Here is a 115,343-nt window from a genome sequence, read left to right on the forward strand (position 1 = left end):
TCGCCGACCTTGCCGACCGAGTCGTCGATCAGGCCCTTGATCTCCTTGGCCGCAGCGGCGGAGCGCTGGGCGAGGGTGCGCACTTCGGAGGCGACCACGGCGAACCCGCGGCCCTGTTCGCCGGCACGCGCGGCTTCCACCGCGGCGTTGAGCGCCAGGATATTGGTCTGGAAGGCGATGCCGTCGATGACGCTGATGATGTCGGCGATCTTCTTCGACGAGGCTTCAATCGCGCTCATGGTGGTGACGACCTGGCCAACCACGGTGCCGCCCTGGCTGGCGACGCCATGCGCGCCGATGGCGAGCTGGTTGGCCTGGCGCGCGTGTTCTGCGTTCTGGCGCACGGTGGAGGTCAGTTCCTCCATCGAGGCCGCGGTTTCTTCCAGGTTGGCAGCCTGCTGCTCGGTGCGGCGCGACAGGTCGCTGTTGCCGGTGGCGATTTCGCTGGCGGCCAGGTTGATGCTGGAGGCCGCGTGCTGGATGCGGCCGATGATGTCGGTCAGCTGTTCAACGGTGGCATTGGCATCGTCGCGCATGTTGGCGAACACGCCGTGGAAATCGCCCTGCATCTTCGCGGTCAGGTCGCCGCGGGCGATGGCCTGCAGCAGCTGCGACAGCTCGGACAGGTTGCCGTCGGTGGTTTCCATCAGCTGGTTGAGGCTGCTGACCATGTCGCGGAAATCATGCTGGTAGGCAGTGGCATCGCCGCGCACCGAGAAGTCGCCCTGTGCGGCGGCACCGGCCAGGCGCTTGATCTCATTGTTGATCGCCGACAGGCTGGCCTTGACCGCATCCACGGTCTCGGTGATGACGGCCTTCTCGCCGGGCAGGCGCTCGATATCAACGGACAGATCGCCATTGGCATAGCGCTTGATGATCTCCAGTGCGGACAGCAGCATCTGGATGTGCGAAGCGACCAGCGCGTTGCTTTCCTTGACCATCACGCCGTAGTCGCCGGGGAAGGCGGTCTCGTCCATGCGGTAACTGATCATGCCGGTCTCATGCTGGCGTGCCATCTCCCGCTGCGCGCCGATCACCGACTGCAGCTGCGCCTGCATGCGCTGCATGGACTGCAGCAGCATGCCAACCTCGTCGCGGCGCGAGGCGTCAATGCGGCGGTCGAGCTTGCCAGCGGCGACATCGTCGGCCACGCGCACGGCATCGGCCAGCGGAAGCATGATGGCGCGGATGATGGCCCAGCCCAATGTGGCGGCCAGCAGCAGCGCAAGACCCAGACCGATCACGATGGCGATCAACGAGCGCTGGTGTGCGCTGCGTGACTCGGCAGTCTGCTTGGTCAGCTGCTCCTGGTTGTACTGCGACATCTGCTTGAGCTGATCGAACAGGGCGCGGCGCAGCTTGCGCGAGTCGCCGCTGGAGATGGCATTGGCGGTGACGAAGTCATCGGCGGCGATCGCGGCGGCGATGCGGTCGTGTGCTTCGAAGTAACCGGCACGCAGCTCTTTCATCTTGTCGTACATCGCCAGCTCGGTGGCGCTGTAGTCGGCTTCGATGTCGTCGTAGGCCTTCTCTGCCGCTTCGATCAGCTTGCGGCTGTCGGCCATGCGCTTGTCGTAGTCGGCCAATTGTTCCGGGTTGCCCTGGTAGTTCAGCTGGGCCTGCTCGAAGGTGCGGTATTCGCCAAGCTGGGCGCGCATTTCACCAAGCTGCTGGACTGCAGGCATCCAGTTGTTGTTGACCTGCTGTATCTGGACGTCGGCCACGTTCATCCGCCACAGCGCAAACAGCGCAAGCAGCAAGGTGAGCAGGCTGGTGCTGCAGAACGCAAGCACCAGCTTTCGCGTGATCGACAGGTTCTGGAACCACTTCATTGCAGACATCTCCGTAGGCGGGCATAAGGGCGATCCGCAGGTCCGGCGCCCCTGGGGAATGTCATGCGTGGTGCAGGCCGCGACGGGGGCCCAGGTCGGTTGGAAAACCTGATTGCATTGCGAAGCGGTATCGGCACACCCGTGGCCTTCTTGAAGGCGGCGTGCGGCGATGATTCAGGCAAGCTGCCTCGCGCGCTCGTCCTGCGATCACAGTCATCACGTGCATGCATGCGTGCACGGCAAAACGCCGCATGCCCAGAAGCTGGGGATGCGGCGTCGGATGCCTGTTACGGAGTACTCAGGCCGCTTGCTGGGTACGCAGTGAACGTACCAGGCCACCGATGTCGACGATCAGCGCGACGCGGCCATCGCCGAGGATGGTGGCGCCAGAGACACCGCTGATGCGGCGGTAGTTGTTCTCGATGTTCTTGACCACGACCTGCTGCTGGCCGATCAACTCATCCACTTCCAGAGCGATCTTCTGGCCATCGCCCTCGACCACGACGACCAGCGGTTCGGCCTGCGGGTTGTCGGGGTAACCGTAGTACTCGCCCAGCGACAGGATCGGCAGATACTCGCCGCGAACGCGCAGTACCCGGCCTTCGCCGGCCATGGTGCGGATGTCGTCGGGCTGCGGCTGCAGCGCTTCCAGCACGTAGGCCAGCGGCAGGATCAGGGTTTCGCCGGCAACCGAGACGGTCATGCCGTCGAGGATGGCCAATGTCAGCGGCAGTCGGATCAGTACGCGGGTACCTGCACCGGTGCGGCTCTCCAGCTGCACTTCGCCACCCAGCGCCTGGATGTTGCGACGGACCACATCCATGCCGACGCCACGACCGGACAGGTCGGTGACCGCATCGGCGGTGGAAAAACCGGGCTGGAAGATCAGGTCCCAGACCTGGGCGTCGGTGGGGTTGTCCGGCACGCTCAAGCCGCGTTCCAGTGCCTTGGCCAGGATCTTGTCGCGGTTCAGGCCGCGGCCGTCGTCGCTGACTTCAATGACGATGTGGCCACCCTGATGCGATGCGGCCAGGGTAATCGTGCCGGTCTCGTCCTTGCCGGACTCGCGACGCACGTCCGGCATTTCCAGGCCGTGATCGATGGAGTTGCGGACCAGATGCACCAGGGGATCGGCGATCTTTTCGATCAAGCCCTTGTCCAGCTCGGTACCTTCGCCGATGGTGCGCAGGCGCACCTGCTTGCCGAGGCGGCTGGAGAGGTCACGGACCAGGCGCGGGAAGCGGCGGAACACGGCATCCACCGGCAGCATGCGCACGCCGATGACGGCTTCCTGCAGGTCGCGGGTATTGCGCTCCAACAGATCCAGGCCAGCCAGCAGCTGTTCGGCATGGGCCGGATCCAGACCGCCGGAAACCTGCTTGAGCATGGCCTGGGTGATGACCAGTTCGCCGACCAGATTGATCAGCGCATCGACCTTGTCGACGCTGACCCGGATCGAACTTTCGGCTTCGTGCTGCTGGCCGCTGGCGGGCGCTTTGACGGCGGCCTCGGCGATGTTGGCAACGGCCGCGGCCGGCGCTTCCACTGCAAGGCTGGGGGGGGCGGCCGGACGAATATCCAGCTCGCAATCATCGACCACCCAGGCAAAGGTGTCTTCGATGCGGCTGCGCGGCACTTTGCCAACCAGGCCCAGATCCCAGGCCAGGTAGGCTTCCAGGGGATCGAGCTGGTCGAAGCTGGGCAGGCGCGCCATGCGCGGTTCTACGTGCAGGGAACCCAAGGTTTCCAGCTCGCGGATGATGCGCAGTGGGTCGTTGCCGCTCATGAACAGCGACGGCGCAGGGGCAAAGCCAATCTGCCAGGCGTCCGGGGTTTCTTCCTGCTTGGCGGCTGCCACGGCAACCGGTGCTGCGCCAGAGAGCACGGCCTGCAAGCGGTCGGTTATCGCCTTGACCGCTGCCGGGTCGGCGGGCTGGCCGTGTTCGACTTCGCGAAGCAATGCGCGCAGTACGTCCACTGAACCCAGCATCGCGTCGACCGCGTTGCTTTCGAGTGCGCGCTTGCCCGCGCGCAGCTCATCGAGCAGGGTTTCCAGCACGTGGGTGAGTGCGGCAATGGCGTCGAAGCCAAAGGTGCCGGCGCCGCCCTTGATGGAGTGGGCGGCGCGGAACACCGAATTGATGACTTCAGGGTCGTGCTGGCCGTCTTCCAGTGCCAACAGGCCGGCCTCCATTGCATCCAGCCCTTCGCGGCTTTCTTCGAAGAAGGTGGCGTGGAAACGCTGCAGGTCCATGCTCATTGGCGCGGTATCCGATCGGTGGGGCAGGTGGGCTGATCAGCCCAGGACTTTCTGTACGGTGGCAACCAGCTGTTCTGGATTGAACGGCTTGACCAGCCAACCGGTGGCACCGGCGGCCTTGCCTTCGGATTTCTTGTCGGCGGCCGACTCGGTGGTCAGCATCAGCATCGGCGTGAACTTGTAGTCCGGCAGCTGGCGCAGCTCACGGATCAGCGAGATGCCGTCCATGTTCGGCATGTTGACGTCGGTGACCACGGCGTTGAAACGCTGGCCCTTGGCACGCCCCAGGGCGACCGCGCCGTCCTCGGCTTCTTCAACCGAGAAACCGGCCGAGGTGAGGGCGAAAGAGACCATCTGGCGCATCGACGCCGAGTCGTCCACCACCAAGATTCGTGCGCTCATGCAGCGTTCTCCACAGATTTCGTTGTGTCAGGGGTTGCTTCCAGACCGAGGGTCCGGAGGACACCGAGCAGGCGCGCGGCGTCACGGAAGGTATCGGTAGCGTTGTCAAAGACAGTGGCGTGACCGGCGTGTTGGCGTGCCAGTACAAAGGCGCACAGCACCTGCATCGCGGCGGTATGCACGCGGCCGACCTGGCCGGCATCCACGCGCAATTCGCCTGCTTGCGGCAGGTGGATTGCCAGTTGTTGCTTCAAGTCGCTGGTGGACTCGATGCCGAGATCCTGGGCGAGGGCCACAGTGCTCATCGTTGCTCCGAACGAACGTTACTGGGAGAGATAGCGGCGATGCGCTGGCGATCTTTAGGGCTGCGATGCGCTGCAGCAGATAGTGTTAACGGGCGCACGGTTTTGGGCTTTGCCCCCTCCCTTTCGCGCAGCGAAGGGGAGGGCTTGGGAGGGGTAGCTTTTGGCTGGGTAGTGCCGAGCCATGCTCGGCTGGAGCCTTACCGGTAAAGCCTCTGCCGAGCATGGCTCGGCCCGCGCCTTGCTCGGCTGCCGCCTGCCGGTCACCGCCCCTGCCGAGCATGGCTCGGCACTACCTTTGCCTCCTCCCCTTGGCTGCGCGAAAGGGAGGAGACGAAGGGGCAATCAGCGCAGCAGGCGGCCGGCGTCCAGCAGGATCATCGGTTGCTGGCCGACGCGGGCGATGCCCCGGAACAGCTCGTTGGAGATCTGGCAGATGCGCGCGGTGTCCGGTGGCTCGATCTGCGAATCGTTGAGGTTGGCGACGTCTTCCACTGCTGATACGCGCAGGCCCAGGGTCTCGCCATTTTCTTCCAGTACGACGATGCGGGTCTGCGAGTCTTCCGGTGCACTCTGCACGTCGAGATGACGGCACAGGTCCATCACCGGGACGACCTGGCCGCGCAGGTTCATGATCCCTAGCATGGCCGGACCGGTGCCGCGCAGTGCCAGCAGCGGTACCGGGAGGACGACTTCCTGCACCTTCAGCAGCTCCAGTGCATACGTTTGTTGGCCACAGCGCAGGCGCAGCCAGCGCGAGCTGCGCTCGGCGGCGCGGCGTTGCTGTGGACTGCTCGCTGGCCGCTGTGCCTGCGCTTGCAGTTCCTGCCAGGTGCTGGGACGTGCGTCTGACGAAGGCTCTGCCAGGGCGCGGACGTTCGGAGTGCTGCGCGGCGCCGGGACCGGGCTTGCCGGCAATCCTGCGGCGGTCTCAAACGCAGCCTGCAAGCTGGCGCTGTCGCTATGGGCGAGCTTGCGGCTTTCTGCCGGGCCGGTCTCGTAGATCACTTCATCCGGCAGGTCATCCCAGGTAGGAGGACGACCGGCATTGGCGGCACTGGTGGCCGCCATTGCGTCGTCGAACGCGGCCTGCAAGGCTGCGGTATCGCCGGACGCAATGCTTGCCGGAGCAGGTGCAGGGGCGGCTGAAGGCCTGGCTTGCGCTTCGGCCAGTGCGGCTTCGAACACGGCCTCAAGTTCAGCGCTGTCGCCCGGCACTTCGATCGCCGCCGCTTTGGCAGGCGCTGCGGGTGCGGGGGCCACCGCTGTGGGCACTGCCTCCAGCAGCAGTTCGCCGAGGTAGTCGTCGAGTACGTCGTTGCTCATGCGGCGCGCTCCAGCTGCGCGGCCTCGTTGAGCAACAGCCACTCAAGGGCGTGCCGGTAAGCGGCCATGCCGCGCCCCGGGTAATCGTCGCCGAGCACCGGCACGGTCAGGGCGGCGGGATTGCAGATGCGGGTGTCGACCGGAATGGCGTCTTCCCAGACGCGTTCACCATGACGTTCCTGCATCAACTTCAGGGTTTCATTGCCGGCGCGGGTGCGGCGGTCGAACAGCGTCGGCAGCACCGAAATAGGCAGGGGGCGCTTGCGCGAGCGCTCGACCATTTCACCAGTGCGGACCATGCCGTCCAGGCCGTGCAGGGCCAGCGGCTCGGCCTGGGTCGGGATGATCAGGCGGTCGGCCGCAGCCAGTGCATTGATCATCAACAAGCCCAGGGTTGGCGCGCAATCCAGCAGGATGTAGTCATGTTGTTCGCCGTGGCGGGCCAGGGCCTGCTGCAGGGCAAGGCCCAGACCAGGCTGGTTGGCGCTGCGACGTTCCAGCGTGGCCAGCGAGGCCTGCGCGCACAGATAGTCCAAGCCAGGAATGTCGCTGTGGCGGGCAAGCGAAGCGATCTCATGTGGCGGCGTGGCGAACAGTTCCTGCACGCCTTGCGGCACCGGCTCAACCGGTACGCCGAAGGCGCGGGTCAGCGAGGAGTGGGGGTCCAGGTCGATCAGCAGCACCTTGTGCCCGCGAGCGGCCAGGCCGCGGCCCAGCGACAAAGTGGTGGTGGTTTTGCCGACGCCGCCTTTTTGGTTGGCTATGGCCCAGATGCGCATCATTGGACTCCTTCGATGACCGCCGGTACTGCGCTGCGCACGCTGCTTGCGGCAGAACTGCCGCTGCTGTCGTCATCGCTGCTGGTACTGGCTGTGGTGTTGCCGGCAGCCGGCAGATCGGCCGCCGCTGCCGAATCGGCGAGGATGATCACCATCACCCGTCGGTTGCGGTTGCGCCCTTCGGGCGCGTCGTTGCTTTCGCGTGGACGGAACTGGCCGTAACCGACCATCGCCAGTCGTTGCGGCTGCACGCCATGGTCGGCGAACAGGTGCACCACGCTGGCGGCACGTGCGGCCGACAGTTCCCAGTTGGATGGGAACTGCGCGGTGGCGATCGGCAGGTTGTCGGTGTGGCCTTCGACGCGCACGCCGTTGGGCGCATCCAGCAGCACATCGGCCAGGGTGCCGAGCGTGTCGCGAGCGCTGACATCCAATGCCGCCGAGCCGGTGCTGAACAGGATGTCGCTGTTGATCTCGACTTCGATCCAGAGTTCGGTGCGGCGTACGGTGATGACGCCTTGCTTGACCAGCGGGGCAAGTGATTTGCTCAGGCGGTCAGCGATCTGGTTGAGCTGGCGCTCGGCGCGCTGCAGCTGTTCCTGGTTATGTGCGGACACCGGCATGCGCATATGCGATGCCATCGACGGCAACTGGGTTGGGTCTGCGAGCGCGCCGCCGGTCATGCTCGGCGCACTGATCACCGAGGGCGAGTCATAACCGCCGCCCTGCAATTGCTTGTTGCCTACCTGCACCTGGCTGATGGTGCGCGGGGCGCCGCCAAAGGCGGTGGTCAAGGCATCGGCCATGACCCGGTACTTGCCTTCGTTCAAGGACGAGATGGCGTACATCACCACGAAGAAGGCGAGCAGCAGCGTCATCAGGTCGGCATAGGGGATGGCCCATGCTTCGTGGTTGGCGTGCTCTTCGTGGTGCTTGCGGCGGGCCATGGCTCAGTTCACGAAGCCAGCGAGGCTGTTTTCGATATTGCGCGGGTTCTCGCCCTGGGCAATGGCGATCAGGCCTTCGATGATCATTTCACGCTCACGGCAGCTGCTGGCGATCACGCCCTTGAGCTTGGCAGACACCGGCAGGAACAGCAGGTTGGCCGAAGCGATGCCATAGATGGTGGCAGTGAACGCGGCAGCAATGCCATGGCCGAGCTTGCTCGGGTCGGCAAGATTCTTCATCACCGCGATCAGGCCGAGCACCGCGCCGATGATGCCCAGGGTGGGGGCATAGATGCCCATGCCCTCGAAGACCTTGGTGGCGGCCAGATCCTGTTGCTCCTGGCTGCCAAGTTCGATTTCCAGCATGTGGCGGATGGTGTCCGGCTCGACGCCATCGACCACCAGCTGCAGGCCTTTGCGGATGAACGGATCGTCCTGCAGCTCGACCTGCGGCTCCAGGCCGAGCAGGCCCTGGCGGCGGGCGATGTTGCTCCAGTCGACGATCTGCTGGACCAGCGCGCGGCGGTCGCTGGCTGGCGGGCGGATCACCCAGCGCACGATTTTGAAGGCGTGCTTGAACACGGCCGGCGAGGTGTGCAGCAGGATTGCTGCCAGGGTGCCGACGATGACGATCACGAACGCAGCAGGTGACCACAGCGAGGACAGGCCGGCGCCCTTGAGGATGCTGCCGCCCACCAGGGAGGCGAGGGCGAGGAAGAGTCCAATGATGCTGAGTCGGTCCATGGTGCGTATATCGGCCTCGTTGTAGCGGTCTTGAATCAGGGCGTTGCTTGAGCTCCTCTCCCGCGCGCGGGAGAGGGGTTGGGGTGAGGGTGCTCTTGGCTTCAAAAGCTAGAAGCTAGAAGCTAGAAGCTAGAAGCGCCCCTCACCCGCCCCGTCTTCGCGGGGCGCCCTCTCCCGCTTGCGGGAGAGGGGACTATCGGGATCGCGAGATTGCAGGGTTTGCGGACGGCTTGCGCCTGCATCACTTAGCTTTGCACTCCACGCAACCCATCCACATCCAGAATGAGCGCCATGCGGCCATCACCAATCAAGGTGGCGCCGGCATAACCGTTGAGGCCGCGCAGTGCGCGTGGCAACGGTTTGATCACCACTTCCTCGCGGCCGCGTACCTGGTCCACCACCAGACCGAAGCGGGCTTCGCCCATCTGCAGCACGACGATGGTCAGCAGCGAGGACGGTGCCGGGGTGATGCCCAGCCATTGGCGCAGGTCCAGCAGGGCCAGGGTGTGGGACTTGCGATCCAGCACCGCGCGACCATCGAACCAACCCAGCGAGGTGGCCGGTGCGTGCAGCACTTCCATCACGCGGGCCAAGGGCAGGGCATAGACGTCCTCGCCAGCCTGCACCAGCAGGGTCGGCAGGATCGCCAGGGTCAGCGGTACGCGGATCAGGAAGCGGCTGCCACGGCCCAGCTCGGACTGGATCTGGATCTGGCCGCTGAGCTCGCGGATACGCGACTGCACCACGTCCATGCCGACGCCGCGGCCGGAGATGTCGGTGACTTCCTGCTTGGTCGAGAAACCGGGCAGGAATACCAGGTGCAGGCACTCTTCGCTGCTCAGGCGGGCGGCGGCTTCCGGGTCGAGCAGGCCCTTGTCGCGGGCCTTGGCGCGCAGGCGTTCCGGGTCGATGCCGGCGCCATCGTCCTGCACTTCGATGCTGACGTAGTCGCCTTCCTGCTGTGCGGACAGGCGCACCCGGCCCATGCGCGGCTTGCCTTGGGCTTCGCGCAGTTCCGGCGATTCGACGCCATGATCGATGGCGTTGCGCACCAGGTGCACCAGCGGGTCGGCCAGCGCCTCGACCAGGTTGCGGTCCAGTTCGGTATCGGCGCCGATCAGCTCCAGATCGACTTCCTTCTGCAGTGAGCGGGCGACGTCACGGGCAACCTTGGGGAAGCGCGAGAACACCTTGCCGACCGGTTGCATGCGGGTGCGCATCACCGCCGATTGCAGGCGCGCGGTAGCGATGTCCAGGGTTGAGACTGCACGGTCGAGCTCTTCGTCCTTGAGGCGCATGCGCAAGGTCTTGAGCCGGTTGCGGGCCAGCACCAGTTCGCCGATCAGGTTGACGATGGCGTCCAGCCGCTTGGTGTCCACGCGCACGGTGTGCTCGGGTTCGGCGGCTTTTGCCGCTGCCGGTTTGGCGGCGCCGGCGGCAGCGCGGGGGGCTGCGGCCGGGGGCGCGGCTGGCCTGGGCTTGGCTGGCGCGGCGGGAACGGGCTGTACGGGAACGGCGCCAGGTGCGGCACCGCCATGCAGCTTGTCCAGCAGGGCTTCGAATTCGTCTTCGTCGATCAGGTCATCGCCGGCCTTTGCCGCTGCGACTGGCTGGGCACCGGGCGTACCGCTGCCGTGCAGTTCGTTGAGCAGGGCTTCGAACTCGTCTTCGCTGATCAGGTCGCTGTCACCGGCAGGCGCAGCGGCCGCTTGCACGACTGCGACCACGGGGGCGGCGCCAACATCGAACTGTGCGATCAGCGCAGCAGGTGCGTGCTCCGGTTCGGTGCCCGAGGAGACTGCGTCGAGCATGGCCTGCAGCCAATCCAGCGATTGCTGGGCGGCGTCGAAGTGATGTGCCAGCAGTTCGGCTTTGCCGGCCCGTGCCATGCCCAGGGTTTCTTCGGCGGCGTGGCACAGCTCCACCATCGGATGGATCGCCAGAAAACCGGCGCCACCTTTCAGCGTATGAAAGCCACGGAACACGGCGTTGAGCTGGTCGCTGTCGTGCGGTGCCTGTTCCAGCGTCACCAGCTGCTCGCCGAGGCGATCCAGGATCTCCTGCGCTTCGATGATGAAGTCGGCGGCGATGTCGTCGGCAAAAGCACTCATGCGTTACAGCCCCAGGTCCGAGAGCAGGTCGTCTGCGTCCACCTGCGACACGGCGTGGCGGTCCAGGCCATTGACGGCCGGGCCAGCCAGGCCCTGGTTGCGCGCTTCTTCTTCCGGCGGCGGCAGGCCGAGCGCGCCGAAACCTTCATGCACGCGACGGACGATGCCCACCACGCGGCGGATGATCTGCCCGGTCAGGTCCTGGTAGCTCTGGGTCAGCGCCACTTCGGTGAGGTTGTGGCGGATGCGTTCGAGGATTTCGCCCTGTTCGGCGTTCAACCCGTCCGCACGCAGGCGTTCGGTCAGCGCGCGGCATTCTTCGGCCAGATCGAGCGTGCGATGGGTGGCCTGCTCGGTCATCTGCACCACGTGGTCCAGGCGCGCGCAGGCGTCGTCCAGCTCACCGGCTTCGCTGGGCACGCTGGGCAGTTCGCCCAGCGCCTGGCCCAGTTCGCGTGCAAGCCTGCCCAGGCCGGACATCATCGGCTGCGTGCGCAGGGCGGCGAGTGCGTCGATTTCCCGACGCCAGCCAGCCTCATCGCCACTTTCCAATGCTGCCAGTGCGTCCTGCAGGCGCTGCACCAGGGCCGATTTGTCGCTCAATGCTTCCCCGGGCTGGTTCATCAGGCGCTCGCTGCCAGGCGTTCGAAGATCTTGCCGAGCTTCTCTTCCAGGGTCTGTGCGGTGAACGGCTTGATGATGTAGCCGTTCACGCCGCTCTGGGCGGCCTCGATGATCTGCTCGCGCTTGGCTTCGGCGGTAACCATCAGTACCGGCAAGGTCTTGAGCTTGGCATCGTTGCGGATCGCCTTGAGCAGCTCGATGCCGGTCATCACCGGCATGTTCCAGTCGGTGACGACGAAATCGAACGACTGCGTCTGCAGCATCGACAGCGCGGCATGCCCGTCCTCGGCTTCGGCGGTATTGGTGAAGCCCAGATCGCCGAGCAGGTTCTTGACGATGCGGCGCATCGTCGAGAAGTCGTCAACGATCAGGATGCGCATGTTCTTGTTCAAAAGACTTTCCTCTTCATGGTTCTTCGAGCCCGGCGTCGGCCGCCTCGAAAATCTTCAGTCGGCTACGCAGGCGCAGCGTGGCCTGGCCGTGGATCTGACAGACGCGGGATTCGCTCACGCCCAATACCGCGCCGATTTCCTTCAGGTTCAATTCCTGCTCGTAGTACAGCGACAGCACCAGCTGCTCGCGCTCGGGCAACTGGCCGATGGCCTTGCCGAGCTCGGCGCCGAACTGGCTGCGCTCCAATACCTGTTGCGGGTTGGGGCCGCCGGTGCTGGGGGTGTCCAGCTCGCCCTGGTCTTCGATCCGCGACTCCAGGCTCAAGACCTGGCCACGCGAGGCGTCTTCAACCAGTCGCATGTATTCGGGCAGCGGCAGCTCCATCGCTTCGGCCACTTCACTGGCGCTGGCCGCACGGCCGCTGCTCTGCTCAAGGCGGCGGATGGTGGCAGCGGCATCGCGGGCGCGGCGGTGCACCGAGCGCGGCACCCAGTCGCCACGGCGGATCTCGTCGATCATCGAGCCGCGGATGCGGATCGATGCGTAGGTTTCAAACGAAGCGCCCTGTTCGGCGTCATAGCTGCGCGAGGCCTCGATCAGGCCCATCATGCCGGCCTGGATCAGGTCATCGACCTCGACGCTGGCGGGCAGGCGCGCGGCCAGGTGGTGGGCGATGCGGCGTACCAGGTCGGCGTGGCGGGCAATGCAGTCATTGGCCGCGTTGCGCTGGACTTCACGGTATTGGGCGGCTGCATTGTTCATGCCTTCACCTTCTGCTGGATGATGCGTTCCAGGAAGAACTCAACGCCGCCGCGCGGGGCGGTTGGGGCTTGCCAGCGCGCGGTGCGACGGGCGATTTCGTTGATGGCCAGCGAGGCTGGCGCGGAAGGATAGAGCTTGACCACCGGCTGCTGGCGCTGCACCGACAGGCGCAGCCAGTCGTCCTGCGGTACGCAGCCCAGGTAGTTCAGGGAGACATCGATCAGGAACTTCTCGCAGACCCGCACCAGCTTTTCGTACAGGGCGCGGCCTTCGTTCGGGTCGCGGACCATATTGGCGACGACCTGGATGCGATCCACGCCGCGCTCGCGCGAGAGCACCTTGATCAGCGCGTAGGCATCGGTGATCGAGGCCGGCTCGTCGCAGACCACCACCACGGTGTCCTGGGCGGCCTGGCAGAAGGTCAGTACGCTGTCGGTGATGCCGGCGGCGGTGTCGATGATCATCACATCGAGCTCGCGCTCCAGCTCGGAGAAGACATTGACCAGGCCAACGTGCTCGGCCGGCTGCAGCTCGGCCATGTGCCGGCGACCGGAGGCGGCCGGCACCACCAGCACGCCGTTCGGGCCTTCGATGATGACTTCTTCCAGCGTGGCGCGTCCGGCGACCAGGTCGGCCAGGGTGTGCTTGGGCTGCAGGCCCAGCACCACGTCGATGTTGGCCAGGCCCAGGTCGGCGTCGAGCAGCAGGGTACGTTTGCCCATGCCTGCCAGTGCCACGGCCAGGTTGGCCGAGACATTGGTTTTACCTACACCGCCCTTGCCGCCAGTGACCGCGATGGTGCGTACCGGGCCGGCGGGTTCGTGCCGGGTTGCCGACAGCGGGAAGGTGTTGGTCAGCTTGGCGTACTCACGCGACTGCATTGTTCAACTCCGTGTTGCAGGGCATATCGGCCGCGCGGCGCAAATCTTCAAGGCGGAGTACAAGATTTGCGGCAGAGGCCCGATAAAGGTCTTCCGGGACGTCCTGGCCGTCGGTCACCCAGGTGATCGGCAGGCGGTGATCGACCGCCACCGACAGGGCAGAACCGAAGCGGCCGGTCTCGTCCAGCTTGGTCAGCACCACGCCCTGCGGGTTGGCGGCGCTGAAGCGGCGCACTACTTCGTCCATGTCCTGGAAGGCAGTGTTGGCGGGCAGTACCAGCAGGGTGCGGATCTGGCCGGCGGCGCGCAGCCACTGCAGCTGGGCGGTGAGGGCGCGGTCGCGCTGGCCCAGGCCGGCAGTGTCGATCAGCACCAGCTTGTAGTCGGCCAGCTTCTGCAGCAGCTGGTTGAGGTCGGTGCCGCTGTTGGCCTCATGCACGGCGATGCCGAGCTGGCGGCCGAAGCCGTACAGCTGCTCGCGGGCGCCGATGCGCTGGGTATCGGTGGTGACCAGGGCCACGTCGCGGGCGGCATGGGCTTCGGCGAAACGCGAGGCCAGCTTGGCGATGGTGGTGGTCTTGCCGGCACCGGTGGGGCCGACCAGGGCGATCACGCCGCCGGTTTCCATCGGGTCGACCGGGGCGATCGGCAGCTTCTTGGAGATAAGCCCCAGCATCAGGCCGCGGGCGCGGCTGGGATCGATGTCGGCCGGGATCTGGGTAGCGACGTCGCGGGCCAGGCCGGCGTCGAAGCCGTATTCGTCCATCAGGTCCAGCGCATTGGCGCGCACCGCGCTGCCACGCAGGCGTTCATCGGTGAAGCGGTTCATCTCGCGCTCGATCAGGTGGCGCATGCCGGCCACTTCCTGGCGCAGCTGGCTGAGCTGTTCGTCGTCGCGGGCGATGATCACCGGGCTGGTGGCGATCGGGTTGACCGGGGCAGTGCTGGCGACCGCTGCTGGAGCGGCGGTTTCGATGGCGACGGCGACCGGGGTTTCAGCCGATTGCGGGGCTGCGAACGCAGCGATCGGTGTAGCGATCGGCGCGACCTGCTCGATTGCAGGTGCCACCGCGGCGACGGCGAGGACCGGCGCAGCAGGAATTGCAGGGATTGCCACGGTAGCCGCCGGTTGCAGTGGGGCCAGCTCCGACTCCGGCATCGGCGGATCGATGACGAAGCGTGCGCGCTCGATCGAAGCAGGTGGCTCGATGGTGACGGCAGCGATGGCGTCGGCGAAGCTGGCCTGCTGGGTGACAGCGGGTACGGTTGCAAGCGGCGCGACCGCAGCGGCGCTGCCGGCCGGACGGAACGCCGGCACGATCGGCAGTTCGTCGGCGCTGGCCGGCTGGGTGGCAAACAAGGTCTGCGGGGCCGGCGCGCGGGGAGCGACTGGTTCAACCTCGGCCGACTTGAGCAGGCCGGCGAAGCGGCTGCCCGGTGCCAGCTCGATGCTGTTGTCGATGGAGCGACCGGTGGCGCCAACCGCCGAACGTGCCAGGGCGGCGACGGCCGAGGTGGTGGCGGTGACCGGTTCCGGTTCCGGTGCCTTGCGGCGGGTCATCGCGGCCATGATGGCTTCGGCGGCGCTGCGCGGCTTGGCCGGTGCCGGCGGGGCCGGGCGGCTGGCTTCCAGCGCCTGCTTCACCGCGGTCTCGTCGTAGTGCGCGGCAGCCACGATCTCCACACCTTCCTCGATCCGCCGGTTGGACAGGATCACGGCATCGGGGCCGTGTTCCTTGCGCACGAGGTTCATGGCGGTGCGCATGTCAGCGGCGACGAAACGTTTGATCTTCATGCTTTGGTACCGGGAGTGAGGCTGCGGCGAAGGAGTGGCGTTGGCGATGTCGAACATGGCGTGGCGGGCTCCTTCTTGCGGAATGGGTGCGGTGCAGCAGGTGTCTGGTTTCCGTCACCGGCATTGCTGACGGTGTCGGTTTTCGGGCTGCCTCAGCTGATCGTGCCGACCAGCTTCAGGCGTTTGTCTTCCGGCACTTCGCTGTAGGCCAGGACCGACAGCGAGGGAACGCTGTGGCGGACCAGGCGCGCCAGCGCGGCGCGGACCGGGGCCGGTACCAGCACTACAGCCGGCTCGTTGCGGGCCTCCTGCTTGCCGACGCAGTCGGCAAGGCTTTGGTGGAGGCGTTCGGCGAGACCAGGTTCCAGTGCGGCGCCATTACCTTGTGTTGACTCCTGCAAGACGCGTTCCAATTGCGGGTTGAGGGTGAACACCGGCAGCTCCGGCGAGGAGCCGGCGATTTCCTGCACGATGAAGCGGCCCAGCGCACCGCGTACCGAGGCGGTAAGCGCAGCGGGGTCCTGGGTGACCGGTGCGGCTTCGACCAGCGCTTCGGCGATCTTGCGCAGCTGGCGGATCGGGATGCGCTCGATCAGCAGGTTCTGCAGCACCCGGGCCACGGTGGACAGCGGCAGCGCCTTGGGCGAGAGGTCTTCGGCCAGCTTGGGCGCGCTCTTGGCCAGGGTCGCCAGCAGCTGCTGGACTTCTTCATGGCCGAGCAGTTCCGGCGCGTGCTCGCGGATCAGGTGCGACAGGTGGGTGGCGACCACGGTGGCGGGATCGACCACGGTGTAACCCAGCGACTCGGCATGGGCGCGCTGATGCGGTTGGATCCAGGTGGCGTCCAGGCCGAACGCCGGGTCCTTGCCGGCAATTCCTTCCAGCGTGCCCATGGCGCTGCCCGGGTCCAACGCCAGCTCGCGGTCCGGATGGATGTCGGCGGTGCTGACCGGCACGCCGTGGATCAGCAGGCGGTAATGGGTGGCCGGCAGCTCCAGGTTGTCGCGGATATGGACCGGCGGAATCAGGAAACCCAGGTCCTGGGTGAGTTTGCGGCGCACGCCCTTGATGCGTGTCATCAACTCGCCGCCCTGGGCCTTGTCGACCAGCGGAATCAGCCGGTAGCCGACTTCCAGGCCCAGTGGATCGACCGGGCGCAACTCGTCCCAGGTCAATTCAGCGGTTGGGGCGGGTTGCGGCTGGCCGAGGGCGTTCAAGCCACCTTCGTTGGTGCTGGTGTCGTTGGCGGAGGTCTTGGCGGCAGCGCTGGTCTCGCGTTTCCACAATTTCCAGGCGATGAAGCCAAGGATGGCGGCCAGGCTGAGGAAGGCCAGGTTCGGCATGCCCGGTACCAGGCCGACCAGGCCGATGATGCCGGCGGTGATGGCCAATGCACGGTACTGGCCGAACACCTGGCCCATCATCGCTTCGCTCATGTCCTGCGAGCGCGAGGCGCGGGTGACCAGCATGGCCACGGCGCTGGAAACCAGCAATGCCGGCAGCTGGGCCACCAGGCCGTCACCGATCGACAGCAGCGTATAGGTGGCCGCTGCGTCGCCGAACGGCATGCCGTGCTGCAGTACACCCACGGCCAGGCCGCCGAGCATGTTGATGAAAAGGATCAGGATGCCGGCGATGGCGTCGCCGCGGATGAATTTGCTGGCGCCGTCCATTGCGCCGTAGAAATCGGCTTCCTCGCGGACTTCTTCACGGCGGACCTTGGCTTCCTCGCGCGTCAGCAAACCGGCGTTGAGGTCGGCGTCGATCGCCATCTGCTTGCCGGGCATGGCGTCCAGGATGAAGCGCGCGGTCACTTCCGACACGCGTCCGGCACCCTTGGTGATGACCACGAAGTTGATGATGGTCAGGATCGCGAACACCACGATGCCGACGGCGTAGTTGCCGCCGATGACGAATTCACCGAAGGCGGCGATCACCTTGCCGGCGGCTTCGTGGCCGTCCTGGCCATTGAGCAGGATGACGCGGGTGGAGGCCACGTTCAGTGCCAGCCGCAGCATGGTGGTGACCAGCAGCACGATCGGGAAGATGGTGAAGTCCAGCGGTCGCTTCACGTACACGACGGCCAGCAGCACCAGCATGGAGATGGCGATGTTCAGGGTGAACAGGGCATCCAGCACCGTCGGGGCCAGCGGCACCACCACCATTGCCAGCAGGGCCAGCACGATCAATGGCGCGCCAAGCCCGTGGCGCAGCATGTCCAGGACGCGGCGTGCGGAGAAACCCGAGGTCTGGGCGTTCATCGGGTGCCTCCCTTGCCGAACTCGTCAATATCGATGGGTGCCATCTGCGGCATCGGGCCCGTGCGCCATTGGCGCAGCTGGTAGACGTAGGACAGGACCAGGGCAACAGCCGAATACAGTCTCACGGGGATTTCCTTGCCGAGTTGGCTTTCCCGATACAAGGCGCGTGCCAAAGGCGGTGACGAGACGACGGCGACCTTGTTGCCGTCGGCTACCTGGCGGATGCGCAGGGCCAGTTCGTCGACGCCACGGGCGACCACGGTGGGGGCGCCCATGCGTCCGCTCTCGTATTTCAGGGCGACCGCATAGTGGGTGGGGTTGACCAGCACCACGTCGGCGGTGGGCACGGCTTCCATCATCCGTCGCTGTGACAGCTGCATCTGCATCTGCCGGATGCGGCCCTTGACCTCGGGGCTGCCCTCGCTTTCCTTCATCTCACGGCGCAGCTCCTCGCGGGTCATCTTCAGCTTCCGCAGCCAGTTCCACTTCTGGTAGGGCGCGTCGATGGCGGCGAGCAGGGCCATGGCACCTGCGGTGGCCAGCAGCAGCTTGAGGGTGAAGCCCAGGCCGCGGCCAACGGCGCTCTCCAGTGGCAGGTGCAGCAGCCCGCGGAGGCCGTCGGCACCTTGCCAGATGCACAGGCCGGCGGCCGTGCCGACGAAGGCCACGCGCAGCATTGATTTGACCAGTTCGGCCAATGCTTCGGCGCCGACCAGACGCTTCATCCCGGTCAACGGGTTCATGCGCTTGAGATCGGGCATCAGCGCTTTGTTGGAGAACTGCAGCCCGCCCATCAAGGCCGGGGCAATCATGCCGGCCGCCAGGCACACCAGGAGCAGGGGGCTGAAGGCCAGCATCAGCTTGAGCAACATCCAGCCAGCGTGGCCGAACAGGGCGTTCGGGGTATTGAGCAGCCCGACCTCAGGCGACAACGCGGCCTTCATCCACTGCCGGGCGGAATTGCCCATCGAGCCGGCCATGGCGTACAGCGCCAGCACGGCGGCGACGAACACCGCGGCGGTCGCCAGCTCGCGCGAGCGCGGGATATTGCCTTGCTCGCGGGCCTCGCGCAGGCGTTTTTCGGTGGGGAGTTCGGTTTTTTCCCCGGCCTGTTCGTTCTCGGACATTGCATGGCATGGAAGGAGGGTTCTTCCATGGCCGTGCAAAAATCATTCCAGAACGGTTTCCGGTAGTGCCGAGCCATGCTCGGCTGGGGCATTACAAGCAATCCCACTGTAGTGCCGAGCCATGCTCGGCAAGGGCTATACCGGTAAATCCCCCTGACGAGCATGGCTCGGCACTACAGGCGTGGGTTCATGGGTAATGCCCCTGCCGAGCATGGCTCGGCACTACGGGGCTACTCCTGGCTGGTGTTGAACGAAGCCAGCCGTGCTTCCAGGGCCGCATGCTGGGCGTCGCCGCCGTGCAGGCGCATGAAGTTCTCCGCACTGACCGGGCGGCCGAGCAGGTAGCCCTGCAGGTGATCGCAGCCCAGCCGTTCCACATAGGAACGTTGACCTTGGGTCTCGATGCCCTCGGCGACGATCTCCATGTTCAGCGCGTGCCCAAGGGCAACGATGGCCGAGACGATCACCACGTCTTCGTCGCTTTCTTCCAACGCCAGCACGAAGGCGCGATCGATCTTGATCTCGGTGGCGGGCAAGCGCTTCAGGTGCAGCAGGCTGGACACACCGATGCCGAAATCGTCGATGGAGATGCCGACGCCGAGCGCGGCGACGCTGCGCAGCACCGCGATGGCATTGTCGGTGTCGCGCATCACCGCGCCTTCGCTGATCTCCAGAATCAGGCGCGAGGGCTCAAGATCGTTGCGTTCCAGCGCGCTGCGCACATCCTCGATCAGCTTCGGCGAGCCCAGCTGGCGCCCCGACAGGTTGACCGCCACCCGCCACTCGCTGTTGCCGGCATCCTGCCAGCAACGCATCTGCCGGCAGGCTTCGTCCAGCACCCAGTTGCCGATCACATCCATCAGGCCGCTCTGTTCGGTCAGCCGGATGATGCGCTCGGCCGGCACATAGCCGTGTTCGGGGTGACGCCAGCGGATAAGCGCTTCGGCACCGCTGATGCGGCCGCTGTTGGCGTGCACGCGCGGCTGGTAGTGCAGTGACAGCTGCGGCGTGCCCAGGGCCTTGCGCAGGTCTTCCAGTAGACGCCGGTCCTGCTCGACGTTGTCGTTCATCCAGTCGGCGAACACCGCATGCGTGTTGCGCCCGGATTGCCTGGCATAGGCCATGGCGGTCTCGGCCATGGCGATCAGCTGCGCGGCGGTGTTGCCGACCTGCGGGTGCTCGACGATGCCCAGGCTGGCGGTGATGCGCAGCTCACGCCCGCCAACGCGCACGGAATTGACCGCCATCATGATGCGGTCGGCCAGCGAGTCCAGCTCCTCGGCATGCCTGAGTTGGGTGGCGATGACGAACTGGTCGCCACCAAGGCGGCCGACCAGGTCATCGGCTGGAAGCAGCTGACGCAGGCGTTCGCCGATGTCGACCAGGGCGGCATCGCCGGTCTGCGAGCCAAATGCGCCATTGATATGGCGAAAGCCATCCAGGTCGATGGACATCACCACGAACGGTTGGTTGCCCTGCAACAGTTGTTCGATACGCTCATGCGAGAGCTGGCGGTTGGGCAGGCGGGTCAGCGAGTCGTGCTGGCTGGCATGGAACAGTTCCTTGCGGGCATCGTCCAGCGACGCTGCCAGCATCGAATTGCGCAGATGCAGCAAACGCGCCTGCATGCGCTGCTCGAACAGGGAAATGGTCAGTACCACGCCCATCACGCCAACGGTCAGCAGCACCACGCAGGCAGCCAGCCATTCGGTGGGAACGCCGCCGGTGGTGGCCGCGGTGCAGACGGAGTTTGCGGGAAAACGTGCCGCCGCCATGCCGGTGTAGTGCATGCCGACGATGGCCAGACCCATCACCGCGGCCGCGATCAGGCGCGGTGGCAACGCATGTTCGACCGTGCGCAGGCGGAAGGCGATATACAAGGCGCTCCATGAAGCAGCCACCGCGATCACGATCGAAAGCACGAACCAGACCCGGTCGTAGTCGATCTCCGGGGTCATCTTCAGCGCCGACATGCCGACGTAGTGCATCCAGGCGATGCCCAGGCCCATCAACAATGCGCCCAGTGCAAGGCGCAGGTGCGGCAGGGTGGGGCGCGACACCAGCCACAGGGCAAAGATCGAGGCGGCGACCGCTACCAGCAGTGACTCCACGGTCAGCCACAGGTCGTAGCCCAGCGGGATGGGCAGGCGGAACGCCAGCATGCCGACAAAGTGCATCGACCAGATGCCCGCACCCATGGCAACACCGCCGGCCAGCAGCCAGCGGGCGGCGGCGCGACGTGGTTGCGAGGCGGATACCCGTGAGGCCATGTCCAGCGCCGTGAACGAGGCGAGGATTGCCACCAGGATCGACAGCACGACAAACAACGGGTTGTAGCTGCCAACGAGCATCAAACCTCTCCCTAAGGTTGTCGCGCCGCGGTCGCGGAAGCGAGATGTCGTAGCCGGTTCCGCATTCCCCTGCGGCCCGTGCTGTACCCCGGACTATCCACCGGTATAGGGGAACCGGCAAGAGGGCCTTCAGGCAATGTGAAATCCAAAAACGTGAGCTGTGTAGGGCGTCACATTGTTACTTGCCGCGCCGTATCAAAGGCGGTGTCGAACAGGCGCTGTACCGGCGGCCCCATTTCCCCAGCCAGCAGGGTGAGCAGTGACAGGCCGATCAGCAGGGCAACCGGCAGGCCCAGCTGCATGGGGTTGAGTGCCGGTGCCGCACGGGAAAGGACGCCAAAGACCAGGTTGATCGCCAGCATCGCCACCACCAACGGCAGCGCCAGTGACAGTGCACCCCGGAAGATCTGCAGGGCAAGGGTCGGCGCCAGCGTGGCGACCGCATGCGGATCGGGCAGGGCGGTGCCGATGGGCAGTGCCTTGTAGCTGTCCACCAGCAATGAGATCACTGCCAGATGGCCATTGCTGGTGAAAAACAGCAGGCCGAACATCAGGTAGAACCATTGCCCGATCACGCCGGAGCTGCCGCCGCGCATCGGGTCGGCCATCTGCGCGAAGGCCAGGCCGGTGCTCTGCGCGATCATTTCGCCGGCCATGGCGCCGGCTTCGAAGATCAGCCGCAGCAGGAAGCCGATGCTGACCCCCACGGCTACCTCGCGCAGGATGCTGAGCACGGTCATCGAGTCAAAGCCGTTGAAGATCGGCACCGGCGGCAGGACCGGCGACAGTGCCACGGACAGTGCCACCGCCAGCAGCGCCCGCACCCGCGCCGGTACCGCACGGGTGCCGATCATCGGCATGGCCATCAGCATCGCGCCGATGCGCAGCATGATCCACAGGGTATTGCCGATGATGGCAAAGGCCTGCTGGCCGTCGATGACTGTCTGGGTGACCGAGTCCATCGCGCTAACCGATCAGGTGCGGAATGCGCTGGAACAACATGACGGTGAACTCGACCAGGTGACCCAGCAGCAGGCTGCCCAGCGCAAACAGCGCCGCGGTCAGGGCCGCGGCCTTGGCGACAAAGGCGATGGTCGGCTCGTTGATCTGGGTAGCGGCCTGGATGACGCCGACAACCACGCCGACGACCAGCACGACAAGTAGCAAGGGACCGGCGATCCACAAGGTGGCGACCAGGCCGCCGCGGAGTTCGGTGAGGGCAAGTTCGGGACTCATGCCGGTGCAGATGCAAGAGCGGTGCCACTGCGTTGGCGGCGGGTTTTTGGCGGGGCGGCGGCGTGCTTTTTAAGGAGCGGCGTAAGCCGCGAAGCTGATGCTCTACCAGATCGAGGCTGGATCACCGGCCGAACAAGTCCAGCGTCGCGGTTTACACCGCTCCCACATTCTCTGCTGCTGGCTTGCTGCGGTAGCCCTCGCCGACCGCCTGCAGGCCGGCGATCGCAAAGCGGTGCAGATGTGCCAGCAGCGGCTGCGATGGGCCTTGCACCACTGCCTGCAACGGGCCGGGTACGTCTCGGCCGATCACGATCAACATCATGCAGGGCGCGGCGACGCTCAGCAGGCAGCGCAGCAGGGCCGGTTCAGTGGCGGGAATGCCGGATATCTCACTGAGGATCTGCGCCACCGCCATCATCTTCGGCGGAACCGCTTCTTCCATCAGCACCTGTAGATGCGAAGAGGGCGCCAGCAGTTCGCGTGCCAGCACGCGTGGTGCCCAGGCCTCGGGTTGCTGGGCGCGCTGGACCAGGCCGGCGAGCAATTCGTACAGGCGCTGCTCCGGGTTCAGCGCACTGCCGGCGATCCGCTGCAGGTCATCAAGATCGAGCAGCTGCCGGTGGGCTTCCAGCAGCACCGCCTGGTACAGGCCGTTGCGGCTGCCGAAGTGGTAGTTGATGGATGCCAGGTCGGCAGCGGCCAGCTGGGCCACGGCCTTGCTGGTGGTTTCGGCAAAGCCCTGTTGCGAGAACAGCTGGCCGGCCGCCTCCAGCAGGCGGGCACGGGTGGCCTCGCCGTCGGTGCGTGGTCCGCGTGGGGTGGTTTTCTGAGTACTCATTGCGTGGCAAGTTTAGCCTGCTTCATCGCCCCGTCCGGCACTACTTTAAATTAAATTTAATTTGAATTAGGCTGTTCGGCAGATACAGTCCTGCTTGCGGAAGCGTCCTGATGAAGAAGCCCGTCCTTGTCGTGGTGGCCGCCATTGTGTTGCTGGTCGTGCTGCTGCTGTGGTGGAGCAGCCGGGATAAGCCGGCTGGCGATGGCCTGCAGTTGCAGGGAAATGTGGACATCCGGCAGGTGTCGCTTGCCTTTGATGGCAGCGGCCGGGTGCAGGAAGTGCGGGTGGAGGAAGGCGACAAGGTCAAGGCCGGCGATGTGCTGGCCACGCTCGACACCCGCACCCTGCAACTGCAGGCAGATCAAGCCAAGGCACAGATCGAGACGCAGCGGCAGACGGTGGCGCGGCTGCACAACGGCGCGCGGCCGCAGGAAGTCGTGCAGGCCAGGAGCCAGCTGGCCGCAGCGCAGGCCGATGCAGCGCGTGCAGCGCAGGACCTGCAGCGCTTGCAGGGCGTGGCCAGCGCGACGGACGGTCGTGGTGTAAGTGCGCAGGAAATGGACCGCGCGCGTAGCGTGGCGAAAGTGGCGGCAGCGACTGCCGAACTGCAGCAACAGGCATTGGCGCTGGTGCAGCAAGGCCCGCGCAAGGAAGACATTGCGGCAGCCGAGGCGCAATTGCAGGCGGCCGATGCCCAGCTCGCCTTGCTGCAGCACCAGATCGGGCAAGGCCAGCTGAAGGCGCCGGTGGCGGCGGTAGTGCGCTCGCGGCTGGTGGAAGTCGGCGACATGGCCGGTCCGCAACGCGCGGCGTTCGCGTTGGCGTTGACGCAGCCGAAGTGGGTACGGGTGTTTGCCAGCGAGACCGAGCTCGGTCGTATCCGCAGCGGGCAGCTTGCGCAGGTGACAAGCGACAGCCACCCCGACAACCCTGTGACAGGCAAGGTCGGCTTCATTTCCTCGGTGGCTGAATTCACCCCGAAGTCCGTGCAGACCGAAGAGCTGCGCACCAGCCTGGTCTACGAAGTGCGCGTGGTGGTCGAGGATCCGCAGGATCAGCTACGCATGGGCCAGCCGGTGAGCGTGCGCCTGCAGGAGACGGCGCGCTGATGGACGCGGCGACTGCCACGGTTGTCGCGGTCGACCTGCGCAAGTGTTTTCCGGCCGCCGGTGGCGGGCAGTTGGAGGCGCTGGCCGGGGTTTCCCTGCGCGTACGCAAGGGCGAGCTGACTGCACTGGTTGGACCCGATGGTGCTGGCAAGACCACCTTTCTGCGCATGGTTGCCGGTTTGCTGTCCGCCGATTCTGGCCAGTTGCAGGTGCTTGGCCATGACGTGGCACGGCAGCCGCAGCAGGTGCAGGATCGCATCAGCTACATGCCGCAGCGCTTTGGCCTGTATGAAGACCTCAGCGTGCAGGAGAACCTGGATCTGTACGCGGACCTGCATGGTGTGCCTGCGGACGAACGCCATGCGCGCTTCGAACGCCTGTTGCAGATGACCGACCTGGCTGCATTCAGGCAACGCCCGGCCGGCAAGTTGTCAGGTGGCATGAAGCAGAAGCTGGGCCTGGCCTGCACCCTGGTGCGTTCACCGCAGCTGTTGCTGCTGGATGAGCCCAGTGTCGGCGTGGATCCACTGTCGCGGCGCGAACTGTGGAAGATCATCCAGCAGCTGGTGCAGGAGGAGCAGCTCAGCGTGCTGGTCAGCACGGCTTACATGGACGAGGCTGAGCGCTGCGAGCAGATCTTCGTGCTGCATCAGGGGCGTTTGTTGGCGCAAGGCAATCCTGCCGCGCTGACCGACAAGGCACAGGGCCTGACCTGGGTGGTAGCGCCCGCGCCGACGCGGCAGCCGCGCGACCTGCAGGCGCAGCTGATCGACGATGCCCGGCACGTGCTGGATGCGGTGCCGCGTGCCGGTTCCGTACGTTTCATCCTGCAGCCTGGTGTGGCGCCGTCGGATATCGCCGGATTGCTGCAAGGCGAGCCGCCGAGCCGCCGACCGGCGGAGTTGGAAGACGCTTTCATGATGCTGCTGCGTGCGCAGGAGGCGCCAGCATCATTGCCGGCGGCCGAGGTCGCAGCAAGCAGGATCCCGCAGGATGATGCGCCGGTCATCGTGGTGCGCGATCTTGTGCGCCGCTTCGGTGATTTCACCGCCGTGGCCAGCACCAGTTTCGATGTGCACCGCGGCGAGATCTTTGGCCTGCTCGGCCCCAATGGTGCCGGCAAAACCACTACCTTCCGCATGCTCTGCGGTCTGTTGCCGGCCAGCAGTGGGCACCTGGAAGTGGCTGGTCTGAATCTGCGCACTGCCCGAGCCCAGGCCCGCGCACGCATCGGCTATGTCTCACAGAAGTTCGCGCTGTACGCCAATTTGAGTGTGCGTGAGAACCTGGAGTTCTTCGGTGGTGCTTATGGTCTTGCCGGCACGCAACTGCGCGGGCGTGTTGCCGATGCCACCAAACGCTTCGACCTGCAGGCGGATGCGCGCAGTGGCGACTTGCCTGCAGGCTACAAACAGCGACTGGCAATGGCGGTGGGCTTGCTGCATGCGCCGGAGATCCTGTTCCTGGATGAACCGACCAGCGGCATCGACCCGCTGGCGCGGCGCGCCTTCTGGCGCACCATCACCGGGCTTGCGCAGCAGGGCGTGACCATCATCGTCACCACCCATTTCATGGAGGAAGCGGAATACTGCGATCGCATCGCCATCCAGGACGCCGGTGAACTGCTGGCCCTGGGAACGCCACAGCAGGTACGCGAGCAGGCCGGCGCTGGCGGCATCGACATGAATGCCGCCTTCATTGGCATCGTCGAGCAGGGCCGCGCGCAGCGCAGTGCCGCTGCCGGTGGCAGGGCTGCGTGATGTCCGGGTTCCTGTCCCGCCTATCGGCACTGGTGCGCAAGGAGACCCGGCAGATGCTGCGTGAACGCAGCAGTCTTGCGGTGGGCCTGTTGTTGCCGGCGGCCTTGATCCTGCTGTTTGGCTATGGCTTGTCGTTCGATGTCAGCCACGCACCGGTAGCGGTGGTGCTGGATGAGCGCTCGCCGACCACGCAGTCGTTGGTTGCCGGGCTGCAGGGTTCGCCGTATCTGGCGCCGGTGCAGGTCGGCGACATGACTGCCGCGGTGGCCTTGATGCGGCAAGGCAAGGTTGGCGGCATCGTGCATGTGCCGGTGGACTTCAGCCGGCGCAGGGCTGAGGGCAATGCGCAGGTGCAGCTGATCCTCAACGGCGTGGATGCAAACACCGCGCGCACGCTGGAAGGCTATGTGGGCGGCGCGCTGGCGACGCAGCTGCAAACAACGCTTGACAGGCAAGCCGGCAGCAGTGCGGGTGGCGGTGTCAGTGTTGTCCAGCGCATGTGGTTCAACGAGGCAAGCACCAGTACCTGGTACCTGGTGCCTGGCTTGATCGTTCTGGTGATGACCTTGATCGGTGCCTTCCTGACCTCGCTGCTGGTTGCACGCGAATGGGAGCGTGGCACCTTGGAAGCATTGTTCGTGACGCCGGTACGACCGACCGAACTGGTGCTGGCAAAGCTGCTGCCGTATCTCGGCATCGGCGCGATCAATCTGGCGATCTGCCTGCTGACTGCGCGCTTTCTGTTCGAGGTGCCGATGCGCGGCTCGTTGTTGGCGATCGTGCTCAGCTCGCTGCTCTACCTGACGGTTTCGTTGCTGCTGGGCCTGTTCATTTCGGCACTGACCCGCAACCAGTTCCAGGCCAGCCAGGTGGCACTGCTGACCAGTTTCATGCCGGCGATGATGCTGTCCGGCTTCGTATTCGACCTGCGCAACATGCCGGTCCCGGTGCAGGTCATCAGCCAGCTGCTGCCGGCCACGCATTTCATGGGGCTGATCAAGTCGCTGTTCCTGACCGGCGATAACTGGCCGCTGTTCCTGCAGAAGTCGGCCATCCTGTTGCTGTACGCGCTGCTGTTGTTTGCGGTTACCCGCTCCAAGCTGCGCAAGAGGCTGGTGTAGGCATGGATGCTATCGCGATCTATTTCAGGCGTATTGCCTTCCTGTGCAGGAAGGAGCTGATCACCCTGCTGAAAGAGCCTTCCAGTCGCGCCATGCTGTTCATGCCAGCGCTGATGCAGGCGTTGTTGTTTGGCTACGGCGCGACCTTTGATCTGCGTCATGTGCCGTACGCGGTGCTCGACCTCAGCGGTGGACAGGCGTCGACCGAGTTGCTTTCGCGGGTGGATGGCGCAGGCATGTTCGAGCGCACGGCGACGTTGGCTTCATCGGCGCAGATTGCAGGCGTGATCGACGCCAATGAAGTGTTGCTGGTGATCAGCATTCCAGCTGATTTCGAGCAGCGATTGGCCGCTGGGCAGAGTGCACCGCTGCAGTTGATCATGGATGGCCGCAACTCCACCACCGCGGGTGCCGCTGCCGGCTACATCGGTTCCATCGTCGCCGATTTCAACAGGGAACAGTCCAATCGAACGCAGTTGAACCAGACGGGTGCCGCCGGCGGGCAGGCGGTGCAGCTGGTCACACGCAGCTGGTACAACCCCAACCTGGAGTCGCGTTGGCAGCTGATGCCAGCGTTGATCGCCGCGCTGAGCATGTTGCAGACCTTGTTGATCGCAGCCTTGTCGGTGGCGCGCGAACGCGAACAGGGCACCTTCGATCAATTGCTGGTCACGCCGCTGACGCCGATGCAGATCCTGATCGGCAAGGCCTTGCCGTCGATTCTGGTGGGGCTGGTGCAGTCCACCATCATCCTGCTGATCATCCGTTTCTGGTTCCAGATCCCGATGGCCGGCTCGGTGGGCGTGTTGTACCTGGCGCTGGCGGTGTTCACGGTGGCCTCGGTAGGTATCGGCCTGTCCATCTCGGCGGTGGCCGCCAACATGCAGCAGGCGATGCTTTACACCTTCCTGTTGATCATGCCGTTGATGCTGTTGTCGGGCTTGATGACGCCGGTGGCCAACATGCCCAAGGTGCTGCAGGTGGCGACCTATGCCAATCCGCTGCGCTTCGGCATCGATCTGGTGCGACGGGTCTATCTGGAAGGGGCGGGCCTGCAGGAAGTGGGCTTCAACTTCATCCCCATGCTGGCGGTGGCGGCGATCACCTTGCCGTTGGCGGCGTGGTTGTTCCGTAATCGGCTTACCTAGGACGCGATCCATGTTTCCCCAATTGCGCTCACTGTTGAACGTGCCGCTGCTGCTGTCGCCGCTTGCTGCTGGCCTGGTGCTTGGCGGCTGCGCGGTCGGACCGGACTTCGTGCGTCCGGACACGGCGGCCCCTACCGACTGGACGCAATGGCGGGGCGGTGACGCGTCACTGAATGCCGACGTCGGTATGCAGGCGCTGCAGCCGGCGTGGTGGACGCAGCTGTCCGACCCGACCCTGGATGAACTGCAACGACGCGCGTTGCAGGCGAGCCCGGACCTGCGCACGGCTACCTTGCACTTCGCCCAGGCGCGGGCGCAGCGGCGCACGGTTGCCGCGCAGCGCGGTGTCGATATGAACGCATCTGCAGGCGTCAATCGCCAGCGCCAAAGCGAGAACGGCGCTGGCACGCGCATGCTCGACATCCTCAGCAATGACAGTGACGCACTGAAACAGCTGCTGGCCGAGCCATTCAATCTGTACCAGGCCGGCTTCGATGCATCCTGGGAGCTGGACCTGTGGGGCAGGGTGCGGCGTTCGATCGAGGCGGCCGATGCCAGCGTGGCCCAGCAGGCCGCATTGTTGGATCTGGCAAGGTTGAGCGTCAGCAGCGAAGTGGCACGCAGCTACGTGCAGTTACGTGCTGCACAGCGCCAGATCGAACTGGCACACGAGGACATTGGCGCATTGGAAGAACGCCTGTCGCTGCTGCAGGCACGGGTGGACGGCGGCTTGCAGGACCATCTGGATCTGGACCGTCAGCAGGCCGATCTGGCTGCGGTACGAGCGCGTTTGCCCGGTCTGCTGGCCGAGGAAGCGAGCAGCAGCAACCAACTTGCGCTATTGCTCGGCGAGCGCCCCGGCGCATTGCGCAGCCAGCTTGCAGCGCCGGCGGTTGCCGCCAGCGACAGGCTGCCGGATCTGTCGCTGGGCCTGCCGTCGGAAGTGGCGCAGCGGCGCCCGGATATACGCGCCGCGCAGGCACGCCTGCAACAGGCGACGGCCAGCGTCGGTGTTGCCCAGGCGGATCTCTATCCCAGCATCCGGCTTGGTGCCAAGTTCGGCTACGAGTCGTATCTGTCCGGTGAGTTCTCGGACTGGGGCAGCCGCACCTGGTCGATTGGCCCGGTGCTGAACCTGCCACTGTTCGATCACGGCCGACGCAAAAGTGTGGTGCAGCTGCGTGAGCTGGAACAGCAGGAAGCCGCCGTGGCCTACCAGAAGACCGTGCTGCAGGCCTGGCAGGAGATCGACAATGCCTTGAACGGCTACGCCGCTGCCAAACAGCAACGCGCGCAGCTGCGTGTGCGCGAGCAGTCCACGTTGGACGCCTACAAGATCGCACAGGCGCGGCACGATGCTGGCCTGATCGACTTCCTGGCGGTGCTGGATGCACGCAGAGGCTATCTGCAGACGCGGCGTGACCTGGTGGATGGCGAGGCATTGCTGCGCAGCCAGTTCATCGCGCTCAACAAGGCCTTGGGCAATGCACCGCCCGCACACAGGTGACTGAAGACGCGGCTGTGGGCCAGATGGATGGCCCGTGCCCATCTGCGGCTACACTCGATCAGTTCCGGCCGTGAGGATGTCGCGACGGCCTTTCGCTGACCGAGAGTGAATTGCATGCCAGATACTTCCCGCAGGGAGCTGTTCAAAGCCGTTGCTGCCGGTGCCATGGTTGCGCCGCTGTCCGTGTTGGCGCAGCCAGCTGTCGCTGGCACCTGCGTGAGCCCACCGCCGCGCTGGGGCCAGGGGCCTGAAGGCCAGCGCATCGCTGACCTTGGGGATGGCACCTATCTCAACCCCATCGTCGCCGGGGACCATCCAGACCCGACCATCCTCAAGGATGGCGACGATTACTACATGACCTTCTCGTCGTTCTATTCCTATCCGGGCCTGGTCATCTGGCACTCCACCGATCTGGTCAACTGGGCGCCGATCGGGCCAGCGCTGCACAAGACACTCGGCGATATCTGGGCCGTGGACCTGTGCAAGCACGACGGTCGTTACTTCATCTATCTGCCGGCCAATCCGACCGGCAAGGGCTGGTCGATCTTCGTTATCTGGGCCGACGATATCGCAGGGCCGTGGAGCGAGCCGATTGACCTGGAGATCGATGGTTGCATCGACCCGGGCCATATCGTCGGCGAGGACGGCAAGCGCTATCTGTTCGTCAACGGCATCCGCCGCGTGCGTCTGCGCGATGATGGTTTGGCTACCGATGGCGCTTTGGAAGCGGCGTACAGCCCGTGGCGCTATCCCGATGATTGGGTCACCGAGAACTTCGCGCCCGAAGGCCCGAAGCTGCTGCGCCACGGTGAGTGGTTCTATCTGATCACGGCGGTAGGCGGGACCGCCGGCCCCGTCACCGGGCACATGGTGATCGCCGCACGTTCGCGCTCCATCCATGGGCCGTGGGAGCATTGCCCGCAGAACCCGCTGGTGCGTACCCAATCAGAAGCGGAGCCTTGGTGGTCGCGTGGTCATGCAACGCTGGTGGAAGGCCCGGCCGGCGACTGGTGGATGGTCTATCACGCTTATGAGAACGGCTTCCGGACCTTGGGTCGACAGACCTTGCTGGAGCCTATCGAGTGGACCGCTGATGGATGGTTCCGGGCGCTGGGCGGGGATCTGTCGCGGCCGCTGCGCAAGCCGGCAGGTGGCAAGGCCAGCGCGGCGGGATTTGCACTGTCTGACGACTTCTCGGCTGATCGCTTTGGCACGCAATGGGCGCTCCACAATCCGGGGCCGGACGAGCGCAAGCGTGCCCGCTATGACAATGGTGTGCTGCGACTGGAAGCCAGCGGTGCCTCGCCCATCGACAGCTCGCCACTGACCTGCGTGGTGCCCGACCGCTCCTACGAGGTGGAGGTAACCCTGGCACCTGGCATGGGTGCGGAAGCCGGCCTGCTGCTGTTCTACAACAACAAGGCGTTCATCGGTGTCGGCTTTGACGACACCACCATCAAGAATTTCCAGTACGCCGAAGAGCTGGTGTGGGCACGTGCGCCACGCGCCGCTGGCCCGGTACGGGTGCGCTTGAACAACAGCAACAACGTGGTGACCTTCCACTACTCACATGACGGTGGCCACAGCTGGCAGTTGCATCCGACCCGAATGGAAGTATCCGGCCTGCACCACAACGTGTTCGGTGGCTTCTTGAGCCTGAAGATCGGCATCTATGCCGCGGGAGGCGGTGAAGTGGCTATCAGTGACTTCCGTTATCGGGCACTTGCCGAGAGCGCCAAAAACAGAGTTTGATTGGGAAGCCGATACCGGCGCTGGTATCGGACTCTTGTGGGAGCGGCGTAAGCCGCGAAGCTGATGTTGCTCAACTCCTGCCAGCTTTGTCACCTGATGGTGTGCGGACTTCGCGGCTTATGCCGCTCCCACAGGTGAACAAACGGCCAGCATTCAGCGTCGGCGCAACCAGAAGTAGATCGGCAGGCCAGCCACGATCAATGCCACGCCCCACAACAGGGCCTCGCTACCGATGCCGGCAATTGCGTACAGGCTGAAGAGCAATGCGCCAGCAGCGGCGATGCGCGAAGCAATACCGCTGCCGCGCCACAACCATGCGGCGGCGCCGGCGAGGTAGGGCAGCAGGGTGGCAGCGGTGGACAGCAGCACCGAGAACTTGAACAGGTCGACCAACGAGCGGTTGTAGTTGCAGATCACCAGCACCGTGGCCAGCAGGCAACTGACGATGACGCCGAAGACCGGTGCGCCGCGCTTGTTCTCGTGGGCAAAAGCGCGCGGCAGCACGCCATCGCGGGCGGCGGCCATCGGCAGCTGCGCTGCCAGCAGCGTCCAGCCATTCAGTGCGCCCACGCAGGAGATGGCCATTACCACGGCCAGCAGCATGCCGGCGGTTGGCCCCCACAGCGCGGCAGCGGCATCGGCCATCGGTGCGCTGGAACTGGCCAGCACATCGGCAGGCAGCAGGCCAAGTACGGTGGTGCAGGCGAGCACGGTTGCGATACCGGCGATGGCGGTACCGGCGACCGTGGCGCGGGCAACGGTGCGCGGTGCGTCGTCGACCGACTCGGCCGGGACCGTGGCGGCCTCCAGGCCGATCATCGCCCACAGGGTCAGCGCGACGGTGGCCGCGGCAACGCTGCCCAACGATTCGCCGGAAGGGTTGAAGGGCACGTAGTGGCTGGTATCCACCAGCCACAGCGCGACCAGACCGAACATCAGCAAAGGGACGACTTTCAATACAGTGGTTGCCAGCTGCAGGCGTCCGGCCTCGCGTACACCGATCAGGTTGACGCCCGCACACAGCCACAGCGCGACAAGACCGCAGGCCGCAGCGCGAACCGGGGTCGCGGTCAGGGCAGGAAAGATGGCACCAATGCTGCCGGCGAAGGCAACAGCGATCGCGGCAATCGCACACCACATTGAGATCCAGTAGCTCCAGGCGACCAGAAAGCCGGGCAGCTCGCCAAAGGCGTTGCGGGCGAACACGTAGGGGCCGCCAGTCTGTGGCCAGCGCTTGGCCAGCTGGGCAAAGGTGATCGCCAGCAGCAGCGCGCCGCACAAGGTGATGCTCCACCCAATCAGCGTTGCCGCGCCGTAGGGGGCGAGGGTGGCGGGTAGCAGGAAGGTGCCCGAGCCGATCATGCTGCCCACAACCAGGGCGGTGGCGGACCAGAAGCCCAGCGGGCGACGCGAAGTAGTCATAAATACAGCAACGGCAAAGGCTCGCGCCGGAGTACGGATGCCCCGGGAGAGCGTGAGAGAAGGTGGCAGGCGCCCGTGGCGACCGCAGCAGGGTAGGGATTATGACGGTTTGCAGCCCGGACCGCGATGTGAAACCTGCCGGTAATGACCTTTGGCCCTTTCGACAGGGCACAGTAGCGCTGACGCTGGCGGCCTTGTTCCCTGTTCTGGACACCCCGATGACCGTTCGACCGCTGGCGCTCGCCGTTTCGTTCTCCCTGGCCACCGTGCTGGCCGCCTGTTCACCCTCATCGCAGCCAGCGGCTGGTGACAGCACCGCGCAGGCGCCGCAGGCCGACAAGGCCGCGCAGCTGAATCAGCTCTACGCCGACTACTGGGAAGGCGTGCTCAAGCTGAACCCGCTGCAGGCCACCTTCCAGGGCGACAACCGTTACAACGACCAGCTGCCGGACTTCGGCTCGGCCGAGTTCCGCAAGCAAAGCCACGACTTCACCCAGGAATGGCTGGGCAAGGCCGAGAGGATCGGTGATGCCGGGCTGGCCGGGCAGGACCTGCTCAGCTACCGCATCTTCGTTGAAGAGCAGAAGCAGTCGCTGGAAGGGGAGAAATTCCCGAGCTGGATGATGCCGGTCAACCAGATGGGCTCCACCGTCAGCTATGCGGTGATGCTGGGTTCGGGCCAGGTCGCGCAGCCTTTCAAGACGGTCAAGGACTACGACAACTGGTTGGCCCGTGCGGCGCGCATTCCGGTACTGCTGGAGACTGAAAACGCCAACATGCGTGAAGGCATCAAGGCCGGCGTGGTACAGCCGCGCGTGTTGATGGAAAAAGTGGTGCCGCAGTTCGACGAGATCATCACTGCCAAGGCGGAGGACAGCCAGTTCTGGGGCCCGATCAAGCTGCTGCCGGCCGACTTCCCGCAGGCCGACAAGGATCGCCTGACCGAAGCTTTCCGCGCGGTGATCAACGACAAGCTGATGCCGGCGATCAAGCAGCAGCGTGACTTCATCGCCAATGAATACCTGCCGGCCACCCGTGACACGGTCGGTCTGGATTCCTTGCCGGACGGCAAGGCGTGGTACGCCTTCAACGCCAAGCAGAGCACCACCACCGCGCAGACCCCGGAGCAGATCCACGAGATCGGGCTGGCTGAAGTGGCGCGCATCCATGGCGAAATCCAGAAGGTGATGGCCGAGGTGGGCTTCAAGGGTTCGCTGCAGGACTTCTTCAAGTTCATGCAGAACGACAAGCAGTTCGAGTTCAAGTCCGAGCCGGAGCTGCTGGAGCATTACCGCGGGCTGGAAGCCAAGATCAACGCGAACGTGCCCAAGCTGTTCTCGCTGACCCCGAAGGCCGGTTTCGAGATCCGCCCGATCGAGGCGTTCCGCGCCAAGTCGGCCGCTGGCGGCGAGTACATGCAGCCCAGCGAAGATGGCAGCCGGCCGGGCATCTTCTACGTCAACACCTACGACCTGCCGACGCGCAAGACCTGGGACGCCGAAGACCTGTTCCTGCATGAAGCCATCCCGGGTCACCACTTCCAGCTGGCCTTGCAGCAGGAACTGAAGGGCGTGCCGGCGTTCCGGCGCTTTGGTGGCGAGACGGCCTTCATCGAAGGCTGGGGCCTGTATGCCGAAAGCCTGGGCAAGGACCTGGGCGTTTACACCGACCCGTACAGCTACTTCGGTCGCTTGCAGGGTGAGCTGTGGCGCGCAGTGCGTCTGGTGGTGGATACCGGCCTGCACTCCAAGGGCTGGACCCGCCAGCAGGTGCTGGACTACATGTTCGCCAATTCCTCGGTGAGCGAGCCGGATGCGGTTGCCGAAGCCGAGCGTTACATCGCATGGCCGGGCCAGGCATTGGCGTACAAGACCGGCGAACTGAAGATCCAGGAACTGCGCAAGCGCGCGCAGGACACGCTGGGTGCCAAGTTCGACATCCGTGAGTTCCATGCCGAAGTGCTGAAGGATGGCTCGGTGCCGCTGGACGTGCTCGACGAGAAGGTCAACGCCTGGATTGCCGAGAAGTCCAAGTAAGCGGCGCAGCCGCTTACATGTAGTGCCGAGCCATGCTCGGCATGAGGGATTGCTGCAAAGAGCCAACCCCTCCCCAGCCCTCCCCAGCCCTCCCCTAGGCCTGCGGCCAAAGGGAGGGGGCAGGAACGTAGTGCCGAGCCAAGCTCGGCAGAGGCATTACCCCGAAAGACCAACCCCTCCCCAGTCCTCCCCTTGGCCTTTGGCCAAAGGGAGGGGGCAGGGGCGTAGTGCCGAGCCATGCTCGGCATGGGGTTTCACCGGCACAGCTTCAGCCGAGCATGGCTCGGCTCTACAGGGGGTTTGTTGTGGGAGCGGCGTCAGCCGCGAAGCTGGCAACAATGGAACCGCAGTAGGGCCTGCAATCAGAATGATTGCGGGCTTCGCGGCTGAAGCGGTGGCGAATCGGCGCGGCCGGTGCGCTCCAGCCGAGCATGGCTCGGCGCTATGGTTGGGCTACGTAGTGTTCCAGCTGTGGGCGCTCGGTCTGCCATGTTGCTGTGCCACAGTGCACGGCAACCATTTGAGCTCGCTGGCGGTCTGATCGCGGGCGTTCTTCGTTTACTTACCGCGTACCGCTGATGACTTTTATCGTATCGCTGATCCTGCCGTTGCTCGCCATTCTGTTCTGGTGGCCGGTCCATCCCTTGTCCAAACAACAACGCCGTTGGCGGACGGGCATCAGTGTGCTGCTTGCCCTGATCGGCCTGGGCTTCGCCACCTTGTGGCGGCTGGACATCTTCAGTTACACGGTCGAAGCCTGGATCCAGCTGGTGTTCGGTTGGGTGCTGGTGATGTTCATGCTGGTACTGGTGTTCGTGCTGCTGCGCGAAGCCGGCTGGTTGCTGTCACGCCTGCTGCCGCGCAGCTCACGCATCGCGATGCCGTGGCATGGCGTCGGTTTCAATCAGGGTGCGGCGCTGCTGATCGTGTTGCTGGCCACGCTTGCCATCTACAACGGCCTCAAGCCACCGCAGGTACACGAGCGCGATCTGGTCGTGCCGAACCTGCCCAAGGAAATGGATGGCGTGCGCGTGGCGGTATTAGCTGACCTGCATATCAGTCCGGTCAAGCGCACCTGGCGCACCCAGCGCATCGTCGACGCAACCCTTGCGGTCAAACCCGACATGATCGTGTTGCCCGGCGACATGGCTGACGGCGGCTTGGAGGACAGCGGTCGGTTCGCCGAGCCGTTGTCGCAGCTCAAGGCGCCTTACGGCGTCTGGTTGGCGCCGGGCAACCATGAGTATTACTACGACTACGCCGCTTGGATGGCGCACTTCCGGCAGATGGGGTTGGGCGTGCTGGAGAACCAGACCGCGACCCTGTCGATCAACGGACGCACGTTGGCGATGTCGGGTATTGGCGATCTGGCTGCCTTGAAACAGACGCCTTACATGCACGGCGGCTTGCCGCCGGACATGCCCGCGGTAGTGAACGGAGGCAAGGGCAGCGATGTACACATCCTGCTCGCCCACCAGCCGAAGCAGGCGCGTGCCGCTGCGGCAACTGGCGCCATTGACCTGCAGGTATCCGGCCATACCCACGGAGGCCACATGCTGGGCTTCGATCGCTGGGTGGTGGCACCGTTCAACCACGGCTACGTGCGTGGCGAGTACCGGCTGCGAGAGATGACCTTGTTCGTCAGCAGCGGTGTGGGCCAATGGGATGGCTTCACTGCGCGTCTTGGCGTGCCCTCCAGCATCGATGTGCTGGTGTTGCGTAGCCCAGCCAGGTAACCACCGGATCTGTGGGAGCGGCGTAAGCCGCGAGGCTCGCACATCATCAGGTGACAAATTTGCCCTGATGTTCGGCAATGCCAGCTTCGCGGCTGACACCGCTCCTACAAGATTCGGCGATGTACTTGCTTGGGCATTGCGGTGGTGTCGGCAGATCAGGTATCGAGGTCGGCGTCACTACCGTCACTATTCCTGCGCTTGTCGGGCATCAGCTTCGGTAGCGTGCTCACAACCGCCAAGGCGGCAATCGTGGTGATGAAGGCCACCATTTCCATGCCCATGCCGGCGGCCATGCCGATGGCGGCCGTCATCCAGATGCCGGCCGCCGTGGTCAGGCCCTGGATGCGCTCTTCGTTGTCGAGCTTGAGGATGGCGCCTGCGCCGAGGAAGCCGATGCCGGAAACGATGCCCTGCATCACGCGGGTCACATCGGCGCCCGAAATACCCATCTGCAAAGGTGCCAACACGAACAGCGCCGAACCTACCGAGACCAGGATATGGGTCTTCAAGCCGGCCGCGCGTCCTTTGCGCTCGCGTTCCAGGCCAAGCAGTCCGCCGAGCACGATGGCGGTGGCCAGCCGGGAGACGATGACGGTCAATGTGCCGACATCGGGAATGGCGAACTCGGCGGCCAGCGCCTGACCGATTTCTTCGGTGATGCTCATGCGAGGGCGTCCTTGGTGTGATGGCAGGGCTGGCGATGGAGTACTGATCCTGCGCAGGGTTTGCTTTACCGGTGGTGATGCCGATGTGCTGCTGGTGTGAAAAGCGGCGCTGCACATTCAGGCATGTGCGAAGGGTCCTGCAAAAAAAGACGGCCCCGTGAGGGGCCGTCTTTCTGTCTGTGTGTCGACCAGAAAATCAAAGCGCTATCTGGTCGAAGCGCTCGACCCGGGTGTGGCCATGGGTGGCCTCACCGCTGCGCGGCTGCGGGTAATCGCTGAGGCGGTCGACCAGCACCGTCTGCAGGCCGGCCTCGCGGGCGGCGTCCAGTTCCTCGACCACGTCGGAGAGGAACAGGATCTCGGCCGGGGCGATGTTGACGGCCTTGGCGATATGCGCATAGCTGGGCGCCTCGCGCTTGCCGCCAACCTCGGTGTCGAAGTTGCCGGAAAACAGGCTGTTCAAGTCACCGGCATCGCTGAAGCCGAAGAACAGCTTCTGCGCCGGCACCGAGCCGGAGGAGTACACGTAGAGCGGCAGGCCGCTGGCGTGCCAGCCGCGCAGCACGTCGGCCACTTCCGGGTACAGGTGGGCGGTGTAGTCGCCGTTGCGGTAACCCACATCCCAGAGCATGCCCTGCAGCGCCTTCAGCGCGGTGTGCTTGCGGTCCTGGTCGATCCAGCCCTGCAGGGTTTCGACGATGACTTCGTCCTGGCAGGCGCTGGCGGAAATCTCGGTGGCCACCGCATCCAGCCACTGGCGGACCTGCGGTTCGTTGCCGTGGGCCTGCACGAAGCCGGGCAGGGCATTGCGGGCATACGGGAACAGCACTTCCTTGACGAAGGAGATGCTGGAGGTGGTGCCCTCGATGTCGGTGAGGATGGCTTTGATGGTCATGCTTTGGGTCCTGCGCGGTGCTTAAGGGCTCGCGCGTTGTGCGGGTGGGTTGAGGCTTGAACAGCGTAGAGCTGCCCTCACCCCAACCCCTCTCCCGCTGGCGGGAGAGGGGCTCAAGCAGAGCGGGGCTCACGGCAAAACAGTGGCCTATGCCGCGCTGGGCTCGTAGCGCGGGAAGCGCTGGGCGATGTCGGTGCCGGTGAAGTGGCCGACCCAGCCGTCCGGCTCGGTGAAGAAGCGGATCGCGGCGAAGCTGGGTTCCTCGCCCATGTCGAACCAATGGTTGACGCTGTCGGGCACGGCGATCAGGTCGTCCTTCACGCACTCCACTTCATAGACCTTGTCGCCCACGTGCAGGGTGAACAGGCCGGAGCCGGCGACGAAGAAGCGGACTTCGTCTTCCTTGTGGTAATGCTCGTCGAGGAACTTCTTGCGGATCTCGGCGCGCGCCGGGTTGTCCGGGGCGATCGAGGCCACGTCCACGCTCTTGAAGCCATGCTCTGCGACCAGGCGATCAATGTCCTCGCGGTAGGCGGCGAACACTTCTTCCTGGCTGGCGCCCGGCGTGACCGGGTGCTTGGCCTGCCAGCGTTCGAAGGTGACGCCGATCTTGTTCAGTTCGGCAGCGATGACCTCGCCGTCGCGGCTGTCGAACAGCGGTGCGTCCGGGGCGGTGTCGTTGAAAATGCGCAGTCGGCTCATGGGGGACTCGACGTAGTAGAAGGAAGGATCAGGCGTGGCCGCGCAGGCGGCGCAGTTCCAGCTCGCAATGCAGCAGGAACTCGAAGGCCTCCAGGTGGCGACGGGCTTCGGCCATGTCGCGGCCCCAGGCGTACAGGCCGTGGCCGTCGATCAGATAGCCCCACATCGGCCCCTTGTCGAGTTCGGCCTCGACCTGGGCGGCCAGCACATCCATGTCCTGGGTGTTGGGGAACACCTTCAGGTCGACGGCGGTTTCGTGGGTGGAGTTGCCGTGCAGGGCCTTGAGCAGCTCATAGCCTTCCAGGCGGATATGGCCGTCGCTACCGTACAGGCGCGAGGCGATGGTCTGCACCGGCGAATGGGTATGCAGCACGCAGCCGACTTCCGGGAAGCGAGCGTAGAGCTGGGTATGCAGCAGGGTCTCGGCGGATGGACGCAGCGGTCGGCCCACGGCCTTGCCGTCGAAATCCACCACCATGATGTCGCTTTCGATCAGCCGGCCCTTGTCCTTGCCGGACACGGTGATGGCCGCATGCTGGTCATCCAGCCGGTGCGAGAAGTTGCTGCTGGTGGCAGGTGTCCAGCCGGCGTGGGCCAGCTCGCGGATGTTGTCGATCAGCAGCTGGGCCAGTTCGCTCAGTCGCTGGGCGTCGTAGGGGACGGTAGGCGCGTTCATGGGGTCCATTCTACTAAGAACGTCAGCAGGTTCATGCATGCATCCGGATGGAACTGATGCCGCCATGGAATATGGGAGGAACCGAGGAGCCCTGTCGCTGTAGCCCGGGTAAGCGAAAGCGCACCCGGGGCCGTTCTCGGAGACCTGTCTTCCAAGCTCCCGGGTGCGTTTTCGCTTACCCGGGCTACGGGCGGTGCGGGCTTACCCTGCAACGAAAAAGCCCGGGATCGCTCCCGGGCTTCAGTTTCGTTCACTGCTGACAACTCAGCCGTTCCTGGCCTTGTTGGCCGCATTGAGCTTGCTGTGACGCACGCCGTACAGGAAGTAGATGATGAAGCCGGTCGCGGTCCATACGCCCATCAGCATCCAGTTATGCAGCGTCATCGCGGTCAGCAGGGCGATGCAGCTGAGCACGCCCAAGCTGCAGACCAGCCAGGCCATCGGGATGCGGAACGGACGCGGCAGGTCCGGCTGGGTGCGGCGCAGGACCAGCACGCCGGCGCAGACCGCGGCGAAGGCGATCAGGGTGCCCATCGAGGTCAGTTCACCGAGGATGTCCAGCGGGAACAGCGCCGCCAGCAGGGCAATGCCGATGCCTGTGATCACGGTATTGATGTGCGGGGTGCGGTACTTGGGGTGGATCTTGGTGAACACCGGCGGCAGCAAGCCATCGCGACCCATGATCATGAAGATGCGCGGCTGGCCGATCACCATCACCAGCACCACCGATGCCAGGCCGATCAGCGCGCCGACTTCGACGATGATGCGCAACCAATCCAGCTGCGGATGCGCGGCGACGGCGGTGACCACCGGCTCGGCGGTGCCCAGCAACTGGTAAGGCACCAGGCCAGTCATGACCGCGGCCATGGCGATGTACAGCACGGTGCAGATCACCAGCGACAACAGCATGCCGATTGGCAGGTCGCGCTGCGGGCGGTGCGATTCCTGCGCGGCCACCGACACCGCTTCAAAGCCGATATAGGCGAAGAACACCATCGCCGCGCCGCGCAGCACGCCTTCAAAGCCGTACTTGCCCGGGCCTTCGTTGGCGGGGATGAACGGGGTCCAGTTGCTGGTATCCACGTACTTCCAGCCGGCCACGATCACCAGGATGATCAGGCCAGTCTTGAGTACCACCATGGCCATGTTCATCGCCGAGGACTTGCTGATACCGACGTAGCACAGCCAGGTCAGCAGCAGCACCAGGATCGCCGCCGGTATGTTGGCAATGGCACCGGTGGGCTTGAGCTGTGCATCCAGTGGTGCGCTGACCAAGGCCGCTGGCAGGTGGATGTCGAAATGGGCGAGGAAGCTGAGGAAGTAACCGGTCCAGCTGACCGCCACCGCCGAGGCCGAGACGCCGTACTCCAGCACCAGCATCCAGCCGATGAACCAGGCCGACAGCTCGCCGAAGGTGGCGTAGGTATAGGTGTAGGCGCTGCCGGAGACCGGCACCATCGAGGCGAACTCGGCATAGGCCAGCGCACAGAAGGCGCAGCAGATGGCCGCCAGCACGAAGGACAGCATGATGGCCGGGCCGGCGTGGTTGGCCGCGGCCTGACCGGTGATGACGAAGATGCCGCCGCCGATCACCGCGCCAATGCCCAGCGCGGTCAGCCCCCAGGGGCCGAGGGTTCGGCGCAGGCTCAGGCCATTGGCTTCCTCATGTGCGGCGTGCGGATGTTTGGTGGCCCAGAGTTGCTTGAACATGTTTCGGGTCTTCGCTCATCGGTGCGCGGCGGGCGCGCAAAAGAAAACCGGCGCGCCAGGCGCCGGTCGGGGTGTGGATCAGGCTTGCTTGTTCAGCTTGCTGTTGCGGATGCCGTAGCCGAAATAGATGCACAGGCCCAGCAGTGTCCAGCCGACGAACAGGTGCCAATGCACCACGAAGGCCTGCATGAACAAGGCCAGGCAGGCCAGCGCGCCCAGCGGGCAGATCAGCCATGCGGCCGGTACCTTGAACGGGCGCACGATGTCCGGCTTGGTACGGCGCAGCACCAGCACGCCGATGCAGACGGTGGCGAAGGCCAGCAGGGTGCCCATCGAAACCAGTTCGCCGAGCACGTTGAGCGGTACCAGTCCGGCCAGTGCACCGGCCAGCACGCCGACGACGAGGGTACTGATGTAGGGCGTACGGAAGCGCGGGTGCACCTTGCCGAACATCTTCGGCAGCAGACCGTCGCGGGAGATGGTGTAGGCGATGCGCGACTGCCCCATCATCATCACCAGCACCACCGAGGACAGGCCGGCGATGGCGCCGATCTCGACCGCGGTCTTCAGCCAGGACAGGCTGGGATAGGCTTCCAGCGCGGTGGCCACCGGCTTGTCGGTGCCCAGCAGGTTGTAAGGCAGCATACCGGTCAGCACCGCGCAGACCACGATGTAGACCAGGGTGCAGACGGCCAGCGAGCCGAGCAGGCCGATCGGCATGTTCTTCTGCGGGTCCTTGGTTTCACCGGCGGCGGTCGAAACGGCATCGAAGCCGATATAGGCAAAGAACACGATGGTGGCCGCGCGGAACACGCCGCTCCAACCGAACTCGCCGAAGGTGCCGGTGTTTTCCGGAATGAACGGCTGCCAGTTGGCCGGGTCGATGTACTGGATGCCAAAGCCGACGAACAGGCAGATCACGGTGATCTTGATCGCGACGATCACTGCGTTGACGAAGGTGGACTGGGTGACACCGACGTAGAGCAGGCCGGTGATGGCGGCTACGATCAGCACCGCAGGCAGGTTGAACAGCTTGCCGGAGTTGACGAACTCGCTGCCGGTCCAGGCCAGCGGCGCTGCCGACAAGGCATCGGGGAAGGGCATGTGCAGCGTGGTGGTGATGAAGCTGATCAGGTAGGCCGACCAACCGACCGCTACCGAGGCCGAGGCGAACAGGTACTCCAGTACCAGACACCAGCCGATGAACCAGGCCATGCCTTCGCCCAGCGTGGCGTAGGAATAGGAGTAGGCGCTGCCGGAGACCGGCATCATCGCCGCGAATTCTGCGTAGCAAAGACCGGCCAGTGCACAGGCAATACCGGCGAAGACGAAGGACAGCATCACCGCCGGTCCGGCGTGGTTGGCCGCAGCCTGGCCGGTCAGCACGAAGATGCCGGCGCCGATCACCGCACCTATGCCGAGCAGGATCAGGTGCTTGGCGGTGAGGGTCCGCTTGAGCGTGGCTTCGCCTTGCAGGCTGCCTTCGATCGGCTCGCCGGCATCGACATGTGCGGCCGGTTCGACCGGTTTGACCCTCAACAGTGTTTTAAGCATTCCGCAAATTCCCGAGCTGTGTATTGGCCCGAACGCGCTGGGGCGACGGGGCCGGTTGTATGGCGACGCAAGCTGAACGGTCGGCAACTGCTCTACCTTGCCAAAGCTGGCGAAACTCGACAAGCGCAACTGCAACATCGACAGCGATAATGGCCGCCGGATTGATTGAATTGGATGTGCTTACAGTCATGCACGGTGAAGATCTACTGCTGCGTCAGGCATTTGTGGACTATTCCCAGTGCCACCGGGAACATGAGCAGGTGACGCAGGCGTTCCTGGCCCTGCTTGACGAAGGCGGGGTGGATCCCTTCACCCGCGAGCGGCTGGCCGGGCATTTCACCGGTAGCGCCTGGTTGGTCAGCGCCGATGGCAAGCGCGCGCTGCTCACCCACCATCGCAAGCTGCAACGCTGGTTGCAGTTGGGTGGGCATGCCGATGGTGACAACGATCTGGCGGCTGTTGCGCTGCGCGAAGCCGAAGAGGAATCCGGGCTGCCGGGCCTGACATTGGCGTCGGCTGATATTTTTGATCTGGACCGGCACTGGATTCCCGAGCGCGAGGATGTTCCCGGTCATTGGCATTACGACGTGCGTTATGTGGTCGTCGCCGGTGGCAACGAGGCGTTCGTGGTCAGCGAGGAATCGCTGGAGCTGGCATGGCGGCCGGTAGACGAGATCGCCAAGGATCAAGATGAATCCATGCGGCGGATGGCAAACCGGTGGCTGCAGAGATAGACGCGACGCGCAGCGATGCCGCGCTGCCGGAATGTGTATCGGTAGAGCCGAGCCATGCTCGGCTGGAGCGTTCCCGGTAGAGCTTCTGCCGAGCATGGCTCGGCACTACCGGGGGCGTCAGTAGAGGATGCGGGTGCGCAGGGTGCCCTGGATCGTGGCCAGCTCTTCGCGGATGGCGGTGGCCTGTTCTTCGCTGGCGGTGATGTCGATCACCACGTAGCCGACCTTGGGGTCGGTGCGCAGGAACTGGCCGTCGATGTTGAGGTTGTGGCGCGAGAAGATCTCGTTGATCTTGGACAGCACGCCCGGCACGTTGCGGTGGATGTGCAGCAGGCGCAGGCTCTGCTCGTGCTCCGGCAGGGTCACTTCCGGGAAGTTGACGGCCGACAGGGTCGAGCCGTTGTCGCTGTAACGCACCAGCTTGGCGGCCACTTCAACGCCGATGTTTTCCTGCGCTTCCAGCGTGGAGCCGCCGACGTGCGGGGTCAGGATCACATTGTCATGCGCGGTCAATGGGGACTCGAACAGATCGCCGTTGCCCTTGGGCTCGACCGGGAACACGTCCACTGCGGCACCGCCGAGATGGCCTGAGCCCAGTGCCGCATCCAGCGCCGCGATATCGACCACGGTGCCGCGCGCTGCATTGATCAGGTGCGCGCCCTTCTTCATCTTGGCCAGTTGCTCGGCGCCGATCATCCATTGCGTGGAGCCGTTCTCCGGCACGTGCAGGGTGACCACGTCCGCGCGCGCCAGCAGGTCATCCAGGCTGATGGCCGGATGGGCGTTGCCCAGCGACAGCTTGGTTTCGATGTCATGGAAGATCACGTGCATGCCCAGCGCCTCGGCCAACACGCCAACCTGGGTGCCGATATGGCCGTAGCCGATGATGCCCAGCGTCTTGCCGCGTACTTCATGGCTGCCGGCAGCCGACTTGGACCAGCCGCCACGGTGGCATTCGGCGTTCTTCTGCGGGATGCCGCGGGTCAGCATGATCGCCTCCGCGATCACCAGTTCGGCGACCGAACGGGTGTTGGAGTACGGCGCGTTGAAGACCGGAATGCCGGCGAGTTCGGCCGCTTCCAGGTCGACCTGGTTGGTGCCGATGCAGAAGCAGCCGACCGCGATGAGGCGCTTGGCTTCGGCCAGCACCTCGGCGCTGAGATGGGTGCGTGAGCGGATGCCGACGATGTGGGCTTCGGCGATACGCGCTTTCAATTCCTCTTCGGGCAGCGACTTGCTGTGCAGCTCGATCTGCGAGTACCCGGCCGCCTTGAAGACGTCCACGGCGGTCTGGCTGACCCCCTCAAGCAACAAAACGCGGATGTCCTGCTTCGGGAACGAGGTCTTCTTGGGCGACATGTCGTGTACGGCGGCGAAGGTGGGTAGGTCGCCAACTATGCCAGAACGGCGCGCTGTTTTGTGCGCTGCGCAACGCGGCAAGGCATTGATGGGAAAAGGTTTCATATGAAATCCAGATCCTGTCGCAGCGGACCGCCGCGGCGACTGGACGGCGCGCGGCGGGGCTGTCACGCTTGGCGGCTTTCACGCCGCCGAAACACCGCCATGACCGATCCGCGCCTGGAAACCCTGTTGCAGTCCTGCCCCGAGCTGCGTCTGAAGACCGAGCCGGGCGATCTGGAGCACTACGGGCGCGATTGGACCCGGCGCTGGACGCCGTCGCCACTGGCCATTGCCTTGCCGGGCAGTGTCGAGGAAGTGCAGGCGGTGGTGCGCTGGGCCAATGAGCACAAGGTGGCCGTGGTCCCGTCGGGTGGCCGCACCGGTCTGTCTGGCGGCGCGGTTGCGGCCAACGGCGAGCTGGTGCTGAGCCTGGAACGGATGAACAAACCGCTCGGTTTTGACGCGGTCGATCGCACCCTGGTCGTTCAGGCCGGCATGCCATTGGAAGCGGTGCACAACACCGCCAAGGAACATGGGCTGATCTATCCGGTGGATTTCGCCGCGCGTGGCTCCTGTTCGATTGGCGGCAATATCGCCACCAATGCTGGCGGTATCCGCGTGATCCGTTATGGCAATACCCGCGAGTGGATCGCCGGGCTCAAGGTGGTTGCCGGCAACGGCGAATTGCTGGAGCTCAACAAGGGCTTGATCAAGAACTCCAGCGGCTACGACTTCCGTCAATTGATGATCGGCTCGGAAGGCACGCTCGGCATCGTGGTCGAGGCAACCTTGAAGCTGACCGATCCACCGCCGACCACCAATGTGATGGTACTGGCGCTGCCGTCGTTTGAAGTGCTGATGCAGGTGTTCTCCGCCTTCCGCGAACGTCTGCAGCTGGAGGCCTTCGAGTTCTTCACCGACCTGGCGGTCAAGCACGTCACCGCGCATGGCGCGCAGTATCCGTTCGAGGAAATTCACCCGTATTACGTGGTGACCGAATACGCCTCGGCTGACGAGGCAGGCGAAGCCGCCGCGCTGGCGGCGTTCGAGCATTGCATGGAGCAGGGCTGGGTGCTGGATGGCGTGATCAGCACCAGCGAAGCACAGGCGCAGCAGCTGTGGCGTCTGCGCGAAGGCATCACCGAGTCGGTAGCGCGCTACAAGCCGTACAAGAACGACGTGTCGGTGCGGATCTCGGCGATGCCGGCCTTCCTGGCCGAAACCCAGGCGCTGATCAATGGTGCCTACCCGCACTTTGAGGTGGTCTGGTTTGGCCATATCGGCGACGGCAATCTGCACATCAATGTGCTCAAGCCCGACGACACCAGTGACGCCGAATTCCTCCGCCAGTGCGAGCACGTGACCAAGCTGCTGGCGCAGGTGCTGCTGCGGTTTGATGGCAGCATCTCGGCGGAACATGGCATCGGCCTGGTCAAGAAGGCCTATCTTTCCAGCACCCGCAGCGAGGCCGAAGTTGCGCTGATGCGTGGGGTCAAGCGTGCCTTCGATCCGAATTGGTTGTTGAACCCGGGCAAACTGTTCGATCAGTAATCGCACAGCTCGCCGCGCGAGCTCCCGGAGGGAGCAGCTACTCGCGCGGCAGTTCCAGCACGAAGCGGCTGCCACCTTCGGCGCCGCTGCCGCAGCGGACATGGCCGCCATGGGCATCGGCAATTGCCTTGACCACGGCAAGGCCGAGCCCGCTGCCACCCCCTTGGCGCGAGCGCGAGCCATCGCCGCGCATGAACGGGTCAAAGACATGCGGCTGCAGGCTGGCCTCGATACCCGGGCCGTTGTCCTCGATGGCCAACTGCACATGGTCTTTGCCGTCCAGGATTGAAATCCGCACCCGCCCCGGGCTGGCATAACGGCGCGCGTTCTCCAGCAGGGCAAGCAGGGCCTGGCGCAGCCGGGTCGGGTCGCAATACGCCAGGTGTTCGTCGCGATGTGTTTCCAGCTCCAGTACGGAGCCGGCGCTGCGGAACGCCGGGTCGACCATGGTCATCACCGAATGCACTTCCTGCACCACGTCGGTGGGGGCACGTCGCACGTCGAGCCTGCCGTTGCCGGCCAGCCCCAGTACGCGCAGGTCCTCGATCAGTCGCGACAGGCCTTCCACCTGCGCCAGCAGGCTGCGGAACTGCGCCTCGTCCGGCTGGAACACGCCATCCGCCAAGCCCTGCAGGCGGCCGCGCAGGATGGTAAGAGGCGTGCGCAGCTCATGCGCGATCGCCGCATGCCACAGCGTGCGTTCGCGGTCCATGTGCTGCAGGCGCGCGGCCATGGTGTTGAAGTCCTCGACCAGCAAGGCGACCTCATCCAGCGCATCTTCGCTGGCGCTGGCGCGTACGCCCAGGTCGCCATCGGTGAGCGCGCGTACCGATTCCATCAAGGTATTGAGTGGGGACACGATGCGGCGGGTGAGGCGGATCGAGGTGGCCAATGCCAAGGCCAGGCCGACCACGGTGACGCTCGCCATCCAGGCCAGCTCAGGGCCGGTTGGCAGCCAGCCTTTGGGTTCCACTGCGCTGGCGGGAAAGAACTCGACCAGCACCGCCCACAGCAGGCAGGAAGACAGGATCGTCATCACGATGACGCTGACCACCATCAGCGACATCGACACGGTGATGTGCCGGTTGAGCCCGGGGCGGCGCATCAGCGATCCGCCGCCAGGCGATAGCCCACGCCGCGCACGCTGGCTGGCATGTTGACCACGCCCACGTCGTCGAGCTTGCGCCGCAACTTGCTGACATGGCTGTCGACGGTGCGTTCCAGTGCCTCGCTTTCGGGCAGGCATTGGTGCATCAGCTCGCTGCGGCTGAAGATGCGGGTGGGTGCCAGTGCCATGCAATGCAGTAGTTTGAATTCGGTGAGCGTAAGCAATAGTTCATGGCTGTAGCCTTCGCCCTCGACGTGCACCGAATGGGTCTGCGGGTCGATCAGCAGCGGCCCGGCGCGCAGCGAGGTGGCGACCTCGCGCGGCGCGGCGCGCAGGGTGCGGCGCAATACGGCGCGTACCCGTGCAGCGACCTCGGCCGGGTTGAACGGCTTGACCACGTAGTCGTCTGCGCCCATTCGCAATGCGGTGAGCTTGTCCAGATCCTGGTCCAGCGCGGTGAGCATGATGATCGGCGTATCGCTGTTCTGGCGCAGCTGCGACAGCACGCCCCAGCCATCGATGCCGGGTAGCTGCACATCCAGCAGCACCAGATCGGGACGGGCACTGCGGTGCAGCTCCAGTGCGGCGCGGCCGTCGCCGGCGCGCACGACACGCAGCTTCTCCCGCTCCAGGTAGGCGGCGATGATATCGGCGATCTCGGTTTCGTCCTCGACGATGAGGACAAGTGCATCATGGGAGCGGTCCCATTGCGCCATCGCGGCGGCGGGTAGATGTGCAGTCATTGCCTGGCAGGGACCGAAAGGTTCTAGCCTCCATGCTATCTCCACATTCCCTCCATCGAAACCCCATCATCGCCAGCCACACTGCGCGCCTGCGTTCCTGCAGGCTTTCCAGTACCACGTGTAGCGATGACCATTCGACGGATTACGACGGCCGTGTGTGCGGCCCTGGTTTTGGCCATGACGGCCTGCTCCTCCCCTGAAGCACCTGCGGAAGCAGCACCAAAGGTAAGCGTGCTCACGGTTGCCGCTCAGCGCGTGCAGCGTGATGACGAACTGCAGGGGCGAGTAGCGGCATTGCGTACCGCGCAGATCCGCGCGCAGGTTGGTGGCATCGTGCGCAAGCGTCTGTTCGAGCAAGGGGCAGAGGTCACCGCTGGGCAGGCGTTGTTCCAGATCGATCCGGCGGCATTCCGTGCCGATGTCGATTCGGCGCTGGCGGCATTGCAGCGTAGCGAGGCGGCGCTGTCGCGCAGCCGGGTGCAGGCGCAGCGCCTGCAGGCGCTGGCCGCCGCGCAGGCGGTGAGCCAGCAGCATCGTGATGATGCGACCTTCGAGTACGAGCAAGCTCGTGCAGCGGTGGCTGAGGCCAAGGCGATCCTCGCCCGGCGTCAGCTGGACCTGCGCTACGCGACGGTCAGCGCGCCGATTGCCGGCCGCATCGATCAGGCAATGGTGACCGAAGGTGCGTTGGTGGACGCTGCCGACAGCGAGCCGATGGCGCTGGTGCAGCAGATCGACCAGGTCTATGTCGATGTGCGGCAGCCAGCTTCGCAGTTGCCGCAGATGCGCAAGGGCATGGCTGACAGCGGTGCGCTGTCGGTAGCGATCATCGCTGCCAATGGTCAGGTGCATGAGCGCGCCGGGCAGTTGTTGTTCTCGGGCATCAATGTCGACGCGCGCACTGGCGATGTGGTGCTGCGGGTGTTGGTCGACAACCCGGATCGTGATCTGTTGCCGGGCATGTTCGTGCGCGCGCGGGTGCCGCGTGGTGCTGCCAGCCAGTTGCCGTTGCTGCCGCAACAGGCAGTGCTGCGCAGTGCTGGCGGCCAGACCTACGCCTGGGTGATCGGCGGCGACGGCAAGGCGGTCATCCGTACCATCGAAATCGACGGCAGCGTAGACCGGCAGTGGATCGTGCGTAGCGGTCTGCAGGTCGGTGAGCGGGTGGTGGTGGAGGGGCAGGAGCGGCTGCAGGAAGGACGCCTGGTCGAAACCTCGCCTTGGCAGCCGCCAGCCTTGCCGGGCAAGGCCGCGGTCGCATCACGCAATCACTGAAGGTAGCCCATGGCCCGTTTCTTCATTGATCGCCCGGTATTCGCCTGGGTGTTGGCGATCTTCATCGTGCTGGCCGGTGTGCTGGCAATTCCCAAGCTCGCGGTGGAGCGTTACCCGGCGGTAGCGCCAACCAGCGTCAGCATCTATGCCAGCTATCCCGGTGCCAGCCCGCAGACGCTGGATGACTCGGTCGTCGGCTTGATCGAGCGCGAGCTGTCCAGCGTCAAGCACCTGCTGTACTTCCAGTCGTCGGTGGATACCTCGGGCGAGGCCTCGATCACCGCAACCTTCGCCCCGGGTACCAACCCGGAGATGGCGCAGGTGGACGTACAGAACCGGATCAAGGCGATCGAGCCGCGCTTGCCGGCCAGTGTGCGCCAGAGTGGCTTGTATGTGGAGGCGTCCGGTTCCGGCTTCCTGATGCTGGTAGGGCTGAAGTCGCCTGACGGCAGCGTGGACGAAGCGCAGCTGGGCGATTTCATGGCGCGCAACATCATCGAGGAGCTGCGGCGTATCGACGGTGTTGGCCGGGTGCAATTGTTCGGTGCCGAGCAGGCCATGCGGCTCTGGTTGGACCCCACCGCGTTGGCGGGCTATGAACTTACCGTAGGCGACGTGGTCAGCGCCATCGAGCAGCAGAACCAGAACATCGCCCCGGGCCGCATCGGTGACTCGCCAAGCGTGGCGGGTCAGCGCATTACCGTGCCCTTGGTCGCCGATGGCCAGCTGACCACCGCTGAACAGTTCGCGGCCATCGTGCTGCGTGCGCATGCCGACGGTTCGCGGGTATTGCTGGGTGACGTGGCCCGGGTGGAGCTGGGGGCGCAGAGCTACGCCTGGGGCACCCGGGAGGACGGCCAGGTCGCTACTGCCGCCGGCATCCAGCTGCGTCCGGGGGCGAACGCGGTGAGCACGTCATCGGCCGTGCGTGCGCGCATGGCCGAATTGCAGGCCCTGCTGCCGCCCGGTGTGGAAAGCAGTATTCCGTTCGATACCGCGCCGTTCGTGAAAATATCCATCCAGAAGGTGTTGCAGACCCTGCTGGAGGCGATGCTGCTGGTGTTCGCGGTGATGTTCCTGTTCCTGCAGGACTGGCGCTACACGCTGGTGCCGGCACTGGTGGCGCCGATCGCGCTGCTGGGCACCTTTGCGGTGATGCTGGCGTTGGGCTTCTCGATCAACGTGCTGACCATGTTCGGCATGGTCCTGGCAATCGGCATCATCGTCGATGACGCGATCGTGGTGGTCGAAGGCGTCGAGCGGATCATGGCCGAGGAAGGCTTGGCGCCACGCGAGGCCACGATCAAGGCGATGCGCGAACTGACCAGCGCGGTGGTCGGCATCACCCTGGTGCTGACAGCGGTGTTCATCCCCATGGCCTTCGCCAGTGGCTCGGTGGGCGCGATCTATCGCCAGTTCACCGTGTCGATGGCGGTGGCGATCCTGATTTCTGCATTGCTTGCGTTGAGCCTGACCCCGGCACTGTGCGCAACCCTGCTGCGGCCAGTTGCGGATGAACGTCCGCGCGGTCGCGTGTTCGCCGCATTCAATCGTGGTTTTGCCCGCATGAGTGGGCGCTATCACCGTGGTGTGGCTGCGGTGCTGCGCCGCTGTGGGCGCGTCATGGGGGTGTTCGCCGGTCTGGTGCTGGTGTTGCTGCTTGGCCTGCAATGGCTGCCGGGTGCCTTCCTGCCGGAAGAGGATCAGGGTTACTTCATGACCTCGATCCAGTTGCCGGCCGAAGCAACCGCAGAACGAACCCTGGCTGTGGTCCAGGCCTACGAGGCGCATATCGCTTCGCGGCCGGGCATTGCAGCCAATCAGGTCATCACTGGCTATAGCTTTGCCGGTTCCGGTCCCAGCGCAGCGATGGCGTACACCATGCTGAAGGACTGGGGTGAGCGCAACGGTGCCACCGCGGCCGGCGAGGTGGCGGCCACCCTTGAAGCGATGGCGGCTACCAGCGAAGGACAGGTGATCAGTGTGACGCCTCCGGCCATCGATAGTCTGGGCAACTCCTCCGGCTTCAGTCTGGCGCTGCAGGCGCGCACCGGCCAGAGCCAGCAGCAGCTGCGCGCAGCGCAGAAGCAGCTGTTGGCGTTGGCACAGGCCAGCCCCTTGCTCGGCGAAGTGCACGCTGATGGACTGCCATCGGGCAGCAGCGTGCGGTTGCAGATAGATCGTGCCAAGGCCGAGGCGATGGGCGTTGGGTTCGCCGACATCAGCAACACCTTGTCGGTGGCGATGGGCTCGCAATACGTCAACGACTTCCCCAATGCCGGGCGCCTGCAGCAGGTGATCCTGCAGGCGGATGCGCCGTTCCGGATGGAGGTGGAGGATGTGTTGCGCCTGTACGTGCGCAATGCCCAGGGCGGCATGGTTGCGCTTGCGGAGCTGGTCAGCCCGCACTGGGAGGAATCGCCGTTGCAGCTGCAGCGTTACCTTGGGTTCCCGGCGCTGAATGTGTCTGGTGCGCCCGCCGAAGGCGTCTCCACCGGCCAGGCCATGGCCGAGATGGAGCGGCTGGCCGCGCAGCTGCCGGCGGGCTTCGCGCTGCAATGGACCAGCCAGTCGCTGCAGGAAAAGACCTCGGGCGCGCAAGCACCATGGCTGCTGCTGATGTCGATGCTGGTGGTGTTTCTGGTGCTGGCAGCGCTGTACGAGAGCTGGTCGATCCCGATGGCGGTGATGCTGGTGGTGCCGCTTGGCCTGCTGGGTGCGGTGGCGGCGGTATTGCTGCGTGGCATGCCCAACGACATATTCTTCAAGGTCGGCATGATCACGGTGATCGGCCTGTCGGCAAAGAATGCGATCCTGATCGTTGAGTTCGCGCGACAGCTGCAGCGGCAGGGGATGACGGCGGCGCAGGCCGCATTGCGGGCGGCGCGGATGCGCCTGCGGCCCATCCTGATGACGTCGATGGCGTTCGCACTGGGTGTGCTGCCGTTGATGCTGGCGCAGGGCGCGTCGCGGGAAACCCAGCAGGCCATCGGTACCGGCGTGTTTGGTGGGATGGTGACCGCAACGGTGCTGGCGGTGTTCTTCGTGCCGGTGTTCTATGTGGTGGTGGATGGCAGTTGGCGTTGGTTGCGGCTGCGTCTGCCCGGTTCGCGCTGGAGATCCGCTGGCGGAGGATGATGAACGGATCAGGCGGGCCGGCCAGTGGCAGGTTCCAACCGACCGCGACGGTGGTTACTCTTGGCGTCCTTCATACCTGACGTTGACCTGCCGATGATCCGCAAGATCCTGTTCTGCGCTTTGATTGCCCTGCCGATGTCGGCATTCGCCTCCAGCTTTGCAGGCACGTCGGCCGGTTCCGCATCGGGCGCATCGTCCAATTCCTCGGGCAGCTCCTCGGGTGACGACAAGGTGTTGCTGGACGCACGTGAAGACGCAGCGGGTTTTGTTGCCAGCAATGGCGAGATCCGTGGCGCATGGCTGGAAGCGGCCTTGATCCAGCTGCGCGAGCGTGATGCCGCTGCGCGCGACGCCAGCGACATGGAGTTGGCCCGGAAGATCCTGGCCCTGTGATGGATCTCCGCCGGCTGCCGCCCGCGCGGTGGCTGGCGGTGTTACTGCTGCTCTGCGCGGCAGCGCCCTCGCAGGCGGCACTGCGCATCGAGCTGCAGGCAGCCGCACCAGCGCTGGATTCGGCGCAGGTAGTGGCCAGCCAGCAACTGATCGACGATGTGCTGGCGCGTATTCCCGCCGGCATCGAAGCCAGCGGCGCATTGACGCTGCAGCTGCGCTGGCGTGATGACCTGCCCGAGCATGTACAGGGCAGGGCGCGCGGGCCTGAACTTGGTTTGGATAAACGCCTGTTGCCACTGTTGCTGCAGGGTGACTCCGCATCTGCGGACGCCTCGACCCAGGCGTGGCAACAGGCACGTGCGGCGCTGATCCACGAGCTGGGACATGCGTTGGACCGTTCCGCCATCGGCGGCTGGTCACGTCAACCGCGCTTTCTGGACCTGGCCGGTTGGCAGCAACGGCCGCTGTGGCCGGGGCGTGGGCGCAACCACTTCAGCCTGCGCAGCCCCGATCGCTACGAGTTGGAGAGCCCGACCGAGTTCTTCGCGGTAAACCTCGAACACTATCTGCTGGACCCGGAGTACGCCTGCCGGCGTCCGCTTCTGCATGCCTGGTTCGTTGAGAATCTTGGCCCGCCGCGTCAGCTGGATGTGCTGCAGTGCCCGCAGGCCTTGCCGTTCATGCAGGCCGGCGAGCAGGAAGGCCTGGCCGATCTGCTCGATCTCGACCCGGCGCGGGTCTACGAAATCGACTACCTGCTGGCCGAAGGCAACGAGAAGCTGATGAGCCGCTGGGGCCACAGCATGCTGCGGCTGGTGGTGTGCGCGCCGGGCCGTACGCCTGGCCCGGCCTGTCGTATGGATCTGCAATACCACCTGGTGCTGTCGTTCCGCGCCTTCGTGGGTGATGTGCAGATATCCAGCTGGCGTGGCCTGACCGGGTCCTATCCGTCGCGGCTGTTCGTGCTGCCGCTGAGCCGGGTGATCGAGGAATACACCAAGGTCGAGCTGCGCGGGGTTTCCTCCACGCCGCTGCGCCTGCAGCGTGATGAGATCAACGCGGTGCTGCAGCAGGCGGCGCGGCTGCACTGGGACTACGACGGCCGCTATTACTTCATCAGCAACAATTGTGCGGTGGAAACCGGCAAGCTGCTGGGCGATGGGGCGCCGCGGCTTGGCTCCGCAGATCTGCTGTCGATCACCCCAACCGGTTTGCTGCACAGCCTGCGCGCCGAAGCATTGGCCGATCCGTCACGCGAACGCGCGCAGGCGCTGCGTGGCGGCTATTACTTCGAGTCGGCGGCCGCCCACTACGCGCTGGTGTTCGAGATCGCCCGCAAAGCGCTGCCATTGCCGGCCGACAACGTGGAGGCATGGCTGGCACTGCCGCCTGTGCAACGCCGGAGGTGGATGCAGCAGGCTGATGATCAGGTGCTGGCGGCCATGCTGTTGCTGGAGCAGGCTGCGTGGCGACGGGGGGAAGTGGCGGCAGCCGATGTGCTCAAGCGCAGCCTGCTTGCCGGCGGCAAGCGGCTGCCGGAAATGGCGGACTTCCAGGCGCTGATGGAGCGGTCTGCGGTGCTGCTGGCGCCGGGCGGCCTGTTGGGGCCGGGGCAGGGCTATGGCATTCCCGATGTAGATGAACGAGAGCGCTTGAGCGCCGAGGCCGCCGCCGGGGCTGGGCCCGCCCGGCAACAATGGAAAGCCCTGCGCGAGGCCGCACTGGCCGCGCTGCCGGGAGCACAGCGCGCGCGGATGGAGCAGATCGAGTCGAACCTACTGTACCTGCGGCAGCGGCTGCGTTTAGGGTACGGTACGCCATCAGGGGAGGCGGCGGCGCTCGATGAGCGTCGTCCGGATCGGTTTTCAGGAGAGCGCGGTTGATTGGTACTGGGCAGCAGACGGTCAATGCGATGGCCGAGGATGTGTTGAAGCTGCGCTCCTGCGCGATTCTCCAGCTTGACCCTGATGGACAGGTGCTCAGCTGCAATGCCGGTGTGGCAACGGTATTTGGCTATCCCTGCGAAGAGATCCGCGGGCTGCCGTTCTCGCAGTTGTTCAGCGCCGCCGATACACAGCGCGGCATAGCCCAGCAGGCCGTGGCGCGCACGCTGCAGCAGGGCAGCGACCAGCTCAGCCTGGCGATGGTACGCAAGGATGGTGGCCGCTTTCGCGCATCGATGATATTGGAGCGGATAGCCGACCAGCGTGGCGTGCGGGTGCTGGTATTGATCCGTGACGTCACCGAGGCATTCCAGACCCAGAAGCGGGTGCGCGAGGCGCAGGAAGTCGCGCTGCGCGCGCAGCGCCTGGATGCGGTGGGCAAGTTGACCCTGGGCTTGTCGCACGACTTCAACAACCTGCTGTCGGTGATCGGCAACAGCCTGGACATGCTGTCGCTGCGCCGCTCCGGCGACGAGAGCGTGCGGCGCATCCTGGACATCGCCCACCGCGCGGTCGGGCGTGGCACCCAGTTGACCCGGCAGATGCTGGCGTTCGGGCGCGGGCAGACCCTGGTGCCGCAGCTGAGCGAGGTGGATGATCTGCTCAATGCCTCGTTGGAGCTCTACCGCCGCGTCTGCGGCGAAACCATTCAGTTGAACGTGAGCATTGCCGAGCAACTGCCGCCGATTTCGGTGGACATCGGTCAGCTCGAGGCGGCGCTGTTGAACCTGCTGGGCAACAGCCGCGATGCCATGCACGGTGTCGGCAAGGTGCTGTTGTCGGCACGGCTTGAGAGCATCATCGTGCCGTCGGGCACGGGTGAGGCCGGGCAGTTTGTCTGCATCTGCGTTGGTGACAGCGGGCCGGGCATCCAGGCCGAGATCCAGGAGAGCGTGTTCGAACCGTTCTTCACCACCAAGAGCGTGGGAGATGGCAGCGGGCTGGGGCTGAGCCAGGTGTATGGCTTTGCGGCGCAGTCGGGGGGCACGGCCACGATTGGTACGTCCGCGCTGGGTGGGGCGGCGGTGTCGCTGTATTTCCCGGTAGTGGTGTAGCAGACTGGTTTTTGTAGGAGCGGCGTAAGCCGCGAAGCTGGCTATCTACCAAGACACCCGCTCTGGATTTGAAGCCATATCTGCTTCGCGGCTTACGCCGCTCCCACAAACCAGCTGCTGCAGCCTCCCGCCATTTGGCGGGAGGCTGTCGTCAATCAATCAGCGCGGCCGCCGAATTCACCGGTGGTGGTGTTCACCAGGATGCGTTCGCCGTTGACGATGTACTCCGGCACCATGATTTCCAGGCCGGTGCTGAGCTTGGCCGGCTTCGGGCGCTTGGTGGCGGTGCCGCCCTTCAGTTCCGGCGGGGTCTCGATCACTTCCAGGGTCACATGCTGCGGCATCTGCACGGCAACCGGCTGGTCGTCGATGACCTGCACGTAGATGCCGGTCAGGCCTTCGGTGATGTAGCCGGCGTCGTCGCCGATGACCTCGGCGTCCAGCGTGTACGGGGTGTAGTCCTCGTCATCCATGAACACGAAGGCGTCGCCGTCCATGTAGGAGAAGGTGGACTGGCGGCGCAGCAGCTCGACTTCCGGCAGGTTGTCATCGGCATCGAAGCTGGCATCGAGCTTGTTGCCGCCCGGCACGCTGTACATGATGAAGCGGAAGCGGACGTTGCCGCCACGGCCCTGCGGCGAGCTGCGCTCGATGTCGCGGATCTGGTAGACGCCGTTGTTGTACTCGACGACGTTGCCTTTCTTGATGTCGTTGGCTTTCATAAATGCAGGGAATGGGAATAGGGAATCGGGAATGGAAGGTCAACCGCCTTCCATCCAACGGACAGGCAATGAGGTTCAGGCAATGGTGAAGCGATAGCGGGGTTCAATTCCCGACTCTCTATTCCCCATTCCAGGCTCAATTACTTGGGTGCCAGACGTACCGCACCGTCGAGGCGAATAGTCTCACCGTTGAGGTAGGTATTGCCAATGATGTGGCCGACCAGGCTGGCGAAATCGGCCGGCTGGCCCAGCCGCGACGGGAACGGGATGGAGGCGGCCAGCGATTCCTGCACGTTCTGCGGCATGCCGTCGACCATCGGGGTCCAGAACACGCCCGGGGCGATGGTGAGCACGCGGATGCCGAAGCGCGACAGCTCGCGCGCCATCGGCAAGGTCATGCCGACCACACCGCCCTTGGAGGCGGAATAGGCGGCCTGGCCGATCTGGCCCTCATAGGCAGCCACAGAAGCGGTATTGATGATCACACCGCGCTCGCCGTCGGCGTTGGCCTCGTTGTGCTGCATCAGTTCGGCGGCGGCCTTGGCGACGTTGAAGCTGCCGACCAGGTTGACCATCACCGTGGTCTGGAAGTTGGCCAGCGGCATCGCCGCTTCGCGGCCGAGCACGCGGCCGGCACCGAGGATGCCGGCGCAGTTCATCACCACGTTCAAGCCGCCCAGGAACTCACGCGCGGCAGCCAGATTGGCGGCGACACCGGCTTCGTCGGTGACATTGGTGGTGAAGTAGCGGGCATTGTCGGCGCCCAGTTCGGCGACCGCAGCGGCGCCCTTTTCATCATTGAGGTCGAACAGGGCGACCTTGCCGCCATTGGCAACCAGGAACTGGGCGACGCCGAGGCCGAGGCCAGAGACGCCGCCGGTGATGACGGCACGAACGGAAGACAGCTGCATCGGAACAATCCTGCTGAGTGATCCGCCGATTCTAGCTGATGCCGATCCGCGGCCAGCGGCTGCGGGCAGACCTGTGGCACCTGACCTGATGCAGCGAGGCCATGGGCAATTGAATCCTGTCCTTGCCATGAAGGTAGCCCGGGTAAGCACAGCGCACCCGGGGAGCGGGAGAGTTGGGGGACCTGGAGCATCTGCCGAAAGCCCCGGGTGCGCTGCGCTTACCCGGGCTACGGGGTGATTCCGATCTGTGCCAGGTTGGGGGTGATCAGACCTGTGGTACCGGGCCGGCGATGTCGGCCCTGGTCAGTTGTCGGCTGAAGTCAGGCGGCGACAGGCCAGGTGCGAACAGGAAGCCCTGGCCAACCGGCACGCCGAGCCCGAGCAGGAACTGGCGCTGCGCCTCGGACTCGATGCCTTCGGCGACCAGACCCAGGCCGAGGCTGCGGGCGATGCCACAGACCGCCTCGCAGACGGCGACGTCGGAAGGGTTGCCAGGTACGCCGCTGATGAACAGCTGGCTGAGCTTGAGGCCGTGGATCGGCAGGGTGCGCAGGTAGTTGAGCGCGCTATAACCCTCACCGAAGTCGTCGATGGTCAGCACCACGCCCATGGCGCGCAGCTCGGCAAAGGTGCGCAGGGTCGCCGGGGCGTCCTCGATCAAGACGCGCTCGGTGAACTCCAGTTCCAAGGCGCTGCCGGGCAGGCCGTAATGGTCGAGAACCTCGCGCACCTGGCGCGCCAGGCGGTCGCCACTGAACTGGCGGTAGGAGACGTTGATCGCCACCCGCATCATGCCCAGCCCCTCGCGCTGCCACTCGCGGATCTGCCGGCAGGCCTGGTGCAGCACCCATTCGCCGATGCGCACGATGTCGCCGGTGTTCTCGGCATGGCTGATGAAGATGTCCGGGCGCAGCTCGCCGAGCTGGCGGCTGCGCCAACGGATCAGGGCTTCGCAGGCAATGGTCTGGCCGCTGCGCAGGTCAACCTGCGGCTGGTAGACCAGCCGGAACTCGTCACGGTCCAAGGCCTTGCGCAGGCGCCGCTCGATCTGCAGGCGGTCGCGTTGGCGCCGTGCCAGTTCCGGCGAGAACAGCTGCCAGCCATTGCGGTCGCGGCGCTTGCACTCGTACATGGCCAGATCGGCGTTCTGGATCAGTTGCTGTGGGCGTACGCCGTCCTTGGGCGCGCGGGCAATACCGATGCTGGTAGTGACCGGGAATTCGTCCTTGCCGAACTGGAACGGCGGGACGAAGGCGCGGGTGATGGCTTCGGCCAGCTTTTCCGGTCGGCCGGGCAGCTCGCGGGCGTCGCAGGTGACCACGAACTCATCGCCGCCGAAGCGCGCAAGCAGGCCCTCGGTGCCGATCGCATCGGAAATGCGGCGGGTGGCTTCGATCAGCAGCAGGTCGCCGGCGTTGTGGCCAAGCACATCGTTGACGGTCTTGAACCGGTCCAGGTCGATGTAGAGCACCGCGACCTCGGCGTGCGAGGGGTTGCTCAGCCGGGCTTCCAGGTCGGTGAGTGCGGCATCGCGATTCATGATGCCGGTCAGCGGGTCGGTGCGCGCCTGGTTCTTGAGGGTCTGCTCGGCATGCTTGGGCTCGGTGATGTCCTGCAGGGTGCCGGCGATACGGTTCGAGGCAAGGTCGCCGAGCTCCACTTCGCCGATCATCCTGATCCAGAAGCTGTGACCGCTGGCGCGTTGGCCCTGCAGTTCCAGTTCGAAGCCGGTGCGCTGCTCGACCACGCGTTCCATCGCATCGCGCAGTTGCTGGCGCGACAGGCTGTTCAGGCAGGCCAGTAGCTGCTCCAGATCGGCGGGGGGCGATTGCTGGCCAAGAATGCGCTGTGCCTCGCCGGTGAGGTAAAGCCGCTGCTGGCCGCGGTCCCACTCCCAGCCGCCGATATGCGCCAGTGATTGGGCGCGGTCGAACAGGGCGTGGTCGCGCTTGAGTTCGGTGATGTCACTGAACAGGGAAAACACATGGTCGGGCAGGTCACAACCGGCCGAGAACACCGGCACCGTGGTGATCGAGATCCAGATCATCCGCCCGTTGGGGCGGTGGTACAGGCCGATGATGGTGCTGGGGATGGTCCTGCCTTCGGCAAAGGAGCGGGTTACCGGCCAGTGCTCGGGCCGCAGGCGACGGCCGTGCTCATCGACGCTGATCCACTCGTCGCTGTGCAGCGGCACCTTGGCCGGGGCAATGCTGCCGAGGTTGAAAATGCGGTGTGCCGCGGGATTGGCGGAAATGATGCCCAGGTGGCGGTCAAACAGCATCACCCCCTTGTCGATGGACTCCAGCAGCAGGCGGTATCGGGTTTCGGCCTGCCAGCGCCTGCTCAGGTCGCGGGCGACGGCGACGATGCAATGTGCATCGTCGTGCTCGATGGTGGCCGAATGCACCTCCACCGGGAAGCGACTGCCGTCACCGCGCATGTTGGTGACTTCAACCACATAGGTTTCGCCACGATTGAGGGTTTCCCAGACCGGCTCAAGGTGGTCGGCCGGCAGGTCGGGATTGAGCAGCTCGATGGGCTGGCCGACGATCTCCTCGCGGGTACGGCCATAGGCGCGGACCCCTGCGCTGTTGACGTCCAGTACCACGCCGGTAGCGCTGAGGATGCTGACCGGGTCGGGCACTGCGTTGAACAGGGCGGCGTAGCGACGTTGTGCCAGCCTTCGCTCGGCCATGGCCTCGGTCAAGGCTGAACGGGCAGCAAGCAGGGCCTGTTGCAGGCTGATCGGCAGCGGTTGCTGAAGTGCATTGTCCAGTCCAGCCAGCGCGTCGACATGCGCGGCGCGGTGATCGCCGTCGTCAGATATCCCAAGCTGGCTGGTTCCGGTCATGACACTGTCAATGCCCTTCCTGTCTTGCTGCCTGTCTGCCGGCCCAGTCGTTCTGCGAGCCAGTTCCCCGTAGCGGCCAGCGCCGGCAGATCCACGCCGGTACGCATCCCAATGCCGTGCAGCATGTAAATAACATCTTCGCTGGCGACATTACCACTAGCACCGCGCGCATAGGGGCAGCCACCGGTGCCAGCCACGGCCGAATCCACCACCCGCACGCCTTCCTCCAGGCAGCTGGCGATATTGGCCAGCGCCTGCCCGTAGGTGTCGTGGAAATGCACGGCCAGGTCGGCGACCGGCAGTTCCGCGGCCACCGCCCGCAGCATCGCACGGGCCTTGAGCGGGGTGCCGACGCCGATCGTGTCGCCCAGGGATATTTCATAACAGCCCATGGCGTGCAGGCGAACAGCCACACGGACCACGTCGGCCAACGGCACTTCACCCTGGTAGGGGCAGCCCAATACCGTGGAGACATAGCCGCGCACCCGTACGCCATCGGCCTTGGAGCGGGCCAGGATGGGTTCAAAGCGCTGCAGCGACTCATCGATGCCGGCATTGGTATTGGTGCGGTTGAACTGTTCCGAGGCGGCAGTAAACACGGCAACCTCGGTGACACCTACCGCCAGGGCGCGCTCGTACCCCTGTTCATTGGGCACCAGTACCGGGTAGCTGACGCCTGGCTTGCGCTGGATGCCGGCAAACACCTCGGCGGCGTCGGCCAGCTGCGGCACCCATTTCGGGCTGACAAAGCTGGTGGCCTCGATGCTGCGCAGGCCGGTAGCCGAGAGCCGGTCGATCAATTCGATCTTGTCGGCAGTGGCGACCTGCTGCTTCTCATTCTGCAGGCCGTCACGCGGGCCTACTTCGACGATACGGACGAAATCATTCATGGAGCGGTCTTTGGCTGAAGGAGGGCGCAGGTTGGGCAGGAGCGCGGATTACTGCGCGGTCCAACGGGGAGGGCGCTTCTCAAGGAAGGCGGTCAGCCCTTCGCGACCTTCATCGGAGGCGCGCAGGGCGGCGATCAGGCCGGCATTGGCACGGTCCAGCCCATCGCGGTCGCCCAGCGCAGCATGGACCTCGCGGACCAGTACCTTGGCGGATGCGGCGGCAACCGGGCCGGCCTTACCCAGCAGGTTGAGCTGGGTCTGCACGGCGGCGTCCAAGGCATCGGCGGCTACGACCTGGTGGACCAGGCCGATCTGCTGCGCGGTAGTTGCGTCGAAATGCTCGCCGGTGGCGAACCAGCGCCGAGCCTGGCGCGGACCGATCGCTGCGATCACATAGGGCGAGATCACCGCGGGTAGCAGGCCGAGCCGGCTTTCGGTCAGGCCAAAGCGCGCGCCCTCGGCGGCGATGGCGATATCGCAGCAGGCGACCAGGCCAACGCCGCCACCAAAGGCTGCGCCCTGCACGCGGGCGATGGTCGGCTTGGGCAGCTCGTCCAGGGTGCGCATCAGCCGTGCCAGCGCCAGCGAGTCGATGCGGTTCTCTTCCTGGCTGGCGCTGGCCATGGAACGCATCCACTGCAGGTCGGCACCGGCCGAGAAGGAGGCGCCGGTACTTGCCAGTACCACGGCACGCACGGCCGGGTCGGCGCCCAGGCTGGACAGGGTCTCGGTCAGGGATTGGATCAGCGCCGCGTCGAAGGCGTTGTGCAGGTCCGGCCGGTTCATGGAAAGGGTCGCTACCGCGCCCTGCTGCTGCACGAGCAGTGCATCGCTCATTGGTAATGCCTGTTTGAACGGTAATCCCACGAATCATAGCGGTGCAGGGGTGGGACGCCATGACGCAGCGCGGCGATGCTAGAATTGATAACCATTCTTATCACCACTCCATAGGCGCTATTCAGTGACGTTGTCAGATTTGCCGCTGCATGCTTCAGCGCGCGTAGAAAGCGTTCAGGACCTGCATGCAAACGATGCAATCGCGCGCCGTCTGCGCGAGCTGGGTTTCGTGAACGGAGAGGAAGTCCGCTTGGTTGCGCGTGGTCCGGTCGGCGGTGAGCCGTTGCTGTTCCAGGTCGGGTTTACCCGTTTTGCGCTGCGTCGTAGCGAGGCCGCGCGCGTCCAGATCAGCGCCGAAGGAGCACAGCCATGAGTACCGCTATTGCCCGGTTGGCGTTGGTTGGCAACCCGAACAGCGGCAAGACCGCGCTGTTCAACCAGCTGACCGGCAGCCGCCAGAAGGTGGCCAACTACACCGGTGTCACCGTCGAGCGTAAGGAAGGCCGCATGCGCGGGCCGTCCGGGCAAGAGTACGCGGTGCTGGATCTACCGGGCGCCTACAGCCTGCACCCGGCCAGCCTGGACGAGGCCATCACTCGTGATCTTTGTCGGGGTTTCTACCCTGGCGAAGCTGCGCCGGATGCGCTGATCTGCGTGATCGACGCGACCAACCTGCGCCTGCACCTGCGCTTTGCGCTGGAAGTGCGCGAGCTCGGCAAGCCGATGGTGGTGGCGCTGAACATGGTCGATGCCGCGCGCAAGCGTGGCATCGAGATCGATGTACCTGCACTTGAGAAAGCCTTGGGCGTGCCGGTGGTGGAAACCGTCGCGGTGCGTCACAACGGCGCGCGCGCGCTGGTCGAGCGCATCGATACCCTGATGCCAAAGCTCGACGCCATGCCGGTGCATGCGGCCGAGCCCGGTGCTGATTACCACGCGCAGGTGCGCGACATCCTGGCTTCCGCCGTGCGCATGCCCGCGCCCACCGCCAAGGTGGACGATGCGCTGGACCGTTGGTTGCTGCACCCGGTTTTCGGTCTGCTGACCCTGGCTGTGGTGATGTTCCTGATCTTCCAGGCGGTGTATGCCTGGGCGACGCCATTGATGGATGGCATCGAGGCCGCCTTTGGCTGGCTGGGGCCGGTGGTGGCCGAGAAGCTGCCGGAAGGGCCGCTCAGCAGCCTGCTGGTGGACGGCATCATTGCCGGTGTCGGCGGCGTGCTGGTATTCCTGCCGCAGATCCTGATCCTGTTCGCCTTCATCCTGGCATTGGAGGAGTCGGGCTATCTGCCGCGCGCTGCCTTCCTGTTGGATCGGATGATGGCCTCGGCCGGTTTGTCCGGCCGCTCGTTCATCCCGCTGCTGTCGAGTTTCGCTTGCGCGGTGCCGGGCATCATGTCCACCCGCTCGATCCAGGACCCGCGTGATCGCCTGGCCACCATTCTGGTGGCGCCGCTGATGACCTGCTCGGCGCGCCTGCCGGTGTACGCCTTGCTGATTGGTGCCTTCATCCCGGCCAAGACTGTGTGGGGCGTGTTCAACCAGCAGGGGCTGGTGCTGTTTGCCCTGTATGTGGCCGGCATCCTCAGTGCATTGGTGATGTCGTGGACGATGAAGAAGTTCCGTCGTGACAAGAGCGAGCATCCCTTGATGCTGGAGCTGCCGTCCTACCGTCTACCCAATCCGCGCGACCTGCTGGTGGGTCTGTACGAGCGCGCGATGATCTTCCTCAAGCGCGTGGGCGGCATCATTCTGTCGCTGACCATCCTGTTGTGGTTCCTGCTGTCGTACCCGGGTGCACCCGAGAACGCGACCATGCCGGCCATCGATTACAGCTTCGCCGGCCAGATCGGCCATGCGATGGCGGTGATCTTCGCCCCGCTGGGTTTCAACTGGCAGATCTGTATTGCCTTGATCCCGGGCATGGGTGCGCGCGAAGTCGCGGTATCTTCGCTGGCCACCATCTATGCCTTGTCGGCAGCCGATGACGACGCTGCCATCCAGGCGCTGACCCCGGTGATCAGCGATGGCTGGACCTTGGCGACCGGCTTGTCGCTGATGGTCTGGTTCATCTACGCGCCGATGTGCATTTCCACCTTGGCCACGATCAAGCGCGAGACCAACTCGTGGAAGCAGATGGCCTTCGCCACGGTCTACCTGTTCGGCGCGGCCTATCTGGCGGCGTTCGTCACCTACCAGGTGGCGGTGGCACTGGGAGCCGGCTGATGGACAAGGGCCTGCTGCTGCAATACCTGATCATCGCCGTGGCGGTGCTGGTCAGTGCCTGGGTGGTGCTGAAGAAGCAGTTTCCGGGCGTATTGCGCAAGCTGCGCGGCGTGTTGGCGCTGTGGCTGGTGAAGCCGCAGCGCTCGCCGCGGCTGCAGGCCTGGGGACGACGTCTGGCGCCGCCGGCAGCCAGCGCTGCAGGGGCATGCGGTGGCTGCAACAGCTGCGGGCCAAGCGAGCCCAAGCAGCATTGAGCACTACCACAACGCCGGGGAAACCCGGCGTTGTTGCCTTTGCAGGCAGGAGCAATTGGATGGCGCGCGTTGCAGCGGTGTCCAGGCTCGGTAGAGGGGGAGCCCGGGTGCGCTGCGCTTACCAGGGCTACGGTTCTGGCTGCGCATCGCTGGGTCGTTCGGCCGGACCGCGGGGCTGGCAGTGGTGCAGGCAACCTTTGGATGCTCGCTGAAGGCTCGTGGCTGTACACTGCGTCGATTGCACGGAGCAAACAGGGGGGAAGACATGAAGTCATTGATTGGCGTTGTGCTGTTGGTCGTGGTGTTGGCTGCAGGTGGGTCGTTCTATCTGCGTGGTGGCAACAAGATCACCGAGTCCCAGGTGCGCGCGTTGTACCTGCGCGCCGACCAGGCGCTTGCGGCAGGCGACGACAAGCCGCTGTGCGAGATGTTGTCGAAAGACTATGTGCAGACCACGGTAACCAAGACCGAAACCCAGCAGGCCGAACAGCGCTATGACAGGGAGCAGTACTGCGCCTCCTTGGCTCAAAGCATGAGCCAGCTGCGCCAGTTCCGGGAAACCTTCGGTGGTCGCATGCCGCTGCGCTACGAGCAGAAGGTGAACAGCATCAGTATTGCCAGTGACGGTCGTTCGGCCGAGGTTGAGGTATCGGCCATTGTCGAAATGGCGGGCGTGCGCATGGTCAGCCGCGGCCGCGACACGGTGGAACGCAGCCGCTGGCGGACCTATATGACCGGCAGTCGTTCGATTACCCATGTCGGCAGGATGTAATCGCGCGCTGTGTGCTTGTGCGCTGGGCCGTTGAAGCGTTAGCGTGCCGGCATGAATACGACTCCAACCCGTTTGCTGATCCATGGCGCCTCCGGCCGCATGGGCCAAGCCCTGCTGCGCCTTGCGGCAGAAGATTCCTCGTTGCAGGTGGTCGCCGCGGTGGTGCGCAAACCGCCAATCCAGCGCGTGATCGACGGCATTCCGCATTTCGCCGCCAGCGAGCTGTCTGGTGCGCCTGCATTTGATGTGGCGATCGATTTCAGCCTCCCGGAGGGCTTTGACCCGGTGCTGGCACTATGCGTGGAACGCGGTGTGGGACTGGTATCGGGCACAACCGGCATCAGTGAGGTACAGCAGGCCGCTTTAGCTGCAGCCGCGAACAAGATCCCTCTGGTTTGGGCGACCAATTTCAGTCTCGGCGTGGCAGTGCTGGCCGAGCTGGTGGAGCGTGCCGCGGCAGCGTTGCCTGGCTGGGACTGCGACATCGTCGAGTCCCATCACGTGCACAAGAAGGACGCCCCTTCCGGTACCGCGTTGACACTGGGGGAGTCGGCCCAGCATGGCGGTGCGGAGCCGCGTTACGCCAGCCTGCGTGCAGGCGACATCATCGGCGAGCACTTCGTTCAGTTCACCGGACTTGGCGAGCGGGTGGAGCTGGTGCACCGGGCTACCAACCGGGACATTTTCGCGCGCGGGGCGCTGCACGCGGCCAAGCAACTGCGCCAGCGCAGTCCGGGGCAGTACCGGGTGCGGGATCTGGTTGGGACGTCCGGGCAGGCCTGAAACAGCTGAATGCGCGGCACTTTCCTTCCGGAACATGGCTTTTGTCGCCACTGAACAGCTGAAGAGAGGCGAACGGGGCGCTGGCGTTGGTGCCCCCATGCCTTTACAATTCCGGCTCGCCGAAACACGTTAGCCGGACCGGTTCCCAGACCGCCGTCCGCGCTTTTTTGCAACCGGTTTTTGACCGTGAACGCAGGCGTGGCTTCGGAGTCCCCCGGTAGCCAAAGTGAGATTCCCGTGACCCAAGCCGCAATTCTCGTGCTCGAAGACGGCACCGTATTCGAGGGCGAATCCGTAGGCGCGCCCGGCCTATCCGTGGGTGAGGTGGTGTTCAACACCGCCATGACCGGTTACCAGGAAATGCTGACCGATCCGTCCTACGCCCGGCAGATGATCACCCTGACGTATCCGCATATCGGCAACACCGGTATGAACGACCAGGACGATGAAGCCTCCAAGGTATGGGCATCGGGCCTGATCGTGCGCGATGTGCCGCGTCGCCCAAGCAACTGGCGCAACCAGGTGTCGCTGCAGGATTGGTTGATCCAGCGCGGCGTGGTGGCCATCTCCGGCATCGATACCCGCAAGCTGACCCGCATCCTGCGTGAGCGCGGCGCCCAGAACGCTGCGCTGATGGCTGGCCCCGACATCGATGTCGAGAAGGCGCTGGAAGCCGCGCGCAAGTTCCCCGGCCTGAAGGGCATGGATCTGGCCAAGGTGGTCAGCACCGACACGTCCTACGGTTGGACCGAAGGACAGCTGGACCTGGATCGCAACGAATTCGTGCGCGCCGAACCGAAGTTCAAGGTCGTGGCCTATGACTTCGGCGTCAAGACCAACATCCTGCGCATGCTGGCCGAGCGCGGTTGCGAGCTGACCGTGGTGCCGGCACAGACCCCGGCTGCCGAAGTGCTGGCGCTGAAGCCGGACGGTGTGTTCCTGTCCAATGGCCCGGGCGACCCGGAACCCTGCGATTACGCCATCAGTGCGATCAAGACCTTCGTCGAGCAGAAGATTCCGACCTTCGGTATCTGCCTCGGCCACCAGCTGCTCGGCCTGGCCGCAGGCGCCAAGACCATGAAGATGGGCCACGGCCACCACGGTGCCAACCACCCGGTGCAGGACATCGACGACGGCCGGGTGATGATCACCTCGCAGAACCACGGCTTCGCCATCGACGAAAGCGTGCTGCCTGCCAATGTGCGGGTCACCCACCGCTCGCTGTTCGACCAGACCATCCAGGGCATCGCGCTGACCGATGCGCCGGCGTTCTCCTTCCAGGGCCACCCGGAAGCCTCGCCGGGTCCGCGTGACGTGGCACCGTTGTTTGACCGCTTCATCACCCTGATGGAAGGGGCCAAGGCGTGAGCAAGGCGCGCTGGCTGATGTTGCCGGCGCTGCTGGTCACCTCGGTGGCCAGCGCGGCGCCAGTGACCGCGCAGGAGATCCGCGATCTGCTGCCGCTGACCGGCTTCGAGCGCATGGGCAATGACGCGGCCACGTCCATGTTGGCCAATGTCACGCTCTTCCAGCAGATTCCGGCAGCACAACGCGCGTGCCTGGCCACGCCGATCGGCGAGGTGCTGAATGAAGCACTGGTGGATCGCCTGGTCGCCAATCTTGGCAACGACGGGCAGCAGCACCTCAAGCGCTGGCAGGCGTTCTATTCAAGCCAGGGCGGCAAGCGCATGGTCGCGACCCAGCGCCAGATGATGTACGGCACCGCCTTGCCCGCCGAGTTCGAGGGCGAGCCCAGCGAGCTGGAGCGCAAGCAGGTAGGCGAGTTCATGGCCAGCGGCTCCTATGAAGCCTTGGGCGCCGTGCTTGCGGAGCTGGGCGAGATGCCCGATGGCCTGCCGCTGCGCATGAGCGAGCGCATCCAGAGCCAATGCGGTGTCACGATTGATCCAGAAGAGTTTTCCTGATCGACAGCGTGCGATCACTTCCCCCAGACACGCTGTACTGACTTAGAGAAGAAAATGCCAAAGCGCACCGACCTAAAAACCATCCTGATCATCGGCGCCGGCCCGATCGTCATCGGCCAAGCCTGTGAGTTCGACTACTCCGGCGCGCAGGCGTGCAAGGCGCTGCGTGACGAGGGTTACCGCGTGGTGTTGGTGAACTCCAACCCGGCCACGATCATGACCGACCCGGAGATGGCCGATGCCGTCTACATCGAGCCGATCAACTGGCAGACGGTCGAGAAGATCATCGACAAGGAGCGCCCCGACGCGCTGCTGCCGACCATGGGCGGCCAGACCGCGCTGAACTGCGCGCTGGACCTGGCTGACCACGGCGTGCTGGAGAAGTACAACGTCGAGCTGATCGGTGCCAAGCGCGAAGCCATCCGCATGGCCGAAGACCGCGAGCTGTTCCGCGTGGCGATGGGCGAGATCGGCCTGGAATGCCCGACCGCCGCCGTCGCCCACACGCTGGAAGAGGCGCTGGAAATCCAGACCCGCGTTGGCTACCCGACCATCATCCGTCCGTCCTTCACCCTCGGCGGCAGCGGTGGCGGCATCGCCTACAACCGCGAAGAGCTGATCGAGATCGTCGGCCGCGGCCTGGAACTGTCGCCGACCACCGAAGTGCTGGTCGAAGAATCGGTGCTGGGCTGGAAGGAATTCGAAATGGAAGTGGTCCGCGACACCGCGGACAACTGCATCATCGTCTGCTCGATCGAGAACCTTGATCCGATGGGCGTGCACACCGGTGACTCGATCACCGTGGCACCGGCACAGACCCTGACCGACAAGGAATACCAGCGCCTGCGCGATGCCTCCATCGCCGTGCTGCGCAAGATCGGCGTGGATACCGGCGGTTCGAACGTGCAGTTCGGCATCAGCCCGACCACCGGCCGCGTGGTGGTGATCGAGATGAATCCGCGCGTGTCGCGTTCCTCGGCACTGGCCTCCAAGGCCACCGGCTTCCCGATCGCCAAGGTCGCAGCCAAGCTGGCTGTCGGTTACACCCTGGACGAATTGAAGAACGAAATCACCGGCGGCCTGACCCCGGCCTCGTTCGAGCCGTCCATCGACTACGTCGTCACCAAGATTCCGCGCTTTGCCTTCGAGAAGTTCCCGGCCGCCGACGCGCGCCTGACCACCCAGATGAAGTCGGTGGGCGAGGTGATGGCGATGGGCCGCACCTTCAAGGAATCGCTGCAGAAGGCACTGCGTGGCCTGGAAACCGGCAAGGTCGGCCTCGACCCGACCGAGCTGGACCTGGGCAACGAAGACGACGTCGCCACCATGAAGCGCGAGCTCAAGGCCCCGGGCCCGGAGCGTCTGTTCTACGTCGGCGATGCCTTCCGTACCGGCATGAGCGTGGAAGAAATCTATGGCCTGTCGCACATCGACCCGTGGTTCCTCGACCAGATCGAAGAGATCATCGCTGACGAAAAGCAGGTCCATGCCGAAGGTATCGATTCGCTGAACGCAGCGCGCCTGCGCAAGCTCAAGCGCGCCGGTTTCTCCGATGCGCGCCTGGCGCAGCTGACCGGCACCAACGAAGCGGCCATCCGTGCACTGCGTCGCGCCCACAAGGTGCGTCCGGTCTACAAGCGCGTTGACTCCTGCGCCGGCGAGTTCGCCACCGGCACCGCCTACCTGTACTCGACCTACGAGGACGAGTGCGAGGCCGCGCCGAGCAACCGCGACAAGATCATGATCCTGGGCGGTGGCCCGAACCGCATCGGCCAGGGCATCGAGTTCGATTATTGCTGCGTGCACGCTGCGCTCGCCCTGCGCGAGGATGGTTTCGAAACCATCATGGTCAACTGCAACCCGGAAACCGTTTCGACCGATTACGACACCTCCGACCGCCTGTACTTCGAGCCGCTGACGCTGGAAGACGTGCTGGAGATCGTCGAGCTGGAGCAGCCCAAGGGCGTGATCGTGCAGTACGGCGGCCAGACCCCGCTGAAGCTTGCACGTGCGCTGGAAGCCAATGGCGTGCCGGTGATCGGCACCTCGCCGGACTCCATCGATCTGGCCGAAGACCGTGAGCGCTTCCAGCAGCTGGTCGAGAAGCTCGGCCTGAAGCAGCCGCCGAACCGCATCGCCCGCAACGACCAGGAAGCTCTGCTGCTGGCCCGCGAGATCGGCTACCCGCTGGTGGTGCGCCCGAGCTACGTGCTTGGCGGCCGTGCGATGGAAATCGTCTACAGCGAAGCCGACCTGGCCCGCTACGTGCGCGACGCGGTCAAGGTGTCCAACGATTCGCCGGTGCTGCTGGACCACTTCCTTGATGCGGCAGTCGAAGCCGACGTCGACATCATCTGCGACAAGGACGGCAAGGTCCTGATCGGCGGCGTGATGGAGCACATCGAAGAAGCCGGCGTGCACTCCGGTGACTCGTCCTGCTCGCTGCCGCCGTACTCGCTGTCGGCTGAAACCCAGGCCGAACTGCGTCGCCAGGTCACCGAGCTGGCCAAGGCACTGCAGGTCGTCGGCCTGATGAACACCCAGTTCGCGATCCAGTCCGATGCCGATGGCAACGACGTGATCTACCTGCTGGAAGTCAACCCGCGTGCCTCGCGCACCGTGCCGTTCGTGTCCAAGGCGACCGGCATGGCGCTGGCCAAGATCGCCGCCCGCTGCATGGCCGGCAAGACGCTTGCCGAGCAGGGCGCGACCAAGGAAATCGTGCCGGATTACTACTCGGTGAAGGAAGCGATCTTCCCGTTTGCCAAGTTCCAGGGCGTCGATCCGATCCTCGGGCCGGAGATGCGCTCCACCGGTGAGGTGATGGGTGTAGGCCGTACCTTCAGCGCAGCGTTCGCACGTGCGCAGGAAGCCGGCAGCATCAAGACCCCGCCGGTCGGCAAGGTCTTCATCTCGGTGCGCGACGCTGACAAGCAGCGCGTGATGCCGGCGGTGCAGGGTCTGGTCGAGCGCGGCTACTCGCTGGTTGCCACCCGTGGCACCGCCGCCTGGTTGCAGCAGCACGGCTATACCTGTGACGTCGTCAACAAGGTAGTTGAAGGCCGTCCGCACATCGTGGACAGCATCAAGAACGGCGAGATCGTCTACATCGTCAACACGACCGAAGGCCGTGCTGCGATCAACGACTCGTTCTCGATCCGCCGCGAGGCACTGCAGAACCGCATCACGTATTCCACCACCGTTGCTGGCGCCAAGGCGCTGGTGCAGTCGCTGGAGTTCCGTGGCACCGGTCCGGTGTTGTCGCTGCAGGAACTGCACAAGGAGCTGAATGCATGAGAGCCCCCATCACGATGAAAGGCGCCAAGCGCCTGCGTGACGAACTGGATCACCTGAAGTCGGAGAAGCGCCCCAAGGTCATCGCCGCCATCGCCGAAGCACGCGAGCACGGTGACCTGAAGGAGAACGCCGAGTACCACGCCGCACGCGAAGAGCAGGGCTTCATCGAAGGCCGCATCAAGCAGCTGGAAGGTGAACTGTCACATTCGGAAATCATCGACATCAGCAAGCTCAACGCTGGCAGCAAGGTGGTATTCGGTGCGACGGTGACCCTGGCTGACGTCGAGAGCGACGAAGAAAAGCGTTACCAGATCGTTGGTGACCTGGAAGCGGACATCAAGCTGGGCTTGATCGCCATTTCCTCGCCGGTGGCGCGTGCGCTGATCGGCAAGCACGAAGGCGACGCCATCGCCATCGACGCGCCGGCTGGCCAGCGCGAGTACGAAATCGTCAGCGTCGAATACCTCGACTGACGATGGCCAAAGCCACGCTGCTGCTGCCCGCGCGCAGCCGTTTTCCGGCAGGCGAACTGCCGGCGCAGGTGGCCATGGCCCTGGGCCGTGCCGAGCGCTCGCTCGGTACGGCCGGTGAATCGGCGCAGCTGCGCCGTCACTTCAGCGTGCAGCCGGCCGACTGGTCGGCTGCCGCCTTGACCCGCCAGACCGATGCCGGCGATGCCGCGGGCGGCTTCTGGCTGCGCGCCGATCCGGCCAATATCGTGCCGGACATGCAGGGTGCACGTCTGATGGCAGCTGCCGAGACGCTGCGCTTGGAGCAGGCTGACGTTGACGCCTTGTTACCCGCGCTGCAGCCGTTGTTCGCTGGTTTCGGCTACCAATTGGATGCACCGACGCCCTCGCGTTGGTACCTGCGCCTGCCGGCTGACACGCCGCTGCCCGAGTTTGCAGAACCGGATGTGGTGCTCGGCGACGATTTGTTCTCGCATCTGCCCAACGGAGAGAACGGACGCCGTTGGCGCGCTTTTATGACCGAAGCGCAGGTGGTCCTGCACCAGCATCCATGGAACGAACAACGGGTGGCCCAAGGCCAGCGCGCGGTCAATTCGTTGTGGTTCTGGGGCGCTGGCAGCCTGCCGGCATCGGTACATACCGCGCACGCCCAGGTGCGCAGCCGCGATGCCTTGGTGCAGGGCCTGGCCGCGATGGCCGGCGTGCGCCTGGGCGGCGAGCAGAGCGTGGATGCACTGGTCGATCTGCGCCAACTGCGTTCGCTGCAGCAACTCGCGCGGGATGCGATCACCCCCTTGCTCGATGCACTCAAGCGTGGCGAACTCAGCGAGTTGCAGCTGGACTTCGAAGATGGCACCGGCTATCGCATCACCCGCGGGCAGCGTTGGCTCCTGTGGAAGAAACCGATCATGACGCTTGTCGATGAGTGACAGTCTGAAGATCGTTCGGCGCGAGATGGTCGCGGTCGACGGCTGGAACGATGAAACCCTCCCGTTGCTGCGCCGCATCTATGCCGCGCGTGGTGCCACCACGCCAGAGCAGGCACAGCCGCGACTGGCGCAGTTGCATGCGCCCGAGCTGCTGGGCGGCATGCAGGCCGCCGTGCAGTTGCTTGCTGATGCCATCGCCAACGACAAGCGCATTCTTATAGTCGGTGATTTCGACTGCGACGGTGCCACTGCCTGCGCGGTAGGCGTGCGCGGACTGCGCATGCTGGGCGCACGCGACGTGGTGCATGCCGTGCCAAACCGGATGCTGCATGGCTACGGCTTGTCGCCGTCCCTGGTTGAAGAATTGGCTGGTTTGAAACCGGACCTGCTGGTCACGGTCGATCACGGCATCGCCTGTCATGCCGGCGTGCGCGCGGCAAAGGCCTTGGGCTGGCAGGTTCTGGTCACCGATCACCATCTTCCCGGTGAGCAGTTGCCGCCGGCCGATGCAATCGTCGATCCGAACGTGGACGGTGACGCATTCCCCAGCAAAGCACTGGCCGGTGTCGGCGTCATCTTCTATGTGTTGATGGCGCTGCGTCGTCACTTGCGTGAGCAATCCGCATTCGGGACGCAGGCCGAGCCTGACCTGCTGACGCTGCTGGACCTGGTCGCCGTCGGCACTGTCGCCGATCTGGTGGCGCTTGATGAAAATAATCGCGCCCTTGTTTCAGCAGGTTTGCGGCGACTGCGCGCCGGCAAGGCCAGCGTCGGCCTGCAGGCCTTGATCGAGGTGAGCGGACGTGACCCGCGCCGGCTCAGCGCCAGCGACATCGGTTACGCCGTTGCGCCACGGTTGAACGCTGCAGGGCGCCTGGAAGACATGGCGCTGGGTATCGAGCTGTTGCTGACCGAAGACCCGGCACAGGCGCGGCACATCGCCACGGTGCTGGAAGAGATCAACGCCGAGCGCCGCGCGGTACAGCAGATCATGACCGACGATGCCGAGCGTGCCGTCGCCCGCGCACTGCTGGATGACGCCATGCAACGCCCGGTTGCGGCCTGCCTGTTCGATGCCGAATGGCATCCGGGCGTGGTCGGTCTGGTCGCTTCAAAGATGAAGGATAGGCTGCATCGGCCGGTCATTGCGTTCGCCCCGGCCGAGCCCGGTGCTGATGCATTACGTGGTTCCGCGCGCTCGATCAGCGGCTTCCATATTCGTGACGCCTTGGCTGCAATGAACGCCAATCACCCAGGGTTGATGGAGAAGTTCGGCGGCCATGCGATGGCAGCGGGCCTCAGCTTGTCGTTGGCAAACCTGGAAGCGTTCAAGGCTGCGTTCGAGCAGCAGGTGCAGCACAGCCTGGATCCGGCGCTGCTGCAGCAGCAACTGCTCAGCGATGGCGAGCTGTCCCCCGTCGAGCTGGACTTCCAGCACGCTGAGGCGCTGCGATTGGCCGGTCCGTTTGGCCAGGGGTTTGCCGAACCATTGTTTGATGGCGCATTCGAAGTGCTTGAATGGCGGGTGCTGAAAGAACGTCATCTAAAGCTGGTGTTGCGCCAGTCGGGCAGTGCCGCGCGGATCAATGCCATTTACTTCAATGGCTGGAATGGCGCGGCACCTGCGCAACAGGTGCAGATCGCCTACCGTCTGGTGAGTGATGACTATCGCGGTGGCAAGGCGATCCAGTTGATCGTCGAGCACTGCGCATCTGTCTGATTCCGGCGCGAGGTAGTGTGTTCGGCTGAACGTCGTGCCCGCACAATGCCGCTACGAGAGGTTGATCGAGGGGCCTCGCCAGGATCCGGGCGTTCCAGTGCAATGCGCGTATCCATGCATTGCTGGTTCCAACTCCAGCGGGGCATGAAGAAAGGCAGGCGTCGGCGCATGCTTCATTCGCGCAGCGGGAGATTGATATGGCTGCTGCCATACCAGCGTATCTCCAAGGGCGTACCCGCATCAGCCAGTGTTTCATCGCTGGGGTCCTTGCCGGTGCCGAGATTGAGCTGCCGATCCGGTTGCTTGATGACTCCAAGGGTGATGACCAGACGGCTGCCTGCAGCGAGCTTGCGGCCCAGCAAACGGGTGTCGGTCAAGCGCACGCTATGCCGTTGTGCGGGTGCGAGCAGCTGGCGCTGGCTGGGGTCGGCTGCATGGCTGAGCCGCTGCAGCCAGTAGGCAAGATCGAGATAGTCGCCATCGGCGGTGAGTTCGTAGATGGCGAGCGCGATGTCGGCGTCCTGTTTGTTGAGGCTGAAATCCAATGTGCCCGAGAACGCGCCGGCCAGCTCGGTGTCCTGTGCCAGCGGTTCGCTCAGGAAGACCAGGCCGGCATGGGTATCAAGCTCGCGGTTGATGACCTGCGTTGGCGGTTGCCATGCCGCGTCGCCGCGATCACGGAAATCGATGCGTTGCACACTACTGCGTGTGGGTGCTGGTTCGGCGGCGAGTCGATGGCCGCCGCTGGCGGGCAGCAGGTAGAAACGTTGTTGGCGTGTCGGCATTGCATCGAGTGATGCGGCGTGCCGCCACTGGTTGCTGCCCATGACCTGCCAGTTGACCCTGCCAGCCAGCAGCGCTGGTTTGGCTGCTGCTTTGAGTACGTGGTCGAACCACGCCAAGCGCAGTGCCTGCAGGTCCATGCGCGCCACCGGATCGGGCATATAGCCCTGCACCTGTTCGGGCACGCCGGTCTGCATGGTGAAGTGCTCGTAGGGACCGATGAGCAGCGTGTGATCGGCATCCGGGCGCTGCTTCAGATGCTCGCGGAAGTAGTGCAGGGCGCCAATCTGCGCGCCGTCGAAATAGCCGGTTGTCGCCAGCACCGGGATGCCGATGTCAGCGAACTCGCGCCCTTGGGGAATCAAGGCCTGCCAGTAAGCGTCGTAGGTGGGATGCTGCAACCAGCGCTCGAACCAGGGGTTTTCCGCGCCGTCCAGTGTCGGCAGGGCGCGATAGGCTTGCCCGCTGCGATACCAGCGACTGTTCAAGGCGTTCCATCGCCAGCTGTCGCCATAGGTCGCGTCGTCCAGCGAGGTGTTGTTCGTTGTGTAGAACGGCCAGGGATAGATGAAGTTGAGGAAAATTCCGCCTTCCATCGGCACGTCGATGCCGGGAGCGGTGGTTGCCGAGGTGGCGATGGCCTTGAGTGCGGGTGCACCTCGCTTGAGTGCTGCCCATTGGGTAAAACCGCTGTAGCTGCCGCCATACATGCCGACCTTGCCGTTGCTCCATGGTTGGGCAGCGGCCCAGGCAATCACCGCTGCGGCATCGCTGCCATCGTGCTCATACGGACGGATCGGATCAGGGCTGCGACCCTTGCCGCGGCTGTAGGCAACCACGCTGGCATAGCCGTGTGCAGCCATCGTCTTGGCATCGGACCAGGCCCAGTCGTCATTTGCATAGATGGTGAAAGTCAGCAGCACCGGCAGTCGGCGGGCCTTGGCTGGATGCACGGAGATGGCGGAGATGCATGCACCATCGGGCGTGGTGATGCTGATGTTGCGGTCAATGCTGTAACGCCGTGCGTCATCTTCACTGATCGCCTGCGGAACCAGCGGCAGAAAGTCCGCGTATGCGGCATGCACCTGCCATGCACGCAGCAGGGCGGTGGCTTGCTCGTCGTTCAGTGCCGTGACACTGTCGGTGGCGTCGATCAGCCTGTCCCGCTGTTCGCGCAGGCGTTGCAGGTTGCTGTCGAAAGCGAATTCGGCCTTCAGGGCGGTCGGGTCATCGAGCTGCTGGAAGTGGTCTGCAAAACTGCGCTTCCATGCGTCTGCGAAACTGATTCGTTGCGTTTGCTGCAGCTGTTTGGCGCTCGCGTAGATCTCGTACTGGAGATACAACGGTGGCTGCTGGGGTGGATCGCCGCGCAATGCGCGCAGCTTGTGAATGCTTTCGATCGCCTGTGGGTACTGGCCTGCGACTATCTGCAGTCGGAAACGGGTATCCAGCAGCTGCTGTCCGTCGCCGTGGGGCAGGCGGTTCAAGGTAAGCCTTGCAAGCCCGGGCATGGTGGCATCTACATCGGCGGGCTGAGGCCGCGCCGACGCGGGGGGCGACATGGCAAGGGCCGAGGCACTTCCCGCGCCGAGCAACAGTAATAGGGCAAGCAAGCCACGCATGGCAAGACCATCGGTTTGATCGTTGGTCTTCAATAGCACATCGCATGGATGCGCGTAACGGCAGGTCTGTGCCGGTCGCAGGCTTGCAACAAGCGGGCGATGCCGGGTTTGGGTGCGTTGCGGCAGCCCGGCTCATGGCAGGCACGAACCCGTTGGACTTCAGTGCGGAAAGCACAAAGGGCAGGCCACAGGCCTGCCCTTTGCATTCACGACCAAAGGCGTTCGGTCAGCCGAGGATGCCCGGCAGATCCAGTCCCTTTTCCTTGGCGCAGTCGATGGCGATGTCGTAGCCGGCATCGGCATGGCGCATCACGCCGGTACCGGGGTCGTTCCACAGCACGCGTGCGATGCGCTGGTCGGCGGCCTCGCTGCCGTCGCAGACGATGACCACGCCGGAGTGCTGCGAGTAACCCATGCCGACGCCGCCGCCGTGGTGCAGGCTTACCCAGGTGGCGCCGCCGGCGACATTGAGCATGGCGTTCAGCAGTGGCCAATCGGAGACCGCATCCGAGCCGTCCTTCATCGATTCTGTTTCGCGGTTTGGAGACGCGACGCTGCCGCTGTCCAGATGATCGCGGCCAATCACCACCGGTGCGCTGAGTTCACCGTTACGTACCATTTCGTTGAAGGCCAGGCCGAGCTTGTGGCGCAGGCCAAGGCCAACCCAGCAAATGCGCGCTGGCAGGCCCTGGAAACTGATGCGCTCACGCGCCATGTCCAGCCAACGGTGCAGGTTGGGATCGTCGGCGATGATCTCCTTGACCTTGGCGTCGGTCTTGTAGATGTCCTCCGGGTCGCCGCTCAGCGCCACCCAACGGAACGGGCCGATGCCACGGCAGAACAGCGGGCGTACATAGGCCGGTACGAAACCAGGGAAATCGAAGGCATTCTGCAAGCCTTCGTCGAAGGCCATCTGGCGGATGTTGTTGCCGTAATCGACAGTCGGTATGCCAGCAGCGTGGAAGGCAAGCATGGCTTCAACGTGCACGCGCATCGCTGCCTTGGCGGCATCGCGGACCTTTTCCGGATTGGCCTGCTGTTCGGCCAGCCATTGCTCCACGCTCCAGCCGATCGGCAGGTAGCCGTGTACCGGGTCGTGGGCGCTGGTCTGGTCGGTGACGCAGTCCGGACGTACGCCGCGGCGTACCAGTTCCGGCAGGATCTCGGCGGCGTTACCAAGCAGGGCAATCGACTTGGCTTCACCGCTCGCCGTGTACTTGGCGATGCGTGCCAAGGCGTCGTCGATGTCGCTGGCCTGTTCGTCGACGTAACGGGTGCGCAGGCGGAAGTCGATGCTGCTCTGGCGGCATTCGATGGTCAGGCTGCTGGCACCGGCCAGCGAAGCAGCCAGCGGCTGTGCGCCGCCCATGCCGCCGAGACCAGCAGTGAGGATCCACTTGCCGCTCAGGCTGCCACCGTAGTGCTGGCGGCCCATTTCCACGAAGGTTTCGTAGGTGCCCTGGACGATGCCCTGGCTGCCGATGTAGATCCAACTGCCGGCGGTCATCTGCCCGTACATCATCAAGCCCTTCTTATCGAGCTCGTTGAAGTGCTCCCAGTTGGCCCAATGCGGCACCAGGTTGGAGTTGGCGATCAGCACGCGCGGTGCATCCGGGTGGGTGGGGAACACGCCGACCGGCTTGCCGGATTGCACCAGCAGGGTCTGGTTGTCGTCCAGGCGCTTCAAGGTTTCCAGAATCTTGTCGTAACTTTCCCAATCACGTGCGGCGCGGCCGATACCACCGTAGACGACCAGCGAGGTCGGGTCTTCGGCGACTTCGGCATCGAGGTTGTTCTGCAGCATGCGGAACGGCGCTTCGGTCTGCCAGGACTTGCAGTTGAGCGTATCGCCGCGAGGTGCGCGCGGGTTGCGGGAGGGGTCGTGACGGGTCATGCATTTCTCCTGGTAGCAAATTCCAGACAAGCGCCAAGCACTTGCTGCAAGGTGTTGCGGACGGGGCTTGCGTGTTCGGGGTCGTAGGGCGTGGGCCAGCTGTGCTCGTCCACGTCCTCGGGTGCGGGTTCGTGCATATAGCCGCGGCAGCCCAGTTCCATCTGCAGGGTGTGCACGCCGTTGGCGGTATTGCTGTAGTGGCGGGTGATCCAGCCTCCCTTGAAGCGGCCGTTGCGCACGTGGCTCATGCCGCTCATGGCGCACAGGTTCTCGACCACGTCGGTCAGCGCGTTGTCGCAGGAGGTATCCGGCGCGCCGCTGGGGCCAGCGCTGCCGATATTGAACTGCGGCAGTTCGCCATCGAACAGATGCGGAATCAGGGAACGGATCGAGTGCGCGTCGTAGACGACCACGGTTTCATGCTGCGCGCGCAAGCGGGCGATCTCGCCGGCCAGTGCAGCGTGGTAGGGATCGAACCAGGTTTCGCGCCGATACTGGATTTCCGCCTCGTCTGGTTCGTGGCCGGCGCGGTATAGCGGCTGGTTGTCGAAGGTGGTGAGCGGACACAGGCCGGTGGTGTTCTGCCCTGGGTACAGGGATGCACCGGATGGGTCGCGATTGACGTCGATCAGCGAGCGCGAGATGGCGGTGCGTACCGTTGTCGCGCCCATTGCCTTGGCGAAGGCATACAGCTCGTGCACCCACCAGTCGGCGTCACGGCGGGCCAGCCACGGTGACACGAAGTGGCCAACGCGCGAGGCAGGAAGCTCGGTGCCGGTATGCGGGAAGCTGACGATCAGTGGAGCGTGACCGTGGTGGATCTGCAGCCAGTCAGTGGCGTTCGTCATGGGGATTCCTGGGGCAGGGGGGCAATGTTCTTCCCTCGCTGGCGGGGGAAGATGCGCGAAGGGCAGAAGGGGGGGCGCTTTACACGGTGAAGGTCGAAAGCTCCCCTCTTCCGGCGCTTTGCGCCCCCCCCGCCTTCGCGGGGGCAGGCTCTTCTTCCCGCAAGCGGGAGAAGGGATTGCATCGTGGCTTGCGGTGAACTGTGCTTGGTCTGGAAGATTGCAGCGCTGCTCGCTGTCGCCTCTCCCGCAAGCGGGAGAGGATGCCCGGAGGGCAGGTGAGGGCGCTCTTCGCGATAAAGCCCCAACGCTAGCCGGCAGCTCTGCATACGCTTCAATCAGGCCTTGTCAGTCACATCAACACCCGGCAACTGCACACCCAAGCCAGCCGTCAACGCGCCCGCACGCACCAATGCAGTCGCAGCAATCATGTCCGGATGGAAGTAACGATCGTCCACCAAAGTCGGTACCTGCGCGCGCAAGGTCGAACGCACCTGCTCCAGCGCTGAACTCGAACGCAGCGGCGCATGGAAATCACAGCCCTGGCCGGCAGCAAGCAGTTCAATACCGATCACATTGGCAGCATTCTCAGCCATGGCGATCAAACGACGCGCACCGTGCGCAGCCATCGAGACATGATCTTCCTGGTTGGCCGAGGTCGGGATCGAGTCGACGCTGGCCGGATAGGCGCGCTGCTTGTTTTCCGACACCAGTGCTGCCGCGGTGACTTGGGGGATCATGAAGCCGGAGTTCAGGCCTGGCTTTGGGGTCAGGAAGGCCGGCAGGCCGGACAGCGCCGGGTCCACCAGCATGGCAGTGCGGCGCTCGCTGATCGAGCCGATCTCGCAGACCGCCATCGCCAGCATGTCCGCTGCGAATGCCACCGGCTCGGCGTGGAAGTTGCCGCCGCTCAGTGCTTCACCGGTGTCGGTGAACACCAGCGGGTTGTCGGAGACGCCATTCGCCTCGATTTCCAGGGTGGTGGCGGCCTGGCGCATCACGTCCAGTGCGGCGCCCATCACCTGCGGCTGGCAGCGCAGGCAGTAAGGGTCCTGCACGCGCACGTCATTGTCGCGATGCGATTCGCGGATTGCCGAGCCCTGCATCAACTCGCGCAGCACCGCGGCGGTGGCGATCTGCCCGCGCTGGCCACGAATGCTGTGGATGCGCGGATCAAACGGGGTATCCGAGCCCTTGGCGGCTTCCACCGACAACGCACCGGTAATCAGTGCGGCGTGGAAAACCACTTCGATCTCGAACAGACCGGCCAGTGCATAAGCGGTCGAGTACTGGGTGCCATTGAGCAGCGCCAGGCCTTCCTTCGCGCCCAGCACCAACGGCTGCAGGCCGGCCTGCGCGAAGGCAGCTTCGGCCGACATCCGCACGCCGCCGACAAAGGCTTCACCAACACCAATCATCACGCTGGCCAGATGTGACAGCGGCGCGAGGTCGCCGGACGCGCCAACCGAGCCCTGGCAGGGCACCACCGGCACCACATCCTTCTGCAACATTGCTTCCAGCAGCGCCAGCGTCTGCGGGCGAATACCCGATGCGCCTTGCGCGAGGCTGGTCAGCTTCAGCGCCATCATCAGCCGGACCACGTTGGCGGGCATCGGCTCGCCTACACCGGCGGCATGCGACAACACGATATTGCGCTGCAGGGTTTCCAGGTCCTCGCGCTCGATGCGGACACTGGCCAGCTTGCCGAAGCCGGTATTGATGCCATAGACCGGCTCGCCCTTGGCGACGATGGCATCCACCACCTGTGCGCTGCGCAGTACCGCGGCTTGGGCCGATGCATCCAGGCGCACGTTGGCGCCGCGATAGATCTGCCGCCATTGCGCCAACGGAACGTGGCCGGGGAGGAGGGTCAAGGTAGTGCTCATGCGTGCTCCAGCAGTGCGAGGTTCAAAGTGCGAGATTGAAGCGGGGGACGTTCAAACGGTTTGCCCGCGCCAGACGCGGGCATGCAAGGGGTTGAAGCCGATCCGGTAGACCAGGTCGGCGGGTGCCTCGATGTTCCAGATGGCCAGATCGCAGTCCATGCCGTTCATCAGCTTGCCGATGCGGTTGCCGCGGCCAAGGGCACGCGCGGCTTCGCGGGTGAAGCCGGCGATGCACTCGGCTACGGTCATGCGGAACAAGGTGGCGCCCATGTTCATCGTCAGCAGCGGACTGGTCAGCGGCGAGGTGCCCGGGTTGCTGTCGGTGGCCAGCGCCATCGGCACGCCTGCATCACGCAGGCCCTGGATGGGGGGCAACACGGTCTCGCGGGTGAAGTAGTAGGCGCCGGGGAGCAGCACGGCGACCGTGCCCGAGGCGCGCATCGCGGCAATCCCTGCTTCATCCAGGTGTTCGATGTGGTCCGCGGACAGCGCGCCATTGTGTGCGGCCAATTCCGCACCGTGCTGGTTGGACAGCTGCTCTGCATGGATCTTGATTGCCAGCCCATGCTGTTTGGCGGCGTCGAAAACCTGCTGCGCCTGCGCAGGCGAAAAGGCGATGTTCTCGCAGAAAATGTCGACGGCATCGGCCAGCCCCTCCGCGGCGATTGCCGGAATCATCACGGCGCAGACTTCGTTGATGTAAGCCTGTGCCTCATAGCCTGGCGGCACGGCATGTGCACCAAGAAAGGTCGGTGCGATCTCCACCTTGCGCAGCAGGCCCAGTTCGCGCGCAACGCGTAGCTGCTTGCGTTCGTCGGCCAGGGTCAGGCCGTAGCCGGATTTGATCTCGATGGTGGTGATGCCTTCGGCCAGCATCGCATCCAGGCGGGGCAGGCTGGCCTCGATCAAGGCCGCGTCATCGGCGTTGCGGGTCGCGCTGACGGTGGAAACGATGCCGCCACCGGCCTTGGCAATCTGTGCGTAGGTCACGCCCTGCAGGCGCTGCTCGAACTCGCCTGCGCGGTTGCCGGCATAGACCAGGTGGGTATGGCAGTCGATCAGGCCGGGGCTGATCCAGCGGCCATTGCAGTCGATGCGGTTATCGGCTTCAAATGCAGGGGCATCTGTTGCTGGCCCGACATGCAGGATGCGGCCATCGCGGGCGGCGACAACACCGTCGCGGATGTTGCCCAGTCCGCCCGAGGCGTCGTCCAGGGTCATCAGGTTGGCGTTGTGCCATAGCGTGTCGCAGCGCATTGTCCCTCTCCGTGCCTATTTGTATATACAATAACGGCGACCATCGGAGAGTGTCCAGTGACAACGATCAAGCCAGCCCCAACGGTTCGTTTCCACGCCGCCCACGCCTTGTTGCCGCAGGGCTGGGCGCAGGATGTGCGTATCGACAGCGTTGCCGGGCGCATCACCGCGGTGGTTGCCGGCGAAGCCTGGGACGGCCAGTCGCAGCGTCTGGACGTGGTGGTGCCGGGCCTGGGCAACCTGCACAGTCATGCCTTCCAACGGGCGATGGCCGGGCTTACCGAGGTTGGTGGGCGCTCCGGCGACAGCTTCTGGAGCTGGCGCGAGTTGATGTACCGGTTCCTGGACCGGCTGGACCCGGAGACCTTCCAGGCCATTGCCGCGCAGGCCTACATGGAGATGCTGGAAAGCGGCTTCACCCGCGTCGGCGAGTTCCACTATCTGCACCACACCGAAAACGGCAGCCGTTACGCCGACCATGCAGAAATGTCGGTACGGGTTGCGGCGGCGGCGGATGAAACCGGTCTGGGCCTGACCCTGCTGCCGGTGTTCTACGCGCACAGCGACTTTGGCGGAGCCGCGCCAACCCCGGCGCAGCGGCGCTTCCTGCACGACATCGATGGTTTTGCGGACCTGCTTGAAGGCTGCAAACGTGCCCTGGCAGACACGCCCGATGCGGTGCTGGGGCTGGCCCCACACAGCCTGCGTGCCAGCACACCGGAAGAATTGCAGGCGTTGGTTGCATTGGCACCGGGCCCGATCCATATCCATATCGCCGAGCAGACCCGCGAAGTCGATGCCTGCCTGGCCTGGAGCGGCCAGCGACCGGTCGAATGGCTGTATGCAAATGCAGCTGTCGATGCGCGCTGGTGTCTGGTGCACGCTACCCACGTCAACGACAGGGAAGTGCAGTTGATGGCGGACAGTGGCGCGGTGGTCGGCCTGTGCCCGATCACCGAGGCGAATCTGGGCGACGGCCTGTTCCCGATGCGCGAGTTCGTGCGGACCGGCGGTCGTTTCGGCGTCGGTTCCGATTCCAATGTATTGATCGATGCGGCCGAGGAGCTGCGTCTGCTCGAGTATGGCCAGCGCCTGCAGCTACGGGGCCGAAATGTACTTTCGCCGGGCGATCTGTCCAGTGGCCGCTGGCTCTATCAGCAGGCGGGCGAGGGTGGCGCACAGGCGTTGGGTGTACAGGCGGGGTTGAGTGTGGGCGCTGCTGCTGATCTGCTGGAACTGGATGCCCGGCATCCGGCCCTGCTCAATCGCAGCGGTGACGCCTTGCTTGACAGCTGGCTGTTCGCCGCACGTAATGGCGCCCTTCGCAGCGTCTGGCGCAACGGTCGGGCCTTGGTCCGCGATGGTCGCCACGTGAACCGCGATGCGATCAGCGCGCGTTACCGAGCCGCGCTTGCGCGGATACTGGGCTAAGGTCGGTTATCGGCCAGACACCGTCTCTTTCAGGAAACCCGAGTGAAGGGCAAGAAAGCTCCCACCCTCAATCACCGCATCCGCAGTGACATCGAAGGCCGCATCCTCAGCGGCGAATGGGAGCCGGGCTTCCGTATTCCGTTCGAACACGAGTTGATGGAACAGTACGGTTGCTCGCGGATGACGGTGAACAAGGTCCTCACCGCGCTGGCCGAGAGCGGCATGATCGAGCGCCGCCGACGCGCCGGCTCGTTCGTGGCGCGGCAGCCACCGCATCTGGAGCAGGTCGCGCTTGAGATTCCCGACATCGAGGTGGCGGTCACCGACCGCGGCCACGAATACGGTTTCCAGCTGCTGGAGCGCGCGCACCGCAAGGCCAGGGAAACCTCGGCCGAAGAGCTGCAACTGGTAGGTGACGGCAAGTTGCTGGCGATGCGCTGCCTGCACCTGGCCGACGGCAAGCCGCTGGCGTTGGAGCGCCGGCTGATCAATCCCGAAGCGGTGCCGGAAACCTTGAAGGTGGATTTCTCCATCCATGCGCCGGGCAGCTGGCTGCTGCAGAACGTGTCATGGACGCGCGGCCAGCATCGCATCAGCGCGGTGGCCGCGACCGCTGACGAAGCCGCATTGCTGAAGGTTGCGGTGGGCACGGCTTGCTTGGTCATCGACCGCCAGACCTGGCGTGGCGAACTGCCCATCACCTGGGTGCGGCAGATGTTCCTCGGCGATGCCTACGACCTCATTGCCCGCTTCGCGCCTGGCGCACGCTGATTCCAGGCGTTTGATTCAATCCGTCCGATTCAATCCGTCCGATTCAATCTCCAGCCAAGCCAATGGCCTGGCTGGAAGCTGCTGACTCTCAGATGGTGCTGCACTGCCGCCAGCGCACCGGCTCATCCACGCCGGGACGCGGGTTGAGCTGCACGCGGGTGGTGCGCAGCGCCGGGTAGCGCTGCAGCTGCTGGCAGATCAGCGGCCACACCTGGGCGTCATCGCCACTGCGTTCCACCGACAGGGTGGAGCGGGTCAACCAGATGCCGCTGACCACGCCGGAAGTGCCGGCCAGGGCTTTTGAAACGGATTGCTGGTAGCGCAGCAAGGTGGCGGCGTCCGGGTCCTGCACAAGGTCGCCCGGGTGGGGGGCGCTCGCTGCGGCGGCGGCAGGCTTGGCTTTGCTGGGCTCAGCGGCAGGCTCGGCTGCAGCTGGTGCTGGAGCTGCCGGTTCGGCAGTTGGTTCGGCGACAACCTGCGGTGCCGTGTCGATCGGTGCGGCTGCTGGGGAATCTCCTTGCATGGTCATGTAGCCCATGCCGGCCAGCAGGCCCAGGGTGGCTGCCGCCAATCCGGCAATGCCTGTGTGGCGGACCGCTTCGCGGCGGGCGATGCCAGTGACTGTCTCGTGCGCTTCGGTGGGCATATAGGGCTTGAGCAGCTCCCACAACTGGCGCGCATCGATGATTTCGATCGAGTGCTTTTCCGCCTCGGCCAGACCGTCGCGCTCAACGTGACCTTCGGTGATCAGCAGGCCGCCAGCGGCGCCGGTCAGGCTGATGGCCGAGGCAAGCTCATGGATGGCAGTCGCATCGAAGCGGTAGGCGCGGCCGTGCTTGCACGACACCAGCCAGCGCTGGCCGCCGCGCTGCAGCAGGAAATCGCTGCTGGTGCCGCGGTCGTTTTCATCGTCGTCGGTCAGCGGGTGCAGGTCGCGCTGCTCGGCCATGGCCTGGTGCACGATGCGGGAAAACTCGCGCCAGCGCATGCCAGCCAATGCGGCCAGGCCATGCTGGCGCTCGGTTTGACGGCGGGCGACCAACCAGAGGTATGCAGAAGCCAGGCCCCACAAGAGCAACGCAAGCAACAGGGCCAGAATCCACGAAAACATCGACATACCTGAAAGCCTATAGATGGCGCCCAGTCTATCTTCCCTGACGACCGTAAGAGCAGGCTGACTTCGCCTTTTTGAACTGCGCCCGTGAATTAATCCGCAGGCGTTGTCGCCGGCCAGTAATGGCTGTCGGGTAGCGCCCGCGCGCCAAAGATGGCCTGACCGACCCGGACCACGCTTGCACCTTCCTCGATGGCGATCTCGAAGTCCCCCGACATGCCCATCGACAGCTCATCCAGCCCGATGTGGGCAGGTGCGTGCTGGCGCAGCTGATCGCGCAGCTCACGCAGACGAACGAAGCAGGCCCGGACCTGCACCGGCTCGGCGGAGAACAGGGCCAGGGTCATCAGGCCACGGACCCGCAACGCGCCGGAGCGCGGCAGGGCCTGCAGGAAACCGGCGACCGCTTCGGGTGCCAGCCCGTACTTGCTGGCCTCGTTGGAGCTGTTCACCTGCACGAACACGTCCAGCGAGCGGCCTTCGGCCTGCAGCCGACGTTCAAGGGTTTCGGCCAGACGCAGGCTGTCCAGGGCCTGGAATTCGTCGGCGAAACGCGCCACCAGCTTGGCCTTGTTGGTCTGCAGGTGGCCGATCACCGACCAGCGCAGGTCGCCCAGATCCTGCATGGCCTCCCACTTGTGGTGGGCCTCCTGCACCTTGTTCTCGCCCAGCACGCGGCAACCGGCCTGATAGGCCAGGCGGATATGGGCTTCGTCGATGGTCTTGCTGACCGGCAGCAGTCGCACGCTGGCGGGGGCGCGGCCGGCGCGCTGGCAGGCAGCGGCGATGCGTTCGTTGACCAGTGCCAGGTTGTGGCGGAAATCGTCCACGGTTTCGGCACGCGGATACTGGCCGTGCATGGCGTGTCGGGTCTGGGTGCCGGGATCAGGATCCGGGTACGGGGTGTGCATGCGTGTCTCCAGCGTTTGCGGCCGCCGTCTGCTGCTTGCGTGAGCGGCGCGGTAAACAGCGGATTATCGCTCGCTGGCGGGTTCGAAACCCGGATTTCGGCCGCCTGGGCAAATCGCAGGCATGAAAAACCCGCCATCCGATGCCGTGAGGGGAGGGAGACTTACGGCGCGGTACTGCTGGCGGGTGATTGATTCTTGCTCAACCAATGCTGCTTTGCAACATCATTGATCTTCAGCGTGCTGCCCGTCGTGCGCGGCGCGGCTCTCGGCCCGGGTAAGGCGGCGGTTGAGGGCGTCCAGGCGGTCGTTCAGCGCCTCGATGTCCGAGCGCGAGGGGATGTCCATGCGTCGTAGCACGTTGTGGACCTGGTCTTCAAACGACTTTTCGACCTTGTCCCAGGTGCCGGCGGCGCGCTCGCGGGCCTGGCCCAGGGTGTTCTCCACGGTGTCGCGCAGGCTTTCGCCTTTGCGCGACTGCTCGCGGGAACGGGCTTCGCTGTCCTGGCCTTCCTTGACCAGGGTGTCGAACAGTTTGCTGCCCTCGGCCTGCGCACGCGACAGCGCGCCCAGGCCTGCCAGCCATACCTGCTGGGCCGACTCGGTCACCTTCCTGGTCAAGCGCTCGGCCTGGCCTTGCGCGCCAGTGGTGTCGTCTTCGTCTTCCGGGCGTTGCTCGTAGGTGGTCATGACGATGCTCCTGTGCGGGGTTGAAGAGTTCAGCTACACCGTAACGGCTTGGCGGCTCGAGTTGTGTGACGGTACCCGCTCAGCCGAGCTTGTCGGTCAGCACGCGTTGAATTTCGGACTCCACCATGCCTTTCATTGCCGACAGCAGGAAGCCAAGCTCGGCCTTGACCCGTACCGCACCCGGCAGCAGCTCGATGGCACCGTCCACGCCGGAACGGTTGAAGTGCAGCACCGGGCCGTCCCAGCGGGTGGCCACGTCGAAGCGCTCCTGCAGTTTCTCCGCGACTTCTGCGATGGCGGTGCGGGCCTTGTCATCGGACAGGGAATGGGCGTGCTGGATATCAATGGTGGACATGGCGTATGGCCTGGACTGCTGTTTGTAAGAAAGATGCGCCATTGTGCGGACCGACGCGGCGTAGTCCAAGCCTTGCGTACATCTTCTGCATGACCGGATGACCTGCTAGTCTGCTGCCGGTGCGCACTCTGCAAGTCCATTTCAGTAATCGTCAGCAGCCGGATCAGTCATTGATGCCGGGTGTCCAGCGCATTGTGCGCCACGCCTCGGGTCAAGTCCGCTTGGGCGACGGCAGTGTTGGCCCATTGCTGTTGGCGCAGTTCTGTACCGATCAGCGCGGGGTCTGGTTGCAGGTTGCCAATGGCGGCCGCGGCATCCATGTCAACGGCCGTCCGGTGCGGCGCATGGCGCTGTTGCGCGCAGGTGATTCGGTATATGCCGACGGCGCGGAAATGCTGCTGCGTGGCGACTGCGAGCAGGTGGCGCATCCCCCTGAAGCCCCGACTGATGCTGGCGACGACCTGCGGGTGCTGTTGCGCGGGGTAGGTGGCCGCCATCACGGCCGCAGCTTTACCCTGGACACGCCGCGCGTCATCGGCAGTGATCCGGCCAGCGACATTCTCATCGACGACCCGGCCTTCGCCGCGCGTCATGCCCGTTTCGAGCGGCACGGTGACAAGGTTCTGCTGCGCGATCTGGGCTCGGCCGACGGCAGCCTGGTCAATGGCGTGATCACCCGCCATTGCTGGCTACAGGCCGGCGACCAGGTGGTGTTCGAGGGCAACCACCGCTTTGTGCTGGAGGTCCCGCTGGGCCCGGCCTCGCCCAGTGTGGCGTTCCCGCCGGAGGAGGATGACGAGCCGGTTGCACTCAAGCCATCGACGCCGGTACCGGCCAAGCCCAGGCTGCCGCGGCGTTGGCCGTGGCTGCTGCTCAGTGCCTTGCTGCTGGGTGCGGCGATCAGCGGCTTGTTGCTGTTCGGGGCACGCTGAGCGCCGGTTCCGGTGGCGTTGTCCCGCCGCATGGGCAGCGCTGAAACAGCGGCCCGGAATGGGTGCAGATGCAACCTTTTCCGGATGGCCCAAGGCTGTTGCGCTGCGGCATACTAGGCGTTCTGCTCAACAGGTGTGACATGACGCGCGCATTCAATTTCAGTGCCGGCCCTGCGACATTGCCGGAATCGGTCCTGCGTCAGGCGCAGGCGGAAATGTTGGAATGGAATGGCGTAGGTGCGTCCATTGTCGAGATCAGCCATCGCAGCGCCGATTTCATGGCCGTGGCGGCCGAGGCCGAGGCTGATCTGCGCCGCCTGATCGGTATTCCCGACGATTACGCGGTGCTGTTTCTCGGTGGCGGTGCCACCACCCAGCAGGCACTGCTGCCGCTGAACTGCGCCAGCCCGGGCCAACGCGTGGACTACGTGGTCAGTGGCCACTGGGGCAAGACCGCGGTCAAGCAGGCCCAGCCCTATGTCGACGTCAACATCGCCGCCAGCGGTGAGGCCAGTGGCTATCGGGATATCCCGGCGCGCTCGCAATGGCAGTTGTCGGACGACGCGGCGTACGTGCACATCACTGCCAACGAAACCATCCACGGCATCGAGTTCCGCGATGTGCCGGAGGTGGGCGGCGTGCCGCTGATCGCCGACTTCAGTTCGTCGATCGCTTCCGAGCCCATCGATGTGTCGCGTTATGGCGTGATCTATGCCGGCGCGCAGAAGAACCTTGGCCCGGTGGGCATTGCCGTGGTCATCATCCGCCGCGACCTGCTGGAACGCGCCGGCCAGCCGCGTGCCGATATCTTCGATTACCGCTCGCATGTCGCCCGCGATTCGATGTTGAACACGCCGCCGACCTGGAACTGGTACCTGGCTGGGCTGATGTTCAAGTGGATGCTGGCCCAGGGCGGTGTTGAAGCCTTCGCCAGGCTCAGTCTGGCAAAGTCCTCGGCGGTGTATGACGCCATTGATGGCTCCGGCGGTTTTTACCGCAACGACGTGGCCGCGGCCGTGCGTTCGCGGATGAACATCCCGTTCTTCCTGCCCAGCGACGAGCTCAATGCGCGTTTCGTCAGCGAGTCCAAGGCGGCCGGCCTGCTGGCGCTGAAGGGGCATAAGGCGGTCGGTGGCATTCGTGCCTCGCTGTACAACGCGATGCCGCTGGAAGGCGCGCAGGCGCTGGCAGCATTCATGCGTGACTTCCAGCAGCGCAACGGTTGAACCAATCCCGCCGTGCGCACTGCGCCGGCCAGTAACAGGTAGACGATTCCATGGCGACCAAGCCAAGCAAGACCGCCAGCAAGGCCAAACCGGCCACCGCAGCAAAACCTGCCGCCAAGAAAGCCGCGAGCAAGCCTGCTGCGGTTAAGAAGACCGCCGCCAGCAAGAAAGCGGTCACCGAGACCCTGGCCGTCGCCAAGCCGGTACTGTCGGATGTACGCGCCAAGATCGACCAGATCGATCGCAGCATCCAGGCCTTGATTGCCGAGCGGGCCAACTTCGCCCACCAGGTCGGCAAGGCCAAGGGCAAGCTCGCGGCAGCCGTTGACTACTACCGCCCGGAGCGTGAAGCACAGGTGCTGCGCATGGTGGTGGACCGCAACGAGGGCCCGCTCAGTGACGAAGTGCTGGTGCACGTCTATCGCGAAATCATGTCGGCCTGTCTGGCCCAGCAGGAGCCGCTGAAGATCGGTTACCTCGGCCCGGAAGGCTCGTTCACTCAGCAGGCCGCGCACAAGCACTTTGGTCGTTCGGCGCTGGGTTTGCCGCTGGCTAATATCGAAGAAATCTTCCAGGAAGTGGAAAACGGCAACGCCGATTTCGGCGTGGTGCCGGTGGAGAATTCCGGGCAGGGCACGATCCAGATCACCCTGGACATGTTCCTGACCTCCAACCTCAAGATCTGTGGCGAAGTCGAACTACGCGTGCAGCAGTACCTGCTCTCGCGCACTGGCCGCATCGAGGACATCGAGCGCATCTACGCGCATCCGCAGGCCTTCATGCAGACCTCGGCATGGCTGCGTGCGAACCTGCCCAAGACCGAAAAAGTGCCGGTGTCCAGCAACTCCGAAGGTGCCCGACGCGCCCGCAATGCGGAAGACGCGGCGGCCATCGGCGGCGAGAGTGCAGGGCATGTATACGGTTTGAAGAAGGTAGTAACCAAGCCGATCCAGAACGACGCGGACAACACCACGCGCTTCCTGGTGATCGGCCGCCAGCTGTTCCCGTCGTCGGGCCATGACCGTACCTCGGTGCTGGTCTTCATCCACGACAAGCCGGGTGCGCTGTTCGACGTACTCAGCCCGTTTGCGCGCCATGGCATCAGCATGAACCGCATCGAATCGCGGCCATCGCACCAGGCTAAGTGGGAATACGGCTTCTTCATCGATCTGGCCGGCCATATCGAAGACGCATCGATGCAGGCCGCGCTCGCCGAGCTCAAGTCGCACTCGGCGCAGATCAAGGTGCTCGGCTCCTATCCGGTGGCCGTGCCCTGAGTTTCGAGCCCCTCTCCCTGTGGGAGAGGGGTTGGGGTGAGGGTTGGCTGGCCGAGAGTCTTCAATTCGCTGCAGCCATGTGCTCCCGCACCCTCATCCGCCCTTCGGGCACCTTCTCCCGGAGGGAGAAGGGTTTGCTGACGCGCTCCCAGGCGCACTGAATACTAGAGAGACCGCATGAGTTCCCAGCCCTACTGGATTGCACGCAAAGGTTCCGCCCTGCAGGGCACGCTCGCCATTCCCGGTGACAAGTCGGTGTCGCACCGTTCGGTGATGTTCGCTGCGTTGGCCGATGGCGTATCGCATATCGATGGTTTTCTGGAAGGCGAGGACACCCGCGCCACCGCCCATATCTTCGAGCAGATGGGCGTGCGTTTTGAAACACCGTCGGCGTCGCAACGGATCGTTCATGGCGTGGGCGTGGATGGCTTGAAAGCCCCGCACGGTGCGCTGGACTGCGGCAATGCGGGCACTGGCATGCGCCTGCTGGCAGGCCTGCTGGCCGCACAGCCGTTCGACACCACGTTGGTTGGTGACGCGTCGCTATCCAAGCGGCCGATGCGCCGGGTGACCGGGCCTCTGGCGCAGATGGGCGCACGCATCGATACCCAGGACGATGGCACGCCGCCGCTGCATATCCATGGTGGCCAGACACTGCGCGGCATCGATTACGAATTGCCGGTGGCCAGTGCGCAGGTCAAGTCGGCGGTGCTGCTGGCTGGCCTGTATGCGCAAGGCGAGACATCAGTGGTCGAACCGCATCCAACCCGCGATTACACCGAGCGCATGCTGCGCGCATTCGGCGTGGAGATCGAGTTCGCGCCGGGCAAGGCGCGCCTGCGTGGCGGCCAGCGCCTGCGTGCGACCGACATTTCGGTGCCGGCGGACTTCTCGTCCTCGGCGTTCTTCATTGTTGCGGCCAGCGTCATTCCCGGGTCGGAAGTGCGACTGCGTTCGGTCGGCTTGAATCCGCGTCGCACCGGCCTGCTGGCTGCGCTGCGCTTGATGGGCGCGGACATCACCGAGGAGAACCATGCCGAGCACGGTGGCGAGCAGGTCGCAGATCTGGTTGTGCGCTATGCCCAGCTCAAGGGCGCTGAGATTCCGGAGGTGCTGGTACCGGACATGATCGACGAGTTCCCGGCCTTGTTCGTGGCTGCCGCTGCCGCCGACGGCCAAACCGTGGTGCGCGGTGCGGCCGAACTGCGGGTGAAGGAGTCCGATCGTCTTGCGGCGATGGCCACCGGCCTGCGTGACCTGGGCCTGCGCGTGGACGAAGCCGAAGATGGTGCGACCATTTTCGGCGGACCGCTGGGTAGCGGCACCATCGAGAGCCACGGCGATCACCGCATCTCGATGGCCTTTGCCATTGCCGGCCAGCTCAGTACCGGTGAAGTGCGCATCAATGATGTCGCCAACGTGGCGACCTCGTTCCCGGGCTTCGACAGCCTGGCCAGTGGTGCCGGTTTCGGGCTCAGCGTCCGGTCCTGAACTCCACCGGCACCTGCACCACGCTGTTGATGGCGCGGCCATCCCGCATCGCGGGCTGGAAGCGCCAATGCTGCAGTGCTTGGATGGCGGCCTGATCCAGCGCTGGATCCACACCGCCCTCGTGCCCCACAACCGTGGCTTGGCTGACCCGGCCGTTGGCGTCAATCTGCAGGCGCACGATCACATCGCCTTCGAGCCCGGCATTGAGCGCGGCGGCAGGGTAGTCTGGCGTTGGATTGCTGGGCAGCGGCTCGGCATCGCGATTGCCGGCAGTGCTGATCACCGTGGTGGTATCGGCCGTGGTGATCGACACCGGGCCGGTTTCCGTTGGTGTCTGCAGGCTGCGGTAGCCCACCAAACTGAAGATACCCAGTACCGCCACCGCCAACAGGCCCCACAGCCAAGCCACAGCAACGCCGTGCGGGCGTGCTGCTGCTGGATCATGGCTTGCGCTGTGCTGGTGCGGGATGCTGGACATCGACATGGGGACTCTGCGTAACGTCTACGCAGCAAGTCTGGTCCTGCACTCCCAAACGGCGAATGACTTTTGGCATGAACCGGCCCCGTTGGGGAGCCGGGGTTCAGCTTAAGGCGCCGGTTTGAAGTCGAACGGGATTTCCAGGCTGCCCTGCATGGGCTGGCCATTGCTTTGCGCTGGCTGGAAACGCCAGTTGCGAACCGCTTCCTGCGCGGCACGATCCAGCTCGCGCGAGCCACTGCGCTGGATTACCCGCACGTCCAGCGGCGCACCGCTGGCATCGACATCCACGCGCACGATCACCGTGCCGCTTTCGCCACGGCGCAACGCCGCTGCAGGGTATTCCGGGGCAGGGCTCTGGCCAGGCAGCGGCACCGGCTGGTCGCTGGGAGCCGCGGCAGCTACTGGCGCTGCGGGCGGGGTTTCAACCGGTGCCGCCTCGGCGATGGGTTGCGGCGGCGGTGCAGGCGCGGTTTCCACCAGCTCCGGGGCTTCTTCCACGGCTTCCGGACGTGCATCAGGCATGTCGCTGGCGCCTGCGCCGGCGGGCAGCGGTGCCGGCAAAGGTGCCAATACAGCGCTGTTGGCCTGCGGCTGAGCCGGATCGGCGCGGTAGAACTCGTTCTGGCGGCGGGCATTGAGCCAGACCACCAGGAACAGCAATATGCCTACGCCAAAGGTGATACCGGCGATCCTCAAACTGCTGCGGGGCAGGTGAAACGTGAAGTTCTGGTCGGAGCGGGAGCTTGGGGCGGACATGGTCTTGACCGTGTGGATCAGGCCGATTCTTGCACAGGAAAGGTGAATCACGCGGCAGACAGGCGCAGTTCGCGCGATAATCTATGGCTCACACCCGTACACAGTGCCCAGCCATGCTTGATCCAGCCCTTCTTCGCCAGCAGCCCGCCGAACTTGCCGAACGCCTGCGCAGTACGCGCGGCTACGTGCTGGATGTGGCCGCCTTCGAATCGTTGGAGGCTGACCGCAAGCGCATCCAGGTGCGCACCCAGGAGCTGCAGAGCCTGCGCAACAGCCGCTCCAAGTCGATCGGCCATGCCAAGGCCAAGGGCGAGGATGTGTCGGCGATCATGGCCGAAGTGGCCGCGTTCGCTGATGAGCTGAAGAGCTCCGAGGCGCAGCTTGACGTGCTGCGCGAGCAGATCGAGACCCTGTCGATGGGTATCCCGAACCTGCCCGCCGCCGATGTGCCGGCCGGCAAGGACGAGAGCGAGAACGTCGAGCAGCTGCGCTGGGGTACCCCGCGCGAGTTCGATTTCCCGGTGCTTGACCATGTAGAGCTGGGCGCCCGCAACAACGGCCTGGACGCGGAAACCGCCGCCAAGCTGTCCGGTGCGCGTTTCACCGTGCTGCGCGGCTCGATTGCCCGCCTGCACCGTGCGCTGGGGCAGTTCATGCTGAACCTGCACAGCAACGAGCATGGCTACGAAGAAACCAATGTACCGGTGTTGGTGAACGCCGACTCGCTACGCGGCACCGGCCAGCTGCCCAAGTTCGAGGAAGACCTGTTCAAGACTGCGCTGGGTGAATCCACGCGCTACCTGATCCCGACCTCGGAAGTGCCGCTGACCAATATCGTCCGCGACGAGATCATCGACGCCGAGCGTCTGCCGCTGCGCATGACCGCGCATTCGATGTGCTTCCGTTCCGAAGCCGGCAGCGGCGGTCGTGACGTGCGCGGCATGATCCGCCAGCATCAGTTCGAGAAGGTGGAGCTGGTCAGCGTCTGCGCCGCCGAAGACAGCGAAGCCGAGCACCAGCGCATGACCGGCTGCGCCGAAGCGGTGCTGCAGAAGCTGGGCCTGCCGTACCGCAAGGTGCTGCTGTGCACGGGAGATATGGGCTTCTCGGCGATCAAGACCTACGATCTGGAAGTCTGGCTGCCGTCGCAGCAGACCTACCGTGAGATCTCCTCGTGCTCGAACTGTGGCGATTTCCAGGCGCGCCGCATGCAGGCACGCTGGCGCAGTCCCGCCGGCAAGCCGGAGTTGCTGCACACCCTCAATGGCTCGGGCGTGGCCGTAGGCCGGGCGATGATCGCGGTGATGGAGAACTACCAGAATGCCGATGGCTCGATCACCATTCCCGAAGTGCTGCGCCCATACATGGGTGGCGCTGAACGCATCGCCTGAGCGCAGGCTGTGTAGTGCCGAGCCATGCTCGGCAACGGCCTGCCCGATAACGCGTCGGCACTCGTGCCCACAAGGCATCTGATCCTTGTGGGAGCGGTGTAAACCGCGAAGCTAGATCAGCTGGAATTGCAGAAAAGCCCGCAATCGCAAGGATTCCGGGCTTCGCGGCTCACGCCGCTCCCACAAAAGCGGGCAGCCAAGCACTGGTAGTGTCGAGCCATGCTCGGCAGAAGCCTGCTCGATGGCGCTTCAATCGCTACCCCCAACGCTGCAAAGCTGTAGCGCCTTGTAGGAGCGGCATCAGCCGCGAAGCCAGCAGCGCAGCAATTGCACGAAAACCGTCGACCACAAGGATCGCCAGCTTCGCGGCTGACGCCGCTCCTACAACAGCGTGCCGCCCCCGGACGCTTTGGCCTTCAAAAATGAATGGCCGTCGACAGCGTTTGGCAACCGACACCCTGAACCTCCAATCAGGACTGTTTGGGGTCTGATTTGTAAATACAGGACAAAGGTGATTAAATTTACCGGTTCGTTCCAATGATGGGCTCAATCCATGCAGGACCTCAACGACCTCTATTACTTCGCCATGGTGGTCGACCATGGCGGTTTTGCTGCCGCCGAGCGGGCGCTGGGCATTCCGAAGTCACGTCTCAGCCGGCGCATCAGCCAGCTTGAGACCGATCTTGGTGTGCGCCTGCTGCAGCGTTCCACGCGGCGCTTCGCGGTCACCGATGTCGGCATGAGCGTGCATCGGCATGCGCAGACCATGCTGGCCGAAGCACAGGCTGCACGCGAGGTCGTGGACAGGCTGAGCGCCGAGCCGCGCGGACTGGTACGTGCCAGCGTGCCGGTGTCGCTGGCGCAGATGCAGTTGCCCAAGCTGCTGCCCAAGTTCCTCGAGCAGTATCCGAAGGTGCGGCTCCAGCTGAACATCAGCAATCGCCGCGTCGACATCATCAATGAAGGCTACGACGTCGCCCTGCGCGTGCGCTCGCGCCTGGATGACGACGGCAGCCTGGTGATGCGCAGCTTCGGCCAGGTGCAGGAGCTGCTGGTTGCCAGCCCGGCGTATCTGGATCGGGCAGGGCGGCCGGCATCGCCGGAAGACCTGGGCAACCACGTCACCCTGAGCATCAGCGAAGACGAGGCGCGCCAGCGCTGGGAGCTGCACGGGCCGGGTGGTGAAGTGCGCCGGGTCGAGCTTCAGCCGCGCGTGGCTGGCTTCGATTTCCCGCTGCTGCAGGCGATGGTCAAGGATGGTTTTGGCATCACCATGCTGCCGGAAACTGTCTGCGCCGAGGCCGTGCGCAACGGCGAGCTGGAAGTGGTGTTGCCGGACTGGTCGCTGCCGCAGGGCATCTGCCATGCAGTGTTCGCCTCGCGGCGCGGGCTGTTGCCGGCGGTGCGGGTGTTCATCGACTTCCTGGCCGAGCACCTGCCGACCGAACTGGAGGCTTCGCGCCTGCACTGTGGCGGTGCCTGCGAGCGGGCCAAGGAAAAGATCCGCGCGTCGATGGCCGGTTCGCTGGCAATCGAAGCTGGTTGAACAAAAAACCCCGCAGGCATGCGAGAATGCGCGCCCAGGAGCGTTATCCGGGGAAGCACTACGTTACGGGCAGATGGCCGAGCGGTTTAAGGCACCGGTCTTGAAAACCGGCGAAGGGTCAAACCTTCCGTGGGTTCGAATCCCACTTTGCCCGCCAGATATCCAGAGAAGCCGCTGACACCAGCGGCTTTTTTGTGGGTGACGGCAGGTCACCTGGCCAGCTGCTCGCAGCGGAATGACACCGGTTTCGGTCAAACCAGACAGTTCCGCTGGTAAAATGAACACAGCTTGGGGGAGCTGCGCGCCCGGGCATGCGTGGGTTCGTCGCGGCAACACCTTCAAGCGTCCGCGTTGGGATCCATGGATTTACGAAAACTTATTTTGGTGCTCACCCTGATCGGAGCACTGGTGCCGTTCGCCAACACCTTCTATGCAGGCTACACCGTGCAGCGGCAGCAGCTGGTGGACACGACGCTGGACGGTAACTACGCCTACGCGAACAAGCTGGCCAAGAGCACCGAGGACTTCCTGCAGGCGTCCCAGCTGCAACTGGCCTACACGGCGCAGCTGCTCGCGATGAAAATGGACGATGTCTCCCAGCTGGGGGAGGAAGCCGCGCGCCTGCGCATGATGAGCAAGAGCTTCAATTCCATCACCATCTTCGACGCCGGCGGCAAGGTGCTTGCGACCTCTCCCGAAACCTTGGGATTGCAGGGGCGGGTACTCAGCAGCGAGGCGGTGAAGACTGCCTTGCGTGAGAAGCGGCCGTTGATCAGCGCGCCGTACCAGTCCGCGACCGGCAATTTCATCGTCTTCATCAATCACCCGATAGTTTCGCCGTCCGGCCGCTATCTTGGTGCGATCGGTGGTGCGATCTACCTGCAGAAGGAAAACATCCTTGACCGCCTGCTCGGGCAGCACTTCTACGTGGATGGGTCCTACCTGTTCGTGGTCGACAAGCAGAAGCGCATCATCTATCACCCGAATCCGGACCGGATCGGTGATTTCGTGGAGAAAAACACCGTGGTCGACCGCGTTGCCTCGGGCCAGGCCGGGAAAGGACATGCGGTCAATTCACAAGGCGTGAAAATGCTGGCTGGCTACGCGCCGGTCGCTTCGACCGGCTGGGGCATCGTCGCCCAGCGCCCCGAGGAGGTCACGCTCGCACCCCTGACCCAGCTGATGCAGAGCACCTTGTACCGGGCGCTGCCAGCAACGATTCTGACCTTGATCCTGGTCCTGTGGAGCGCGCGGCTGATCTCGCGTCCATTGCGCTTGTTGGCCGATGGGGCGCGCAACATGGAAGATCCGTCCTCGGCCGAGGACATTGGCTCGGTGAAGTCGTGGTATTTCGAGTCGCGCGAGCTCAAGAAGGCCTTGCTGGTTGGTGTGGATGCCATCCACAAGAGCTTCAGCAAATTGCGTGAAGACACCACCACCGATCCGTTGACCAAGCTGGGCAACCGCCGTCGCCTGGAGGAAGCACTGGCGAACTTCGAGAGCCAGGGCAATACGTTCTCGGTGATCTCGATCGACATCGATCACTTCAAGCGGATCAACGACGGCTACGGCCATGATGTTGGTGACGCGGTCCTGCAGCAGCTTGCGCAGCGCATGCGCGAGGCCTGCCGCGCCTATGACGTTCCGCTGCGTGTTGGCGGCGAGGAGTTCCTGATCCTGCTGCCTTCCACCACCTCGGCAACAGCGGCGCAGGTGGCCGAGCGTCTGCGTGTGGCGGTGGCGGAGATGAAGATCGCCAAGGTCGGCGCGATCACGATTTCGCTGGGCGTGGCCAACTGGCCGCAGAGCAGTTTCGAGATAGAAGCCGTGCTGAAGGCAGCGGATGAAATGCTGTATGCATCCAAGCGCGGTGGCAGGAACCGGGTTTCGGTGCAGCAGCGTGAGAGTGCCACGACCTCATAGCACCAAGATTGCCTGTTCCAGAGATGCAGCGAGGCCGGGTATTGGTCTCGATGCGGTTTATCGAAATTACTCGAGCCGTCCAGCAGCAATGCTGGGCGGCTTTGTTTGTGGGAGCGGCGTAAGCCGCGAAGCACGCTGTTCATCAGACGACGCAGTTGCTTGGGGCCAGGCAACGTCAGCTTCGCGGCCTACGCCGCTCCCACAGGCAAATACCTGCTGCTCGGGCCGTGAAGCAGCAGGCTGTACTCATCTGCGTTACCCTTGCGCCGCTTCCATCCCTGTAGTTCCTGCATGTCCCAGATTGATCCAGCCCTCAACGACGAACAGTGGATGCGCCACGCGCTGGCGCTGGCCGATCGTGCGCAGCGCGAGTTCGATGAAATCCCGGTTGGCGCGGTATTGGTGGGCGCCGATGGCGCGTTGCTGGGCGAGGGCTGGAACCTCAATATCGCCAACCATGACCCCAGCGCGCATGCCGAAATCGTGGCCATGCGCCACGCCGGCAAGGCGCTGGGCAATCACCGTCTGATCGGCAGCACCTTGTACGTGACACTGGAGCCCTGCGCGATGTGCGCGATGGCCCTGGTGCATGCGCGCATCGCGCGCGTGGTGTTTGCCGCCACCGATCCCAAAACCGGCGCCTGCGGCAGCGTATTCGATCTGCTTGCCGACCCACGCCACAACCATCGCGTGCAGGTGCAGGGTGGGGTGCTGGCACCGGAGGCCAGCCTGCGCCTGACCAATTATTTCCGGGCCAAGCGCGGGCGCCCGCTGCTGACCCCTGGCGATCTTTGACGCAGCCCCTACCGTGGGCAGGGGTATCATGTGTGCTTCGATATTCCGGCCGCGCGGCGCTTGACCGCCGGCCCCAAGCATGAGGCAGCACATGGCGGACAACAGCGCGGGCAATGATCGGTTGATCTGGATTGATCTGGAGATGACCGGTCTGGATACGGACAACGATTCCATCATCGAGATCGCAACCGTCGTCACCGACGGTCAACTCAATGTGTTGGCCGAAGGTCCTGAGTTCGCCATCAACCATTCCCTCGCCACGCTGGAAGCGATGGACGAATGGAACCGCAACCAGCACCAGCGCTCCGGCCTGTGGCAGCGGGTGCTGGACAGCACCACCACGGTTGGCCAGGCCGAAGCCAGGACCGTTGCCTTCCTGCAGGACTGGATCAAGGCCGGCGCCTCGCCGATGTGCGGCAATTCGATCTGCCAGGACCGGCGCTTCCTGCACCGGCAGATGCCGCGGCTGGAGAAGTACTTCCATTACCGCAACCTGGATGTCTCCACCATCAAGGAACTGGCCAAGCGCTGGTCGCCTGCAGTGGCGGCCGGGGTCACCAAGACCTCCAGCCACACCGCGCTGAGTGATGTGCATGATTCCATTGCCGAGCTGCGCCACTACCGGAAGTTCATGGGCGTGCTGGCGGGTTTGCCGGAAGCAGGCTGAATCAGATGAACGAGCTTGCTCTGCGTCTGCATGACAACGCGCAGGATCTGGCCGATCTGGAACGTGCGGTAGGCTTGCTCGAGTCGCCCACGCTCACCGCCAAGATGGCCAACCTGATCGGCGGGCCCTTGGAGTTCGCGGTGCGCAAGCTGCCCAATGCGGTGTCTTCGCGCATCCAGGGTGTCACCGAGGCAGCCTTGTACAAGGCTGCGCAGACGGCACTGTGGACGATGGACGACAAACAGCCCGGCAAGCCGGCATCGCCGCGCCTGCACAAGCTGGCGGCGGCAGCGTCCGGTGCGCTGGGCGGGGCGGGCGGCCTGCCGGCGCTGGCAATCGAATTGCCGCTGTCGACCACCATCATCATGCGCGCGGTGGCCGACGTCGCCCGCAGTGAAGGTTTCGATCTGAACGAGATGGCGACCCGGCAGGCCTGTCTGGAAGTGTTTGCGTTGGGTGGCAATTCCGGCCAGGACGATGCCAGCGAGACCGGCTACTACCTGGCGCGTGGCTTCACCACCGAGGTCATGCGTCATCTGTCGGCGGAGTTGGCCGGTACTGCGATCAGCGGCAGCCACGGCGTGCTGCTCGGGTTGGGCCCGAAGGAAGCCGGCAAGTGGCTGGCCAGGATCGTCGAGAAGATCGCCGCCCGCTTCGGTGTGGTGGTCTCGGAGAAGTTTGTCGCGCAGGCGGTACCGGTGATCGGTGCGGTGGCTGGCGCGACCTTGAACACCATGTTCACCGCTTACTACCAGGACATGGCACGCGGACATTTCATCATCAAGCGGCTGGAGTCGAAGTATGGCTTCGATACGGTGAAGCTGGCCTACGGCGGGATTACCGGCCGCTTGCGTCTTTGATACGGCCTTTCCTGCGCGGGTAGTCTGCCAGGGCGTTGCCTTCACCTGTTGCGAAGCCCATTCTGGCTAGCCTGTGTCCTTCCTACGGAGCGAGGTGGTCATGAGCCAGTACAAGATCGCGGTTTTCGTCGGCAGTCTGCGCAAGGAATCCATCAACCGGCGGCTTGCGCTGGCGCTGGAGAAGCTGGCGGGTGATCGCGTCAAGTTTGACTACATACAGATCGGTGACATCCCGCTGTACAACCAGGACCACGATAGCCAGTTCCCGGCGCAGGGTACGCGCATGAAGAACCAGGTGCGTGCCGCCGATGCGGTGCTGTTCGTCACTCCTGAATACAACCGTTCGATTCCCGGCGTGCTGAAGAACGCCATCGATACTGCCTCGCGCCCATACGGCGACAACGCCTTTGCCGGCAAACCGGCGGCGGTGGTCGGCACCTCCATCGGTGCCATCGGCAGTGCCCTGGCCCAGCAGCACCTGCGCAATGTGCTGGTGTTCGTCGATCTGGCGGTGATGCCGCAGCCGGAGGCCTTCCTGCACTTCAAGGACGGGCTGATCGAAGCCGATGGCAGCATCAGCAACGATGGTACACGCGAGTTCCTGCAGGGCTTTGTCGACAAGTTCCTGATCTGGATCGAGCGCCAGCACCAGGCCTGAGGTCCCCGGCGGCAGGGCGGTGCGGATGCTGCCCATGCGATAATCCGCACCCGGCGCTGCAATGGCGTCGGGTGCTTGTTTCTGTATGCCAGCCCAACCCCCAGCCCATGCAGGCTTGGGTTGTGGACAGGTTATCCACAGACTTGTACGTATCCCGGTGGGCAATGCCCACCTACCATGGCCGCACGGCCTTATTGCAGGAATAACGCTTTTCATGTCCGCCCGTACTGGTTTCCGTTCCGACCGCGACCGCGGTGACCGCAATGACCGCTCCGATCGCAGCGAGCAGCGCATCGATGCCTTGCGTGTACCTCCTCATTCGGTAGAAGCCGAGCAGGCTGTGCTGGGTGGCCTGATGCTGGCACCCGAGGCCTATGACCGGGTCAACGAGGCGCTGACCGACAAGGACTTCTACCGGCGCGACCACCAGCTGATCTACCGCGCGATCCGCGAGCTGTCCGAGCGTGATCGTCCGTTCGATGCGGTGACCCTGGGTGAATGGTTCGAGTCGCAGGGCAAGCTGGACATGGTCGGCGACGGCGCGTACCTGATCGAACTGGCCAGCACCACGCCGTCGGCCGCCAATATCGGTGCCTATGCCGAGATCGTGCGCGACAAGGCGGTGCTGCGGCAGCTGATCCAGGTCGGCACCGATATCGTCAATGACGGTTTCCAGCCCGAAGGCCGGGACAGCGCCGAACTGCTGCAGACCGCCGAGAAGTCGGTCTTCGCAATCGCCGAACAGGGCGCGCGCGGGCGTACCGACTTCGTGGCGATGCCGGGCGCATTGAAGGATGCCTTCGAGGAACTGCGCAACCGCTTCGAGAATGGCGGCAACATCACCGGCCTGCCGACCGGTTACAACGATTTCGACGCGATGACGGCCGGCCTGCAGCCGACCGATCTGATCATCCTTGCCGCGCGTCCGGCCATGGGCAAGACCACCTTCGCCTTGAACATCGCCGAGTACGCGGCGATCAAGTCGAAGAAGGGCGTGGCGGTATTCTCGATGGAAATGTCCGCATCGCAGCTGGCGATGCGCCTGATCTCGTCCAACGGCCGCATCAATGCGCAGCGCCTGCGTACCGGCCAGCTTGAGGACGAGGACTGGAGCCGCGTCACCGGCGCCATCCGCATGCTGAAGGAAACCAAGATCTTCATCGACGATACGCCTGGCGTGTCGCCGGAAGTGCTGCGTTCCAAGTGCCGCCGGCTCAAGCGCGAGCACGACCTGGGCCTGATCGTGATCGACTACCTGCAGCTGATGAGCGTGCCGGGCAACAGCGAGAACCGCGCCACCGAAATCTCGGAAATCTCGCGTTCGCTCAAGGGCCTGGCCAAGGAGTTGCACGTGCCGGTGATCGCGCTGTCACAGCTCAACCGCTCCTTGGAAACCCGTACCGACAAGCGCCCGGTGATGGCTGACCTTCGCGAATCCGGCGCTATCGAGCAGGATGCGGACATGATCGTCTTCATCTACCGCGACGATTACTACAACAAGGAAAATTCGCCGGACAAGGGCCTGGCCGAGATCATCATCGGCAAGCACCGTGGTGGCCCCACCGGTTCGTGCAAATTGAAGTTCTTCGGCGAGTACACCCGCTTTGACAACCTGAGCCACGATTCGGTCGGTTCATTCGAGTAAGCGGGAGCTGCTGCATGTCCACCGCCATTGTCTGGTTCCGCCGCGATCTGCGGCTGCGTGACAACCCGGCGTTGCAGGCCGCGATTGAAGCCGGTCATGAGATCGTGCCGGTCTACATCCATGCGCCGCAGGAAGAGGGCGCATGGGCGCCCGGAGCGGCCTCCGACGCATGGCTGCATCATTCGCTGCAGCAGCTCGACGCGCAGTTGCGCGCCATCGGCTCGGCCTTGCTGCTGCGCAGCGGCGACAGCATGGCGCAGCTGCAGGCGTTGATTGCTGAAAGCGGCGCGGTAGCGGTCTATTGGAATCGCAAGTACGAACCTGCCACGCAGCCGCGTGACGCAGCCATCAAGCGAGGCCTGCGCGAGCAGGGTCTGCAGGTGGAAAGCCATAACGGCTATCTGCTGTTCGAACCCTGGGAACTGGCCACGCTGCAAGGTGGCCCGTACAAGGTGTTCACGCCGTTCTGGCGCAACGCGCTGACCCGTTGGCGTCTGCCTGCCTTGTCCGAAGCGCCGCGCAAGCTGAGCTCGCCAAAGCTGTCAGGCTTGCCGTTGCAGGCGCTTGCGCTGGAGCCGCGGCTCGGTTGGGATGCCGGTTTCTGGGAGCACTGGCAGCCTGGTGAGGGCGGTGCACAGGAGGCGCTGGAGGTATTCGCCGACGGTGCGCTCAATGGCTACCGCGAGCAGCGCGATCTGCCGGATCGCGCGGGTACGTCGCTGTTGTCGCCACACCTGCATTTCGGCGAGATCGCGCCGTGGCGTATCGCCCATGCGCTGGAAGGCATGCGCAGCGCTGGCCGTGATGCGGATATCGATGGCTACATCCGCCAGCTGGGTTGGCGCGAGTTCTCCTGGCATCTGCTGCACCACTTCCCGCAGACCAGTGACACCAACCTCAATCCCCGCTTCGAGCGTTTTGCCTGGGAACCGGCGCAGCCGGAGATGCTGGCGGCCTGGCAACAGGGCCGCACCGGTATCCCCATTGTCGATGCAGGCATGCGCGAATTGTGGGCGACCGGCTACATGCATAACCGCGTGCGGATGCTGGTGGGCAGTTTTCTGTGCAAGCACATGCGGATGCACTGGAAGGAGGGCGCCCGTTGGTTCTGGGACACCCTGGTGGATGCCGATCTTGCAAACAACAGCATGGGCTGGCAATGGATCGCCGGCACCGGCGCGGATGCTGCGCCGTATTTCCGCGTGTTCAATCCGGTGACGCAGGCGCAGAAGTTCGATCCCAATGCGCGCTATATCAGCCGCTGGGTACCGGAACTGGCCGCTCTGCCGCTGAAGGCACGGTTTGCGCCCTGGCAGTTCCCGCAGCTGCTGGCGGAGCTTGCACCAAGCTACCCGACCCAGCCCCTGGTGGAGCTTGCCAAGGGACGGGATGAGGCCTTGGCTGCGTACCAGCGCTGTCGCTGACACTGGCTTAACGTACAAGACAGTTAGATGAATGGACACCTGTGACGAAGGTTGAGGATCACGCAGGTAGTGCATCGCGGTGTTTATGCTTGCCCGGCAAATCCACGCTGGCCAGTCCGGCCTATCAGGAGACTCAGATGACCACCCTTACTGTTGTTCGTAATATTTCCATTGGCTTGGTGGCGGCAGCCGTCCTCTCGGCCTGTGCTACCGGTGGCTCGTATGTGCAGCAGGACCAGTACGGCAATCAGACCCAGCAGCAGAACAAGACCGGCAAGGGCGCGTTGATCGGCTCGGCCATCGGTGTTGCTGCAGGCCTGCTCAGCGGCGGCAACGCCACCGAACGTCGCCAGCGCGCAATGGTCGGTGCCGGTATCGGCGCACTCGGCGGTGCTGCAGTCGGCAACTACCAGGACCGTCAGGAACGTGCGCTGCGTGAGCGCACTGCCAATACCGGTATCGACGTGCAGCGCGATGGCGACAACATCACCTTGAGCCTGCCTGACGGCATCACCTTCGATTTCAACAAGACCACGCTGAAGCCGCAGTTCTACGGTGCGCTCAATGGCGTTGCCAGTACCTTGAGCGAGTACAACCAGACCATGATCGAAGTGGTCGGTCACACCGACAGCATCGGCACCGATGCGGTGAACAACCGCATTTCCAAGGAGCGTGCGGATGCGGTTGCGGCATACCTGACTGCCCAGGGCGTGCAACGCGAGCGCATTGAAACGCTGGGCGCAGGCAAGGCCTATCCGATCGCCGACAACAGCACCGATGCAGGCCGCGCGCAGAACCGCCGCGTCGAGATCCGCGTGATCCCGTTGCGTTCGTGATCGAAGCGGCTGCTTGATGTTGTAAACGAAGGGCCGCGCAAGCGGCCCTTTTTTTCTCCCTCCCTTGCGCCGCAGGCGTAGGGGAGGGCTGGGGAGGGGTAGTCCTGGCTGTTGTTCCGGCTTGTTGCTTCGGCTGTTGCTGTTGCTGCGGCTGTTGTTCCGGTTGTTCCGGTTGTTGCTGCTGTTGTTGTTTTGGCTTTGGCTTTGGCTTTGGCTCGCGGAAAGTCCATTGCGCGCACTGCGGAAGCAAGGGCAAAAGCAAAGGCAAAAGCAAAGCGAAAGCTACCCCTCCCCAACCCTCCCCTACGCCTGCGGTGCAAGGGAGGGGGCAGAGCCAAAGCTAAAACCAAAACCAAAGCCAAAACCAAAGCCAAAACCAAAGCTACTCCGTCACCACCACGCTGTTGCGGCCCTTGCCCTTGGCTTCATACAAGGCGGCATCGGCGCGCGCGAACCAATCCTGCCAGCGCTGCTCACCGGCATACATCGCCGCTCCTATCGAGATTGTGATGCGACCTCCTGGGCCACGCAGCGATTCATACACCGCCTTGCGCAGGCGCTCGGTGAACCGGAGCAATGCTTCATGGCTACCGGTATCGGCAAGGATCACGAACTCCTCGCCGCCAAAACGAAACACCTGGTCATTCTCACGCAGTTCAAAGCGCAGGATCGCAGCCAGGTCGGACAGGGCGGTATCGCCGGCGCCATGGCCGTAGTGATCATTGACCGCCTTGAAGTTGTCGATGTCGATCACCACCAGGCCTTGCCGGTAGCGTTCATCGCGGACGCCATCGATATGCGCCTGCAATGATTTTTCCAACGCGCGCCGGTTGGGCACGCCGGTCAATGCATCCAGCGATGCAAGCATCTCCAGGCGCGTGCGGTCGCCTTGCAGGCGGTGGGAGAAGTGGTAGCCAAAACCGAACACCAGCACGATGACGATCAGTGCTTGCAGCTGTGGGGAATCTCCCAGCAGCAGGTCTGGCATCAGCAACAGGCCGGCAACCAGTGTCAGGTTGAGCGGGGTGGCGATTTGGTTGCGGACGATGAAGAAGTTGGACATCAAGGCCAGGTAGGACCATGGCAAAGCGTCGTTGCCCAACTGCCGGGCGGAGAGCAGGCAGCCGCCCACCGTCGCCACGCATAGCAATACGCCACCCAGTTCCAACCGGGGCTTGCGCTGATGTATCCATACGCTGGCCAGCAAGGCCAGCGCCGACAACAGGCAGCTGACTCCGGCAGCAATGCGTTGCCCGTCAAACCAGAGCCAGATCGCGAAGAACAACAAGGCCAGCGTGGTGACTGGAGCAATGGTACGCAACGGCACGCTGCGCAATGCCTGCGGGAGGGACGGGTACGACTTCGTGGAAGCTTTCCGGTCCATATGGCGCGAAAGATAGCAGCGGCAATGTGTTTTCCGTATTCACCTGAATAGCGGTGCTCAGCCGCTGGCGGGCTTTGTGTAGATGGAGTACAAATGTACTCCATGACTGACCTCAGCCCGCGCCGTGCCGCCATCCTTCGCTATATCCGTGACCAGGTGAATGGGCGCGGACAGGCACCGTCATTGGCTGAAATTGCTGCTGCCTGCGGCTTGGCGTCGCGCGGCGCGGCGCGCAAGCATGTGCTGGCCTTGAGCGAGGCTGGCCTGATCGAGGTGGCTACGGGTCAGGCCCGCGGGATTCGCCCAGCGGGCCAGACCCCCCGGGCGGAGCTGCTGCAGGTGCCGGTATTGGGGCGGGTCGCGGCGGGTGCACCGATCGGCGCCGATGCGGAGCTGGTGGATACCCTGGCACTGGATGAGCGCCTGTTTGCCGCGCGCCCGGATTATCTGCTGCGGGTGCAGGGCGATTCGATGATCGACGACGGTATTTTCGATGGTGATCTGGTCGGCGTCAGGCGCAGCAGCGATGCGCGCAACGGCCAGACAGTGGTGGCGCGGCTGGACGGTGAGCTGACCATCAAGCGGCTCTCGCGCAGTGGTACAAGGCTGCGGCTGCTGCCGCGCAACCCGGCCTATGCGCCGATTGAAGTGCAGCACGATCAGGAATTCGCCATCGAGGGTGTGTTCTGTGGTCTGGTCCGGCGCGGCTGATGGGCGCGGTCGTTGCCCTCGACAGCCTGCTGCACGAACGCCGGGTCTGGCGTGGTCGGCCTGCGCCGCTGCCGGCCAGCCGTCAGCCAACGGGCTATGCGCAATTGGACGATGTGCTGCCTACCGGTGGTTGGCCGGAGTCGGCGCTGAGCGAGATTCTGTTGCCGGCCGAAGGTGTCGGTGAGTTGCAGCTGCTGTGGCCCTCGCTGGCCCGCTTGACCCAAGCCGGTGAGCGCGTGGTGCTGGTGGCACCGCCGCATGTTCCGTATGCACCGGCCTGGCAGGCGGCGGGTATCGACCTGCGCCAGTTGCAGGTGGTGCAGGCCAATGATCAACGTGATGCGCTATGGGCGACTGAACAATGCCTGCGTTCGGGTAGCTGCGGGGCCGTGCTGTGCTGGCCGCAGATGGCCGAGGACAAAGCCTTGCGGCGGCTGCAGGTGGCAGCCGAATCAGGGCAGACGCTGGGTTTTGCCAGCCGGCCGTTGCAGGCGGCAAAGAACCCTTCGCCTGCCGCCTTGCGTATCGCCATCGATGCGCAGCCAGCGCAGCTGCGGGTGTTGAAGTGTCGCGGTGGCATGGTGCCGCCGCGCCCCTTGCCTTTTTCCCGGGGGCAGTAAGCCATGCGTTGGGCCTGCATTCTATTGCCGCATCTGGCCATGGACGGCGTCCTGCGTGGCTGTGCCGAGCCGGACGCGGCGCGGGTATTGATCAGTGGGCCCAGCCAGCGGCGGGTGCTGCATGCAGTCAATCCTGCGGCGGCGGCGCTGGGGCTGAAGGCAGGGCAGTCGCTGGTGACGGCGCAGGCATTGGCAACCGGGTTTGAGATACACCCGTATGAGCCTGACGCGCAGTCGGAATGGCATCGCTTCCTTGCCGCCTGGGCGTATCAATTCAGTTCGCAGGTAAGCCTGCAGTATGCGCAGTCGCTGATCATCGAAATCGAGCACAGCCTGGCGCTGTTCGGGCCGTGGCCGAAGTTCGAGGCGCGCCTGCGGCAGGAGTTGGACGCCTTGGGCTTCCGTCATCGCATCGCATTGGCACCCAACCCGGTGGCTGCCCGCGCACTGGCCAATGCGCGCGATGGTCTGAGTGTGGATGAGGCTGGCTTGGCCGCATTGCTCGGGCAGCTGCCGGTGGCGCGGGCTGGCTTTGGTGCCAGTGCCTCGGCGGCGTTCGCACGCATGGGTATCCGCACCGTCAAACAATTGCAGGGCTTGCCACGGGCCAGCATCAACCGGCGCTTTGCGCCGGATGTATTGCGGCAGCTGGATGCCTTGCTCGGCGAGCGGGCCTTTGTACTGCAGCCGTATCAGCCGCCGGATGTGTTCGAACTGCGCATCGAGCTGGGCTATGAAGTGGAATCCTCGCAGGCCTTGCTGTTCCCGCTGCGACGCCTGACTTCGGACCTTGCCGCATTTCTTGCCGGCCGTGACGGCAGCGTGCAGCGGTTTGCGCTGTTGCTGGAGCACGAGGACCGGCCAACCACCACGCTGGAGATCGGCCTGCTGGCCGCCGAGCGTGATGCCAGCCTGTTGTTCGAGATCGCACGTAGCCGTCTGGAGCAGGCCAAGATACCGGCACCGGTGCGCCAATTCGGCCTGCGTGCCGATCAGTTGCCGGCGTTTGTGCCGGAACACCGCGAGCTGTTCGATACCCGTCCGCAGCAGAGCATGCCGTGGGAACAATTGCGCGAACGCCTGCGCGCCCGGCTGGGTGATCAATCCGTGCACGGCCTGCGCGTACATGCCGACCATCGCCCCGAATATGCCTGGCGTGGCGAGGCTGCCCCAGCTGCAGGCCCAACTACCAACAGCCTGCCGTCGCCAGCGCGGCCAGGGTGGTTGCTGCGCACGCCACAGCCTTGGCCGGGTGCAAGCCCGGAATTGTTGTCGGCGCCGGAACGGATCGAGAGTGGCTGGTGGGACGGCGATGACGTGCGTCGTGATTACTACCGGGTCAGCACACGCTTTGGCCAGCAGGCATGGGCGTGGCGCGAGGTGGGCGGCGAGGGCGGCTTCATGCTGCAGGGCTGGTTCGCATGACTGCCGCTTATGCCGAACTGCATTGCCTGTCCGCTTTCAGTTTCCAGCGCGGCGCATCGACTGCGGATGAATTGTTCGCGCGGGCCAAGGCGCATGGCTACAAAGCGTTGGCGATCACCGACGAATGCACGCTGGCCGGCATCGTACGCGCCTGGCGCGCATCCAGGGAAACCGGCTTGCAGCTGATTGTCGGCAGCGAAATCCAACTGGAAAACGGCGCCAGGCTGGTCCTGCTGGTGGAAGACGCCGCAGGCTACCAAGCGCTGTGCTGGTTGATAACACAGGCAAGGCGGCGGGCGGAAAAGGGCGAGTACCGGCTGTTGGCCGATGACCTGACGGCGATTGACCGCAGCGGCCTGCTGGCCTTGTGGCTGCCTGCGGCACAGCCGGAACCTGCCGAGGGCATGCAGTTGCGTGAGTGGTTTCCGCAGCGCTGCTGGATTGCGGTGGAACTGCACCACGGTGCCGATGACGAGGCGCGTCTGCAGCAGCTGCAGGCACTGGGCGCGCAGCTGCAGCTGCCATTGGTGGCCGCTGGCGACGTACATATGCATGCGCGCGGACGCCGGGCATTGCAGGATGTGATGACGGCCATCCGCCACCGCGTCACCGTTGCCGAGGCCGGGCAGCGGCTGTTCGCCAACGGTGAGCGGCATCTGCGTCCGTTGCAGGCGTTGCAGGCGATCTATCCAGCCCAGTTGTTGCAGCAGACGCTGTGCATCGCCGAACGTTGCGCCGGGTTCGATCTGAAAGAAGCCGTCAACTATCTGTATCCCAGCGAGGTGGTACCCGCCGGTTACACCGCGCAGCGCTGGCTGGCGGAACTGGTGACGCGTGGTGCGGGCAAACGTTGGCCGGACGGTACTCCGCCGCAGGCGCAGGCATTGATCGAAAAGGAACTTGGCCTGATCGCCAAGAAGAAGTACGCCTCGTACTTCCTCACCGTGCATGACCTGGTGGCCTATGCGCGCAGCATCGGCATCGTTTGCCAAGGGCGCGGTTCGGCCGCCAATTCGGTTGTCTGCTTCGTGCTTGGCATTACCGAACTGGATCCTTCGCACAGCCATCTATTGTTCGAGCGTTTCATTTCCGACGACCGTGATGAGCCGCCGGATATCGACGTGGATTTCGAGCATGAGCGGCGCGAGGAAGTCATCCAGTACGTGTTTTCGCGTTATGGCCGTGAACGGGCTGCCTTGGCTGCCGTGGCGACACAGTACGGCGGGCGCGGCGCCCTGCGTGATGTGGCGCGGGTGCTCGGCATGCCGGGCGACGTGATCACCCAGCTGACTTCGTGCGTCGGCCACTGGTCGGACAGCATTCCAGAGGAAGAGCGTCTGCGCGAACACGGCTTCGACCCGGATAGCCCGCTGTTGCGACGCATCCTGATACTGGCCAACGAGCTGATCGATTTCCCGCATTACCTGTCCCAGCATCCGGGCGGCTTCGTCATTTCCGAGCGTGCCCTGCACAGCATGGTGCCGGTGGAAAATGCGGCGATGGAGGCGCGCACCGTGATCCAGTGGGACAAGGATGATCTTGAAACGCTGGGCCTGATGAAAGTCGACGTATTGGCGCTGGGCATGCTCACTGCGGTGCGCCGCTGTTTCGATCTGATCGAGCGTTATCGCGGCCTGCATTTCACCTTGGCGACGATCCCGCAGGAAGACGAGAAAACCTACGCGATGATCAGTCGCGCCGATACCATCGGCGTGTTCCAGATCGAGTCGCGGGCGCAGATGGCGATGCTGCCCAGGTTGCAACCTCGCACCTTCTACGATCTGGTGATCGAGGTCGCCATCGTACGTCCCGGTCCGATCCAGGGTGACATGGTGCATCCCTACCTGCGCCGCCGTACCGGTGAGGAGTTGATCAGCTATCCCTCCAAAGCATTGGAAGCGGTGCTTGAACGCACCTTGGGCGTGCCGCTGTTCCAGGAGCAGGTGATGCAGATCGCGATGGTGGCGGCGGGCTACAACGCCAGCGAAGCCGATGGCCTGCGTCGTTCGATGGCGGCGTGGAAGCGCCATGGTGGGCTGGAGCCGCATCGGCTGAAACTCACCGAAGGGATGCTGGAGCGCGGCTATCCGCTGGCGTTCGCCGAGCGCATCTTCGAGCAGATCAAGGGCTTCGGCAGCTATGGTTTTCCGGAAAGCCATGCGGCCAGTTTCGCGTTGATCGCCTATGCCAGCAGTTGGCTGAAATGCCACCATCCAGCCGAGTTCACCTGCGCTCTGCTCAACAGCCAGCCCATGGGTTTCTACAGCCCGGACCAGCTGCTGCAGGATGTGCGCCGGCATGGCGTGGCAACGCGGCCGCTGGATGTGCGTTACAGCGGATGGGAGTGCTCGCTGGAATGGGAACGCGACAGTGAGCGATTGGCGATCCGCCTGGGCTTTTGCCTGGTGCGTGGTTTCAATGCGGAGGACGCATTGCGGATCGAACAGGCGAGGGCGCAGGCGGTGTTTACCGATATCGCCGATCTGTGCCGGCGGGCTGATCTGGATGCGCGTGCACGGGCCTTGCTGGCCGATGCCGGGGCATTGCGCGGGATGGTCGGTAACCGGCATCGGGCGCGCTGGGCAATTGCCGGCGTCGAAGACCAGCGACCGCTGTTCGACGATCAGCCGGCGACCGCCGAGGCTGATGTGGCCTTGCCGATGCCGAGCGTCGGCGAGGATCTGAACGCGGACTATGCCTTGTTGGGAACCACGCTGGAGCTGCATCCACTGGCTCGCCTGCGACGGCAGCTGAGCGCGCGACGTTGCCGCAGTTCCAGGGATCTGGAAAACATGCGCAGCACCGGCAATGTACTGGTGGCCGGTTTGGTGCGCGGCCGGCAGCGGCCGGCAACTGCCAGCGGCGTCACCTTCATCACGCTGGAAGATGAGTTCGGCCAGATCAATGTGGTGGTCTGGCGGCAGCTGGCCGAGCGGCAGCGGCAGGTGTTCCTGGAATCACGGCTGCTGCAGGTCAGTGGACGGCTGGAAGCCGAAAACGGCGTGCGTCATCTGATCGCACGCCGTCTGGATGATCTGTCGCCGCTGCTGGGCAGCCTGGATGTACGCAGCCGCGACTTCCATTGAGGCCCCGCTGAAGCGCGTTCGAAGCGTTGTTCGCAGTTACACCACGTTGAAGCTTGCCGCCAGCGTGCCGACCACCAGCACCCAACCGTCCACCAGCACGAACAGCAATATCTTGAACGGGGCCGACACCAGCATGGGTGACAGCATCATCATGCCCATCGACATCAACACGCTGGACACGACCAGGTCGATGATGACGAACGGGATGAAGATCAGGAAGCCGATTTCGAACGCGGTCTTCAGCTCGCTGGTGACGAAGGAGGCAACCAGTACCGGGAACGGGATCGCATCCGGACTGGCGTAAGGGCCTTGCCCGGCCAGGCCGGCAAAGGTCATCAGGTCGGTTTCGCGTACCTGCGCCAGCATGAAGGCGCGCAGTGGCGCGGTGGTCAGCTGCCAGGCGGTCTGGAAGTCGATCTTGCCATCGAGGTAGGGCGCCATGCCGGTGGACCAGGACTTGTCCCAGACCGGCATCATGATCATCGCGGTCAGGAACAGGGCCAGACCAAGCAGGATCTGGTTGGACGGCGTTTGACCGGTTCCAAGTGCCTGACGCAACAGGCCGAGCACGATGATGACGCGGGTGAAGGCGGTGAGCACCAGCAGCATCGATGGCAGCAAGGTGATTGCCGTCATCAGCAACAAGGTCTGCAGCGGCAGGCTGACCGGTGCACCGCCGATCTTGCCAACGTTCACATCGGGCAACGCCGGTACCTGCGGGCCGGGTGCTGCCCAGGCGAACAGTGGCAATGCCAGCAATGCCAACACGATCAGCAGCTGCCAAAGCGTGCGTGGGTTGAAGCCGCGTGGGTAAGAGCGTTGGCCCGACATCATCAGGGTTCCTTGCGCAGCTTCTGTGCCAGCAGCTGGGCGAAATTCGGTAGTTGTTTGAGATTGGGCAGGGCCGGTGCCGGTGTTTGCGGCAGCGGTTCCGGCAGCTGGTGCAAGGTGCTGATGCCACTGGCGGTGATGCCGAGCAGCAGCTGCTGGCCATTGACGTCGACCACCACCACGCGTTCCTTGGCGCCGACATTGATGCTGGCGACCACCTTCAGGCCCTCGGCCGGTCGGAACGTGCCGCCGGGCATGCGCTTGAGCAGCCAGCCCAGGCCGATGATCAGGCCCAGTACCAGCAGCAAGGTGAAGAACGCGCCGAACAGGCCGGGCGCGCTGGCCGCATGCTGGCCGACCGGCGCGGCCGCCTTGGCGGCCGGTGCGGCATAGGCGAGCAATGCGATCAACGCAGTCTCCGGATGCGCTCGCTGGGGCTGACCACATCGGTCAAGCGCACGCCGAAGCGATCATTGATGACGACGACTTCGCCATGCGCGATCAGCGTGCCATTGACGAACACGTCCAGTGATTCGCCGGCACCGCGCTCCAGCTCCACCACCGAGCCCTGGTTGAGCTGCAGCAGGTTGCGGATCGGCAGACGCGCGCGACCGACTTCCAGCGACAAGGTCACCGGTACGTCGAGGATGACGTCCAGGTCCAGATCGGTGGTGCTGCTGTTGTCGGCCTGCAGGTTGCTGAACTGTGCAGGTGTGGCGCTGTTTTCAGCTTCGGGGGAGTGGTTGTCATTCATCGGTGTTTTCCTGGATCACGGGGACGCTGGGGCGCTTCCCCGGAGGATGGGTTGCAGTGATCTTGATGGCGTTGCGTTCGTTGGACACACCAAACTCGCCGGTGAACACCGGGATGCCTTCCACGCACAGCGGCACCTGCTTGGGCATTTCGATGGGCAGCACATCGCCGATCTTCAGTCGGGTCAGCTCGCGCAGGCTCATGCGGCGCTTGGCCAGCACGCTGGACAGTTCGACTTCTGCGGTGTCCAGCTGCTCGCGCAGCATCACCGCCCAGCTTTCGTCGCGGTCGTTGCGGTCACTCTGGATGCCTGCATCGAGCAGTTCGCGGATCGGCTCCAGCATCGAGTACGGCAAGGTGATGTGGATGTCGCCACC

General features: G+C 64.6%; 97 protein-coding genes and 1 tRNA gene (1 of these 98 running past the window's edge). 47 read left to right on the forward strand and 51 right to left on the reverse strand.

The window, feature by feature from the left end; all coding sequences use genetic code 11:
- From AC13FW_RS08170 to AC13FW_RS08265, 20 genes are all read right to left on the reverse strand, one after another.
- The coding region (locus AC13FW_RS08170; RefSeq protein WP_482988776.1) for a methyl-accepting chemotaxis protein at window positions 1–1,832 on the reverse strand (1,832 nt) is incomplete at its 3' end.
- Between the two features lie 298 nt (window positions 1,833–2,130).
- Window positions 2,131–4,092, reverse strand: coding sequence for a chemotaxis protein CheA (locus AC13FW_RS08175; protein WP_296250540.1), 1,962 nt, complete (start codon window positions 4,090–4,092; stop codon window positions 2,131–2,133).
- A 36-nt stretch (window positions 4,093–4,128) separates the two neighbouring features.
- Window positions 4,129–4,494: a response regulator gene (locus AC13FW_RS08180; protein WP_038688521.1), complete on the reverse strand. Its 366-nt coding sequence runs from the start codon at window positions 4,492–4,494 to the stop codon at window positions 4,129–4,131.
- A complete protein-coding gene (locus AC13FW_RS08185; protein ID WP_482988777.1) occupies window positions 4,491–4,799 on the reverse strand; it encodes an STAS domain-containing protein in 309 nt (102 codons plus the stop codon). Before AC13FW_RS08185 ends, AC13FW_RS08180 begins: the two co-directional genes overlap by 4 nt.
- 342 nt (window positions 4,800–5,141) lie before the next feature.
- Complete coding sequence (locus AC13FW_RS08190; RefSeq protein WP_482988778.1) at window positions 5,142–6,122, reverse strand: chemotaxis protein CheW; 981 nt, start codon at window positions 6,120–6,122, stop codon at window positions 5,142–5,144.
- Window positions 6,119–6,901, reverse strand: a complete 783-nt coding sequence (locus AC13FW_RS08195) for a ParA family protein (RefSeq protein ID WP_282271259.1) — start codon at window positions 6,899–6,901, stop codon at window positions 6,119–6,121. Before AC13FW_RS08195 ends, AC13FW_RS08190 begins: the two co-directional genes overlap by 4 nt.
- Window positions 6,901–7,848, reverse strand: a complete 948-nt coding sequence (gene motD, locus AC13FW_RS08200; protein WP_282271261.1) for a flagellar motor protein MotD — start codon at window positions 7,846–7,848, stop codon at window positions 6,901–6,903. Before motD ends, AC13FW_RS08195 begins: the two co-directional genes overlap by 1 nt.
- 3 nt (window positions 7,849–7,851) lie before the next feature.
- A complete protein-coding gene (locus AC13FW_RS08205) occupies window positions 7,852–8,592 on the reverse strand; it encodes a flagellar motor protein (protein ID WP_296250550.1) in 741 nt (246 codons plus the stop codon).
- 245 nt (window positions 8,593–8,837) lie between these two features.
- Window positions 8,838–10,703: a chemotaxis protein CheA gene (locus AC13FW_RS08210; protein ID WP_482988779.1), complete on the reverse strand. Its 1,866-nt coding sequence runs from the start codon at window positions 10,701–10,703 to the stop codon at window positions 8,838–8,840.
- A gap of 3 nt (window positions 10,704–10,706) precedes the next feature.
- The gene (locus AC13FW_RS08215) at window positions 10,707–11,327 is read right to left on the reverse strand and encodes a protein phosphatase CheZ (RefSeq protein ID WP_282271265.1); all 621 of its coding nucleotides are present in this window, start codon (window positions 11,325–11,327) and stop codon (window positions 10,707–10,709) included.
- Window positions 11,327–11,719, reverse strand: a complete 393-nt coding sequence (gene cheY / locus AC13FW_RS08220) for a chemotaxis response regulator CheY (RefSeq protein WP_282271267.1) — start codon at window positions 11,717–11,719, stop codon at window positions 11,327–11,329. Before cheY ends, AC13FW_RS08215 begins: the two co-directional genes overlap by 1 nt.
- A gap of 13 nt (window positions 11,720–11,732) precedes the next feature.
- On the reverse strand, window positions 11,733–12,482 hold the full coding sequence (locus AC13FW_RS08225) for an RNA polymerase sigma factor FliA (protein ID WP_481510679.1): 750 nt from the start codon (window positions 12,480–12,482) through the stop codon (window positions 11,733–11,735).
- Entirely contained in the window at window positions 12,479–13,363 is an 885-nt protein-coding gene (locus AC13FW_RS08230; RefSeq protein WP_282271271.1) for a MinD/ParA family ATP-binding protein, read from the reverse strand. The genes AC13FW_RS08225 and AC13FW_RS08230 overlap by 4 nt, the downstream gene beginning before the upstream one ends.
- Window positions 13,350–15,158 (reverse strand): flagellar biosynthesis GTPase FlhF, encoded by a 1,809-nt coding sequence (flhF, locus tag AC13FW_RS08235; RefSeq protein WP_482988780.1) that lies wholly within the window; start codon window positions 15,156–15,158, stop codon window positions 13,350–13,352. The genes AC13FW_RS08230 and flhF overlap by 14 nt, the downstream gene beginning before the upstream one ends.
- A 152-nt stretch (window positions 15,159–15,310) precedes the next feature.
- Window positions 15,311–17,419: a flagellar biosynthesis protein FlhA gene (gene flhA, locus AC13FW_RS08240; protein WP_482988781.1), complete on the reverse strand. Its 2,109-nt coding sequence runs from the start codon at window positions 17,417–17,419 to the stop codon at window positions 15,311–15,313.
- On the reverse strand, window positions 17,416–18,546 hold the full coding sequence (gene flhB / locus AC13FW_RS08245; protein WP_482988782.1) for a flagellar biosynthesis protein FlhB: 1,131 nt from the start codon (window positions 18,544–18,546) through the stop codon (window positions 17,416–17,418). Before flhB ends, flhA begins: the two co-directional genes overlap by 4 nt.
- Window positions 18,547–18,776: 230 nt before the next feature.
- Window positions 18,777–20,897 (reverse strand): putative bifunctional diguanylate cyclase/phosphodiesterase, encoded by a 2,121-nt coding sequence (locus tag AC13FW_RS08250; RefSeq protein ID WP_482988783.1) that lies wholly within the window; start codon window positions 20,895–20,897, stop codon window positions 18,777–18,779.
- A 170-nt stretch (window positions 20,898–21,067) separates the two neighbouring features.
- On the reverse strand, window positions 21,068–21,859 hold the full coding sequence (fliR, locus tag AC13FW_RS08255) for a flagellar biosynthetic protein FliR (protein WP_482988784.1): 792 nt from the start codon (window positions 21,857–21,859) through the stop codon (window positions 21,068–21,070).
- Window positions 21,860–21,863: 4 nt separating this feature from the next.
- Window positions 21,864–22,133, reverse strand: coding sequence for a flagellar biosynthetic protein FliQ (locus AC13FW_RS08260; protein ID WP_282269983.1), 270 nt, complete (start codon window positions 22,131–22,133; stop codon window positions 21,864–21,866).
- A 151-nt stretch (window positions 22,134–22,284) separates the two neighbouring features.
- Window positions 22,285–22,971: a TetR/AcrR family transcriptional regulator gene (locus AC13FW_RS08265; RefSeq protein ID WP_482988785.1), complete on the reverse strand. Its 687-nt coding sequence runs from the start codon at window positions 22,969–22,971 to the stop codon at window positions 22,285–22,287.
- A 110-nt stretch (window positions 22,972–23,081) separates the two neighbouring features.
- Here AC13FW_RS08265 and AC13FW_RS08270 point away from each other — a divergent pair, with 110 nt between their 5' ends.
- The 6 genes from AC13FW_RS08270 (at window position 23,082) to AC13FW_RS08295 (ending at window position 31,368) form a co-directional block, all read left to right on the forward strand.
- A complete protein-coding gene (locus tag AC13FW_RS08270; RefSeq protein ID WP_482988786.1) occupies window positions 23,082–24,080 on the forward strand; it encodes an HlyD family secretion protein in 999 nt (332 codons plus the stop codon).
- Window positions 24,080–25,840: an ATP-binding cassette domain-containing protein gene (locus AC13FW_RS08275; protein ID WP_482988787.1), complete on the forward strand. Its 1,761-nt coding sequence runs from the start codon at window positions 24,080–24,082 to the stop codon at window positions 25,838–25,840. Before AC13FW_RS08270 ends, AC13FW_RS08275 begins: the two co-directional genes overlap by 1 nt.
- Complete coding sequence (locus AC13FW_RS08280) at window positions 25,840–26,961, forward strand: ABC transporter permease (RefSeq protein ID WP_482988788.1); 1,122 nt, start codon at window positions 25,840–25,842, stop codon at window positions 26,959–26,961. Before AC13FW_RS08275 ends, AC13FW_RS08280 begins: the two co-directional genes overlap by 1 nt.
- Window positions 26,962–26,963: 2 nt before the next feature.
- Entirely contained in the window at window positions 26,964–28,109 is a 1,146-nt protein-coding gene (locus AC13FW_RS08285) for an ABC transporter permease (RefSeq protein ID WP_482988789.1), read from the forward strand.
- Between the two features lie 10 nt (window positions 28,110–28,119).
- Window positions 28,120–29,616 (forward strand): efflux transporter outer membrane subunit, encoded by a 1,497-nt coding sequence (locus AC13FW_RS08290; RefSeq protein ID WP_482988790.1) that lies wholly within the window; start codon window positions 28,120–28,122, stop codon window positions 29,614–29,616.
- A gap of 114 nt (window positions 29,617–29,730) precedes the next feature.
- Window positions 29,731–31,368 (forward strand): family 43 glycosylhydrolase, encoded by a 1,638-nt coding sequence (locus AC13FW_RS08295; RefSeq protein ID WP_482988791.1) that lies wholly within the window; start codon window positions 29,731–29,733, stop codon window positions 31,366–31,368.
- Between the two features lie 153 nt (window positions 31,369–31,521).
- Here the strand turns inward: AC13FW_RS08295 and AC13FW_RS08300 are convergent, their stop codons facing one another.
- Window positions 31,522–32,790 carry an amino acid permease gene (locus AC13FW_RS08300; RefSeq protein ID WP_296250587.1) on the reverse strand — a complete coding sequence of 423 codons (1,269 nt, stop codon included), beginning with the start codon at window positions 32,788–32,790 and terminating at the stop codon, window positions 31,522–31,524.
- A gap of 218 nt (window positions 32,791–33,008) precedes the next feature.
- On the opposite strand from AC13FW_RS08300, the gene AC13FW_RS08305 reads away from it, so the two are divergent.
- The gene (locus AC13FW_RS08305) at window positions 33,009–34,826 is read left to right on the forward strand and encodes a DUF885 domain-containing protein (protein ID WP_482988792.1); all 1,818 of its coding nucleotides are present in this window, start codon (window positions 33,009–33,011) and stop codon (window positions 34,824–34,826) included.
- 578 nt (window positions 34,827–35,404) lie between these two features.
- Entirely contained in the window at window positions 35,405–36,562 is a 1,158-nt protein-coding gene (locus AC13FW_RS08310) for a metallophosphoesterase (protein WP_482988793.1), read from the forward strand.
- Between the two features lie 155 nt (window positions 36,563–36,717).
- Here the strand turns inward: AC13FW_RS08310 and AC13FW_RS08315 are convergent, their stop codons facing one another.
- The 6 genes from AC13FW_RS08315 to AC13FW_RS08340 all read right to left on the reverse strand — a co-directional run bounded on the left by AC13FW_RS08315 (window position 36,718) and on the right by AC13FW_RS08340 (window position 42,764).
- Window positions 36,718–37,227, reverse strand: a complete 510-nt coding sequence (locus AC13FW_RS08315) for an MgtC/SapB family protein (RefSeq protein WP_482988794.1) — start codon at window positions 37,225–37,227, stop codon at window positions 36,718–36,720.
- 196 nt (window positions 37,228–37,423) lie between these two features.
- Entirely contained in the window at window positions 37,424–38,122 is a 699-nt protein-coding gene (gene mtnC / locus AC13FW_RS08320; RefSeq protein ID WP_482988795.1) for an acireductone synthase, read from the reverse strand.
- 147 nt (window positions 38,123–38,269) lie between these two features.
- Window positions 38,270–38,824, reverse strand: coding sequence for a 1,2-dihydroxy-3-keto-5-methylthiopentene dioxygenase (locus tag AC13FW_RS08325; RefSeq protein ID WP_296253868.1), 555 nt, complete (start codon window positions 38,822–38,824; stop codon window positions 38,270–38,272).
- A 28-nt stretch (window positions 38,825–38,852) separates the two neighbouring features.
- Entirely contained in the window at window positions 38,853–39,500 is a 648-nt protein-coding gene (locus AC13FW_RS08330; RefSeq protein ID WP_282269952.1) for a methylthioribulose 1-phosphate dehydratase, read from the reverse strand.
- 264 nt (window positions 39,501–39,764) lie between these two features.
- Window positions 39,765–41,210, reverse strand: coding sequence for an amino acid permease (locus tag AC13FW_RS08335; protein WP_296253867.1), 1,446 nt, complete (start codon window positions 41,208–41,210; stop codon window positions 39,765–39,767).
- 78 nt (window positions 41,211–41,288) lie between these two features.
- Window positions 41,289–42,764 carry an amino acid permease gene (locus tag AC13FW_RS08340; protein ID WP_482988796.1) on the reverse strand — a complete coding sequence of 492 codons (1,476 nt, stop codon included), beginning with the start codon at window positions 42,762–42,764 and terminating at the stop codon, window positions 41,289–41,291.
- Between the two features lie 188 nt (window positions 42,765–42,952).
- Here AC13FW_RS08340 and AC13FW_RS08345 point away from each other — a divergent pair, with 188 nt between their 5' ends.
- Entirely contained in the window at window positions 42,953–43,498 is a 546-nt protein-coding gene (locus AC13FW_RS08345; RefSeq protein ID WP_482988868.1) for an NUDIX hydrolase, read from the forward strand.
- 117 nt (window positions 43,499–43,615) lie between these two features.
- Here the strand turns inward: AC13FW_RS08345 and serA are convergent, their stop codons facing one another.
- Window positions 43,616–44,857 (reverse strand): phosphoglycerate dehydrogenase, encoded by a 1,242-nt coding sequence (gene serA / locus AC13FW_RS08350; RefSeq protein WP_482988869.1) that lies wholly within the window; start codon window positions 44,855–44,857, stop codon window positions 43,616–43,618.
- Window positions 44,858–45,061: 204 nt separating this feature from the next.
- Here serA and AC13FW_RS08355 point away from each other — a divergent pair, with 204 nt between their 5' ends.
- Window positions 45,062–46,450: an FAD-binding oxidoreductase gene (locus AC13FW_RS08355; protein ID WP_482988797.1), complete on the forward strand. Its 1,389-nt coding sequence runs from the start codon at window positions 45,062–45,064 to the stop codon at window positions 46,448–46,450.
- 37 nt (window positions 46,451–46,487) lie between these two features.
- Here the strand turns inward: AC13FW_RS08355 and AC13FW_RS08360 are convergent, their stop codons facing one another.
- On the reverse strand, window positions 46,488–47,555 hold the full coding sequence (locus AC13FW_RS08360; protein ID WP_482988798.1) for an ATP-binding protein: 1,068 nt from the start codon (window positions 47,553–47,555) through the stop codon (window positions 46,488–46,490).
- Window positions 47,555–48,301 carry a response regulator gene (locus AC13FW_RS08365; protein WP_482988799.1) on the reverse strand — a complete coding sequence of 249 codons (747 nt, stop codon included), beginning with the start codon at window positions 48,299–48,301 and terminating at the stop codon, window positions 47,555–47,557. Before AC13FW_RS08365 ends, AC13FW_RS08360 begins: the two co-directional genes overlap by 1 nt.
- Window positions 48,302–48,478: 177 nt before the next feature.
- Between AC13FW_RS08365 and AC13FW_RS08370 the strand changes: the two genes are divergently transcribed.
- The 5 genes from AC13FW_RS08370 to AC13FW_RS08390 all read left to right on the forward strand — a co-directional run bounded on the left by AC13FW_RS08370 (window position 48,479) and on the right by AC13FW_RS08390 (window position 56,105).
- Window positions 48,479–49,576, forward strand: coding sequence for an efflux RND transporter periplasmic adaptor subunit (locus AC13FW_RS08370; protein ID WP_482988800.1), 1,098 nt, complete (start codon window positions 48,479–48,481; stop codon window positions 49,574–49,576).
- Between the two features lie 9 nt (window positions 49,577–49,585).
- Window positions 49,586–52,714 (forward strand): multidrug efflux RND transporter permease subunit, encoded by a 3,129-nt coding sequence (locus tag AC13FW_RS08375; RefSeq protein ID WP_482988801.1) that lies wholly within the window; start codon window positions 49,586–49,588, stop codon window positions 52,712–52,714.
- Window positions 52,715–52,807: 93 nt separating this feature from the next.
- Entirely contained in the window at window positions 52,808–53,107 is a 300-nt protein-coding gene (locus AC13FW_RS08380; RefSeq protein ID WP_481509754.1) for a DUF2388 domain-containing protein, read from the forward strand.
- Complete coding sequence (locus tag AC13FW_RS08385; protein WP_482988802.1) at window positions 53,107–54,990, forward strand: DUF7844 domain-containing protein; 1,884 nt, start codon at window positions 53,107–53,109, stop codon at window positions 54,988–54,990. The genes AC13FW_RS08380 and AC13FW_RS08385 overlap by 1 nt, the downstream gene beginning before the upstream one ends.
- Window positions 54,987–56,105, forward strand: coding sequence for a two-component system sensor histidine kinase NtrB (locus tag AC13FW_RS08390; RefSeq protein WP_482988803.1), 1,119 nt, complete (start codon window positions 54,987–54,989; stop codon window positions 56,103–56,105). Before AC13FW_RS08385 ends, AC13FW_RS08390 begins: the two co-directional genes overlap by 4 nt.
- A gap of 155 nt (window positions 56,106–56,260) precedes the next feature.
- Here the strand turns inward: AC13FW_RS08390 and yeiP are convergent, their stop codons facing one another.
- The 5 genes from yeiP to AC13FW_RS08415 all read right to left on the reverse strand — a co-directional run bounded on the left by yeiP (window position 56,261) and on the right by AC13FW_RS08415 (window position 62,316).
- Window positions 56,261–56,827 (reverse strand): elongation factor P-like protein YeiP, encoded by a 567-nt coding sequence (gene yeiP / locus AC13FW_RS08395; protein WP_282270790.1) that lies wholly within the window; start codon window positions 56,825–56,827, stop codon window positions 56,261–56,263.
- Window positions 56,828–56,967: 140 nt separating this feature from the next.
- Entirely contained in the window at window positions 56,968–57,738 is a 771-nt protein-coding gene (locus AC13FW_RS08400; RefSeq protein WP_296252128.1) for an SDR family NAD(P)-dependent oxidoreductase, read from the reverse strand.
- Window positions 57,739–58,003: 265 nt separating this feature from the next.
- The gene (locus AC13FW_RS08405; protein ID WP_482988804.1) at window positions 58,004–60,589 is read right to left on the reverse strand and encodes a sensor domain-containing protein; all 2,586 of its coding nucleotides are present in this window, start codon (window positions 60,587–60,589) and stop codon (window positions 58,004–58,006) included.
- Entirely contained in the window at window positions 60,586–61,479 is an 894-nt protein-coding gene (locus tag AC13FW_RS08410; RefSeq protein ID WP_482988805.1) for a hydroxymethylglutaryl-CoA lyase, read from the reverse strand. Before AC13FW_RS08410 ends, AC13FW_RS08405 begins: the two co-directional genes overlap by 4 nt.
- 48 nt (window positions 61,480–61,527) lie before the next feature.
- Window positions 61,528–62,316, reverse strand: a complete 789-nt coding sequence (locus AC13FW_RS08415) for an enoyl-CoA hydratase-related protein (protein ID WP_482988806.1) — start codon at window positions 62,314–62,316, stop codon at window positions 61,528–61,530.
- Between the two features lie 124 nt (window positions 62,317–62,440).
- On the opposite strand from AC13FW_RS08415, the gene AC13FW_RS08420 reads away from it, so the two are divergent.
- From AC13FW_RS08420 to recJ, 11 genes are all read left to right on the forward strand, one after another.
- Complete coding sequence (locus tag AC13FW_RS08420) at window positions 62,441–62,689, forward strand: FeoA family protein (RefSeq protein WP_296252135.1); 249 nt, start codon at window positions 62,441–62,443, stop codon at window positions 62,687–62,689.
- Window positions 62,686–64,542 carry a ferrous iron transport protein B gene (gene feoB / locus AC13FW_RS08425; RefSeq protein WP_296252137.1) on the forward strand — a complete coding sequence of 619 codons (1,857 nt, stop codon included), beginning with the start codon at window positions 62,686–62,688 and terminating at the stop codon, window positions 64,540–64,542. The genes AC13FW_RS08420 and feoB overlap by 4 nt, the downstream gene beginning before the upstream one ends.
- Window positions 64,542–64,796: a DUF6587 family protein gene (locus tag AC13FW_RS08430; protein WP_296252139.1), complete on the forward strand. Its 255-nt coding sequence runs from the start codon at window positions 64,542–64,544 to the stop codon at window positions 64,794–64,796. Before feoB ends, AC13FW_RS08430 begins: the two co-directional genes overlap by 1 nt.
- Before the next feature lie 265 nt (window positions 64,797–65,061).
- Window positions 65,062–65,568, forward strand: a complete 507-nt coding sequence (locus AC13FW_RS08435; protein ID WP_296252141.1) for a hypothetical protein — start codon at window positions 65,062–65,064, stop codon at window positions 65,566–65,568.
- 51 nt (window positions 65,569–65,619) lie between these two features.
- Window positions 65,620–66,351, forward strand: coding sequence for a 4-hydroxy-tetrahydrodipicolinate reductase (gene dapB, locus AC13FW_RS08440; RefSeq protein WP_482988807.1), 732 nt, complete (start codon window positions 65,620–65,622; stop codon window positions 66,349–66,351).
- Between the two features lie 237 nt (window positions 66,352–66,588).
- On the forward strand, window positions 66,589–67,719 hold the full coding sequence (gene carA / locus AC13FW_RS08445) for a glutamine-hydrolyzing carbamoyl-phosphate synthase small subunit (protein WP_482985334.1): 1,131 nt from the start codon (window positions 66,589–66,591) through the stop codon (window positions 67,717–67,719).
- Window positions 67,716–68,276, forward strand: coding sequence for a DUF2059 domain-containing protein (locus AC13FW_RS08450; protein ID WP_482988808.1), 561 nt, complete (start codon window positions 67,716–67,718; stop codon window positions 68,274–68,276). The genes carA and AC13FW_RS08450 overlap by 4 nt, the downstream gene beginning before the upstream one ends.
- A 54-nt stretch (window positions 68,277–68,330) precedes the next feature.
- Window positions 68,331–71,573 carry a carbamoyl-phosphate synthase large subunit gene (gene carB / locus AC13FW_RS08455; protein WP_481533802.1) on the forward strand — a complete coding sequence of 1,081 codons (3,243 nt, stop codon included), beginning with the start codon at window positions 68,331–68,333 and terminating at the stop codon, window positions 71,571–71,573.
- 8 nt (window positions 71,574–71,581) lie between these two features.
- Window positions 71,582–72,046 carry a transcription elongation factor GreA gene (greA, locus tag AC13FW_RS08460; protein WP_481533823.1) on the forward strand — a complete coding sequence of 155 codons (465 nt, stop codon included), beginning with the start codon at window positions 71,582–71,584 and terminating at the stop codon, window positions 72,044–72,046.
- A 2-nt stretch (window positions 72,047–72,048) separates the two neighbouring features.
- On the forward strand, window positions 72,049–72,972 hold the full coding sequence (locus tag AC13FW_RS08465) for a phosphoglycerate mutase (protein ID WP_482988809.1): 924 nt from the start codon (window positions 72,049–72,051) through the stop codon (window positions 72,970–72,972).
- Window positions 72,965–74,692: a single-stranded-DNA-specific exonuclease RecJ gene (gene recJ, locus AC13FW_RS08470; RefSeq protein WP_482988810.1), complete on the forward strand. Its 1,728-nt coding sequence runs from the start codon at window positions 72,965–72,967 to the stop codon at window positions 74,690–74,692. Before AC13FW_RS08465 ends, recJ begins: the two co-directional genes overlap by 8 nt.
- Before the next feature lie 173 nt (window positions 74,693–74,865).
- Here the strand turns inward: recJ and AC13FW_RS08475 are convergent, their stop codons facing one another.
- From AC13FW_RS08475 to hutI, 5 genes are all read right to left on the reverse strand, one after another.
- Window positions 74,866–76,962, reverse strand: a complete 2,097-nt coding sequence (locus AC13FW_RS08475; RefSeq protein WP_482988811.1) for a CocE/NonD family hydrolase — start codon at window positions 76,960–76,962, stop codon at window positions 74,866–74,868.
- A 361-nt stretch (window positions 76,963–77,323) separates the two neighbouring features.
- Window positions 77,324–78,991 (reverse strand): urocanate hydratase, encoded by a 1,668-nt coding sequence (gene hutU / locus AC13FW_RS08480; protein ID WP_482988812.1) that lies wholly within the window; start codon window positions 78,989–78,991, stop codon window positions 77,324–77,326.
- A complete protein-coding gene (gene hutG / locus AC13FW_RS08485) occupies window positions 78,988–79,839 on the reverse strand; it encodes an N-formylglutamate deformylase (protein WP_482988813.1) in 852 nt (283 codons plus the stop codon). The genes hutU and hutG overlap by 4 nt, the downstream gene beginning before the upstream one ends.
- 335 nt (window positions 79,840–80,174) lie before the next feature.
- Window positions 80,175–81,722 carry a histidine ammonia-lyase gene (hutH, locus tag AC13FW_RS08490; RefSeq protein WP_482988814.1) on the reverse strand — a complete coding sequence of 516 codons (1,548 nt, stop codon included), beginning with the start codon at window positions 81,720–81,722 and terminating at the stop codon, window positions 80,175–80,177.
- A gap of 51 nt (window positions 81,723–81,773) precedes the next feature.
- Window positions 81,774–82,979, reverse strand: a complete 1,206-nt coding sequence (gene hutI / locus AC13FW_RS08495) for an imidazolonepropionase (protein WP_482988815.1) — start codon at window positions 82,977–82,979, stop codon at window positions 81,774–81,776.
- A 66-nt stretch (window positions 82,980–83,045) separates the two neighbouring features.
- Between hutI and AC13FW_RS08500 the strand changes: the two genes are divergently transcribed.
- The gene (locus AC13FW_RS08500) at window positions 83,046–84,410 is read left to right on the forward strand and encodes a formimidoylglutamate deiminase (protein ID WP_482988870.1); all 1,365 of its coding nucleotides are present in this window, start codon (window positions 83,046–83,048) and stop codon (window positions 84,408–84,410) included.
- 42 nt (window positions 84,411–84,452) lie between these two features.
- Window positions 84,453–85,181: a histidine utilization repressor gene (gene hutC / locus AC13FW_RS08505; protein WP_482988816.1), complete on the forward strand. Its 729-nt coding sequence runs from the start codon at window positions 84,453–84,455 to the stop codon at window positions 85,179–85,181.
- Window positions 85,182–85,269: 88 nt separating this feature from the next.
- Here hutC and AC13FW_RS08510 read toward each other — a convergent pair whose 3' ends face one another.
- The 4 genes from AC13FW_RS08510 to AC13FW_RS08525 all read right to left on the reverse strand — a co-directional run bounded on the left by AC13FW_RS08510 (window position 85,270) and on the right by AC13FW_RS08525 (window position 88,248).
- On the reverse strand, window positions 85,270–86,292 hold the full coding sequence (locus tag AC13FW_RS08510) for a restriction endonuclease (protein WP_482988817.1): 1,023 nt from the start codon (window positions 86,290–86,292) through the stop codon (window positions 85,270–85,272).
- 95 nt (window positions 86,293–86,387) lie between these two features.
- Window positions 86,388–87,155 carry a YggS family pyridoxal phosphate-dependent enzyme gene (locus tag AC13FW_RS08515; protein WP_482988871.1) on the reverse strand — a complete coding sequence of 256 codons (768 nt, stop codon included), beginning with the start codon at window positions 87,153–87,155 and terminating at the stop codon, window positions 86,388–86,390.
- Window positions 87,156–87,428: 273 nt separating this feature from the next.
- A complete protein-coding gene (locus tag AC13FW_RS08520) occupies window positions 87,429–87,893 on the reverse strand; it encodes a phasin family protein (protein WP_282267047.1) in 465 nt (154 codons plus the stop codon).
- 79 nt (window positions 87,894–87,972) lie between these two features.
- Window positions 87,973–88,248: a polyhydroxyalkanoic acid system family protein gene (locus AC13FW_RS08525; RefSeq protein ID WP_282267046.1), complete on the reverse strand. Its 276-nt coding sequence runs from the start codon at window positions 88,246–88,248 to the stop codon at window positions 87,973–87,975.
- 119 nt (window positions 88,249–88,367) lie between these two features.
- On the opposite strand from AC13FW_RS08525, the gene AC13FW_RS08530 reads away from it, so the two are divergent.
- The 4 genes from AC13FW_RS08530 to aroA all read left to right on the forward strand — a co-directional run bounded on the left by AC13FW_RS08530 (window position 88,368) and on the right by aroA (window position 93,174).
- The gene (locus tag AC13FW_RS08530) at window positions 88,368–89,180 is read left to right on the forward strand and encodes an FHA domain-containing protein (RefSeq protein ID WP_482988818.1); all 813 of its coding nucleotides are present in this window, start codon (window positions 88,368–88,370) and stop codon (window positions 89,178–89,180) included.
- A gap of 140 nt (window positions 89,181–89,320) precedes the next feature.
- Window positions 89,321–90,406 (forward strand): 3-phosphoserine/phosphohydroxythreonine transaminase, encoded by a 1,086-nt coding sequence (serC, locus tag AC13FW_RS08535; RefSeq protein WP_482988819.1) that lies wholly within the window; start codon window positions 89,321–89,323, stop codon window positions 90,404–90,406.
- 50 nt (window positions 90,407–90,456) lie between these two features.
- On the forward strand, window positions 90,457–91,683 hold the full coding sequence (gene pheA / locus AC13FW_RS08540; RefSeq protein WP_481614425.1) for a prephenate dehydratase: 1,227 nt from the start codon (window positions 90,457–90,459) through the stop codon (window positions 91,681–91,683).
- A 177-nt stretch (window positions 91,684–91,860) separates the two neighbouring features.
- On the forward strand, window positions 91,861–93,174 hold the full coding sequence (aroA, locus tag AC13FW_RS08545) for a 3-phosphoshikimate 1-carboxyvinyltransferase (protein ID WP_482988820.1): 1,314 nt from the start codon (window positions 91,861–91,863) through the stop codon (window positions 93,172–93,174).
- On the opposite strand, the gene AC13FW_RS08550 is transcribed toward aroA, so the two are convergent.
- Together AC13FW_RS08550 and AC13FW_RS08555 are read right to left on the reverse strand one after the other, a co-directional pair.
- Window positions 93,158–93,658 (reverse strand): energy transducer TonB, encoded by a 501-nt coding sequence (locus AC13FW_RS08550; RefSeq protein WP_482988821.1) that lies wholly within the window; start codon window positions 93,656–93,658, stop codon window positions 93,158–93,160. The genes aroA and AC13FW_RS08550 overlap by 17 nt on opposite strands.
- Before the next feature lie 102 nt (window positions 93,659–93,760).
- Window positions 93,761–94,411 carry an energy transducer TonB gene (locus AC13FW_RS08555; protein ID WP_482988822.1) on the reverse strand — a complete coding sequence of 217 codons (651 nt, stop codon included), beginning with the start codon at window positions 94,409–94,411 and terminating at the stop codon, window positions 93,761–93,763.
- A 113-nt stretch (window positions 94,412–94,524) separates the two neighbouring features.
- Between AC13FW_RS08555 and serS the strand changes: the two genes are divergently transcribed.
- From serS to AC13FW_RS08610, 11 genes are all read left to right on the forward strand, one after another.
- Window positions 94,525–95,802, forward strand: a complete 1,278-nt coding sequence (gene serS / locus AC13FW_RS08560) for a serine--tRNA ligase (protein ID WP_482988823.1) — start codon at window positions 94,525–94,527, stop codon at window positions 95,800–95,802.
- Between the two features lie 553 nt (window positions 95,803–96,355).
- Entirely contained in the window at window positions 96,356–97,348 is a 993-nt protein-coding gene (locus tag AC13FW_RS08565) for a LysR family transcriptional regulator (RefSeq protein WP_282267030.1), read from the forward strand.
- 67 nt (window positions 97,349–97,415) lie between these two features.
- Window positions 97,416–97,505, forward strand: a tRNA-Ser gene (locus AC13FW_RS08570).
- 227 nt (window positions 97,506–97,732) lie between these two features.
- Window positions 97,733–99,271 (forward strand): sensor domain-containing diguanylate cyclase, encoded by a 1,539-nt coding sequence (locus tag AC13FW_RS08575; protein ID WP_482988824.1) that lies wholly within the window; start codon window positions 97,733–97,735, stop codon window positions 99,269–99,271.
- Window positions 99,272–99,562: 291 nt separating this feature from the next.
- Window positions 99,563–100,066, forward strand: a complete 504-nt coding sequence (tadA, locus tag AC13FW_RS08580; protein WP_482988825.1) for a tRNA adenosine(34) deaminase TadA — start codon at window positions 99,563–99,565, stop codon at window positions 100,064–100,066.
- Window positions 100,067–100,157: 91 nt separating this feature from the next.
- Window positions 100,158–100,733, forward strand: coding sequence for an oligoribonuclease (gene orn, locus AC13FW_RS08585; RefSeq protein WP_482988826.1), 576 nt, complete (start codon window positions 100,158–100,160; stop codon window positions 100,731–100,733).
- A 5-nt stretch (window positions 100,734–100,738) separates the two neighbouring features.
- Window positions 100,739–101,593 carry an EcsC family protein gene (locus AC13FW_RS08590; RefSeq protein WP_282267023.1) on the forward strand — a complete coding sequence of 285 codons (855 nt, stop codon included), beginning with the start codon at window positions 100,739–100,741 and terminating at the stop codon, window positions 101,591–101,593.
- Between the two features lie 100 nt (window positions 101,594–101,693).
- The gene (locus tag AC13FW_RS08595; RefSeq protein WP_482988827.1) at window positions 101,694–102,251 is read left to right on the forward strand and encodes an NADPH-dependent FMN reductase; all 558 of its coding nucleotides are present in this window, start codon (window positions 101,694–101,696) and stop codon (window positions 102,249–102,251) included.
- Window positions 102,252–102,465: 214 nt separating this feature from the next.
- Window positions 102,466–103,896 carry a replicative DNA helicase gene (locus AC13FW_RS08600; protein WP_282267020.1) on the forward strand — a complete coding sequence of 477 codons (1,431 nt, stop codon included), beginning with the start codon at window positions 102,466–102,468 and terminating at the stop codon, window positions 103,894–103,896.
- A gap of 14 nt (window positions 103,897–103,910) precedes the next feature.
- On the forward strand, window positions 103,911–105,320 hold the full coding sequence (locus AC13FW_RS08605) for a cryptochrome/photolyase family protein (protein ID WP_482988828.1): 1,410 nt from the start codon (window positions 103,911–103,913) through the stop codon (window positions 105,318–105,320).
- A 137-nt stretch (window positions 105,321–105,457) separates the two neighbouring features.
- Window positions 105,458–106,156, forward strand: a complete 699-nt coding sequence (locus AC13FW_RS08610) for a YiaD family glycine zipper/OmpA-like lipoprotein (protein WP_482988829.1) — start codon at window positions 105,458–105,460, stop codon at window positions 106,154–106,156.
- Between the two features lie 382 nt (window positions 106,157–106,538).
- On the opposite strand, the gene AC13FW_RS08615 is transcribed toward AC13FW_RS08610, so the two are convergent.
- The gene (locus AC13FW_RS08615) at window positions 106,539–107,483 is read right to left on the reverse strand and encodes a GGDEF domain-containing protein (protein ID WP_482988830.1); all 945 of its coding nucleotides are present in this window, start codon (window positions 107,481–107,483) and stop codon (window positions 106,539–106,541) included.
- Window positions 107,484–107,642: 159 nt separating this feature from the next.
- On the opposite strand from AC13FW_RS08615, the gene lexA reads away from it, so the two are divergent.
- From lexA to AC13FW_RS08635, 4 genes are read left to right on the forward strand one after another with little or no spacing between them, the layout of a single operon-like run.
- The gene (gene lexA, locus AC13FW_RS08620) at window positions 107,643–108,251 is read left to right on the forward strand and encodes a transcriptional repressor LexA (RefSeq protein ID WP_482988831.1); all 609 of its coding nucleotides are present in this window, start codon (window positions 107,643–107,645) and stop codon (window positions 108,249–108,251) included.
- Window positions 108,251–108,871 carry a translesion DNA synthesis-associated protein ImuA gene (gene imuA, locus AC13FW_RS08625; RefSeq protein ID WP_482988832.1) on the forward strand — a complete coding sequence of 207 codons (621 nt, stop codon included), beginning with the start codon at window positions 108,251–108,253 and terminating at the stop codon, window positions 108,869–108,871. The genes lexA and imuA overlap by 1 nt, the downstream gene beginning before the upstream one ends.
- Before the next feature lie 3 nt (window positions 108,872–108,874).
- Window positions 108,875–110,296, forward strand: coding sequence for a Y-family DNA polymerase (locus AC13FW_RS08630; RefSeq protein ID WP_296248783.1), 1,422 nt, complete (start codon window positions 108,875–108,877; stop codon window positions 110,294–110,296).
- Window positions 110,293–113,382, forward strand: coding sequence for an error-prone DNA polymerase (locus AC13FW_RS08635; protein ID WP_482988833.1), 3,090 nt, complete (start codon window positions 110,293–110,295; stop codon window positions 113,380–113,382). The genes AC13FW_RS08630 and AC13FW_RS08635 overlap by 4 nt, the downstream gene beginning before the upstream one ends.
- A 36-nt stretch (window positions 113,383–113,418) precedes the next feature.
- On the opposite strand, the gene fliP is transcribed toward AC13FW_RS08635, so the two are convergent.
- The 4 genes in view from fliP to fliM are tightly spaced (each overlapping or abutting the next) and all read right to left on the reverse strand, a layout consistent with a single transcriptional unit that may run on beyond the window.
- A complete protein-coding gene (gene fliP, locus AC13FW_RS08640) occupies window positions 113,419–114,216 on the reverse strand; it encodes a flagellar type III secretion system pore protein FliP (protein WP_482988834.1) in 798 nt (265 codons plus the stop codon).
- Window positions 114,216–114,623 (reverse strand): flagellar biosynthetic protein FliO, encoded by a 408-nt coding sequence (gene fliO, locus AC13FW_RS08645; RefSeq protein ID WP_482988835.1) that lies wholly within the window; start codon window positions 114,621–114,623, stop codon window positions 114,216–114,218. The genes fliP and fliO overlap by 1 nt, the downstream gene beginning before the upstream one ends.
- Window positions 114,620–114,967 carry a flagellar motor switch protein FliN gene (fliN, locus tag AC13FW_RS08650; RefSeq protein ID WP_282267000.1) on the reverse strand — a complete coding sequence of 116 codons (348 nt, stop codon included), beginning with the start codon at window positions 114,965–114,967 and terminating at the stop codon, window positions 114,620–114,622. The genes fliO and fliN overlap by 4 nt, the downstream gene beginning before the upstream one ends.
- Window positions 114,960–115,343: the 3' end of a flagellar motor switch protein FliM gene (fliM, locus tag AC13FW_RS08655; RefSeq protein WP_282266999.1), read on the reverse strand. 633 nt of this gene lie beyond the right edge of the window; only the last 384 of its 1,017 coding nucleotides appear in the window; its start codon lies off the right edge, out of view; the stop codon is at window positions 114,960–114,962. Before fliM ends, fliN begins: the two co-directional genes overlap by 8 nt.

Source organism: Stenotrophomonas sp. 21LCFQ19, from assembly GCF_056861425.1.

What these genes read in the sequence shown, in the direction of transcription:
- AC13FW_RS08175 (WP_296250540.1), bottom strand. Translation starts at nt 4,092, where the DNA reads ATGAGCATGGACCTGCAGCGTTTCCACGCCACCTTCTTCGAAGAAAGC.
- AC13FW_RS08180 (WP_038688521.1), bottom strand. Translation starts at nt 4,494, where the DNA reads ATGAGCGCACGAATCTTGGTGGTGGACGACTCGGCGTCGATGCGCCAG.
- AC13FW_RS08185 (WP_482988777.1), bottom strand. Translation starts at nt 4,799, where the DNA reads ATGAGCACTGTGGCCCTCGCCCAGGATCTCGGCATCGAGTCCACCAGC.
- AC13FW_RS08190 (WP_482988778.1), bottom strand. Translation starts at nt 6,122, where the DNA reads ATGAGCAACGACGTACTCGACGACTACCTCGGCGAACTGCTGCTGGAG.
- AC13FW_RS08195 (WP_282271259.1), bottom strand. Translation starts at nt 6,901, where the DNA reads ATGCGCATCTGGGCCATAGCCAACCAAAAAGGCGGCGTCGGCAAAACC.
- motD (WP_282271261.1), bottom strand. Translation starts at nt 7,848, where the DNA reads ATGGCCCGCCGCAAGCACCACGAAGAGCACGCCAACCACGAAGCATGG.
- AC13FW_RS08205 (WP_296250550.1), bottom strand. Translation starts at nt 8,592, where the DNA reads ATGGACCGACTCAGCATCATTGGACTCTTCCTCGCCCTCGCCTCCCTG.
- AC13FW_RS08210 (WP_482988779.1), bottom strand. Translation starts at nt 10,703, where the DNA reads ATGAGTGCTTTTGCCGACGACATCGCCGCCGACTTCATCATCGAAGCG.
- AC13FW_RS08215 (WP_282271265.1), bottom strand. Translation starts at nt 11,327, where the DNA reads ATGAACCAGCCCGGGGAAGCATTGAGCGACAAATCGGCCCTGGTGCAG.
- AC13FW_RS08225 (WP_481510679.1), bottom strand. Translation starts at nt 12,482, where the DNA reads ATGAACAATGCAGCCGCCCAATACCGTGAAGTCCAGCGCAACGCGGCC.
- AC13FW_RS08230 (WP_282271271.1), bottom strand. Translation starts at nt 13,363, where the DNA reads ATGCAGTCGCGTGAGTACGCCAAGCTGACCAACACCTTCCCGCTGTCG.
- flhF (WP_482988780.1), bottom strand. Translation starts at nt 15,158, where the DNA reads ATGAAGATCAAACGTTTCGTCGCCGCTGACATGCGCACCGCCATGAAC.
- flhA (WP_482988781.1), bottom strand. Translation starts at nt 17,419, where the DNA reads ATGAACGCCCAGACCTCGGGTTTCTCCGCACGCCGCGTCCTGGACATG.
- flhB (WP_482988782.1), bottom strand. Translation starts at nt 18,546, where the DNA reads ATGTCCGAGAACGAACAGGCCGGGGAAAAAACCGAACTCCCCACCGAA.
- AC13FW_RS08250 (WP_482988783.1), bottom strand. Translation starts at nt 20,897, where the DNA reads ATGCTCGTTGGCAGCTACAACCCGTTGTTTGTCGTGCTGTCGATCCTG.
- fliR (WP_482988784.1), bottom strand. Translation starts at nt 21,859, where the DNA reads ATGGACTCGGTCACCCAGACAGTCATCGACGGCCAGCAGGCCTTTGCC.
- AC13FW_RS08260 (WP_282269983.1), bottom strand. Translation starts at nt 22,133, where the DNA reads ATGAGTCCCGAACTTGCCCTCACCGAACTCCGCGGCGGCCTGGTCGCC.
- AC13FW_RS08265 (WP_482988785.1), bottom strand. Translation starts at nt 22,971, where the DNA reads ATGAGTACTCAGAAAACCACCCCACGCGGACCACGCACCGACGGCGAG.
- AC13FW_RS08270 (WP_482988786.1), top strand. Translation starts at nt 23,082, where the DNA reads ATGAAGAAGCCCGTCCTTGTCGTGGTGGCCGCCATTGTGTTGCTGGTC.
- AC13FW_RS08275 (WP_482988787.1), top strand. Translation starts at nt 24,080, where the DNA reads ATGGACGCGGCGACTGCCACGGTTGTCGCGGTCGACCTGCGCAAGTGT.
- AC13FW_RS08280 (WP_482988788.1), top strand. Translation starts at nt 25,840, where the DNA reads ATGTCCGGGTTCCTGTCCCGCCTATCGGCACTGGTGCGCAAGGAGACC.
- AC13FW_RS08285 (WP_482988789.1), top strand. Translation starts at nt 26,964, where the DNA reads ATGGATGCTATCGCGATCTATTTCAGGCGTATTGCCTTCCTGTGCAGG.
- AC13FW_RS08290 (WP_482988790.1), top strand. Translation starts at nt 28,120, where the DNA reads ATGTTTCCCCAATTGCGCTCACTGTTGAACGTGCCGCTGCTGCTGTCG.
- AC13FW_RS08295 (WP_482988791.1), top strand. Translation starts at nt 29,731, where the DNA reads ATGCCAGATACTTCCCGCAGGGAGCTGTTCAAAGCCGTTGCTGCCGGT.
- AC13FW_RS08300 (WP_296250587.1), bottom strand. Translation starts at nt 32,790, where the DNA reads ATGACTACTTCGCGTCGCCCGCTGGGCTTCTGGTCCGCCACCGCCCTG.
- AC13FW_RS08305 (WP_482988792.1), top strand. Translation starts at nt 33,009, where the DNA reads ATGACCGTTCGACCGCTGGCGCTCGCCGTTTCGTTCTCCCTGGCCACC.
- AC13FW_RS08310 (WP_482988793.1), top strand. Translation starts at nt 35,405, where the DNA reads ATGACTTTTATCGTATCGCTGATCCTGCCGTTGCTCGCCATTCTGTTC.
- AC13FW_RS08315 (WP_482988794.1), bottom strand. Translation starts at nt 37,227, where the DNA reads ATGAGCATCACCGAAGAAATCGGTCAGGCGCTGGCCGCCGAGTTCGCC.
- mtnC (WP_482988795.1), bottom strand. Translation starts at nt 38,122, where the DNA reads ATGACCATCAAAGCCATCCTCACCGACATCGAGGGCACCACCTCCAGC.
- AC13FW_RS08325 (WP_296253868.1), bottom strand. Translation starts at nt 38,824, where the DNA reads ATGAGCCGACTGCGCATTTTCAACGACACCGCCCCGGACGCACCGCTG.
- AC13FW_RS08330 (WP_282269952.1), bottom strand. Translation starts at nt 39,500, where the DNA reads ATGAACGCGCCTACCGTCCCCTACGACGCCCAGCGACTGAGCGAACTG.
- AC13FW_RS08335 (WP_296253867.1), bottom strand. Translation starts at nt 41,210, where the DNA reads ATGTTCAAGCAACTCTGGGCCACCAAACATCCGCACGCCGCACATGAG.
- AC13FW_RS08340 (WP_482988796.1), bottom strand. Translation starts at nt 42,764, where the DNA reads ATGCTTAAAACACTGTTGAGGGTCAAACCGGTCGAACCGGCCGCACAT.
- AC13FW_RS08345 (WP_482988868.1), top strand. Translation starts at nt 42,953, where the DNA reads ATGCACGGTGAAGATCTACTGCTGCGTCAGGCATTTGTGGACTATTCC.
- serA (WP_482988869.1), bottom strand. Translation starts at nt 44,857, where the DNA reads ATGTCGCCCAAGAAGACCTCGTTCCCGAAGCAGGACATCCGCGTTTTG.
- AC13FW_RS08355 (WP_482988797.1), top strand. Translation starts at nt 45,062, where the DNA reads ATGACCGATCCGCGCCTGGAAACCCTGTTGCAGTCCTGCCCCGAGCTG.
- AC13FW_RS08360 (WP_482988798.1), bottom strand. Translation starts at nt 47,555, where the DNA reads ATGCGCCGCCCCGGGCTCAACCGGCACATCACCGTGTCGATGTCGCTG.
- AC13FW_RS08365 (WP_482988799.1), bottom strand. Translation starts at nt 48,301, where the DNA reads ATGACTGCACATCTACCCGCCGCCGCGATGGCGCAATGGGACCGCTCC.
- AC13FW_RS08370 (WP_482988800.1), top strand. Translation starts at nt 48,479, where the DNA reads ATGACGGCCTGCTCCTCCCCTGAAGCACCTGCGGAAGCAGCACCAAAG.
- AC13FW_RS08375 (WP_482988801.1), top strand. Translation starts at nt 49,586, where the DNA reads ATGGCCCGTTTCTTCATTGATCGCCCGGTATTCGCCTGGGTGTTGGCG.
- AC13FW_RS08380 (WP_481509754.1), top strand. Translation starts at nt 52,808, where the DNA reads ATGATCCGCAAGATCCTGTTCTGCGCTTTGATTGCCCTGCCGATGTCG.
- AC13FW_RS08385 (WP_482988802.1), top strand. Translation starts at nt 53,107, where the DNA reads ATGGATCTCCGCCGGCTGCCGCCCGCGCGGTGGCTGGCGGTGTTACTG.
- yeiP (WP_282270790.1), bottom strand. Translation starts at nt 56,827, where the DNA reads ATGAAAGCCAACGACATCAAGAAAGGCAACGTCGTCGAGTACAACAAC.
- AC13FW_RS08400 (WP_296252128.1), bottom strand. Translation starts at nt 57,738, where the DNA reads ATGCAGCTGTCTTCCGTTCGTGCCGTCATCACCGGCGGCGTCTCTGGC.
- AC13FW_RS08405 (WP_482988804.1), bottom strand. Translation starts at nt 60,589, where the DNA reads ATGACCGGAACCAGCCAGCTTGGGATATCTGACGACGGCGATCACCGC.
- AC13FW_RS08410 (WP_482988805.1), bottom strand. Translation starts at nt 61,479, where the DNA reads ATGAATGATTTCGTCCGTATCGTCGAAGTAGGCCCGCGTGACGGCCTG.
- AC13FW_RS08415 (WP_482988806.1), bottom strand. Translation starts at nt 62,316, where the DNA reads ATGAGCGATGCACTGCTCGTGCAGCAGCAGGGCGCGGTAGCGACCCTT.
- feoB (WP_296252137.1), top strand. Translation starts at nt 62,686, where the DNA reads ATGAGTACCGCTATTGCCCGGTTGGCGTTGGTTGGCAACCCGAACAGC.
- AC13FW_RS08430 (WP_296252139.1), top strand. Translation starts at nt 64,542, where the DNA reads ATGGACAAGGGCCTGCTGCTGCAATACCTGATCATCGCCGTGGCGGTG.
- AC13FW_RS08435 (WP_296252141.1), top strand. Translation starts at nt 65,062, where the DNA reads ATGAAGTCATTGATTGGCGTTGTGCTGTTGGTCGTGGTGTTGGCTGCA.
- dapB (WP_482988807.1), top strand. Translation starts at nt 65,620, where the DNA reads ATGAATACGACTCCAACCCGTTTGCTGATCCATGGCGCCTCCGGCCGC.
- carB (WP_481533802.1), top strand. Translation starts at nt 68,331, where the DNA reads ATGCCAAAGCGCACCGACCTAAAAACCATCCTGATCATCGGCGCCGGC.
- AC13FW_RS08465 (WP_482988809.1), top strand. Translation starts at nt 72,049, where the DNA reads ATGGCCAAAGCCACGCTGCTGCTGCCCGCGCGCAGCCGTTTTCCGGCA.
- recJ (WP_482988810.1), top strand. Translation starts at nt 72,965, where the DNA reads ATGAGTGACAGTCTGAAGATCGTTCGGCGCGAGATGGTCGCGGTCGAC.
- hutU (WP_482988812.1), bottom strand. Translation starts at nt 78,991, where the DNA reads ATGACCCGTCACGACCCCTCCCGCAACCCGCGCGCACCTCGCGGCGAT.
- hutG (WP_482988813.1), bottom strand. Translation starts at nt 79,839, where the DNA reads ATGACGAACGCCACTGACTGGCTGCAGATCCACCACGGTCACGCTCCA.
- hutH (WP_482988814.1), bottom strand. Translation starts at nt 81,722, where the DNA reads ATGAGCACTACCTTGACCCTCCTCCCCGGCCACGTTCCGTTGGCGCAA.
- hutI (WP_482988815.1), bottom strand. Translation starts at nt 82,979, where the DNA reads ATGCGCTGCGACACGCTATGGCACAACGCCAACCTGATGACCCTGGAC.
- AC13FW_RS08510 (WP_482988817.1), bottom strand. Translation starts at nt 86,292, where the DNA reads ATGTTTTCGTGGATTCTGGCCCTGTTGCTTGCGTTGCTCTTGTGGGGC.
- AC13FW_RS08515 (WP_482988871.1), bottom strand. Translation starts at nt 87,155, where the DNA reads ATGCACGGCCAGTATCCGCGTGCCGAAACCGTGGACGATTTCCGCCAC.
- AC13FW_RS08520 (WP_282267047.1), bottom strand. Translation starts at nt 87,893, where the DNA reads ATGACCACCTACGAGCAACGCCCGGAAGACGAAGACGACACCACTGGC.
- AC13FW_RS08525 (WP_282267046.1), bottom strand. Translation starts at nt 88,248, where the DNA reads ATGTCCACCATTGATATCCAGCACGCCCATTCCCTGTCCGATGACAAG.
- serC (WP_482988819.1), top strand. Translation starts at nt 89,321, where the DNA reads ATGACGCGCGCATTCAATTTCAGTGCCGGCCCTGCGACATTGCCGGAA.
- pheA (WP_481614425.1), top strand. Translation starts at nt 90,457, where the DNA reads ATGGCGACCAAGCCAAGCAAGACCGCCAGCAAGGCCAAACCGGCCACC.
- aroA (WP_482988820.1), top strand. Translation starts at nt 91,861, where the DNA reads ATGAGTTCCCAGCCCTACTGGATTGCACGCAAAGGTTCCGCCCTGCAG.
- AC13FW_RS08550 (WP_482988821.1), bottom strand. Translation starts at nt 93,658, where the DNA reads ATGTCGATGTCCAGCATCCCGCACCAGCACAGCGCAAGCCATGATCCA.
- AC13FW_RS08555 (WP_482988822.1), bottom strand. Translation starts at nt 94,411, where the DNA reads ATGTCCGCCCCAAGCTCCCGCTCCGACCAGAACTTCACGTTTCACCTG.
- serS (WP_482988823.1), top strand. Translation starts at nt 94,525, where the DNA reads ATGCTTGATCCAGCCCTTCTTCGCCAGCAGCCCGCCGAACTTGCCGAA.
- AC13FW_RS08565 (WP_282267030.1), top strand. Translation starts at nt 96,356, where the DNA reads ATGCAGGACCTCAACGACCTCTATTACTTCGCCATGGTGGTCGACCAT.
- tadA (WP_482988825.1), top strand. Translation starts at nt 99,563, where the DNA reads ATGTCCCAGATTGATCCAGCCCTCAACGACGAACAGTGGATGCGCCAC.
- orn (WP_482988826.1), top strand. Translation starts at nt 100,158, where the DNA reads ATGGCGGACAACAGCGCGGGCAATGATCGGTTGATCTGGATTGATCTG.
- AC13FW_RS08590 (WP_282267023.1), top strand. Translation starts at nt 100,739, where the DNA reads ATGAACGAGCTTGCTCTGCGTCTGCATGACAACGCGCAGGATCTGGCC.
- AC13FW_RS08595 (WP_482988827.1), top strand. Translation starts at nt 101,694, where the DNA reads ATGAGCCAGTACAAGATCGCGGTTTTCGTCGGCAGTCTGCGCAAGGAA.
- AC13FW_RS08600 (WP_282267020.1), top strand. Translation starts at nt 102,466, where the DNA reads ATGTCCGCCCGTACTGGTTTCCGTTCCGACCGCGACCGCGGTGACCGC.
- AC13FW_RS08605 (WP_482988828.1), top strand. Translation starts at nt 103,911, where the DNA reads ATGTCCACCGCCATTGTCTGGTTCCGCCGCGATCTGCGGCTGCGTGAC.
- AC13FW_RS08610 (WP_482988829.1), top strand. Translation starts at nt 105,458, where the DNA reads ATGACCACCCTTACTGTTGTTCGTAATATTTCCATTGGCTTGGTGGCG.
- lexA (WP_482988831.1), top strand. Translation starts at nt 107,643, where the DNA reads ATGACTGACCTCAGCCCGCGCCGTGCCGCCATCCTTCGCTATATCCGT.
- imuA (WP_482988832.1), top strand. Translation starts at nt 108,251, where the DNA reads ATGGGCGCGGTCGTTGCCCTCGACAGCCTGCTGCACGAACGCCGGGTC.
- AC13FW_RS08630 (WP_296248783.1), top strand. Translation starts at nt 108,875, where the DNA reads ATGCGTTGGGCCTGCATTCTATTGCCGCATCTGGCCATGGACGGCGTC.
- AC13FW_RS08635 (WP_482988833.1), top strand. Translation starts at nt 110,293, where the DNA reads ATGACTGCCGCTTATGCCGAACTGCATTGCCTGTCCGCTTTCAGTTTC.
- fliP (WP_482988834.1), bottom strand. Translation starts at nt 114,216, where the DNA reads ATGATGTCGGGCCAACGCTCTTACCCACGCGGCTTCAACCCACGCACG.
- fliN (WP_282267000.1), bottom strand. Translation starts at nt 114,967, where the DNA reads ATGAATGACAACCACTCCCCCGAAGCTGAAAACAGCGCCACACCTGCA.